Annotated in this window: 115 protein-coding genes and 1 pseudogene (2 of these 116 running past the window's edge); 68 read left to right on the top strand and 48 right to left on the bottom strand. The window is 60.9% G+C overall.

What is annotated here, in order from left to right; all coding sequences use genetic code 11:
- Both ACFOOQ_RS05475 and ACFOOQ_RS05470 read right to left on the bottom strand, forming a co-directional pair.
- Positions 1-768 carry the 5' portion of a cation diffusion facilitator family transporter gene (locus ACFOOQ_RS05475; protein ID WP_379722698.1) on the bottom strand. It extends 213 nt beyond the left edge of the window, so 768 of the gene's 981 nt are visible here — the first part of the coding sequence; its start codon is at positions 766-768; its stop codon lies off the left edge, out of view.
- 38 nt (positions 769-806) lie between these two features.
- Positions 807-2030: a cytochrome c oxidase assembly protein gene (locus ACFOOQ_RS05470; RefSeq protein WP_379722696.1), complete on the bottom strand. Its 1224-nt coding sequence runs from the start codon at positions 2028-2030 to the stop codon at positions 807-809.
- Positions 2031-2281: 251 nt separating this feature from the next.
- Between ACFOOQ_RS05470 and ACFOOQ_RS05465 the strand changes: the two genes are divergently transcribed.
- From ACFOOQ_RS05465 to ACFOOQ_RS05280, 38 genes are all read left to right on the top strand, one after another.
- Entirely contained in the window at positions 2282-2644 is a 363-nt protein-coding gene (locus ACFOOQ_RS05465; RefSeq protein WP_379722693.1) for a hypothetical protein, read from the top strand.
- A gap of 67 nt (positions 2645-2711) precedes the next feature.
- A complete protein-coding gene (locus ACFOOQ_RS05460) occupies positions 2712-3953 on the top strand; it encodes a TolC family protein (protein WP_379722690.1) in 1242 nt (413 codons plus the stop codon).
- Positions 3954-3997: 44 nt separating this feature from the next.
- On the top strand, positions 3998-5200 hold the full coding sequence (locus tag ACFOOQ_RS05455; protein WP_379722687.1) for an efflux RND transporter periplasmic adaptor subunit: 1203 nt from the start codon (positions 3998-4000) through the stop codon (positions 5198-5200).
- Positions 5201-5236: 36 nt separating this feature from the next.
- The gene (locus ACFOOQ_RS05450) at positions 5237-8386 is read left to right on the top strand and encodes an efflux RND transporter permease subunit (protein ID WP_379722684.1); all 3150 of its coding nucleotides are present in this window, start codon (positions 5237-5239) and stop codon (positions 8384-8386) included.
- A gap of 28 nt (positions 8387-8414) precedes the next feature.
- Entirely contained in the window at positions 8415-8756 is a 342-nt protein-coding gene (locus tag ACFOOQ_RS05445) for a P-II family nitrogen regulator (protein ID WP_379722681.1), read from the top strand.
- Between the two features lie 49 nt (positions 8757-8805).
- Positions 8806-9051, top strand: a complete 246-nt coding sequence (locus tag ACFOOQ_RS05440) for a hypothetical protein (RefSeq protein WP_379722677.1) — start codon at positions 8806-8808, stop codon at positions 9049-9051.
- A 125-nt stretch (positions 9052-9176) separates the two neighbouring features.
- Positions 9177-9455, top strand: coding sequence for a metal-sensing transcriptional repressor (locus tag ACFOOQ_RS05435; protein ID WP_379722674.1), 279 nt, complete (start codon positions 9177-9179; stop codon positions 9453-9455).
- Positions 9456-9530: 75 nt separating this feature from the next.
- Entirely contained in the window at positions 9531-10019 is a 489-nt protein-coding gene (locus tag ACFOOQ_RS05430) for a YchJ family protein (protein WP_379722671.1), read from the top strand.
- A gap of 26 nt (positions 10020-10045) precedes the next feature.
- On the top strand, positions 10046-10798 hold the full coding sequence (locus ACFOOQ_RS05425) for a YkgJ family cysteine cluster protein (RefSeq protein WP_379722668.1): 753 nt from the start codon (positions 10046-10048) through the stop codon (positions 10796-10798).
- A 92-nt stretch (positions 10799-10890) separates the two neighbouring features.
- Positions 10891-12039, top strand: coding sequence for a nickel/cobalt efflux transporter (locus ACFOOQ_RS05420; protein WP_379722666.1), 1149 nt, complete (start codon positions 10891-10893; stop codon positions 12037-12039).
- 111 nt (positions 12040-12150) lie between these two features.
- On the top strand, positions 12151-12333 hold the full coding sequence (locus ACFOOQ_RS05415; RefSeq protein ID WP_379722663.1) for a phospholipase D-like domain-containing protein: 183 nt from the start codon (positions 12151-12153) through the stop codon (positions 12331-12333).
- 847 nt (positions 12334-13180) lie between these two features.
- The gene (locus tag ACFOOQ_RS05410; RefSeq protein WP_379722660.1) at positions 13181-14635 is read left to right on the top strand and encodes a multicopper oxidase family protein; all 1455 of its coding nucleotides are present in this window, start codon (positions 13181-13183) and stop codon (positions 14633-14635) included.
- 33 nt (positions 14636-14668) lie between these two features.
- Complete coding sequence (locus ACFOOQ_RS05405; RefSeq protein ID WP_379722657.1) at positions 14669-15109, top strand: DUF411 domain-containing protein; 441 nt, start codon at positions 14669-14671, stop codon at positions 15107-15109.
- Positions 15110-15245: 136 nt separating this feature from the next.
- The gene (locus ACFOOQ_RS05400) at positions 15246-15842 is read left to right on the top strand and encodes a DsbE family thiol:disulfide interchange protein (RefSeq protein WP_379722655.1); all 597 of its coding nucleotides are present in this window, start codon (positions 15246-15248) and stop codon (positions 15840-15842) included.
- Complete coding sequence (locus tag ACFOOQ_RS05395; RefSeq protein ID WP_379722652.1) at positions 15839-16366, top strand: TlpA family protein disulfide reductase; 528 nt, start codon at positions 15839-15841, stop codon at positions 16364-16366. The genes ACFOOQ_RS05400 and ACFOOQ_RS05395 overlap by 4 nt, the downstream gene beginning before the upstream one ends.
- A 58-nt stretch (positions 16367-16424) precedes the next feature.
- Positions 16425-16868, top strand: coding sequence for a hypothetical protein (locus ACFOOQ_RS05390; protein WP_379722649.1), 444 nt, complete (start codon positions 16425-16427; stop codon positions 16866-16868).
- A complete protein-coding gene (locus ACFOOQ_RS05385) occupies positions 16861-17562 on the top strand; it encodes an SCO family protein (protein WP_379722646.1) in 702 nt (233 codons plus the stop codon). Before ACFOOQ_RS05390 ends, ACFOOQ_RS05385 begins: the two co-directional genes overlap by 8 nt.
- A 37-nt stretch (positions 17563-17599) precedes the next feature.
- Entirely contained in the window at positions 17600-18388 is a 789-nt protein-coding gene (locus ACFOOQ_RS05380; protein WP_379722642.1) for a DsbA family protein, read from the top strand.
- A gap of 40 nt (positions 18389-18428) precedes the next feature.
- Positions 18429-19157, top strand: a complete 729-nt coding sequence (locus ACFOOQ_RS05375; RefSeq protein ID WP_379722639.1) for a cytochrome c biogenesis CcdA family protein — start codon at positions 18429-18431, stop codon at positions 19155-19157.
- A gap of 133 nt (positions 19158-19290) precedes the next feature.
- On the top strand, positions 19291-19752 hold the full coding sequence (locus tag ACFOOQ_RS05370) for a hypothetical protein (protein WP_379722636.1): 462 nt from the start codon (positions 19291-19293) through the stop codon (positions 19750-19752).
- Between the two features lie 250 nt (positions 19753-20002).
- Complete coding sequence (locus ACFOOQ_RS05365; RefSeq protein ID WP_379722633.1) at positions 20003-20572, top strand: cupredoxin domain-containing protein; 570 nt, start codon at positions 20003-20005, stop codon at positions 20570-20572.
- 29 nt (positions 20573-20601) lie between these two features.
- Positions 20602-22368 carry a copper resistance system multicopper oxidase gene (locus tag ACFOOQ_RS05360; protein ID WP_379722630.1) on the top strand — a complete coding sequence of 589 codons (1767 nt, stop codon included), beginning with the start codon at positions 20602-20604 and terminating at the stop codon, positions 22366-22368.
- A gap of 10 nt (positions 22369-22378) precedes the next feature.
- Positions 22379-23101, top strand: coding sequence for a copper resistance protein B (locus tag ACFOOQ_RS05355; protein ID WP_379722627.1), 723 nt, complete (start codon positions 22379-22381; stop codon positions 23099-23101).
- Positions 23102-23112: 11 nt separating this feature from the next.
- Positions 23113-23556: a pseudoazurin gene (locus ACFOOQ_RS05350; RefSeq protein WP_379722624.1), complete on the top strand. Its 444-nt coding sequence runs from the start codon at positions 23113-23115 to the stop codon at positions 23554-23556.
- A 73-nt stretch (positions 23557-23629) separates the two neighbouring features.
- Positions 23630-24070: a hypothetical protein gene (locus ACFOOQ_RS05345; RefSeq protein WP_379722621.1), complete on the top strand. Its 441-nt coding sequence runs from the start codon at positions 23630-23632 to the stop codon at positions 24068-24070.
- 28 nt (positions 24071-24098) lie between these two features.
- On the top strand, positions 24099-24422 hold the full coding sequence (locus tag ACFOOQ_RS05340; RefSeq protein WP_379722618.1) for a hypothetical protein: 324 nt from the start codon (positions 24099-24101) through the stop codon (positions 24420-24422).
- 410 nt (positions 24423-24832) lie between these two features.
- The gene (locus tag ACFOOQ_RS05335) at positions 24833-25024 is read left to right on the top strand and encodes a heavy-metal-associated domain-containing protein (RefSeq protein ID WP_379722615.1); all 192 of its coding nucleotides are present in this window, start codon (positions 24833-24835) and stop codon (positions 25022-25024) included.
- Between the two features lie 241 nt (positions 25025-25265).
- Positions 25266-25652 (top strand): hypothetical protein, encoded by a 387-nt coding sequence (locus ACFOOQ_RS05330; RefSeq protein ID WP_379722613.1) that lies wholly within the window; start codon positions 25266-25268, stop codon positions 25650-25652.
- A gap of 806 nt (positions 25653-26458) precedes the next feature.
- Positions 26459-26914 (top strand): hypothetical protein, encoded by a 456-nt coding sequence (locus ACFOOQ_RS05325; protein WP_379722610.1) that lies wholly within the window; start codon positions 26459-26461, stop codon positions 26912-26914.
- Positions 26915-26939: 25 nt separating this feature from the next.
- On the top strand, positions 26940-27287 hold the full coding sequence (locus tag ACFOOQ_RS05320; RefSeq protein WP_379722607.1) for a YHS domain-containing protein: 348 nt from the start codon (positions 26940-26942) through the stop codon (positions 27285-27287).
- Positions 27274-27606, top strand: coding sequence for a DUF5676 family membrane protein (locus ACFOOQ_RS05315; protein WP_379722604.1), 333 nt, complete (start codon positions 27274-27276; stop codon positions 27604-27606). Before ACFOOQ_RS05320 ends, ACFOOQ_RS05315 begins: the two co-directional genes overlap by 14 nt.
- A complete protein-coding gene (locus ACFOOQ_RS05310; protein ID WP_379722601.1) occupies positions 27603-29519 on the top strand; it encodes a DUF3141 domain-containing protein in 1917 nt (638 codons plus the stop codon). Before ACFOOQ_RS05315 ends, ACFOOQ_RS05310 begins: the two co-directional genes overlap by 4 nt.
- Complete coding sequence (gene fabI, locus ACFOOQ_RS05305; protein WP_379722598.1) at positions 29516-30328, top strand: enoyl-ACP reductase FabI; 813 nt, start codon at positions 29516-29518, stop codon at positions 30326-30328. The genes ACFOOQ_RS05310 and fabI overlap by 4 nt, the downstream gene beginning before the upstream one ends.
- A complete protein-coding gene (locus ACFOOQ_RS05300; RefSeq protein ID WP_379722595.1) occupies positions 30255-30548 on the top strand; it encodes a YHS domain-containing protein in 294 nt (97 codons plus the stop codon). The genes fabI and ACFOOQ_RS05300 overlap by 74 nt, the downstream gene beginning before the upstream one ends.
- A 150-nt stretch (positions 30549-30698) precedes the next feature.
- Entirely contained in the window at positions 30699-32786 is a 2088-nt protein-coding gene (locus ACFOOQ_RS05295) for a copper-translocating P-type ATPase (protein WP_379722592.1), read from the top strand.
- A gap of 13 nt (positions 32787-32799) precedes the next feature.
- Positions 32800-33231: a c-type cytochrome gene (locus ACFOOQ_RS05290; RefSeq protein WP_379722589.1), complete on the top strand. Its 432-nt coding sequence runs from the start codon at positions 32800-32802 to the stop codon at positions 33229-33231.
- Between the two features lie 30 nt (positions 33232-33261).
- On the top strand, positions 33262-33507 hold the full coding sequence (locus ACFOOQ_RS05285; RefSeq protein WP_379722586.1) for a DUF2933 domain-containing protein: 246 nt from the start codon (positions 33262-33264) through the stop codon (positions 33505-33507).
- Complete coding sequence (locus ACFOOQ_RS05280) at positions 33507-34172, top strand: methyltransferase family protein (RefSeq protein ID WP_379722583.1); 666 nt, start codon at positions 33507-33509, stop codon at positions 34170-34172. Before ACFOOQ_RS05285 ends, ACFOOQ_RS05280 begins: the two co-directional genes overlap by 1 nt.
- Positions 34173-34479: 307 nt before the next feature.
- Here the strand turns inward: ACFOOQ_RS05280 and traI are convergent, their stop codons facing one another.
- The 16 genes and pseudogenes from traI to ACFOOQ_RS05200 all read right to left on the bottom strand — a co-directional run bounded on the left by traI (position 34480) and on the right by ACFOOQ_RS05200 (position 51472).
- The gene (gene traI / locus ACFOOQ_RS05275) at positions 34480-36945 is read right to left on the bottom strand and encodes a TraI/MobA(P) family conjugative relaxase (protein ID WP_379722580.1); all 2466 of its coding nucleotides are present in this window, start codon (positions 36943-36945) and stop codon (positions 34480-34482) included.
- A 17-nt stretch (positions 36946-36962) separates the two neighbouring features.
- Positions 36963-37295 carry a plasmid mobilization protein gene (locus tag ACFOOQ_RS05270; RefSeq protein WP_379722577.1) on the bottom strand — a complete coding sequence of 111 codons (333 nt, stop codon included), beginning with the start codon at positions 37293-37295 and terminating at the stop codon, positions 36963-36965.
- 2 nt (positions 37296-37297) lie between these two features.
- A complete protein-coding gene (locus ACFOOQ_RS05265; RefSeq protein ID WP_379722574.1) occupies positions 37298-38530 on the bottom strand; it encodes a DUF1173 domain-containing protein in 1233 nt (410 codons plus the stop codon).
- A gap of 66 nt (positions 38531-38596) precedes the next feature.
- Positions 38597-38935 carry a hypothetical protein gene (locus ACFOOQ_RS05260; protein ID WP_379722571.1) on the bottom strand — a complete coding sequence of 113 codons (339 nt, stop codon included), beginning with the start codon at positions 38933-38935 and terminating at the stop codon, positions 38597-38599.
- Complete coding sequence (locus ACFOOQ_RS05255; RefSeq protein ID WP_379722568.1) at positions 38932-39426, bottom strand: helix-turn-helix domain-containing protein; 495 nt, start codon at positions 39424-39426, stop codon at positions 38932-38934. Before ACFOOQ_RS05255 ends, ACFOOQ_RS05260 begins: the two co-directional genes overlap by 4 nt.
- A 5-nt stretch (positions 39427-39431) precedes the next feature.
- Complete coding sequence (locus tag ACFOOQ_RS05250; protein WP_379722565.1) at positions 39432-39659, bottom strand: hypothetical protein; 228 nt, start codon at positions 39657-39659, stop codon at positions 39432-39434.
- A complete protein-coding gene (locus tag ACFOOQ_RS05245) occupies positions 39656-41887 on the bottom strand; it encodes a zincin-like metallopeptidase domain-containing protein (protein ID WP_379722562.1) in 2232 nt (743 codons plus the stop codon). The genes ACFOOQ_RS05250 and ACFOOQ_RS05245 overlap by 4 nt, the downstream gene beginning before the upstream one ends.
- Positions 41887-42090: a hypothetical protein gene (locus ACFOOQ_RS05240; protein WP_379722559.1), complete on the bottom strand. Its 204-nt coding sequence runs from the start codon at positions 42088-42090 to the stop codon at positions 41887-41889. The genes ACFOOQ_RS05245 and ACFOOQ_RS05240 overlap by 1 nt, the downstream gene beginning before the upstream one ends.
- Positions 42087-43670 (bottom strand): annotated as a pseudogene (locus tag ACFOOQ_RS05235) (type IV secretory system conjugative DNA transfer family protein). The gene ACFOOQ_RS05240 and the pseudogene ACFOOQ_RS05235 overlap by 4 nt, the downstream one beginning before the upstream one ends.
- A 239-nt stretch (positions 43671-43909) precedes the next feature.
- A complete protein-coding gene (locus ACFOOQ_RS05230; RefSeq protein ID WP_379722556.1) occupies positions 43910-44881 on the bottom strand; it encodes an ATPase, T2SS/T4P/T4SS family in 972 nt (323 codons plus the stop codon).
- Positions 44882-44889: 8 nt separating this feature from the next.
- A complete protein-coding gene (locus ACFOOQ_RS05225) occupies positions 44890-47046 on the bottom strand; it encodes a hypothetical protein (RefSeq protein WP_379722553.1) in 2157 nt (718 codons plus the stop codon).
- 1 nt (position 47047) lies between these two features.
- On the bottom strand, positions 47048-48196 hold the full coding sequence (locus ACFOOQ_RS05220) for a TrbI/VirB10 family protein (RefSeq protein ID WP_379722550.1): 1149 nt from the start codon (positions 48194-48196) through the stop codon (positions 47048-47050).
- Positions 48193-49326, bottom strand: coding sequence for a TrbG/VirB9 family P-type conjugative transfer protein (locus tag ACFOOQ_RS05215; protein ID WP_379722547.1), 1134 nt, complete (start codon positions 49324-49326; stop codon positions 48193-48195). The genes ACFOOQ_RS05220 and ACFOOQ_RS05215 overlap by 4 nt, the downstream gene beginning before the upstream one ends.
- Entirely contained in the window at positions 49323-50066 is a 744-nt protein-coding gene (locus ACFOOQ_RS05210) for a VirB8/TrbF family protein (RefSeq protein ID WP_379722544.1), read from the bottom strand. The genes ACFOOQ_RS05215 and ACFOOQ_RS05210 overlap by 4 nt, the downstream gene beginning before the upstream one ends.
- Positions 50054-50350, bottom strand: a complete 297-nt coding sequence (locus tag ACFOOQ_RS05205; RefSeq protein ID WP_379722541.1) for a hypothetical protein — start codon at positions 50348-50350, stop codon at positions 50054-50056. Before ACFOOQ_RS05205 ends, ACFOOQ_RS05210 begins: the two co-directional genes overlap by 13 nt.
- Positions 50351-50368: 18 nt before the next feature.
- Positions 50369-51472, bottom strand: a complete 1104-nt coding sequence (locus ACFOOQ_RS05200; RefSeq protein WP_379722538.1) for a hypothetical protein — start codon at positions 51470-51472, stop codon at positions 50369-50371.
- A 1-nt stretch (position 51473) separates the two neighbouring features.
- On the opposite strand from ACFOOQ_RS05200, the gene ACFOOQ_RS05195 reads away from it, so the two are divergent.
- Positions 51474-52019: a hypothetical protein gene (locus tag ACFOOQ_RS05195; protein ID WP_379722535.1), complete on the top strand. Its 546-nt coding sequence runs from the start codon at positions 51474-51476 to the stop codon at positions 52017-52019.
- 5 nt (positions 52020-52024) lie between these two features.
- Here ACFOOQ_RS05195 and ACFOOQ_RS05190 read toward each other — a convergent pair whose 3' ends face one another.
- The 8 genes from ACFOOQ_RS05190 to ACFOOQ_RS05155 form a co-directional block, all read right to left on the bottom strand.
- Positions 52025-52789: a hypothetical protein gene (locus ACFOOQ_RS05190; RefSeq protein WP_379722532.1), complete on the bottom strand. Its 765-nt coding sequence runs from the start codon at positions 52787-52789 to the stop codon at positions 52025-52027.
- On the bottom strand, positions 52771-55155 hold the full coding sequence (locus tag ACFOOQ_RS05185) for a VirB4 family type IV secretion system protein (protein WP_379722529.1): 2385 nt from the start codon (positions 55153-55155) through the stop codon (positions 52771-52773). The genes ACFOOQ_RS05190 and ACFOOQ_RS05185 overlap by 19 nt, the downstream gene beginning before the upstream one ends.
- A complete protein-coding gene (locus tag ACFOOQ_RS05180) occupies positions 55155-55541 on the bottom strand; it encodes a hypothetical protein (protein WP_379722526.1) in 387 nt (128 codons plus the stop codon). The genes ACFOOQ_RS05185 and ACFOOQ_RS05180 overlap by 1 nt, the downstream gene beginning before the upstream one ends.
- Position 55542: 1 nt before the next feature.
- Positions 55543-55863: a TrbC/VirB2 family protein gene (locus ACFOOQ_RS05175; RefSeq protein WP_379722523.1), complete on the bottom strand. Its 321-nt coding sequence runs from the start codon at positions 55861-55863 to the stop codon at positions 55543-55545.
- Positions 55864-55886: 23 nt separating this feature from the next.
- On the bottom strand, positions 55887-56330 hold the full coding sequence (locus ACFOOQ_RS05170; protein ID WP_379722521.1) for a hypothetical protein: 444 nt from the start codon (positions 56328-56330) through the stop codon (positions 55887-55889).
- On the bottom strand, positions 56327-56524 hold the full coding sequence (locus ACFOOQ_RS05165) for a hypothetical protein (RefSeq protein ID WP_379722518.1): 198 nt from the start codon (positions 56522-56524) through the stop codon (positions 56327-56329). Before ACFOOQ_RS05165 ends, ACFOOQ_RS05170 begins: the two co-directional genes overlap by 4 nt.
- A 119-nt stretch (positions 56525-56643) precedes the next feature.
- Complete coding sequence (locus tag ACFOOQ_RS05160) at positions 56644-57369, bottom strand: conjugal transfer protein TraL (RefSeq protein WP_379722515.1); 726 nt, start codon at positions 57367-57369, stop codon at positions 56644-56646.
- Positions 57366-57872 (bottom strand): hypothetical protein, encoded by a 507-nt coding sequence (locus ACFOOQ_RS05155; RefSeq protein ID WP_379722512.1) that lies wholly within the window; start codon positions 57870-57872, stop codon positions 57366-57368. The genes ACFOOQ_RS05160 and ACFOOQ_RS05155 overlap by 4 nt, the downstream gene beginning before the upstream one ends.
- A gap of 730 nt (positions 57873-58602) precedes the next feature.
- Here ACFOOQ_RS05155 and ACFOOQ_RS05150 point away from each other — a divergent pair.
- Entirely contained in the window at positions 58603-59538 is a 936-nt protein-coding gene (locus ACFOOQ_RS05150; RefSeq protein ID WP_379722509.1) for a dienelactone hydrolase family protein, read from the top strand.
- A gap of 86 nt (positions 59539-59624) precedes the next feature.
- Here the strand turns inward: ACFOOQ_RS05150 and bcsS are convergent, their stop codons facing one another.
- The 5 genes from bcsS to ACFOOQ_RS05125 all read right to left on the bottom strand — a co-directional run bounded on the left by bcsS (position 59625) and on the right by ACFOOQ_RS05125 (position 65545).
- Positions 59625-60347, bottom strand: a complete 723-nt coding sequence (gene bcsS / locus ACFOOQ_RS05145) for a cellulose biosynthesis protein BcsS (RefSeq protein ID WP_379722506.1) — start codon at positions 60345-60347, stop codon at positions 59625-59627.
- Between the two features lie 113 nt (positions 60348-60460).
- The gene (locus ACFOOQ_RS05140) at positions 60461-62716 is read right to left on the bottom strand and encodes an urea transporter (protein ID WP_379722503.1); all 2256 of its coding nucleotides are present in this window, start codon (positions 62714-62716) and stop codon (positions 60461-60463) included.
- Positions 62713-64146: a hypothetical protein gene (locus ACFOOQ_RS05135; protein WP_379722500.1), complete on the bottom strand. Its 1434-nt coding sequence runs from the start codon at positions 64144-64146 to the stop codon at positions 62713-62715. The genes ACFOOQ_RS05140 and ACFOOQ_RS05135 overlap by 4 nt, the downstream gene beginning before the upstream one ends.
- Positions 64143-65225, bottom strand: coding sequence for a hypothetical protein (locus tag ACFOOQ_RS05130; protein WP_379722497.1), 1083 nt, complete (start codon positions 65223-65225; stop codon positions 64143-64145). The genes ACFOOQ_RS05135 and ACFOOQ_RS05130 overlap by 4 nt, the downstream gene beginning before the upstream one ends.
- A gap of 11 nt (positions 65226-65236) precedes the next feature.
- Positions 65237-65545, bottom strand: a complete 309-nt coding sequence (locus ACFOOQ_RS05125; protein WP_379722495.1) for a PqqD family protein — start codon at positions 65543-65545, stop codon at positions 65237-65239.
- Between the two features lie 411 nt (positions 65546-65956).
- Here ACFOOQ_RS05125 and ACFOOQ_RS05120 point away from each other — a divergent pair, with 411 nt between their 5' ends.
- Complete coding sequence (locus ACFOOQ_RS05120; RefSeq protein WP_379725339.1) at positions 65957-67528, top strand: ABC transporter substrate-binding protein; 1572 nt, start codon at positions 65957-65959, stop codon at positions 67526-67528.
- A gap of 64 nt (positions 67529-67592) precedes the next feature.
- Here the strand turns inward: ACFOOQ_RS05120 and ACFOOQ_RS05115 are convergent, their stop codons facing one another.
- Positions 67593-68300, bottom strand: a complete 708-nt coding sequence (locus ACFOOQ_RS05115) for a hypothetical protein (protein ID WP_379722493.1) — start codon at positions 68298-68300, stop codon at positions 67593-67595.
- Between the two features lie 700 nt (positions 68301-69000).
- Between ACFOOQ_RS05115 and ACFOOQ_RS05110 the strand changes: the two genes are divergently transcribed.
- Positions 69001-69441 (top strand): hypothetical protein, encoded by a 441-nt coding sequence (locus tag ACFOOQ_RS05110; protein ID WP_379722490.1) that lies wholly within the window; start codon positions 69001-69003, stop codon positions 69439-69441.
- A 64-nt stretch (positions 69442-69505) separates the two neighbouring features.
- On the opposite strand, the gene ACFOOQ_RS05105 is transcribed toward ACFOOQ_RS05110, so the two are convergent.
- Complete coding sequence (locus tag ACFOOQ_RS05105; RefSeq protein ID WP_379722488.1) at positions 69506-70195, bottom strand: nitroreductase; 690 nt, start codon at positions 70193-70195, stop codon at positions 69506-69508.
- A 104-nt stretch (positions 70196-70299) separates the two neighbouring features.
- On the opposite strand from ACFOOQ_RS05105, the gene ACFOOQ_RS05100 reads away from it, so the two are divergent.
- From ACFOOQ_RS05100 to ACFOOQ_RS05065, 8 genes are all read left to right on the top strand, one after another.
- On the top strand, positions 70300-70875 hold the full coding sequence (locus ACFOOQ_RS05100) for a Zn-ribbon domain-containing OB-fold protein (protein WP_379722485.1): 576 nt from the start codon (positions 70300-70302) through the stop codon (positions 70873-70875).
- Positions 70876-70877: 2 nt separating this feature from the next.
- A complete protein-coding gene (locus tag ACFOOQ_RS05095; RefSeq protein WP_379725336.1) occupies positions 70878-72008 on the top strand; it encodes a thiolase family protein in 1131 nt (376 codons plus the stop codon).
- A 42-nt stretch (positions 72009-72050) separates the two neighbouring features.
- Entirely contained in the window at positions 72051-73367 is a 1317-nt protein-coding gene (locus ACFOOQ_RS05090) for a Rieske 2Fe-2S domain-containing protein (RefSeq protein ID WP_379722482.1), read from the top strand.
- A complete protein-coding gene (locus ACFOOQ_RS05085) occupies positions 73364-74557 on the top strand; it encodes a CoA transferase (protein ID WP_379722480.1) in 1194 nt (397 codons plus the stop codon). Before ACFOOQ_RS05090 ends, ACFOOQ_RS05085 begins: the two co-directional genes overlap by 4 nt.
- Positions 74558-74560: 3 nt before the next feature.
- Complete coding sequence (locus ACFOOQ_RS05080) at positions 74561-75775, top strand: CaiB/BaiF CoA transferase family protein (RefSeq protein WP_379722478.1); 1215 nt, start codon at positions 74561-74563, stop codon at positions 75773-75775.
- A 53-nt stretch (positions 75776-75828) separates the two neighbouring features.
- Positions 75829-76791 carry a PDR/VanB family oxidoreductase gene (locus ACFOOQ_RS05075; protein ID WP_379722476.1) on the top strand — a complete coding sequence of 321 codons (963 nt, stop codon included), beginning with the start codon at positions 75829-75831 and terminating at the stop codon, positions 76789-76791.
- Between the two features lie 41 nt (positions 76792-76832).
- Positions 76833-77975: a CaiB/BaiF CoA transferase family protein gene (locus tag ACFOOQ_RS05070; RefSeq protein WP_379722475.1), complete on the top strand. Its 1143-nt coding sequence runs from the start codon at positions 76833-76835 to the stop codon at positions 77973-77975.
- Positions 77976-78144: 169 nt separating this feature from the next.
- Complete coding sequence (locus ACFOOQ_RS05065) at positions 78145-79284, top strand: acyl-CoA dehydrogenase family protein (protein WP_379722474.1); 1140 nt, start codon at positions 78145-78147, stop codon at positions 79282-79284.
- A gap of 14 nt (positions 79285-79298) precedes the next feature.
- Here ACFOOQ_RS05065 and ACFOOQ_RS05060 read toward each other — a convergent pair whose 3' ends face one another.
- Together ACFOOQ_RS05060 and ACFOOQ_RS05055 are read right to left on the bottom strand one after the other, a co-directional pair.
- Positions 79299-80498, bottom strand: a complete 1200-nt coding sequence (locus tag ACFOOQ_RS05060; protein WP_379722472.1) for a CaiB/BaiF CoA transferase family protein — start codon at positions 80496-80498, stop codon at positions 79299-79301.
- Positions 80499-80635: 137 nt separating this feature from the next.
- Positions 80636-81478: a FadR/GntR family transcriptional regulator gene (locus ACFOOQ_RS05055; RefSeq protein WP_379722470.1), complete on the bottom strand. Its 843-nt coding sequence runs from the start codon at positions 81476-81478 to the stop codon at positions 80636-80638.
- Positions 81479-81694: 216 nt separating this feature from the next.
- On the opposite strand from ACFOOQ_RS05055, the gene ACFOOQ_RS05050 reads away from it, so the two are divergent.
- Positions 81695-82447, top strand: coding sequence for a FadR/GntR family transcriptional regulator (locus ACFOOQ_RS05050; RefSeq protein ID WP_379722468.1), 753 nt, complete (start codon positions 81695-81697; stop codon positions 82445-82447).
- A gap of 48 nt (positions 82448-82495) precedes the next feature.
- Here ACFOOQ_RS05050 and ACFOOQ_RS05045 read toward each other — a convergent pair whose 3' ends face one another.
- Genes ACFOOQ_RS05045 through ACFOOQ_RS05025 form a run of 5 tightly spaced genes read right to left on the bottom strand, consistent with a single transcriptional unit; the run spans position 82496 to position 86981 of the window.
- A complete protein-coding gene (locus ACFOOQ_RS05045) occupies positions 82496-83689 on the bottom strand; it encodes an ABC transporter substrate-binding protein (RefSeq protein ID WP_379722466.1) in 1194 nt (397 codons plus the stop codon).
- 25 nt (positions 83690-83714) lie between these two features.
- Entirely contained in the window at positions 83715-84425 is a 711-nt protein-coding gene (locus tag ACFOOQ_RS05040) for an ABC transporter ATP-binding protein (protein WP_449265795.1), read from the bottom strand.
- The gene (locus ACFOOQ_RS05035) at positions 84422-85150 is read right to left on the bottom strand and encodes an ABC transporter ATP-binding protein (protein WP_379722464.1); all 729 of its coding nucleotides are present in this window, start codon (positions 85148-85150) and stop codon (positions 84422-84424) included. The genes ACFOOQ_RS05040 and ACFOOQ_RS05035 overlap by 4 nt, the downstream gene beginning before the upstream one ends.
- Positions 85147-86115, bottom strand: coding sequence for a branched-chain amino acid ABC transporter permease (locus ACFOOQ_RS05030; protein WP_379722462.1), 969 nt, complete (start codon positions 86113-86115; stop codon positions 85147-85149). Before ACFOOQ_RS05030 ends, ACFOOQ_RS05035 begins: the two co-directional genes overlap by 4 nt.
- On the bottom strand, positions 86112-86981 hold the full coding sequence (locus ACFOOQ_RS05025) for a branched-chain amino acid ABC transporter permease (RefSeq protein WP_379722460.1): 870 nt from the start codon (positions 86979-86981) through the stop codon (positions 86112-86114). Before ACFOOQ_RS05025 ends, ACFOOQ_RS05030 begins: the two co-directional genes overlap by 4 nt.
- A gap of 406 nt (positions 86982-87387) precedes the next feature.
- On the opposite strand from ACFOOQ_RS05025, the gene ACFOOQ_RS05020 reads away from it, so the two are divergent.
- Together ACFOOQ_RS05020 and ACFOOQ_RS05015 are read left to right on the top strand one after the other, a co-directional pair.
- Positions 87388-88596, top strand: coding sequence for a CaiB/BaiF CoA transferase family protein (locus ACFOOQ_RS05020; RefSeq protein WP_379722458.1), 1209 nt, complete (start codon positions 87388-87390; stop codon positions 88594-88596).
- Complete coding sequence (locus ACFOOQ_RS05015) at positions 88589-89374, top strand: enoyl-CoA hydratase-related protein (protein WP_379722456.1); 786 nt, start codon at positions 88589-88591, stop codon at positions 89372-89374. The genes ACFOOQ_RS05020 and ACFOOQ_RS05015 overlap by 8 nt, the downstream gene beginning before the upstream one ends.
- 23 nt (positions 89375-89397) lie before the next feature.
- Here the strand turns inward: ACFOOQ_RS05015 and ACFOOQ_RS05010 are convergent, their stop codons facing one another.
- Positions 89398-90294, bottom strand: coding sequence for an NAD(P)-dependent oxidoreductase (locus tag ACFOOQ_RS05010; RefSeq protein ID WP_379722454.1), 897 nt, complete (start codon positions 90292-90294; stop codon positions 89398-89400).
- Between the two features lie 82 nt (positions 90295-90376).
- Between ACFOOQ_RS05010 and ACFOOQ_RS05005 the strand changes: the two genes are divergently transcribed.
- From ACFOOQ_RS05005 to ACFOOQ_RS04985, 5 genes are all read left to right on the top strand, one after another.
- The gene (locus ACFOOQ_RS05005) at positions 90377-91234 is read left to right on the top strand and encodes a MaoC/PaaZ C-terminal domain-containing protein (protein ID WP_379722452.1); all 858 of its coding nucleotides are present in this window, start codon (positions 90377-90379) and stop codon (positions 91232-91234) included.
- A gap of 83 nt (positions 91235-91317) precedes the next feature.
- Positions 91318-92127 (top strand): CoA-transferase subunit beta, encoded by an 810-nt coding sequence (locus tag ACFOOQ_RS05000; protein WP_379722450.1) that lies wholly within the window; start codon positions 91318-91320, stop codon positions 92125-92127.
- Positions 92030-93280, top strand: a complete 1251-nt coding sequence (locus tag ACFOOQ_RS04995; RefSeq protein WP_379722448.1) for an acyl-CoA dehydrogenase family protein — start codon at positions 92030-92032, stop codon at positions 93278-93280. The genes ACFOOQ_RS05000 and ACFOOQ_RS04995 overlap by 98 nt, the downstream gene beginning before the upstream one ends.
- 10 nt (positions 93281-93290) lie before the next feature.
- Positions 93291-94181 (top strand): CoA transferase subunit A, encoded by an 891-nt coding sequence (locus ACFOOQ_RS04990; RefSeq protein ID WP_379722446.1) that lies wholly within the window; start codon positions 93291-93293, stop codon positions 94179-94181.
- Positions 94182-94356: 175 nt separating this feature from the next.
- Positions 94357-94812, top strand: a complete 456-nt coding sequence (locus ACFOOQ_RS04985; protein ID WP_379722444.1) for a MaoC family dehydratase — start codon at positions 94357-94359, stop codon at positions 94810-94812.
- 234 nt (positions 94813-95046) lie between these two features.
- Here the strand turns inward: ACFOOQ_RS04985 and ACFOOQ_RS04980 are convergent, their stop codons facing one another.
- From ACFOOQ_RS04980 to ACFOOQ_RS04970, 3 genes are read right to left on the bottom strand one after another with little or no spacing between them, the layout of a single operon-like run.
- Positions 95047-95829 carry a sulfite exporter TauE/SafE family protein gene (locus ACFOOQ_RS04980; protein WP_379722442.1) on the bottom strand — a complete coding sequence of 261 codons (783 nt, stop codon included), beginning with the start codon at positions 95827-95829 and terminating at the stop codon, positions 95047-95049.
- A gap of 10 nt (positions 95830-95839) precedes the next feature.
- A complete protein-coding gene (locus tag ACFOOQ_RS04975; protein WP_379722440.1) occupies positions 95840-97237 on the bottom strand; it encodes an aminotransferase-like domain-containing protein in 1398 nt (465 codons plus the stop codon).
- The gene (locus ACFOOQ_RS04970; protein WP_379722438.1) at positions 97234-98049 is read right to left on the bottom strand and encodes an alpha/beta fold hydrolase; all 816 of its coding nucleotides are present in this window, start codon (positions 98047-98049) and stop codon (positions 97234-97236) included. The genes ACFOOQ_RS04975 and ACFOOQ_RS04970 overlap by 4 nt, the downstream gene beginning before the upstream one ends.
- Positions 98050-98315: 266 nt before the next feature.
- Between ACFOOQ_RS04970 and ACFOOQ_RS04965 the strand changes: the two genes are divergently transcribed.
- The 10 genes from ACFOOQ_RS04965 (at position 98316) to ACFOOQ_RS04920 (ending at position 109121) form a co-directional block, all read left to right on the top strand.
- On the top strand, positions 98316-98639 hold the full coding sequence (locus tag ACFOOQ_RS04965; protein WP_379722436.1) for an NIPSNAP family protein: 324 nt from the start codon (positions 98316-98318) through the stop codon (positions 98637-98639).
- 10 nt (positions 98640-98649) lie between these two features.
- Positions 98650-99537 (top strand): FAD binding domain-containing protein, encoded by an 888-nt coding sequence (locus ACFOOQ_RS04960; RefSeq protein WP_379722434.1) that lies wholly within the window; start codon positions 98650-98652, stop codon positions 99535-99537.
- 1 nt (position 99538) lies between these two features.
- Positions 99539-100042: a (2Fe-2S)-binding protein gene (locus ACFOOQ_RS04955; RefSeq protein WP_379722432.1), complete on the top strand. Its 504-nt coding sequence runs from the start codon at positions 99539-99541 to the stop codon at positions 100040-100042.
- The gene (locus tag ACFOOQ_RS04950; RefSeq protein ID WP_379722430.1) at positions 100039-102435 is read left to right on the top strand and encodes a xanthine dehydrogenase family protein molybdopterin-binding subunit; all 2397 of its coding nucleotides are present in this window, start codon (positions 100039-100041) and stop codon (positions 102433-102435) included. The genes ACFOOQ_RS04955 and ACFOOQ_RS04950 overlap by 4 nt, the downstream gene beginning before the upstream one ends.
- Before the next feature lie 35 nt (positions 102436-102470).
- On the top strand, positions 102471-103457 hold the full coding sequence (locus ACFOOQ_RS04945) for an ABC transporter substrate-binding protein (protein ID WP_379722428.1): 987 nt from the start codon (positions 102471-102473) through the stop codon (positions 103455-103457).
- A 101-nt stretch (positions 103458-103558) separates the two neighbouring features.
- Positions 103559-104290, top strand: a complete 732-nt coding sequence (locus ACFOOQ_RS04940; protein ID WP_379722426.1) for an ABC transporter permease — start codon at positions 103559-103561, stop codon at positions 104288-104290.
- A complete protein-coding gene (locus ACFOOQ_RS04935; RefSeq protein ID WP_379722424.1) occupies positions 104287-105075 on the top strand; it encodes an ABC transporter ATP-binding protein in 789 nt (262 codons plus the stop codon). The genes ACFOOQ_RS04940 and ACFOOQ_RS04935 overlap by 4 nt, the downstream gene beginning before the upstream one ends.
- 30 nt (positions 105076-105105) lie before the next feature.
- Positions 105106-105561: an SRPBCC family protein gene (locus tag ACFOOQ_RS04930; RefSeq protein WP_379722422.1), complete on the top strand. Its 456-nt coding sequence runs from the start codon at positions 105106-105108 to the stop codon at positions 105559-105561.
- A gap of 44 nt (positions 105562-105605) precedes the next feature.
- Positions 105606-106583 (top strand): amidohydrolase family protein, encoded by a 978-nt coding sequence (locus ACFOOQ_RS04925; RefSeq protein ID WP_379722420.1) that lies wholly within the window; start codon positions 105606-105608, stop codon positions 106581-106583.
- A gap of 210 nt (positions 106584-106793) precedes the next feature.
- Entirely contained in the window at positions 106794-109121 is a 2328-nt protein-coding gene (locus tag ACFOOQ_RS04920) for a methyl-accepting chemotaxis protein (protein ID WP_379722418.1), read from the top strand.
- 624 nt (positions 109122-109745) lie between these two features.
- Here ACFOOQ_RS04920 and ACFOOQ_RS04915 read toward each other — a convergent pair.
- The 4 genes in view from ACFOOQ_RS04915 to ACFOOQ_RS04900 are tightly spaced (at most 7 nt apart) and all read right to left on the bottom strand, a layout consistent with a single transcriptional unit that may run on beyond the window.
- The gene (locus ACFOOQ_RS04915) at positions 109746-110495 is read right to left on the bottom strand and encodes a glycosyltransferase family 2 protein (protein WP_379722416.1); all 750 of its coding nucleotides are present in this window, start codon (positions 110493-110495) and stop codon (positions 109746-109748) included.
- Positions 110496-110990, bottom strand: a complete 495-nt coding sequence (locus ACFOOQ_RS04910; RefSeq protein WP_379722414.1) for a hypothetical protein — start codon at positions 110988-110990, stop codon at positions 110496-110498.
- A 7-nt stretch (positions 110991-110997) separates the two neighbouring features.
- Positions 110998-111498: a hypothetical protein gene (locus ACFOOQ_RS04905; protein ID WP_379722412.1), complete on the bottom strand. Its 501-nt coding sequence runs from the start codon at positions 111496-111498 to the stop codon at positions 110998-111000.
- Positions 111495-111847 carry the end of a lysylphosphatidylglycerol synthase transmembrane domain-containing protein gene (locus ACFOOQ_RS04900; protein ID WP_379722410.1) on the bottom strand. The gene runs 658 nt beyond the window's last position, so only the last 353 of its 1011 coding nucleotides appear in the window; its start codon lies off the right edge, out of view; the stop codon is at positions 111495-111497. The genes ACFOOQ_RS04905 and ACFOOQ_RS04900 overlap by 4 nt, the downstream gene beginning before the upstream one ends.

Here is a 111847-nt window from a genome sequence, read left to right as displayed (position 1 = left end):
GCCGGGGATGCCTGCAAGATAGGCCTGCACGGCCTCCAGCGAGATGCCGGACGGCACGGCGTCGAGTGACATGGCGACGCTTTCGCGCAGCAGGCCCCAGGTGCCCCAGACGATCACCAGCACGATGACGATGCTGACCACCGGATCGAGCCATAGCCAGCCGGTGAACAGGATGGCGATGCCGGCGAGCACCACGCCGGCGGAGACCGCGGCATCGGCCGCCATGTGCAGATAGGCGCCGCGGATGTTCAGGTCGCCCTTGCTGCCGGCCATGAACAGCCAGGCGGTGAAGCCGTTGATGGCGATGCCGATGGCGGCGACGACGATCACGGTGGTGCCGGCCACAGGCTCGGGGCTGGCCAGGCGTTGGATCGCCTCCCAGCCGATAGCGCCGACGGCGAGCAGCAGGAAGATCGCGTTGAACAGGGCCGCGAGGATCGAGGAGGACCGCAGGCCGTAGGTATAGCGGCTGGATGGCGGCCGCCGCGATAGGATGGCGGCGATCCAGGCGATCACCAGGCCGAGCACGTCGGACAGGTTATGTCCGGCATCGGCCAGCAGGGCCATCGAATTGGCGAGAATGCCGTAAGCAGCCTCGATCGCCACGAAGGCGACATTCAGCGTGATGCCGATGGCGAAGGCGCGGCCGAAACTGGCCGGCGCATGCGCATGGCCGGCATGGCTATGGCCATGCCCGTGCGATCCATGAGCATGTACTCCATGATCATGCGATTTGTGGTCGTGCTTGTGGTGGGATTCGCTGCTCATAGTCCAGCCCCTTTGTTTTCAAAGTCCAAGATGCCGCTTCAGTCGGCCACCCCGAAACCCTTTGTTGTGTAAAGAATGGCAACCAGGATGGCCGTGATGAATACCATCAGTACGAAGAGGCTGAAGCCGGCCGCCATCGCACGATTCTTGCCCCGGGCACGGGCGATCAGTCCGGCACCGGTGGTAGGGTATAGCAGGGCGGCCGAGTTCGAGCCGGGATTGAGAAGACGCTCACCATTCAGGCGCTCTTCATGCAAGCCCCACATATGCACAACGAGAAGTATCGCGATCAGGCATAGCAGGCTGCTCGGAATCCAGATGATCACGCCACCGATCTGTTCATCGGCGAGTGGACTGTAGCTGAGCAGGCGAGTGCCAGTCCCGTATGTCGCATAGAGTGGCGCTGACTTGAGAGCCATGTAGGAGCCGAGCAGGATGTTTGACAGAATCACCAGCCAGAGCATCATCAGCCGTACACCATATGCCGGACCGTACCGGCGCCACCCCTGTAACCGGCTGGTCCAGCGACCGTCTGAATCATCTATGTCGATCGCCGAGCGTGGCGCTTTTCGATCCAAAATGCGGAACCAGAAAGCGATCCCGGAAAGAATGAATGTGGTGTGCAGAATGCGATGAACGAAGACATTCTGTACGGCCAACTGGTGCAGAGAGGGGACATGCCAAACATACATGAGAGCGATGAAAACCGCCCCTGTGACCACAACATTTGAGGTCAGGCCGATCATCAGCGAGGGAATGCCGTATTTTGGAGCCCTCCCCGATAGGCGCTTGCGAATCGGCGCGGGTAGGCCCCCGATCAAGTCCTGTTGGGGCCAGGAAAGTGCGAGCAGCATCGGCGCCGTGATACGAAGCAGCAGAAACTGGAGCTGATGTGCGGCGAACAGACCATCCGCCACTGTGCTGACCGGTGAATCTAATGCAAAAAGAATTACGGCAAGGCCGCTGAGGAATAGGCCGGCCCGGCGCAGGCCAGACCGGTTCATCCCCTGTCGTCGAATGCCATTGATATAAAGCGCGGCAAGCAAAAGCAGTATGAGGAAAAGAGCGGGCGCCAGCCGCCAGCTGCTCCACGTCATGATCGCGGGAGTGGGCCGATCGGCTCCGGTCGCGTATGTCAAAAATGCAATCGCCACAAACGACGCAGTCAGAATGCTGGCGTTATACCTAATCCGGGGCATCGAATTTGATATTGCTACCGCCAAGGGTGAGGTGCGACGGTTTGCTCTCGACACTGTGCTCACGTCCATACTGCGATGATTCCAGGTGGGCATTGTTGCCTGTGTGGAGGTATCATCCGACGACAGGCATCGTTGCTGCGTCAAGAGCGTGCACCTACATTCCGGAATACTGAAGCGGCGAGCAAACCATTTTTTAGGCGTATGTAATATCATAGCAGCGGCATTGGGCCGCAGCGCGCTGGTTCACATGCTTATGCATTGACTTTGATGCAAAAATCGCTAGTTAAGCTGCATCGCATCGGATGACATGAAACATGGACAAGCAGGGAAACAGGCAATTTGACTGGCGGCGCATCAGCGCTGCAGTCGTTGCCGTGTCCATCCTGTTTGCCGCCCTGTTCACGGCGGTGCATGCCGCCGACACCGGTTTCCGGTTGATGGCCGTCGAAATGGTTGCGGCGGCTGGCGGAGCCACGGACGGCGATACCGATAGCCAGAAGTCTGCCGCGCTTCCGGGCGATTGCGACATGCATTGCAATCAGCATGCGCAGGCATTTCCCCGCGTTGCGGCCGGTTTCCGTGGCGGTTCTGCCGGGCAGATGCGCGTCGCCGCCAGGGACGATCGCGGCCTTTATTCCGCCCCGCAATGGGGCATTCTCGAACCTCCTCGCGTTTGATTTCGCTTGAACTGAACAACCCGCATGCAGATGCGGGCCGTATCGTCATGCCCAAGCGAGATCAACAATGCGCTTTCTGTTTTCTGTTGCGCTGCTTTGTGCAGCCGCGACCGCTGCACCCGTATCGGCCCAGACGCCGACCGTTATCACCAGCCTGACCGACGCCCTGCGGATCGGCGAAGACAACGCCGCCCGCCTGCGTGCCGCGGATGCCGGCCTAGCCGGTGCCGGCGGGGCGCTGATGCAGGCCGGCGTCCGGCCGAATCCCGAACTGTTTGTCGATGCCGAGAATTTTGCCGGCAGCAAAAGCTATTCCGGTACCCAGAGTCTGGAATGGACCGCCGGCCTGTCGCAGCGGATTGAGATCGGCGGCAAGCGCACAGCGCGCATTTCCGAGGCCCAGGCGGGATTGACGCAGGCCGGGCATCAGCGTGATCTCGAAGCCCTGAGCTTACGGGCCGACATTGCTCGTACCTATATCCGTGTGCTTGCCAGTGCCCGCCGCGTCGAACTGGCGGACCGCCAGAAGGATAATGCGGCCACCATCGCCAGCGCGGTGGATGCACGCGTCGAGGCGGGCAAGGAAGCCGCCGTCCAGACCCAGCGCGCTGATATCCTTCGGGCGACGGCCGGCATGGCGGCGCAAAAGGCCCGCGGCGCCTATCAGGCATCGCTTGCAGAACTGGCCGCGCTGCTGAATCGCCCGGCGGGCAGCCTGCAGCTGCAGACCGGCTGGCTCGACGAAATCGGCGCGGTGCCGGATATCGCCCCGGATGAAGCATCGCTGGCGGTGAACCCGAAATACGCCCTGATCACCGCCGCCATCGAGCGTGCCCGAGCGGGCATCGCCGTGGCGACCGCGGCGGCGGTGCCGGACCCTACCCTGCGCGCCGGCTTCCGCCGCTATAACGACGATGACAGTTCCGCCATCGTCGTCGGCGTCTCGGTACCGATTCCGGTCTTCGACCGCAACCGCGGTGCCATCCTCGAAGCACGGCAGTCGTTGATCCGCGCCGAAGCCGAGCAGGAGGCCGCGCGGCTGGAAATCCTCGGCGACCTGGCGAAATCGCGCACTGCCGTGTTGACGGCCTATCAGCAGGTCCAGACGCTCAAATCCGCCGTCGAGCCGGCAGCGGACCGAGCGCTTTCGGCGGCACGGGATGGCTATCAGACTGGCAAGTTCGATTTCCTCAATCTGCTGGACGCACAGCGCACCCGGTTCGAAATCGAAGAACAGCTCGCGGCCGCCCTTGAGGAGTACCACCTCGCCCGCATCGCCCTGACGACCCTGGTCGGCCGGGTCGAATAGGCCGCGCTGCCGCCGATCCTTCCCCTTTTGCCTGGAGATTCACCATGAACCGGCCTGCCACTTACCTTGCCCTTGCGCTACTCGTGCCGACTCTGCTGGCGGGATGCGACGAAAATGCCGCCGCCCCCGAGCAGGCAGCCGCAAAAGCCGCCACTGACCATGCCGGTGAGCCTGAGGGCGGCGATCATGCCGCGGAAGCCGCCAGCAGCGTCACCCTGACGCCGGCGCAGATCGCGTTGGCCGATATCGCGACAGCGCGGGTCGGGCGGGGGGAGGTTCGTGTTCCGCTCGATCTCACCGGCGAAGTCGTGCTCAATCGCCAGCGTCTGGCCTACGTCGTCCCACGCGTACCGGGTTACGTCACGAAAATCGAAAAGCCAATCGGCAGCGCCGTTAAAGCCGGCGACACTCTTGCCGTCATCGAAAGCCGTGAGTTGGCCGAGATGAAGAATGCCTATCTCGGCGCGCGCGAAAGAGCCCCGCTGGCGCTCAGCCGCATGCAGCGCGAAGAACAGCTATGGAAACGGAAGGTCTCGTCGGAGCAGGATTACCAAGATGCCCGGCAGGTCTACTCCGAGGCAAATGTCCTGCTGCGGACGGCGGAGCAGAACCTGGTTGCGGTCGGCTTAGATCCAAAATCGGCCGCCCTTGATGGCGGCGGACGCTATGGCGTGACCACACCAATCGACGGCGCGATCATCGACTGGAACATTGCGCAGGGGCAGATGGTTGGCGCCGAGGGCGCGATCTTCACCGTTGCCGATCTGTCGCGGCTGTGGGTGATGGCGACGGTCAACATCAAGGATATCGGCCGTGCACAGGTCGGCCAGCAGGCATTTATCCGGACCCGTCAATTAGGTGGCGCGGTGCAGACGGGGACTGTCGACTGGGTCGGTGACACCGTGGACGAGCGCACCCGCACGCAGCATATCCGAATTGAGGTCGACAATGCCGGCCGCCGGTTGAAGCCGGGCATGTTCGTTACAGCGACGGTATTCACCGAAGTCAAACCCGGTGTCCTGGTGGTGCCGGCAGCGGCAATCCAGCGCCAGAAAGACGAAGCGATCGTGTTTGTGGCTGCTGGCGAAGGCCGGTTTGAGCGGCGCGAGGTGACGCTTGGTCTGCGCGATCCACAGGTGGCCGAGGTGACGACCGGACTCAGCGAAGGTGACGCGGTCGTTACCAAGGGCGGCTTCACGCTGAAATCCGAACTGGAGAAATCCGGCTTCGGCGGCGACAGCCACTGATCCGCAGGCCCCGAGCAACACGAAAGCGGCACATATATGATCAACCGCCTCATCGACCTTGCCCTGAACCAACGATTCCTGGTCGCGGTTCTGACCATCGGCCTGATCGCCTATGGCTGGGCATCCATGCAGAAGCTGAACGTTGACGCCTTCCCGGATGTCACCAATGTCCAGGTCCAGATTAACACGGAAGCGCCGGGCCTCGCAGCGGCGGAAGTCGAACAACTGATCACCTATCCGGTCGAATCGGTGATGAACGGCCTGCCGGACGTCACCGAAGTGCGCTCGACCTCGAAAACCGGCCTGTCCGTTGTGACGGTGGTGTTCGATGACAAGGTCGACATCTATTTCGCCCGACAGCTGGTCCTCGAACGCCTGCAGATCGCCCGCGAGCGTATCCCCGATGGCCTCGGTGCCCCGGAAATGGGGCCGATCACGACCGGCCTCGGACAGGTCTACAAATATCTCCTGTCAGGTCCCGGTAAGTCGCTCATGGAATTGCGGTCGATCAACGACTGGGTGGTCAAGTTCCAGCTGCGCACCGTGCCCGGCATTACCGATGTACTCAGCAACGGCGGCGAGGTCCGCCAGTTCCAGGTCCGCGTCATCCCGGAACGAATGACGGCCTATGACGTGACCTGGAACGATATCCGCGAGGCGATCCAGAAGAACAACCGCAACGCCGGCGGCTGGTACATCGAGGGCAGCCAGGAACAGCTGGTGGTGCGTGGCGAAGGCCTGATCTCGGGCGGCGCGCGCGGCCTAGCCGACATCGAACGGATCGTGCTGAAGACCGTGGACGGCACCCCCGTCTATGTCCGCGATGTCGCCGCCGTCGAATATGGGGCGGAAATTCGTCAGGGAGCCGTCAGTGTCAATGGCGATGGCGAGGCGGTGACCGGCGTGGTCCTGCAGCTCAAGGGCGCCAATACCCGCCAGGTGCTGAGCGATATCCGCAAGAAGGTGGAGAGCATCCAGAAATCACTGCCGGCCGGCGTGCGGATCGTGCCGATCTATGACCAGTCGATGCTGGGCGAGAAGGCGGTGACTACCGTGGTCAAGGCATTGGCCGAGGCGGCCGTGCTGATCGTGGTGGTGCTGTTCATCTTCCTGTGGAACGCGCGCGCCGCCCTTATCGTGGTTTGTTCGATCCCGCTGTCAATGCTGGTGGCCTTCATCATGATGCGGCATTTCGGGCTGTCGGCAAACCTGCAGTCGTTGGGCGGCCTTGCCATCGGCATCGGCATGATGGTCGACGGTTCGGTGGTAATGATTGAGAACATCATGCGGCACCTCGCCGAAGACGGGCATGAAAAGGAAAGTCTGTCCAACAAAGTGCGCCGCGCGGCCGAGGAGGTCGGCCAGCCGGTCTTCTTCGCAGTGCTGATCATCGTGGTGGTATTTCTGCCGCTATTCACGCTGGAAGGCGTCGAAGGCAAGATGTTCAGCCCGATGGCCTTCACTATCGCGTTTGCCATGCTCGGCTCTCTGGTCGTCGCACTGACCGTGGTTCCCGTCCTTGCCTCGATCCTGCTGAAGGGTCGGATCTCCGAGGAGGACACTCGCCTGATGCGTGCCCTGAAAGCGGTCTACCATCCGGTGCTGCTGCGGGCGATCCGTCACCGGATCGCGGTGGTGGTCATCGCGCTTGCGGCGCTCGTCGGATCGCTGGCGACGCTGCCATTCCTTGGCACAGAGTTCGTACCAGAACTCAACGAAGGCACCATGTCGATCCGGGTGACCATGAACCCGAGCATTTCGCTGGCCGAGGCGAAACGGATCGGCACGGCGTTGGAGAAGAAGTTAATGAAATACCCGGAAGTCACCTATGCGGTCAGCCAGATCGGCCGGCCGGAACTCGGCGGCGACCCGGAACCGATCTCGAATAACGAACTGCTCGTCGTGCTGAAAGATCAAAAGGAATGGACGACGGCATTGAACCGGGCGGGTCTGGTGCAGGTTTTCGAGCGGGATCTCGGGGAATATCCGGGCGTCACGCTGAATTTCGGCCAGCCGATTGCTTCCCGCGTCGACGAACTGCTGTCCGGTGTCAAGGCGCAGCTGGCTGTCAAACTGTTCGGCGAGGATCTGAAGGTCCTGGAAGAGAAGGGCCGTGAGATCGAGACGGCGATCAAGGCGGTGCGCGGCGCGGCCGATGTGCAGATGGAGCAGATCGGCGGCGAGGCCCAGCTGGTCGTGCGCGCCGACCATGAGGCACTGGCCCGCTATGGCCTGAATGTCGCTGACGTGATGGAGATCGTATCTACCGCGGTCGGCGGCGAGCCGGTCAGCCAGGTGATCGAGGGCCAGCAACGCTACGACGTCTATCTGCGGGTGGCCGAGAATGCGCGAGACAGTGCCGAAGCCATCGGTAACCTGCTGATTACCGGAAGCAACGGGCTGCGCATTCCGCTCTCCCAGGTCGCCGATATCGGCATCGTCGAAGGGCCGCCGGCCATCATGCGCGAAGCGGCGCAGCGGCGCGTGGTGATCCAGGCCAATGTCCGCGACCGCGACATGGGCGGCTTCGTCGCCGAGGCCCAGCAGGCGGTGGCCAGTCAGGTTCAGCTGCCGGCTGGCTATTTCGTCACCTGGGGCGGCCAGTTCGAGAACCAGCAGCGGGCCCAGAAGACGCTGTCCATCGTGGTGCCGATCAGCCTAGTGATGATCTTCCTGCTGCTGTTCGCCTCCTTCGGGTCAGTTCGCAATGCCCTGCTGATCATCCTGAACGTTCCGTTCGCGTTGATCGGCGGCATTCTCGCCCTCGCCATATCCGGCCAGTTCGTCAGCGTGCCGGCTTCGGTTGGTTTCATCGCCCTGTTCGGCGTCGCCGTGCTGAATGGCGTTGTGATGGTCTCGTATATCAACGACCTGATCCGGCGCGGCCGGCCGGTCGATGAGGCGGTCTACGAAGGCGCGATGACCCGTCTGCGGCCGGTGTTGACCACGGCTACCGTGGCGAGCCTCGGCCTGATCCCGCTGCTGCTGGCCAGCGGCATCGGCTCGGAAGTGCAGCGTCCGCTGGCGACCGTGGTGGTCGGCGGCCTGATTTCCTCGACGCTGCTGACGCTGCTGGTGCTGCCGGCCGTCTACAAATGGTTCGCAATCATCCCGGAGCGGGAAGGCCCGGCCAGCCATCCACTGGCAACGGCGAATGACGGCGGTCCGGCGCGGGTTTCCCGCTGACGGGCCTGCACAAGAAATGGAGAGAAGCATGAAAATGATCGTTGCATTCATCAAGCCGCATCTTGTCGTCGATGTGGTGCTGGCTTTGCAGAATGTCGAAGGCCTGACCGGCCTCAGCCTGTCGGAGATCCATGGTTTCGGCCGCGGTCGCGCCCTGACCGCGCCTGACCGGCAGATCTACCAGGGTCTCGAGCTGGTGCCGCGTACGCGCCTTGAAATCGCCTGCGCAGACGACATGGTCGCCACGATCTCGGACATCATCCAGCGGGTGGCCCATACCGGCCTGCGCGGCGACGGAAAGATCTACGTCTCGGACATTTTGCAGGCACGGCGGATCAGCAGCGGCGAGGAAGGCGGCTCGGCGGTTTGACCCGCGCGGCCATTGATTAAATCAAATCAGTCAAAACAAGAAGGAAGAGATGATGCGGAAATTTACATTGATGGCGATCGGATTGGCTGGACTCGGGGTTGCGGGCTGTGGCGCAACATCGGAACAATACGCGGCAGATCGCAAGGAATTCTGCGTGCAGAAGGGCCTGTCGGCCGGTACGCAGGAATTCAGGGAATGCATAGCGAGACGGCTGCACTTCCAGCACCAAGTCGGCGCCGGCGCGCCGGTGCAATACCGCCGCCATAGCTGGGAGGAAGATATTGCCGAGGATTAAGGCGATATGGACTGGCATCACGTTGAATTGTGAACAGTTCGCAATTCTCAGCCGCCAGATGAAATCAAGTGCTCGGTCGCCCGGCCGTTTCTTGACTGATCCCCCAGGGGGGATATGATCGAATCATGACAAAGCGGCATTTGCACGAAACTCACCCCGACATCCTGAAGCGACTGAAGCGGGCCGAAGGGCATCTGCGCAGCGTGACGGCGATGATCGAGGAAGGGCGCGCCTGTATCGACATCGCCCAGCAGCTGCACGCCGTGGAAAAGGCAATTGCCCAAGCAAAAAAAACGCTCATCCAGGATCATATCGACCATTGCCTGGAAGCGGCGGCGATGGCAACGCCACGACAGCAGCAGAGCGCTATCGCGGAGTTCAAGGAAATCACTAAATATCTGTGATTCTTGAAAATTTCTCAGGAATAATGTGGGTCGCTTTAACGGGCATGCCTGACCAAGACAGATCGGGACATAGACATGAGCCAATGCCCCTGCCACTCCGGTCTTGGTTTCGAGGCCTGCTGCGGCCCGTACCTTGACGGAAGGCCAGTACCGACGGCGCTCGCTCTGATGCGCTCTCGCTATACGGCTTACACGAGAGGGGATGCAGCCTATTTAGGGCGCACTATTACGCAGGAGACCAAGGCTGAATTTGATCCGGCCGAAGCAAAGAGCGTAGGTATGGCTGCGCGCTGGCTTGGCCTTGACATCATCGCTGTATCCGGTGGCGGCGTGGATGATCAGCAAGGCGTGGTGGAGTATGCCGCAAAATTCAGGCTGCATGGAGAACAGCGCGTGCATCACGAGCGTGCGACATTTCGTCGTGAAGATGGTGTGTGGCTGTGTTCGGGCGGAGAGGTCGCACCAAAATCGGCCCCCAGGCGCGCCGCCAAGGTTGGCCGCAACGATGTCTGCCCGTGCGGATCTGGTCGCAAGTACAAAAAATGCTGCGGCGCCAATCCGTGACAATATAACCATCGCCACCGACGCCGATGCAGCACCATTTTCAATGTACGGCCTGCGGCAAATGCTGCACCGGCATGTTGCCGCTGACCCTGGATGAGGCCCTGGCGCACGCCCATCGCTTCCCGCTTGCCATGGTCTGGACCGTTGTCCGGCCCGGAAATGCGTCCTATGACATGACGTCCCGATTGGGGACGGTCGTGCAGGTCGCGCGCCGGAAATCGGTGGCGGTGCTGATCGTCCCGACGGCATATCTGCCACCGCAGCTGCCCTGCCCGGAGTTGACCGCCGAAGGGCTCTGCGCCATTCACGCGGACAAACCGATCCGCTGTCGTGCCATGCCGTTCTATGCCTACAAGGACGAGAACGACCAAGCCGACATGCTGTTGCCACGGGCAGGCTGGACCTGCGACATTTCCAGGTCGGCGCCGCTCGTCTATGAAAGCGGCAAGATCGTTGACCGGACAGAATTTGATTCAGAACGGCAGAAGCTTCTTGTCCAGGCCCCAATCCTGAAAGCCTATGCGGATCGCATTGTCGTCTCGGTTGCGGGCATTGTCGGCAAGCTCGAAATGCTGAGCAAGCAATCTGGCGGAGGTCGACTTGCCTTGCCATTCACCGGGATCTTGCCGAGGCTGCCGGGCGCCGATCTGTCGGCCTTCGCGGCTGCGCAGTTGCCGGTATTGCGGCGGTATGCGGAACAGACAGTCGACAACAGGCCAGCGGCAGCTTTCCATCAATATTACAGCGAGGCGATCCGGCGCCTCGAATCTCTCGTCTGAAACACGCCCATACCGGCGGGAGAGTGAATTTGACTATATCCCATCCCCGGGGATAGTATGCTCGTCGATGCCGGCTTTCCCAAGGTGCGTCCATGCCGTCCTTTGCCGAACTCCTCCAGCAGGGTACGGCCCATGCTTGGCTTTTCATCCTGAGCGCGATCCTGCTGGGCGCGCTGCACGGTCTCGAGCCTGGGCATTCGAAGACGATGATGGCGGCGTTCATCGTCGCTATCCGGGGCACCGTAGGGCAGGCTGTGCTGCTCGGACTGGCGGCGACGGTTTCCCATACCGTCGTCGTCTGGACGATTGCGCTCGGCGGCATGTACATCTGGCGCGGTATTGACGCCCAGAGCTTCGAGCCATATTTGCAGCTGGTTTCGGCAGCAATCATCATCGCAATTGCTATATGGATGCTGCTGCGGACCCGATGGGACTTGCAGAAGGCAAGGTCGGCATCAGGTGAGCATGCTAATGATCATCTGCATGTGCATGGGAGCGAAACCCGTCGCATCGATACTGGCCACGGCGTGATCGCCGTTGAGATATTTGAGGATGGCGTCCCGCCGAGATGGCGGGTTCGCTCCGAATACGCGCATGCCTGGGCGGCAGAAGATATCGCCCTGGTGACCGAACGTCCCGATGGCGCACGGCAGGTATTTACCTTTGCGGATCGTGGCGGTTTTTTGGAGTCACTCGACGATATCCCTCAACCACACGAATTCATGGTCCGCGTCAGTCTCGGCCATGGCAGTCATGCGCATGACTATGATCTTTCATTTATCGAAGAGCATGCCCAAGATCACGATCACATGCATGAGGAGATGCGTGGCCTGGATGTCGCGTCTGGCAACTATCAGGATGCCCACGAGTTAGCGCATGCAAATGATATCCGCCGCAGATTTTCCGATCGCAATGTCACCACCGGTCAGATCCTCATCTTCGGGTTGACGGGAGGCCTGATCCCATGCCCGGCATCCATCACCGTCCTGCTACTTTGCCTGCAACTCAAGCAGTTCACCCTAGGAGCTGTGCTCGTCCTTTGCTTCTCGATCGGACTGGCTGTGACGCTTGTGACGGTCGGTTCCGCGGCGGCTCTCAGTGCTCGTCATGCATCCAGACGGTTCTCCTGGTTCGGAGCCGTGGCGCGTCGTGCGCCATATCTTTCCGGAGTCCTGATCATCGTTGTCGGGATTTATGTTGGAATTCAGGGGGGGATCGCTCTAACGGCGTCAGGGGCTTGATGCTTCGTTTCGTCAGGAGGTGGGTGCGGCAGCAGCGCCGGGTCGTCTAGGTTGGCTGGGTAGGCGTTGGATGCCGGCCAGTTCCACAAACAATAGTCGGTTCTGCCCGCGTTGCAGAAGGCAGAATTTCCTCTCTTGCTCGACCTATCAATGAAGACCATGCATGACAAGATCCTGATCATCGATAGGAGCGCTGTTGTAACCGGCAGCTATATTATCACGAAATTTTCCGTGGAATATAACGCGGATGACGGCGTCATTATGCTGGATCATCTTCATGTCGGGGAGCATTAGCGAATGGATCTATCAGTTCGGTTTCTTCGGGGGCGCGCACAGATGTCTGTATGCATCCGATACAGCAGGGCGACAGCGATCGCGTGTTTCCAGCGATTCTAATGCCTGAAGTAGACACTCAACGATTTTCGGTCGTCTTTCAAAATCCGCACGATGAAGGAGTCTCAGGATTTCCGACTCAAGTGAAGGCTGTTTTTGCATTTGGCACTCCACATTAACTGACGAGCGCGGATTGATGATCGCGATGGCTAAAGAAAATCCGGTCCGCAGCACCATTTGAACATTGTAGCACCCGGCTTATCTGTTTCCAAAGCTCTAGCCTCAACCTTCCCATATGGGAATCTGCGGCAATCCACCACATGCACTCGCATTTTCCAATATTGCTTTCTGGATATCTGGTGCTATCGTCACCAACATGCGGTTTTGCTCGCGCATATTCGTCGCCCTCCTTGCCCTCGCTCTGATCCTGAGCGGGACGATTCAGGTATCCTATGCGTCGGCGGCGATGTCGCCCGCAAATATGAGCCGTATGATCGATGCTCAAGGCGACGGCTGTGACGATTGTGGATCGGTGAAAGCCGCGCCATGCAGTATTTCTGCCCAGTGTAATGCATTCTATGCTGTTCTCCCTGACTCACTGATTGCCCGGGGCTATTTCCGCACAGACCACTATCAGCGTGTTGTGGTTCCGCTTTCGGATTACGCCACACGGCCTGATCCATACCCTCCTCGATTCTGATCTCTCGATAGTTGCAATCAGCGCGCCTTGATCGATTCGGGAACAGTTGTCTCCCGAAGGGCTGATGCGTGCCGCTGAGTTGGGTTTCTGTTATCGAGGGATTCGTGTATGAGACGTCGCGACATCGAATGGTCCGCGCCGAGCATCAGTCGCCGGCAGGTTTTTGCCGGTCTGGCTGGGCTTGCAATGTCCACTTTGCCTGTCCGGTATGGATTGGCTGGATCGGCGCCAGGTGAAGCAGCCAGATCCGGTCCACGGGAAATACTGCTGACAGTTTCCGCGGCTAATCGTCACTTCTGGACCGACGCCGGACCGGCGACTGGCGTGTTGGCATATAGCGATCAGGTGCCTGGGCCGGTTCTTCGAGTGAAACAGGGACAACCCCTGCGGGTCACAGTGCGGAACCGTCTGGATGAAGATACCACGGTGCATTGGCATGGCATTCGGCTTCCGAATGCCATGGACGGCGTTCCGGGTTTGACGCAACCGCCAATTCGCAGCGGTGAGCAGTTTGTCTACGAATTTTCCCCTCCGGATGCCGGGACTTTCTGGTATCACCCACATTCCAACACCCTGCAGCAACAAGGAAGGGGACTCGCAGGCGCGTTGATAGTGGAGGAGGATAGTCCTCCACCCGTTGATCGCGATATCCTCTGGGTCCTGACGGATTGGCGCCTTGACGACGGGCGACAGATAGCAGGCGGCTTCGGGAATGCCATGGAAGCCGGTATGGCCGGCCGGATCGGCAGTCTGGTTTCCATCAACGGCAGCTTTTCTCGAGAAGAAGCGTTCCATGATGGCGAAACCGTCCGTCTTCGACTGATCAATACGAGTCTCGCCCGCATCATGCGGCTTGATTTTTCGAGGTACGATCCGATCGTGATTGCTGTCGACGGACAGCCTTGTGACCCCTTTGTCCCTGTCGATGGCCGGGTGGTGCTTGGCCCGGCCATGCGGATCGATCTGATCCTTACAATGAGCGGTAAACCCGGAAACCGCTACGCGGTTCGGGACGATTTCTATCCCGCTCTTTCCTACGACCTGACCGATTTCGTCTGCATCGACACAACCGGGAGAAAGAGGGCGCCTGTCAATATCGGCCAGTTTTCCCTGCCTCGTAACCCGCTTCCTGAACCGGAACTTGCAACAGCAACCCGGATCGAAATCACCCTCCAGGGCGGAATGATGGGCGGCATGGGCGGCATGATGGGGATGGCCTCATCAAGTGCCGTCTGGGCGATCAATGGATCTTCCATGACCGGCGATGGGCAAGCCGGTATGCCGCCGCTTGCTACATTGGAGCGGCATAAGGCCTATCTTCTGTCCATCAGCAATGCCACAGCCTGGTGGCATCCCATGCACCTCCACGGCCTCAGTTTTCTTGTTATTTCGAGGAACGGGGAGAATGTGCCAAATCGACAGTGGGCGGATACGGTACTCCTTGCACCGCAAGATGTCGTTGAGGTCGCCTTTGTTGCCGATAACCCGGGCGACTGGATGTTCCACTGCCATGTTATCGATCATCAGAAATCCGGGCTGATGACTGTCCTTCGTATCACCTGATCGCCCGTTTCCTAGAACCAAAGGAGCTACCTAATGAATCGCAAACATTTCATCGCAACGCTGGCGTCGGTTTTTCTGCTGCCGTTGACAGCCGTCGCTCAATCGACGCCGGCCATACTGTACAAGAACCCGCAATGTGGTTGCTGCGAAGGCTATGCTGAGTACATGCGGCAGAACGGATTCCAAGTCGACGTGAAGCCTGTTCATAACCTATCCGAGATCAGCCAAAAGGCAGGAATTCCTTCGCAGCTGGAAGGCTGCCACACCATGCTTATTGATGGCTACGTCGTGGATGGCCATGTCCCTGTCAATATTGTGCGCAAGCTCCTACGCGATCGCCCCGACATTGTCGGCATCACCTTGCCGGGAATGCCGACCGGTTCGCCCGGCATGGGCGGCGAGAAGACCGCTCCGTTCACCGTATTCTCGGTCCCCAAAAACGGTGGAACGCCCATCGTATACGCAACGGAGTAGGGGGTTCACCATGATGCACGGCGGTGATTGTGGCTGGATGGGAACGGTCTCTCTGGGCGTGATAGGGCTGGCAATCGTCGCATTGCTGCTCGCGATCGCCGCATTGATCAAGTTCCTTATTGGCAGATAGACGGCAATGCATACGGATACCACGGCCAAGACCGGTTCAACGGGAAGCGGATTGCGCAGATCGCGCCGTCTGGCAGTCGTTCCAGTCGCCGTTTTTGCTGCGCTGGCACTGCTCCTCGGCTTCGGCCTCACGCTAAAGCCGCGTGAAATCCCGTCGGTGTTGATCGGCAAGCCCGCCCCGGAGTTCAGCTTGCCGCCAGTACAAGGGAGGACCCTCGGGCTGTCCACAAAGGACCTGTTCGGTCACGTGTCGCTAGTCAACGTCTTCGCCTCCTGGTGCGTTGCCTGCCGCGAAGAGCATCCGATTCTCTTGGATCTCGCGGCCGACGGCTCGATTCCTGTCTATGGTCTCAACTACAAGGATGCGCCCGACGACGCTGCGCGCTGGCTCGAGGAGATGGGAGACCCCTACGCCAGAACCGGCGCCGACATTTCCGGCCGGGTCGCCATCGAATGGGGCGTCTACGGTGTTCCGGAAACATATGTCGTCGATGCCGGAGGCCGGATTCTGCACAAGCAGATCGGCCCGCTCACGCGCGCGATCGTTGATTCGACTATTCGACCTTTCTTCAGTTCCCCTGATCTTGTGCGGGATTTGAAATGAAATCAAAATTTCTACTGATCCTGATGATCTCGATCATATCCGACATATCCGCTGCCGCCCGCTCCGGGGAGGTTCCTCCGGGACTTGTTCTCCATGCGGATCCCCGGCCGCTTCCCCCTGTTCGATTTGTCGCAAAAGACGGTTCAATAGGGAGTTTGTCGGATTTTCGCGGACAGACCGTGCTCCTCAACATATGGGCGACCTGGTGCCCACCCTGCCGGGAGGAAATGCCAACGCTCGACAGGCTCCAATCCAGACTTGGCGGGGAGGGGTTTCAGGTTGTCGCGCTTTCGATTGACAGGGCCGGCATGTCCGTGGTCGAGACTTTCTTTCGGGATGCCAAGATCCAGTACCTCACGCCCTATCTTGACAACAGTGGCGGGGCCTCGAGAGCACTCGGTGTAACCGGTCTGCCGACCACCCTTCTGATCGACGCAGCCGGACGGGAAGTCGGCCGTCTTGTCGGACCGGCGCAGTGGGACGATCCGGCGATGATCTCGTATTTCGAGCGATACAGGAAGTGACCGAATATGCCTGTGACCAGGGAAATACACCTCAGATACAGAGAAGGATACTGATACCATGTCTGACCAGCGCCTGAATTCCGCTTCTGAAACCTCCCTCCGCTCCGATTTGATCTATGCCGTGCGCTACTACCTCCGCGGTCGCCGCGGATTGCTTCTGGCTGGCGGAACTATTGTTGCTGCTGCATTGGCATTGAACTGGAGCTGGCTTGCAGCCATTGGAATTGCACCGATTATTCTGAGTCTGCTTCCCTGCGCCGGCATGTGTGCGCTCGGATTGTGCATGATGCACAGGAAGTCCGCTGATACTGAAAGCCGTGACAACCACTCCGGTCAACCGTATGTCGCTCCAAAGGTTGAGGTCCTTCCTCCGGAGTCGGAGCCGGTTCGACTTTTGGGCCCACGCGACAGCGACCGGTCTACAAGATCGAATCCTTCGTTGATAAACGAAGAGTATGAGATTCGCGGGCGTCATTCTTCGGACGAACGCGATCATGGCTAGTGCTTTCGGTGCCTTCCTGCGTGCGACCGTCATGGGCTTTGTGCTGATTGGTGGTTCCGCCGCCGCGTATTCACTCAAGGAGCTAGAGGGGAGCCTGTCTCAGAAGGAAGCCTACTTCCAGATCATCAACAAGCCGGCGCCGGATTTTCTTCTGCAGGATGCAAATGGTGTCCGTTCAAGTCTGGCTTCATATTCTGGGAAAGTCATTGTTCTGAATTTCATCTACGCCAACTGCTCTGACATATGCCCGCTTCATTCTGAGCGTATTGCCGAGATTCAGGACATGGTGAACCGTACCCCGATGAAAGGGCTTGTGGAGTTCATTTCAGTAACAACTGACCCTGAACATGACACGGCGGATGTGCTGGTCGAGTATGGTTCAGTCCATGGTCTTGACCCTTCGAACTGGCATTTCCTAACAAGAACGACGGATCAGTTGGAAGCGAGTACCAGAAAGCTGGCAGAGGCATATGGCCATCGCTTCACGCCGGTCGATGGCCAGTACCAGGTACATGGCATTGTTACGCATATCATTGACAGGGATGGCCAGTGGCGAGCCAACTTTCACGGTCTGAAATTTTCTCCAGTCAATATGGTTCTGTTTATCAACGCGCTTACGAACGATACGCATGTGAAGGACCCGGCGAAGCTCGAGGACCGGGGATTCTGGTCGTCGATCCAGAAATGGTTCTGAAATGCGGCCATTCCCGAGGTCGCAGCAAGGGGGCGAAATGAACGTGAATCTGAACCGTGCAATTCTGCTCGGGGCTATCCAACGGGTAGCGCTGATGGCCTTCCTTGTCGGAAGCTTTCTGGTCGTCAACATGGGGGCATCGACAGCAGCGGAAAGCAGCCCCGCTTCGATGACGAAGGCGGAGTTTGAGAGTCGGGTCCGTGACTACCTTCTGGCCAATCCGGAGATCATCCTTGAATCGCTCCAGGCACTGGAGGCTCGCCGCATGGCGGAAGAGCAAGGTGAAGCAGCACAGATGATTGCGTCAAACGCTGATGCATTGCTCAGGAATCCGGACAGCCCTGTTTCCGGTAACCTCGCCGGCGATGTGACGATGGTTGAGTTCTTCGACTACAATTGTCCATACTGCCGTAGTGTTGCGCAAACTCTGGATCGCGTCATGGAATCCGATGGGTCCATACGCATGGTGTTCAAGGAATTCCCTATCCTTGGCTCGAATTCTATTTTCGCGGCGAAGGCAGCGCTTGCTGCGAATGCGCAGGGGCGCTATGCGGAATTCCACCTGCGTCTCATGTCCCTTAAGGGGCATGCCGATGAAGCTTCCGTTCTCGCGGCCGCCTCTGAAATGGGTCTCGATTTGGCAAAGCTGAAATCTGACATGAATGACCCGCGCGTTGACGCAGAAATCAGGCGCAACGAGACGCTCGCCAGGTCCCTTCGGATCAATGGCACGCCGGGATTTGTGATTGGAAAGGAGATTATTCGCGGCGCTGCCGACCAGGATACCATAAGGACTCTAGTTCAACGCGCCCGCGACGGGCGCTGAGGTTTATCGCGTATCCAATCCGCAACAGGCCAAGGCTACTATGTTGAATATCTCACTTGCCGCCGCCCTGGTCGCAGGGTTCATCTCTTTCCTGTCTCCTTGTGTGCTCCCCCTGGTGCCCGGCTATGTATCATATGTGGCGGGCCGGTCAGTGAGCGTTCTGGATGGCCCTGGCATGAAGTGCCGCCTTCAGGCACTGGGGTTGAGTCTGTGTTTCGTGCTTGGATTCTCTACAGTCTTCGTCCTGATGGGCGCCAGCGCCACGGTTCTCGGGCAACGGCTGAACGACTATCGGTATGAGTTCAATATTGTCGCCGGCGTTGTAGTCATTGGATTCGGCCTGTTTCTGACCGGCTTGATCAGGCCGGCCTGGATGATGCGCGATGCTCGCTGGCATTCCACGATCGCCGGGGGACATCCGGCATCAGCCTACATACTCGGTTTGGCTTTTGCATTCGGATGGACGCCCTGCATCGGCCCGATACTCGGAGCCATTTTGACCGTTGGCGCCACTTCATCCTCTGTCGCGGAAGGGATGTTCCTTCTCGCTGTATATTCCCTCGGCCTTGGAATCCCGTTTTTGCTGGCCACGCTGTTTACTGACTTTCTTGTATCGGGAATGAGGAAGTTCAGCCGGGCCGGGCGGCTCCTCAAACTTGTCGCCGGGGTGGCGATGATGGCCATGGGGGTTGCGATGCTGACCGGAGACCTTACGGTCTTGTCTTACTGGTTTCTCAGAACATTTCCTGCTCTGTCGGCAATAGGGTAGGTGTACCACAGGTGACTATCTAGCCGATCCATGTCTATCGGCTTGTAAGTCGAAACGACTGTTTGCCAAGCATAAAACAGGTTAAAAATGGACATATATGGCATGCTTCTCGGCTCCAGCATGCTGTTCGCCATTGAAATCCGCCAGCGTGGTGTTCATATTAATCGTCGTCATGAAGAAGCCTAAACTCATATTTGTCCTGCTCGGACTGATGCTGATGACCGTGATCGGTCTTGGCAGCTTTGGTGCTTCGGCCATGGCTGCCAAGACCGATCACTTCGGCGTTAGCCATACCGCTTCGGCCCCTCAGGCCGCAGGGGCGGGCGCGGACTATTTGTACGCTGGCGACCACCATGGTGCCTCGCACGACAGGCGCTCGCTGCCGGGCCATCATGAAGGCCGGCATGGCGGCGCCTCAGGGGCTGCAGGCGGGTCGACCTGTTGTGAGATGGCTTGCTCGCCGATGATGTTCTCTGACACCCAGTTCGGGCTGTCAGTCCCCGTATTTTCCGGTCGATACTGCTTCTCAAATACTCCGATCGCCGTTTCCACTTTCGGCGATCCGCCGCTGCGCCCGCCGCGTCGGGCAGTCTGACCTCCGTACGGCCTTAACGGCTGTAGCCGAGGGCATGTTGGCTGATCTTCCAGACACCGACTGCTCCTGATATTGCGAACCGACTGATTGGCGAAACCTGCCTTCGCCATGGGCTGGGGTGAATGCGTTTCCCGCCCGGCATGCCGGATTCTCATTGGCTATCTCCCGTCACGGGCACGTTCGGCTCTCGCGAAAGCGAAAACAGGCTCTCTCATTCATCCTTTCACGACTTCTGACAACAGGTGCAAACATGGTCCGCTTTCCTAACCGTTCCCAGGCTGTCCTTGCCGCTGTGATGGCCTTCGCAACTTCTGCTGCGGCGCCGGCTCTCGCCGATGCCGGGCATGGCAAAGGCCCCTCGATAGGTACCCCCGGCGTCGCCGCCAAGGCCAATCGCACGATCGAGATCACCGTCGGCGACAATTTCTACGAGCCCGCGAAGATCGCCGTGAAAAAGGGCGAAACAATTCGCTTTGTCATCCGCAATGGCGGTGAGCTTCTTCATGAATTCAACATTGGCACGCCTGCCATGCATGCCGAGCATCAGAAGGAAATGGCAATGATGGTCGAGCAGGGGATGCTTACTTCGACCGGCATGAATCACGACATGTCCAAGATGGACCATTCGAAAATGGGGGACATGGATCATTCGAAAATGTCGATGCCGATGAAGCATGACGACCCCAACAGCAAGCTGATCGAACCCGGCAAGACGGCAGAAATTGTCTGGACCTTCTCCCAGGCGTCGGAACTGCAATTCGCCTGCAACATCCCCGGTCATTACGAGTCGGGAATGGTCGGCGAGTTCAAATTCAACTGATGCGGCGCAAACCACGAAGGGAGAAGACCATGCGAAAGATGTCTCTCACGGTATCGATCCTCGGTGCATTCCTGACCGCGGCGCTGCTGCCACTGGCGGGCCGTGCCGGCACCTATGACCTCACCATTGCAAAGACGGCAGTGAATGTGTCTGGAAAGCCCGAAACTGCCATGACTGTTAACGGCCAATTGCCCGGGCCGGCTCTTCGTTTCAAGGAAGGCGAAGACGTGGTGCTGAATGTGAAAAACGACATGGATGTCGACACGTCGATTCACTGGCATGGCATCATTCTGCCATACACCCAGGACGGCGTTCCCGGCATCAGCTTCCCCGGCATCAAGCCGGGGGAGACATTTACGTACCGTTTCAAGATCAAGCAATCGGGTACCTACTGGTATCACAGCCATTCAGGTCTGCAGGAGCAGGCCGGCGTCTATGGCCCCCTGGTCATCGAGCCGGAGAAGCGGGAACCGTTCCGCTACGACCGGGAATACGTGGTGATGCTGTCGGATTGGTCGGACAGCAAGCCGGAAACGATCCTGTCGAACCTGAAGAAGCAGAGCGACTACTACAACTACAACCAGCGCACCGTCGGAACCTTCTTCTCCGATGTTGCCAAGAATGGATTCAGCAAAACCGTGGATGACCGGCTTGCCTGGGGTCAGATGAGGATGGCACCGACCGACAGCGCCGATGTCAGCGGCTATACCTATCTCGTGAATGGCAAGAATCCCGGTGCAAACTGGACCGGCCTGTTCGAGCCGGGGGAGCGGATCCGACTCCGATTCATCAACGGCTCGGCCATGACCTACTTCGATGTCCGGATACCCGGCCTCAAGATGACGGTGGTGCAGGCTGATGGCAACAGCGTGCAGCCGGTGCCGGTCGACCAATTCCGTATCGCAGTGGCCGAGACCTACGATGTCATCGTCCAACCGAAAGATGATCGCGCGTACACGATCTTTGCCGCATCGATGGCCCGGACAGGATATGCACGAGGTACCCTGGCACCTCGAGACGGAATGCAAGCCGAGATCCCGCCGATGGGAGAGCCGCCACTGTTGACCATGTCTGACATGGGCATGTCGATGGACCACGGCTCGATGGCAGGGATGGACATGGGCAATATGCCCGGCATGGACCATTCAGCGAAGGGTGGCGGCTCCGAGGGCTCGATGTCCGGCATGGACCACTCCAAGATGCCGGGAATGGACATGAGTAACATGCCGGGGATGGATCATTCCAAAATGCCCGGAATGAACCATGGCGGCACAGCCGATTCGTCGCCGTCGACTGACGGCGTTGTAACCGGTAGCAATTATGCGCCGGGCAGCGGTTTGGCGCCTCAGGCCCCTCAGGGCGAAAGAGTTCTGGTTTATGGTGATCTCAAATCCGTGAAGCCATACGCTGAGTATCGCGCCCCGGACCGGGAGATCGTGTTGAAGCTGACCGGCAACATGGAGCGGTACTTCTGGTCGATCAATGGCAAGAAATACTCTGAAGCCAAGCCGATCCGCCTCCATTACGGCGAGCGGGTGCGGTTCAAGTTCGTCAACGAGACAATGATGAGCCATCCGATGCATTTGCACGGCATGTGGATGCAACTCGATACCGGGAACGGAAAGTTCAATCCCCTGAAGCATACCGTGAATGTCGCGCCAGGGACCACGCTGTCCGTGGATGTGCCAGCCGATGCGGTAGGGCAATGGGCCTTCCACTGCCATCTGCTCTATCACATGGCTACCGGCATGTTCCGGAAGGTCATCGTGGAGCCGCAAACAGCCGCCGTGAATTGAGGAATTGACAATGAAGCAGAACCAAAAATTGGCATCGATCTTGGCTGCGGCCCTTTTTGTTGGTGGCTTATACGCTCCGGCAGTGCGGGCAGCGGAGGACGACCAGCTCTTCGCGATGTTCAAGGCGGAACAGCTTGAATATCGGGCCAGCAACAGGAAGGACACCTATAACTGGGATGCCGAAGGCTGGATCGGCGAGGATTACAACAAGCTCTGGCTGAAAACCGAAGGCGAACGGATCGTTGACGGAAAGGTTGAAAAGGCTGAAGTCCAGGCCCTTTACAGCCGCCTCGTCTCCGATTTTTTCGATGTCCAGGCCGGTGTCCGCTACGACTACAAGCCATGGCCTAATCGGGCATTTGGCGTGCTCGGGCTGCAGGGGCTGGCACCGTATTTCTTCGAAGTCGATGCCGCATCCTTCGTTAGTGACCAGGGAGAAGTCTCGGCGCGCCTGAAGGCATCCTACGACCTGTTGTTCACCCAGCGCCTGATCTTGCAGCCAAAATTCGAAACCAATCTGGCACTGCAGTCAGTCAAGGAGCGCCAGGTCGGTTCCGGCATAAACAATGTCGAGGTCGGCGCGCGGCTTCGCTACGAGATCTTCCGCGAATTCGCGCCCTACATTGGTGTGAATTATGAACGACAGCTGGGCCAGACGGCCTCGTATGTCAGGGAAGATGGCGAGAAGCCCGACAACCTGAGTTTCATGGTTGGCATCAGACTCTGGTTCTAAAGGAGACGATCGTGAAAAAAGCTATTGCAATTTCTATTGCGACAGCCGCCCTGGTGGCGGCAACAACTCCAGTGTATGCCAGTGTGATCACCGTCAAGGAGCAGAATCAGAGTGAAGAAGAGAAATTTGTCTTCGAGGATGCGCTTATCCGTATCCAGCCGGGCGATACTGTCGTCTTTGAACCTGCCGATCGCGGACACAATGCCGAGTCCATCACCGGCATGCTTCCTGCTGGCGCTGTAGCGATAAAGACACCATTCAGCAAGGAAGGGCGCGTCACTTTCACGACGCCTGGGGTCTATGGTGTCAAGTGTTTACCGCATTTTGGCCTAGGAATGATCGCCATCATAGTTGTTGGCGACCCGGTCAATCTCGCTGAGGTCAAACAGGCGGCAGAGAAATTGCCGCCTATGGCCAAGGCAAGAGCAGCGAAACTGCTTGCCCAACTGAGCTAGGAGCGGGATGGAAGCGGTCGGGGGCACAGAACGTCTCCGGCCGCGGTCAACCTTGGCAGACGAAGGGAAGGGTATGATGCGTCGACGGGAATGGATCGCCGCAGCCTTGATTGGCTTCGCAATGACGCTGTCGAGCAATTTTACAAGGGCAGATGAAGTGGTTGATCCAGGGAGCCTGAACATCGTCGACCCCATCATTTCAAAGGGATCGAATGGGAGTTATCGCCTGATGTTCATTCTCGAGAACCATACCGGCATGCCGATCACGATCCTCGGAATCAGTTCGTCGTATTTTTCCGATGCTACCTTCGAATTCCGTTCCGATGGAGAAGCGGTTTCCTCGTTGGACAGTATCACGATCCAGTCGAATGATTTTTTGAACCTTGCGTCCTCTCATCAATGGTTTCGTCTTGATGGGTTCAAAGCCGATCTGTCTAAAAGTGGTCTCATTCCCTTTGTGGTGCGCTTTACCCATGGCCGCATGCAGCAAGGGCATGCACATCTTCAGAAGTGAATGAGCAATCATCGTACGGGAGGCTCCAATGACCATCCTTAAAATCATGAGCATCTTTCTGCTGGCCGGAGTGACAGGTTGTGCGGCGAGTGCATCGAATGTTCCCGCTGCGGATCTTGATTTTATCGGCAAGACTAAAGCCGACGTCATTCGAGCGCGAGGCGAACCCGGCCGTGTAACGAACTATTATCTTGGCGGAGCCCTGCTCGTGTATGTATCGGATGAACACCCAGTGACGGCTATCTACCCAAAGGGTCCGGCCGAACATCGTTGCGAGACGCGGTTTTCCATCAATAAGCTCGGCGTTGTTGCGGACGTTTCCAGAATTGGGAACTGTCACGATTCCAGCTGAAGCCGGTACCAATGAATCAGATTTTTTACAATTACGGCCAGCAGGACTGAACCCTTGGTCAGTTAGGAGTGACCTAAAGATTGTAGAGTTCGATAACGCGATATTGTGACTATCGCCGATCGCATTATCAATACCTACAAGATACCGGTAATAATCCGGTCCAATCGCGTGCTCTCGCTATATAGGGCGCGCACCAGAACGGCCGCCATCATACCGGTCAACCGCGACTCTTTGGCGAGTTTCTGGCGCGCCAGCGTGAAACCCACTTTAGATAACAAGGCGATGCAGTGCCCGCGCGGCACTCTGCTGGAGTTGTTTACTCCTTGACAAAAAATAGTCGACCTCATTTGCCATTGACCTTCCCAAATCGGAAGGTTGCAGAATGATGTGACAACCTAAGGAGAGTGACCATGCTGCAGCTTGTAGTTCCTGACATGACCTGCGGTCATTGTGAGAAGGCAATCCGTGCCGCCCTGGCCGGTCTGTCCGGCATAGAGCAGCTGGAGATCGACTTGCCGACCAAGACCCTGCGTATCGAGGGAAAAGTCGATCCCGGGGCAGTCCGCCACACCCTTGTCGAGGCCGGCTATTCTCCCAAGTAAGATATTATTCCTGACGGTGGCGAGAGGAAGGCTGGTCCCGGTGGTCGGCCGCCTCCGCCATACCTCCTGAGTGCTCCGATCATTAAGGCGTTGCGTCTTGACTGAGATCAAGGCCCCGTTGCGCGGGTTACCGTATCAATGCGGGGCCTGCTTCTCCGGATCGCCCGTTGGGTTATTTTATTGCCCACCAGGTACTTGCCGGTGACCGCGGGAATCTGAAGCAACTCAGGAGACCCCTAAAATGGATACGATGAAGCGGAAATACCTCGCCGTTGTGGCCTTGTCCGTAGCGCTTCTTGCCGCGCCTGCCTTCGCGGCCCAGCATGGCGGGCCGGACCAGATGCAGATGCGCTTTCAGCAGATGCAAGGCATGTCGGATCAGATGCAGCATGCCCAAACGCCGGCCGACCGCCATAAGCTGATGGGTGAACACATGCAGATGATGCAGGAGCAGATGGCTGACATGCAGAAGATGTATAGCTCCGACATGATGATGCAGCAGAATGGCGGAAAGGTCGACCTGCAGCCGCAGATGCGGATGATGCAGCAGCGCATGGATATGATGCAGCAGATGATGCAGCAGCAGATGCAACAGCAGCAGCAGATGATGAAGGATCTGAACCCCTGACAGGACTGCCGATTCCACGGAGTAGGGACTGAGTATCGCGAGATGCTGACGGAACCATCATATACCGCCCCCCGCTACGGGCTTTGCCCGGGACGGCGACCGTTTCTGTCGGTTGTTCTGAGCCTGATGGCGCTCGCAATTGCTCTGTTCGGCCACTTGGAGATGCCTTCTGCCGCGACCGCCGCGCCGTCGCAGATCGCCGCCAGTGTTCCCCATAATCACGATGGACGTCCACACAAAGGGCTCTCCCATGACGGAATCCCCGTCAATGGCAGTCAATGCGTCCATCACGCCCAATGCGTCTTTCCGGCCATACTGCCAGGAGCGCCAATACTGCCGTACCTCTTCGGCAGTTCCGAATTCCGCGTTGCGGATATCCTCGGCGGCAGCGAAAACCCGCTGCCACAATCCCCGCCTCCCAAGCGCCTCGGCTAGAAGCAGCGATCGCCGCTTGGCTGGATCGCTGCATTGCCGGCTGTAAAGCATGCATGCAGCAGAGGTCTCTTAAGTATATCAGCGAGTGAGTGACCTGCGAGGGACGGAGAAATCCGCTGCTCGACCGGTGTGCCAGCGACGCATTCCGTGACGGATGCGGTTGTTACATAGCTGTCATCGGGAAGCAGTCTCCTTGATTACCGCCAAGCTTCCGTGTGGGCGGATTGACTTGGCAACAGGCCATATGACCGCAAGAGCCTCTTTATCGCCATAGAGCATGGAATCCGGCGCCGGCTAGAACGTCATTAGGTATGCCCGCCATCCGGGCAGATCGCGGTGCGCCACAGACACACTGATTGGGAGATTTTGAAATGCACGGGCATGAATCAAATGTATTGAACGAGCTGGAACGTGTGAACGGGTTATTGGCGTGGTGGGGGCATCCTGACACCGGCGATACCACCGATATCCGGGTTCGCGCCAGACGGCTTCAGTTGCTCATGATGAACCAGAGCAAGGGGCCCGGCGACACTTCCTTCAACCAAACCCGGGCCATGTTTGAGGCGAACGACAGATTCCACAACGCGCTCCATGGTTTCCTGAGCGCCCGGGAAGCGCCGGAAATACTTGCAACGCGGTCGGACCTGGTGCGGGACGTCCTGGAAAGCCTCGCAACCCAGGTCCAGGCCTGCACCGAACTGACACAGAAGCTACGGACATACTGCCTGTCGATCGCCTCGTCGGCAGATGGCAATGACGGTGAAGAGGAGGCCGGTTCCGGGCAGGAAGCCGCTCTGGAAGCGGTCTGCCATCGTCACCTGATCTGACACTCCAAACGGATGGATCATCACCATGCAAGCCTTGTTGTATTTTGCCATCTGGGCGGTCGTGCTGTTTCTAATGATGAGATTCGGCTGTGGTTCCCATGCCATGGGGCTTGGCCACGGACATCAGATCGGAAGGCACGGGGATTCCGAGCATGACGCCGCCCAGCCTCACTGGGTGCCGCCCGAAACCGATACCGATCCTGTATGCGGAAAGACCGTGCGCACCGAAACCGCCAGACCATCGATTCATGAGGGCAGAGTCTTCTATTTCTGTTCGCGCGAATGCCGCGAACGCTTCGAGGCGGCGCCAGACCTCTATATCGGGGCCAAATCCCTGGAGCCACAGAAGAAGGAGGAGCATGCGCATGACTAAAACACAATTTCAATCGAAGCCGCCGCGGCTGGGAACGCCATTTGTCTCCATGCAGGGGCTGCGGATTCCGGTCTTTGTCTTTGGCATGAGCCTCGGTCTCTTTCTGGCCATCACCTATGCGCTGTGCGTCGGCTTCGATCTGCTATTTCCCGGGCAGGTGATGTACCGGACCTGGCTGCGACTTTTGCCCGGATTTGACGGGCTCAGCTGGCGGAGCTTCCTGCTCGGGCTTGCCGAGAGCTTCGGCTATGGCTGGTACGTCGCGTTGGTCTTCGGGCCATTGTTCAATCTATTCACCCACTGGTGGAGGTGGTCATGACGGACCTTGCATCGAACCAGGACTTCCTGTCAGTGAAACTAGGCAACATTTCGGATGCCGGCGGCCATACTCCAGCCGACGTCGGCAATGTTCTACCGATCGCCTCGATCCCGGACATCATGGCGTATCGGCAGGACTGTCTGGAACGGACGGTTCTTTTCTGGGATGCACTACGGCAGCGCGGTAGCAACATGTTGGAGCATGAGCGGGCGGGCCTTCCCCCTCTGCTGGGCTTCAAATACGAGATACTGCTGGACGCACGCTGCTTCGATCGGCCCGCAAACTACGCCCTGGTGCGGATTACTGAGGTCGGCGAAGACTGTTGGGACGATTGTGTCGATCCTAAAAAAGCGCCAGTAATTATCATTGACCCACGCGCCGGCCATGGACCTGGCATTGGAGGATTCAAGCGTGAGTCCGAAGTTGGCATGGCGATGCGCGAAGGCCATCCGGTCTATTTCGTCATCTTTTACCCTGAGCCACAACCGGGGCAGACCCTCGGCGACGTGCTGCATGCACTGCGGCGTTTCGTGGAGGAAGTGGCCCGGCGCCATCCCGGAGCGCCGCCGGTGCTGTACGGCAACTGTCAAGCCGGCTGGGCTGTCACCCTGCTCTCTGCCGATTGCGAGGGTCTGGTTGGTCCTGCCGTGCTCAACGGTTCACCCCTGTCCTATTGGGCCGGGGAGCCGGCCACAAACCCGATGCGTATCGCTGGAGGTTTGCTGGGCGGCGCGTGGCTGACACACCTGACCGCTGACCTTGGCAACGGCCGCTTTGATGGAGCATGGCTGGCTGAGAATTTCGAAAATCTGAAGCCGGAGAAGGCGATCTGGGAAAAATATGCCAATCTGTTCACCAATATCGATTCCGAGCGGGAGCGCTTTCTGGAATTCGAGCGGTGGTGGAATGGCTTCTACTTCCTCAGCCGCGAGGAGATACTCGCGATTGTCGAGAATTTGTTCATTGGCAACGAGCTGGAACAGGGATTGCTGCGTATTTGCGACGGTTGCTCCGTCGATCTCAGGCGCATAAGGAATCCTCTCGTGATCTTCGCCTCATACGGCGATAATATCACCCCACCTCATCAGGCCCTCGGCTGGATTCCGGCCGCCTACAAGGATACAGAAGACCTCAAGCAGGCCGGGCAACGTATCGTATATCTTACCAACCCGCATGTGGGGCATCTGGGCATTTTCGTCTCGGCCGGCGTCGCCCGGCTCGAACACCGGGCGATCCTGGAGAGCTTGGAGGATTTCGGGAGGCTAGCGCCGGGCCTCTATGAGATGAAAATCGACAATCCGACCGGCGACAGCGACTGCCATAAGCCGTCGTTCGAGGTCCGCTTCGAGTCGCGACGCGTGGAGGACCTCAGAGCCGACTATCCCCGTGAAGCATTCATGCGCGTTCGGCAAGCGTCAGAGTTCAATGAGGGGTTATACCGGACTTTTATCAGTCCCTGGGTGCAGGCATATGCGACGCCGTTTTCGGCGGAGATGTTGAAATGGCTGCACCCAATGCGTATGAGCCGTTATCTCTTGTCGGAACAATTCAATCCATGGATGCGTAACGTAGCTGCTTCGGCGGTGTCCATCGCGGCATCCCGCTCACCGCTTCCCCATGAACACCCCATGCTCGCACAGGAGCACAAATTCGCGGATGCCTTCACCGCCTTGGCAGTGACTGCGCGGGAAATGCGCGATGCGGTCTACGAACGGACCTTCAGCTGGATATACGATAATCCGATCTGGGAAATGCTCCTGAACAACTGCTGCCGAGTAAGCGAAGATCCCGCAGCGGCCGAGACGGAATGTAAGACGCAAGCCAATGATATCGCGCAGCCAGCCATGATGCCTGGTTCAGGCTCGCATCGACCGGGGGGTACCAATCCCCCGAGAAAGGTAGCTGCGGAATGACCGAACTAACACCAAGCCCGGCCAAGCTGGAGGTTCTAGACCTGACCGGCCGTAAGGGGCTAGTTGTCGGCATCGCGAACGAGCACAGCCTGGCTTGGTCGGCGGCGCGGCACTTTCGCATGGCGGGCGCCGAACTGGCCATCACCTATTTAAACGACAAGGCACGGCCTTTCGTTGAACCTCTTGCCCGCGAGGTGACCGCACCGATCTTCGCGCCGTGCGATGTTTCCGCACCGGGACAGCTTGAGGCCGTGTTTGCAGAAATCCGGGATCGCTGGGGGCGCCTCGACTTCTTGTTCCATTCCATTGCCTGGGCCCGCAAAGAGGATCTGCATGGCCGGCTCACCGATTGCTCCGCTGCCGGATTCTCCGAATCCATGCTGGTTTCCTGCCATTCCCTCATCCGCATGGCAAGGCTGGCCGAACCGCTGATGGACCGGGGCGGCAGCATGACGACACTGAGTTACTACGGCGCAGAAAAGGTCGTTGACCACTACAACGTCATGGGGCCGGTAAAGGCGGCGCTTGAGGCGTCAGTGCGCTATCTCGCCCACGAACTTGGGCATAAAGCTATCCGCGTCAATGCTCTGTCCGCCGGTGCCGTCAGGACACGCGCGGCATCCGGGATCGAGCATTTCGATGAACTTCTGAACGAGACAGAGCGACGGGCGCCACTCGGGAGAACGATTGATACCGAGGAGCTTGGACGCGCGGCCCTTCTGTTGGCCAGCGACTATGCAACTGCAATTACAGGAGATGTTATCTATGTCGACGCCGGATTTCACATCGAAGGCATGGTTTTCCATTGACGAACTGCAGCGGGCATTCGAGCGAAGGATGACGGCAACCGACCCAGTGTGCGGCAAACAGATCGACATTGAGAGTGCCGTAGCTCAGGAGGACCACAATGGCTGGATGCACTTTTTCTGCTCGACCGTTTGTCAGAACCGTTACAGGCAGAACCCACAGCATTACACCGGACAAACAAAACCCTTCCCTGTCTATCCTTCGGACGAGGTCGGAAGTTGAAATGATGATCGAGTCCGACAGGAAACGGGCCGGGGGACTGCCCCCGGGGTGCGACGCGCAGTCACGCCGCAGCATGTCCGGAGCCAGGCCGGATGCCCCCATTGGCGACACCGATTTCCGACAAGCCCAGATACCATCAGGATGGCAATCATGAATGACACAACCACTTCCCACGGCCTTCCGGCCCATCCCGATCCCAGGATGCATCATGATCATGGCTATGCTGGCCATGATCATTCCGGTCACGGCCATTCCGGCCACGACCATACCGCAATGGTTGCTGATTTCCGGCGCCGCTTCTGGATCTCGATGGTCCTGACCGTGCCGGTTCTTGCCCTTTCGCCGATGATCCGACGATTCCTCGGCATCGACGGCATAGTAACCTTCGCGGGTGACAGCTATGTGCTGTTCTCCCTTTCTGCCGTGATTTTCATATATGGCGGCTGGCCATTCCTGAAAGGCTGCCTGTCCGAGCTGTCCAGCCGGCGTCCCGGCATGATGACCCTGATCACCGTCGCCATCGCGGTGGCGTTCTTCTATTCCAGCGCCGTGATCTTCGGCCTGGCCGGCAAGGTGTTCTTCTGGGAGCTGGCCACCCTGATCGACATCATGCTGCTCGGCCACTGGATCGAGATGCGCTCGGTGATGGGGGCATCCGGCGCCCTGGAGGCCCTGGTGCGGCTGCTGCCGGCGACGGCGCACCGTCTGTCGGCGGATGACAGCATCAGCGACATCGCAATCGCCGAACTCCGGCCCGGCGACCGCGTCCTGGTTCGGCCCGGCGAGAAGGTGCCGATCGACGGCCTGATCACCAAGGGACAGTCCAGCTTCGACGAGGCGATGCTGACCGGCGAATCCCGCCCGGTCGAGAAAGGCGAAGGGCAGGAGGCGGTCGGTGGTTCGGTCAACGGCGAAGGCGCGGTGGTGCTGTCCATCCACAAGACCGGCGACAGGACCTATCTCAGCCAGGTCATCGACATGGTCCGGCAGGCCCAGGACACCCGCTCGCGCACCCAGGATCTCGCCAACCGGGCGGCCCTCTGGCTCACCTATATCGCGCTGTCGGCGGGCGGCGGCACCCTGGCGCTGTGGCTCGGCCTCGGCAGCAGTTTCGAATTCGCACTGGAGCGGATGGTCACGGTGATGGTGATCACCTGCCCTCATGCGCTGGGGCTGGCGGTTCCGCTGGTGGTCGCTGTCAGCACCAGGCTGACCGCGCAGAACGGCCTGCTGATCCGTGACCGGGCCGCCTTCGAGCGCGCCCGCAACCTCGGCGCCGTACTGTTCGACAAGACTGGCACCCTCACCGAGGGTCGTTTCGGCGTGGCCGGGGTTGTTTCCTTCACTGGCGCACCTGAAGCGGATGTCCTGAGCTGGGCCGCCGCCCTGGAAACGCAATCTCAGCACCCCATCGCCCGCGGTATCGTCCGCGGAGCCAGGGAGCGTGGCGCCCAGATTCGGGCCGTTGAATCATTCCGCAGCCTGACCGGACAGGGTGTCGAGGCGGTCGTCGACGGACACACCGTCCGGGTCGTCAGTCCCGGCTATCTGCGCCAGAACAGTATCGCCGTGGACGAGGCTGCGGTGGCGCCGTTTTCCGGCGAGGGCAACACCGTCGTCCACGTGCTGCTCGACGGCCAGCCGTTCGGTGCCATCGCGCTGGCCGACGTCATCCGCAAGGAATCCTTCGAGGCCGTCCGGCGGCTCAAGGATATGGGCATCCAATGCATGATGATCACCGGCGATGCCGCACCGGTCGCCCGGGCAGTCGCTGCCAAGCTGGGCCTTGACGACTATTTCGCCGAAGTGCTGCCGCACGAGAAGGTGGCCAAGGTCCGCGAGGTGAAGCAGCGCGGCCTGACCGTCGCCATGATCGGCGATGGCGTCAACGACGCCCCGGCCCTGGTGGAATCCGATCTCGGGATCGCCATAGGCGCCGGCACCGATGTCGCCATCGAGTCCGCCGATGTCGTGCTGGTGCGCAGCGATCCCCGCGACGTCTTCGCGATCCTGGCGCTGTCGCGCGCCACCTATGCCAAGATGGTCCAGAACCTGTTCTGGGCGACCGGCTACAACGCCGTCGCCATCCCGCTGGCGGCCGGCCTCGCCTATCCCTGGGGCCTGCTGCTGAGCCCGGCCCTGGGTGCGGCGCTGATGTCGCTGAGCACAGTGATTGTTGCGATCAATGCTAAGCTGTTGGAACGCGCCCGCCGTACCGTCGGCGCCGCTGCCGCCTGACCGGAGAATAACCATGATCCGCTTCCCCAGACTTTCCACCCCGATCATCCTCGCCGTCACGTTGGGCGCGGGCTTCATCCTCTGGCAGTCATTCCGGATCAAGCATACGCCGGCATCGGAGGCGGGCTTGGTGCTGCCGCGGCTCTCCGCGCAGGCAGCGCAGGGCAAGATCGCCTTCGACGGAAATTGCGCCACCTGTCACGGTGTGAATGCCGCCGGCACCGGCAATGGCCCGCCGCTGGTGCATAACATCTACAATCCGGGACACCATGCCGATGAGGCTTTCTACCGTGCTGCGGCCTACGGCGTGCGCCAGCACCATTGGCCGTTCGGCAACATGCCGCCGCAGTCACAGATGACCCGCCAGCAGATGGACGACATCATTCTCTATGTGCGGGAGATGCAGCTCGCCAATGGCATCACCACACAACCGCATAGCATGTAATGCCGATCACGGCTCATTGAGGATTTTCACATGAATGCTAACAAAAATACGCCTTGGTGGCGCTCCAGATCCAGCCTAGTCCTGATTGGCTTTCTGGTCGTCGCCGGGTTCTTCCTGATCTCCGAGCATCGCGCACACTTCTTCGGCGCTTTGCCGTATCTCCTCATCCTTGCCTGCCCGCTCATGCACTTCTTCCATCATCACGGCAACCAGGGCGGCCAACGCGGCCACGATCATTCTGGGGTGGACGGGACGTCGGGAAAGGCAGGCTCATAATGACTGAACATACGTCATCAGCCTATGGCCTCTGGTTCCTGGTCTTTGCAAACAGCGCCGTCTTCATCCTGTTCGCTCTGAGCTTCACGAAACCAAAGACCGCACGGGATTGGCGCACATTCGGGGCGTTCTCGGCTTTCATCATCGCCCTGTTTGTCGAGATGTACGGTATTCCTGTCACGATCTTCCTGATCTCCGGTTGGCTCCAGAGTCGCTACCCTGGCCTTGATCTGCTTTCCCATCAAGCCGGGCACCTCTGGTGGATTGCCTTAGGCCTTAAGGGCGATCCGCATTTTGGTATATTGCATGTCCTGAGCAGCATTCTCATCGCGTTTGGTTTTCTGCTTCTGTCAGCATCGTGGGCTGTGCTCCATGCGGCTCAAAAGGCAGGAGCACTTGCTAAAACAGGCCCGTATTCCTATATCCGGCACCCTCAGTATGTGGCCTTTGTCGTCATCATGTTGGGCTTCCTGTTCCAGTGGCCGACCATTCTGACCGTGCTGATGTTCCCGGTTCTCGTCGTCATGTATGTCCGGCTGGCCGCAATCGAAGAGCGCGAAATCCGCACCACATATGGCGATCATTATGAAGACTATGCCAGTCGGACGCCGGCCTGGATTCCGAATCTCACCGCATCAGCCACATCCCGTACGGGCGGGACCTAGGGAATGAGAAGTTTCCTTCATGTCACATCCTCGTGACGAAATTTGCCTGACGGATTCTGGTCAGATCGAGAACCGCTGATCCAAGATCGATTAAGCAATACTGGCACGCCACTACAGGGACATCCTAATATCGGAACGTCCCTGTATGTTCATGTCTCTATCACGAATACAATGACGTAGATTCGAAGATAGGCCCGGTTTTTGGATGAGATCCTCGCCGGCAAGGCTGGGTGTTTGCTTGGCAACCGAATTTTCCGCTACTGCATACTGTGACCCCCTGATTTCCGCGGCTGTAATATGTGGAAGCCTAAATGACAATAGCGGGACCTTCGGCGATCTCGGCAATGCTGTGTGTACTTGATGCATCGCGTCGGCGATCATCTACAGCTAGGCCGCCATCGACCTGCAGGTGACCAGCTAGGAGGCGCATAGCCCACGCAGGTCCAGTTGAGCCCTTACCGTCGCCTGCCAGCACAACACGGGCGCCGGTCGGAGCTGCGGCTTCCAAAAGGCGGATGATCTGCTTCGCGTGAATCTTGTTGGCTTCAACCACTAGGACGTCATGCTGGCCCAACTGTAGATCACCTTTGGCAAGCAGCCGACCCAGGACATGCAGACTGCCGCTCGTGATGCCCGTAGCGTCCTGCAAGGTCTTCGAGGCATTGTCGGAGGTGGCGACGCCGACAACCCGCAGGCCGGCCGCCGCGAAGGCGTCCCGCACCGTGGCCAGGGTCTGCAGGCGCTCGATCTGGTCGCCGTCGACAACAAGCCCAAGCCGCCGATCGACAACGGACCGGACAACGGCCTGCTGATGATCGGAGAGGCCCGGCCGGGCGGCTAGCGCCTGGTCGGTCCAGTGCCGGTCGACCGGCAGCACCTTGCCCTCTGCCGCTTTGGCGGCGGCCGTCAGGAGCTGGCGTTCGTCCTCTGACGGCTGCCTGGCCCACCCTGCTGCCTGTCTGGGGGACGGATTTAGACCCTGTGCCGCCATATTTGGCCGTTGAGTAGGGGATGGCGATTGCTGGCTGGTAGAGAGCGGTTCGCCGGAAGAGACGCCCTGAGGCCCATTCTGGAGTCCCTGGGCGTTATTACCGGCGGCGAGCTGCTGATTGCCTGGTCCCGGGGGATTCTGGGCTACTGCGGCGCCCTGGGGCGGCTGCAGGCCGCTGCGGGACAGACGGGCGGCGCTGATCGAGGGCCGGGGCCCTGCAGCGGGCAGGAAACTCCCCCCAGGGATATTTCCCCGCGGCTGCAGGATGGAGAACGGGTTCAGGGCTTCCAGCAGCTTCTTCTGGGCCACAATGATCGCCATGGCCAGTGGATCGTTCAGCGCCTCGGCCTGCAGGAACTCCTTCCAGGTATGGAAGGCCTTCACGGCCAAGGATTCGCGCCGCTTGCCTTTGGTCGCCATGTACTGGCGCCAGAGGCGGTGCTGGCCTGGAAACCTGGTGATCGGCCGCGGACGATACCGCTTCACCGGCCGAGGCGGACGAGCCGGACGGGGCAGGGGGGCTGGCGCAGCCCCTGACCTTGTCGGCTGCTGCCGACCGGCTGCCTGGACCTGCTGCGCCGTCTGGAAGGGTCCAAGCCGGCCCTGCACGGCTGCCATCGAGAAATTCCGATGCAGCGCACTGGCCTTGATCATGCCTTTGCCATTGGCGTTGGCGATCGTCAGGCCGTTGCCCCGCGGCCGAAGGACCATGCCATAGCGCGCCAGCTCGGTATGGAGCTGCTGCCAATCCTGGGCTGATTGAAAGGCAGCGGATATTTCGGCCTGGTGCAATTGCAGGCGAGCCTTAAATCCTGGCCTGGTCGCGCGAGGCTCGAGCCTGGCCGTGGAGCCCGAGGCGTCAGGGGCGGACCCAGCGCCAGCACCATGTTGACCACCGGCCACGGCCGAGGTCGGTTGGGCAGCCTGGTCAACAGGTAACTCGTGAGACTGTCCTTCTGTCGTCCCGTCCTCGAGCTCGAGATCATCTCCGGGAGCAATGAAGGTGCCCAGCTTGTGCTCGAGGGCCGCTTTCGAGAATTTCCGGTCCAGCGCGCTGGCCTTGATCATCTCGGTGCCAGAAGCATTGGCGATCACCAGGCCGTTGCCGCGCAGCCGCAGCTCGAGGTCGAAGCGGCCGAAGGCCGCATGTAGATCTTGCCACCCCCTGGCGGCATCGAGGGCGGCCAACAAATCCGCCGCTTCTTCGCGGACGTAGCTATCGAAACTCTGTTCCCAGGTGTGGGCCTCCTTATCTCGAGCCCGGGCAGCCTGCTTCTCGGGCTCAATCTTATCGGCTCGGCCGAGATCCAGCTTCAGGGCGTATTTCTTTTCCATTTCCCGGCTGACTTTTTCCAGCACCTTGAAGTCCCGGAAGGGCATGTGCACCTTCAGCGTCACCGGATGGATTTTGTTTATCGCAATATGCAGGTGGAAATTCTCGGTATTGATGTGCGTGCCGGCGATGCGCTGGTGCTCGCCAAACCCGAGGGCTTGGGCGAACTCGCGCTCGATGTCGCGCAGCGCTTCCGGTGATGGGCGTTCGTCCCGGAAACTGACCATCAGATGATAGGTTTTGCCCGACTTTGCGGTTTGATTGAGCGCCTGTGTCGCCTTGATCTCTTTTTTCGCCAGAGGAAGATCATCAAGCGTCTCGCCGGCGTCGCAGTTGACGATCCACAGATCGTCCAGCTTCTCGCCTTCCTCCGGCGCGGCTGCGATGTAATCTGCCAGCCGCTCGTAATTGTCGTTTTCCGGCTCAATGTCGATGCGCTTGGCGATCATCGGTAGCCTCGCAGATTTTAAAGATTGGCGATTTTGGCTTTGAGAAGCTGCTGGGCTTCCCGCACATCTTGAAACAGCCCCTGCAGGTCGACGCCGGCGGGCGGATTAAAATCGCTGTCATCGAGCGTCAGCTTCAGGAGGTTGCCGAGGCGAGCCAGATCGGCATTGATTTTCATCAGGTCGCGCACGACCTGATGATTCTCGACAGAGGGCAGCGGGCCGCGGCCGACGAACAGGCGGCGCACAAGTTCAGAGGCAGACAAGCCGGTCTGCAGCACCAGGCGCTCGAGCTCGGCATGCTCTGCCGGCATAAAGTACGATTTGACCAGTTTGCGGTTGGTGGCGGCCATGGTCAGCTCGCATGGGCGAGCTTCGTACCGGCTGGTGGCAATGCCGGCATCTCGCCGGTGCCGGCCGACCAGATCCATGAGGTCAGCTTGCTCTCAGCCACCAGCTGGTCGATGGCGCCGGTAAAGTCCTCGCTGGCGCCAGGCGGAATGATGTACAGCGCAGTCGGACCATGCTGTGTGTCGGTCAGCACGGCCGAGGCGAGCGGCCGCGACGAGGTCAAGTTATACCGCAGTCCCTTCATAAATCGGCGGCGGCCGTTGATCAGCGCATCGAGCAGCATCTGCTCATACAGGCTCTCGAAGGGCAGCCAGCTCTCCGCTGTCGTCATCAGGGCCAGCTCCTGCAGGTTGGGGAATCCGGTCCCGCCGACGCCGAAGGTGCCGAACAGCACCAGGTGGCTACCATCGACCGCATCCCACAGATTCAGCTCGGTCGAGAACCGCTTCTGCAGCCGCTTGTGCAGATCCTCGTTCAGCATGAAATGCCAGTCAGGCAGGTGTTTGAACACCACCTTATGGCCGTAGCGGGAAGGCGCGATTTCCTTCACTTCGCCGATGACGATCATCAGCTTTTGCGTCGCCTTGGCGGCTCCATTGCTTGCCGCGGTGACCTTCATCACCCTGGCAATGCGACGCTGGGCGATTTCCGCCTGCCGTTCGGGATAGAACGGTTCGGGGATGAAGATCAGATCGCTGAGGCCGGCGCCCTTAGCGGTTTTGTCTGCCGCCGCCTGCAGGATGTACTTCCGGATCACGCCCCAGGAGCGCTTGCCGGACATCGCTGGCGCCCACCGATTGAAGCCGGCTTGCTCCCACAGGTAATGCAGCGTGCCCCGTAGGGTCAGCTTGGCGCCATCCGTGCGGACCGAGTCCGATTCACCAGTTCCCGGCGTCGGCGCTGCCCGCCCGGGCTGCTTGGAAAGGGAGAAGTCCAGCTTCAAGGCCGTGACATTTTGGTCGGGGTCTTCATGGATGGCGGCGCCCATCACCTCGCCCAGGCCTGACAGTTCGGCCGGTGGCTCGTAGCTGTCGCACCCTGGGTTATGGTCGCTGCCGGTATTCGGCATCCGCTTGAGGATGTGCTTGCCCTGGACCCTCGCGATGTACATCTCGACGCCGGGCTGCCGGCACAGACACCGCGGGCGGTCTTTCCCCCGATAAACGGCCGCCAGTGCAGCCTCGAAATCGGTGTGATCGGAACGAATGGCTTTGCCACCAACCAGGTAGACCGTCATTTCTTAACCCCCTGTCGTCTCGAGGAAATCCCGGAACGTGACACGTTTGTGGTATTGCGCCTGTCGTCAGGCCGCCCGACCGGGCAGCGCCGGATTGGCCGGTGTGCCCGGAATCGGCCCCGAACCGGCGTTCCGGCTGGCCACCAGAGCCGGCCCGCCGGAATCGATGGCAGAGCGGACCATGGCCTGAAGCTGCCGAGGGCAGGTGACGCGCCTGAGGTTGACCATCAGCGCCTCCCAGTCCGGACAGTGCCACCAGGCCAACGGCCGCCCAGGGACGCTGGAATGCTCCCAGGGCACTATCACGATCGGGTCGGTGCGGAAGGCATGGGACGCACCGAAAGCGATATAGGCCTCGCTGTCCCGCGCCCCCGCGAAAAGGATCAGGTCCGCACCCTTGGTCATGGCGTATCCCCTGTGGCGAGCTGGTCGGGCATGAATGCTTGAACGATGACCGCCGTGCGTGATGCATCGAGGTTTCTGGCCCGGAGCAGGGCCAGCACCAGGTCATTGAATGCGTCAACGCCGGCACAGCCGTCATCGAGGATGCCGGGACGATCGGCAACCGCCTTAGCCAGCTCCTGCAGCTTCACGAACCGCCGATCGAAGCGTGGCGACCTGATCCGCAAAACCGGTACTTGGCCGACGGCATTCATGACCGTCGTATGTTCGCGGCGGCCGAATATTTCCCCCAGAGCCGGATAGCTCGCGCCGGTCAGCTTCCGAGCAACCGCCATGGCCGCCGCGCGCGCTTCAAACGGCCGTGCACGCCGATCGCGGCCTGTGATCCAGTGATGGGGGATATCAAATACGTGCGAGGCCAGGACGATGACCTGCAGCACCTGGTTCTCGTGGGCATGGCGGCCGCGGCCGCCCGCATCATTCGTATGCGCCATGGCGATCACCAATGCGCGTTCAGGGCAAATTTCATGGCCTGGTCTTCATAGCCAAGCCAATAGAGGGGCAGGGCGACCGCGAAGCGAAGGCCGGCACCGGCGACGAAGGGGCTGCTGGCTGCTGCGACCATGGAGGCCAGAAGAAGCCAGAACCCCCAGTCGATTTCCCGCAGGCGCCGGCGCCAAGCCGAAATCGGCCGGCGCCGGACACGACGGGCAGGAAGGGCCGTCAAAGGCCCATTCCTTCCTTGACGCGGCCCATGGTCCGGCTAATGAAACCTGGGCCCTTGTTCTCCTGGTCGAGCTTCTGAGTCTGCTGTGGTCGACGCGGGTACGCCTTCCGCATAGCTTCGAAGGCAAAGAACTCTCCGCGTTCGACATACAAATCGTTCCAGTCAGTCAGCCCTTTGGCCTTCTCTTCCGGCCGGAGCGGCGGAACGATCAGATCGGCCCCGACTGCAGCCGCGGCCGCGGCTGCCTTCGTCATGCCGACATTGCCGATCGGCTTACCCTCCAGCTTGTGATCGTCGTCGGCTGCGACCGCCATGCGCGCTTGCGGATATTTCTCACGCAAGGCCTTCGTCACCAGCTCCAGATTGCCGGCGTTGAAGGCGACCACGACCGGCAGGCCCGTGAGCTTCGACAGGCTGCCACCAGTGGAATACCCCTCGCAGACAATGAGGGGACCTTTCTCCATCAGTTTCTGGTCGCCAATCACATGCATCAACCCCTGCATGCGACCACCCTTCATAAACGACTTTGTTCCGTCATCTTCGTTGATCATCTGGATGGAATGCAGGCGACCGTCTATGTCACGCATCGGCACATAGATGACCGGCAATTCTGGGTCGAACCGTAAGCCTTCAGCTTCGACCTGCTTACTGTTCAGATAGCCGCGGTTCGGCGGCGTACTGGGGCGTAGTCGAGCCTTGTCCCAAAGATCATTTGCCTGCTTTTCGACTTCAGCATGCGTCGCCTCCAGTTCCTGCCGCCGGCGTTCGCTAGTCGCGGCTGCCTGTGATTTCAGCGCAGACAGCTCTTCTGGCGTTGGCGCTGGCCCGCCGGCAACCCACATATGCGTCTGGCCAGTCTTGTAGTTGTGGATCTGGCCGTTCGGTCGGCCATCAAGGAAAGCTCGGTAGGATGCGCTTTTCGCGCCTGCTTTATCGTCCTCGAGTGGGGCTCGGTGCCAGGTGCCGTCAATCTCCGGCCGCCCTTTGAGGATGACGCCGTGCTGCTGCAGGAACGTAGCAAATTCTTCGGTCGGCGACAGGCTGTCTGCGGCTGTCGGTGCGGCCGCGCTGCGCCACTTTGAGAAGGCGGCCATGTCCACTCCCTCGCGGGCATACCAGCTCTTGTGTTGCCGATCCCAGCGTGCGCCCGCCGCCTTGGCATCATCCTTATCGGCATAGGGAACATTGAGCCAGATTTTCGACTTCTTCTGGTCAGACGCTGCTTCCTGCTGCTGCTTCTCTTCGGCCTTGTCCATTGCTTCCCCTTTCCGCTGGGCCTTCATTTCCAGCTCGATTTGCTGCCGCTTCTCCGGCTCTAGAATCCACGTGGCAATCCGATCGGCATCCCGGGCGGCCTGAAACAGGGCGTTTTTGTCTTCCTTGATGACCTTCAACCAGCTCGCGAGGTAGCTGGCATGACGCTCCGGGTAATGCCCCAGACCGAACGACCGACTTGTGATGTAGCTGGCCATCTCGGCACGCAGTTCTTCGCGGGCGTATGTTTCGGACCCGAATGGGCCGAATTGGCGATCCATGCGGCTCTTGTGGCCGGTGGCGTGCCCCAGCTCGTGGAGTGCGGTCGCAGCATACTCGTAGTCGCTCTTGAACCGCTGCGGCTCGGGCAGGTGGATGTTGTCGCGGACGGGGTCGTAAAACGCCCGATCCTGCTGGTCATGGATGAAGCCCAGCTCCGTAGGGGTCAAACTGCCGGTTATGGCATCACGCACGGTTTCATCGAGCCGGTAGAAGATGTCCGCGACCGCACCCACCGGGTTCTGATCCAGCTCGGGCGCCTTATATGGGGCCAGGCCGTCGATCTGTTCGGCGTTGAAAACCCGCGCATAGAATACTTTCGGGCGGGTCAGCTGAGATTCTTGGTGGACCTGCCGGCCGTCGTCATCGAGAACGGCATTGCCGGCGGCGTCGCGAACTGGTTGCCGCTCGGTCCATTTCCAGTATTCGACGGTCGTGCTGCGCTCGCCCTTGCGGACCTGTGCGCCGGCGGCCGTCGCCTGGTCGTAAGTCAACCAGCGGGGATCTTCGTGGCCCTGCATATCGAGCCAGATACGATTGATGCCCCGGTAGGGCTTCCCACTGGTCGGGTTGAAAGGGCCAGTCATGACCTCGCCAGCACGCCACGGCTTCTGCCAGGGGGCCGTGCCGGCTTCGATCTGGCGGGTCATTTCTTCGGCGACCTGGTCGCGCCAGGGTTTGCGATCCTGGGTCATCAGGCATCCTCCCCGACCAGATCATCGAACCGGCTGCCTTCGGCGGCCCCGGCATCGAGGGCGTCGTCGTGAAAAGCGCCCATATGGACAGCGGTGTCGGGATCGACAGCCACGATGCAGCCTGGTGCGGCTGCCCGACTGACCATGTCGGCTTCCGCCGACCGTTGCTGTTGCGGCCCCATCGGGCCGGCTAGGTCACTCACGCGCATCGCACTTCTCCTTGCTGGTTGTCGTTGGTGGGGGAGGGGATCGAGGACCGCCGCTGCAGCTCGCGGTCCTGGAAATAGAGGTATTGCCGTCCATAGATCGGCGGCTGGCCGGCAACGAAGATCAGCATGTGGCCAGGCTTCTTCCGGCCGAACCAGCCGTCACGCAGTCCGGGCAGGCTCATGCACTCGTCCGCCGTCATCAGGGGCCGGGCGACCTCGGCGATGCTGTCAGAGACGTTGCCGCTCAGCTGCCCGGGCTGACGCGATTACGACCGCTTCCGCTGGATCAGCGTCGTCTTGCCCGACATGTCGGACAGCACGCGGGCGGTTTCGATCTTGTTCGGAGCGAAGGCGATCCGGATATGGCAGTTGCTGGTGATCGACTCTTCCTTGCCGTAGCACTTCTGCAGTTGCGTCAGGTCCTGGACGATGATGAACGCCTTGAGGCCGTAGCCGGCCATATAGGCGAGGGAGTCTTCAAAAATCTCCAACTTGCCGACCGAGGTGAATTCATCGAGCATCAACAAGAGGCGATGCTTGTAATGCTTCACACTGCGGCCGCCCTCGAAATCCATCTCGGCTGTTAGCCTGGTCAGGAATTGGTTGAGCAGAATGCGGATCAGCGGCCGCAGCCGCTTGATGTCGGACGGCGGGATGACGATGTAGAGGCTTGCCGGCTGATCGGCCTGCATGAGGTCCGATATTCTGAAATCGCAGGCGGAGGTGTTCCGGGCCACAATCGGGTCGGAGTAGAGAGCAAGCGGCACGGTGGCCGAGGAATGGACGCCGCTGCGTTCCTGCGCGGCTCGCTTTTTCATCCGGCCAGCCGCCCGGCGGACTTCGGCGTTGACGACGGGGTCACCATGATCGAAGACCGTCATGTCATCGAGCAGGCTATTGAAGCTGTCGTCGTCCTTGCCGCCGTCGCCCAGTTCAAGGTTCTCAGGGTCTTCGGCACCGAGAGACATAAAGCCGTGAACATCGGCGAGGCAGGCTGACCGCCGTCCGCCGCTTTCGTGGCGAACCCGGTACAGCACATGCAGGATGGCGGCCGACATCCATTCCCAGCCGGCTTTCATCCAGAAGTCCTGCAGGCCCTTGCCCTCTGGATCGATGATCATCTGGGCGATGTTCTGGCAGTCGGCGATCTGGTAATCCGAGCCGATGCGGACCTCGGCCATGGGGTTATAGCGGGCAGACCCGCTGAGGGCGGCCGGCTCGAAGCGCAAGACCCTCTGGCCTATCTGCGTCCGCCAACCGGCCGTGAGGGCATAATTCTCGCCCTTGATGTCGAGGACCAGGCAGCTTTCTGTCCACGACAGCAGCGTCGGGACGACCAGGCTGACGCCTTTGCCGGAACGGGTGGGGGCAAAGGCCATGACATGCTCAGGTCCGTCATGTCGAAGCACCTTTACGCGGATTGAGCCCTTCCAACCGCCGACCACAACGCCGACGCTGCCCATCAGGGCAGCACGGCGCACGTCCGACTTCTTGGCCCATCGGGCCGATCCATGGGTGTTCCGAGCATCGGCGCTGCCTGAAACAGTCCGCGTGCCGATCCGGTTGACGATCATCGTGATAGCTGCGGCGACGATGAACGCCGAAATGCCGGTCCAGTAGACCGGATACAGCAGCTCGTCCGGCAGGCCGCCCGTTACTTTGGCAGTCTGCAGCAGCCAGCCCCACCAGCGACCATCCTGGGCATTGAAGCCGACCGCCCAGTGCCACTGCAGAAGGATGGCGCCGAGCATCGACGCGGCTATTGCCGGGAGGAAGAGAAGGCGCAGTCCGAACATATTGCGTGCTCCTGTCGTCACTCAGCCAATTTCAGGACCGGTGCGCTGTCTCGCAGCACATACCTGTCCCGCTTCGGCTCGTAGATGTCGGTGATACGGCGCCAGCCATCGCGGTGGCGCTTGATCTGGACAACCACGTCGACCAGTTCGCATAGGTATTCCGGCACCTTCGGCATGACGGCGCCGGACCAGGCGATATTCTGGTCGAACTTCCGGTTGATGGCCTGCTCGGGGCTGTCGGCGTGGATGCTGCACATAAAGCCGGGCATGCCGGCATTCAGGACAGCCAGGGCGGCGAAAGCGTTCTGCGTCGAGATTTCCCCGAAGATCGGCCGATCCGGTGTGGCGCGCATCAAGTGGTCGTAGAGCTGGCGCCAGTCCAGCATGCCGGCGCCAGTGCCGGCCTCGCGCGCTGCGATCAACGGCACCCCGTCCCAGAAGCGTTCCAGCTTCAGTTCTGGGGTGTCTTCGATGCCGACGACCCTGCAGTCCGCGGGCACCCACTCCAGCATCATGTTGAGCAGGGTCGTTTTGCCGGTGTTGGTCGCACCCGAGACGATGATGTTGAGGTCTCGATCGACGGCATCTTTTAGGTAGTCGCGGATGACCGGCGACACGCCGATCTGTTCCCAGCTCGGCGTAAACGGGTGCTTGCAGCGGATCGCAAGCGACACTCCAGTTTGCACCGATGGTCCGACCAGACACTCGAAACGGTGGCCGTCCGGCAAGATGCAGGACAGCTTGGGGTGCTCGTCAGGATCGAACTTCAGGCCGCGGTAGTTGGCCAGGCCCTTACAGATCGTCTCGAGCTCTGCAAGAGTGAGGGATGGCGCTTCTTCTTGTCGCTTCCCCACACCCCGACGGTCCGCGGTGACGACACCAGGCCGGACCATTCTGATCTCGACCGTGTTGTCGTTCGAGTAATGCTGCGACAGCGGCCCTAGCAGCCGTCGCAGCATTACATCCGTGCCTGTCGACACTGCACCCATGCCGGTTCTCAATACGGGCAGGGCGGCACAGACAGGGTCTGCCACGGGCCGGGAGGTGGATCACCGATAGTGCCGGAGACTTCCTCGATGCCGGTCGACCGCGAGTTGGTCGAGTAGTAGTTCCAGGCATGCATGAAGTTGCATGTGGTCGAAACCGTTTCTCCGGTCTCGGTGTTTTTGACGATGAATTTCTGTACATCGTCTTGCAGCCAGAACTGGCCGTATCTTTTGTAGCAAATGTCGTTCTCACTACCATAGCAACCAGACGCGATGACTCCCCAATACATGCCGGAGTTGACCCTGCGAGTATCGGTCAAGGTCTTCACGCAGACATCGACCGGCCCAACGGTGGCGCCGGTGCCTATCTTTTTGTCGTATTCGGTCTCATCCGGCCGCGAGTAGACTTCGACCTTGTCCGTTTCCCGATACGCGTTGCAGCCGTTGTAGCTTGAGGCGCCATTTGGCTGGTCGACGGTTTTGACCAGCTGGTAAGGCATCTGGGTTTCGCCTGGCAGAACTTCACTGGTCTTGATGTTGTACCGGCCGGAATCGGTGTCGATATAGACGGTAGTCAGCGCATATGAGAAAAGCTGCGCGTCATGGTTTTGCCAGCCTGTGATCTCGACGTGCTGCATATAGGTCGTCGTCGAGTTCTGGCAGGAAGTGATGTACTTGCGCTGACCGCCATCCACGAAGAAATAGCGCTCCTGCCCATAGGAGACGCCGGCCGAGATATCGTGCAGCCAGTTCGCCGGATCGTTGCATCCGTCCGTCGTCACCTGGACAGCGAGCGTCGAGGTGTCCGGCGTGCAGTCGGTGATGAATTGGCTGAGGCTGTTTACCGTGATCTGGATACGGCTCTGCAGGGCAACGGTTTTGGCGTTCTGGTCGACGACGGGATTGCAGACATAGGCGCCGCTGCTATCCGTGTAGATCTTCGACTGGGGGTAGACAGTGCCATTATCGGTGCAGCCACCGGCCTGGTAGGTCACGCCATCGAGCGTGTAGGTATAGGTGCCCTGTTGGTAGCTCTTGCCGGCAGTGAAGTCGTGCCGGATCGAGCAACTGTCTGTCGTGGCGACAAGCGGAACGGCGGATTTTGTTTCCGAGGCATCGCACCCCCGTACCTGCACCTCGGTGTTGCTGTCGTTTGCATAGATCAATGCCGAGCGCGGCGTTGCCGTTTTCTGGTCGTAGTCTAGGGCGACTGTGCAGGTGTCGAATTTTTCGACAATGGCAAAGACCTTGTCGGCGTCCGGCGTGCAATCCGAGATTTCCTGAGTCGCGCCGCCGGCGTCGATATAGAACAACTTGTACTGAGCCGTGGCAGTGCGGTTGTCCAAATCGACCTTATCGGTGCAGACCGAATAGCTCTTCTGCAGCGGAAAGGTCTGGCTGGAATCCGAACAGCCGGATTCCGACTCCACCGCACCGCCCTTGCTGGTGATCGTCTTGTTCTGCTGGATCGCCTTGAGCTGAGCGACATCAATGCGAATCGGACAGCCATCTGTCGACACCTGGACGGATTCGGCGGCCGCCGGCGCAACCTGGATCGCCGAGGGCGTTTGATACCCGGCGGCGATATCATTGCCTTGAGTCGACTGGCCGCCTTGTTGAGCGCCGGCGCTTTGCTTGACCTCGACCGGCTGCTCCTGTTCCTTTTTCTCGGCCGGAGCAGCGGCAAGCTTCTCAAGGGCAGCTTTCAGCTGCGGACGATCGCCGTTGATCACGACATCGGCCGCAGGATCAAGCTGAGGCTTGGTCAGGTCGAATTGCGCGGTGAAATCCGACGAGTTGAGGGTTTCCTGTCGACCATTCTTCTCCACACCCGTGAGGACGATCTGGCCGATGTTGCGGCCCTGGACGGTCACATACCTGGTATAGGCCTTGGCGGTGACGCCCTCGGTCAGGGATTTCTCAATACCGGGAACGTTGACGAGGCCGAGGTCAATTGCCCGCGGCTCGTTCAGTGGGACATCGACCGCCGTGCGCGACTTCGTCAGGATCGCGACTTTCTCCGCTAGGTCAGCGGTGCTGCCCTCAGCGGTAGATGTCGGCTTACTGCCGGCGGCCGTCTGGGCCGGCGTTGATGGCGACACGGAGATGCCGGCGGCGCCGGCGACAAAGGCAATGACGGCAAGAAGCCGCTTCAAACGGTGCAACATTTTACTTCCCTCCTTTGGGTTTGTCGGGTTTGCTGCTGTCAGCAACGGCCGTCGCCGGCCCGTCCTCGATGCGGCGGATGTACCAGTCCTGCGTCGGACGTATCTGGACGCGCATGCCCTGCCGCAATGTGATGATCGGAACGAGGTTGATGGTGCGCTCGAGGTCATTGGCGGAAATTTCGCCGAATTTCTGACTGAGCTCCTGGGCGCCCTTGTCGGCGATCGCCGCCGTCGTGCTGCCCGTGGTCGTGGTGCTGGTCGTGGTGGTGCTGGTCTGGGTGCCGGCGGCTGATCCCAGGCGGACGGCGGCCGAGATACCGGCCAGGACGAATGCCGTGCCGTACCGCTCCCAGAACCGATTATCGACATCGCCGGTAATGCCGCCGCGGCCCTGGGCGTCGGCAACCGGGGTGGTCAACTGCAGGATTTCTGCCCGGTAGCCGGCCATCAGAATGCGGGTGCAGTTGAACGCCAGCCGCGTCTCCCCCTGCTTCCGCGGACTGGAATAGTCGCAGATCAGCCGGGACCCTTTCGGCACCAGGACATTCCGGTTGTGATACCCGAAGGCATCCCGGCTGACCTGGATGATGACTGAGCCACCTTGCTGGCTGCTGATCTGGCTGTTTACGCCGACCTCGACGATGCCGCTGATATAACGGTCAGCGTTGAATATCCGGCTGTCGTCGACCGGCAGGCCGGAAGTCCGGCCTTCAGCCAGGTAGCGCTCCTGGATAGAGAGAGACGGCAGGCCAAGCGGAACCGAGCCAGGCGGCACCAGGCTGGCGACTTGTTTACCGCCGCCCTGGTCGTCCGGAACCTGCCCTGTCGTCCATTCTGGCGCCGTCCAGAGGCCACGAGCCTGACCGCGCTGCGCCAGGGCTACCTGCAGAGCTAGCCGGTAGGGGTTTGGCTTGGGCGGCTCCGGCGGCGGCGGGGGGACTGGTGGTGGTGGTGGAGGAGGAGTTGGGGCGACTGACTTCTCAATGATGATCGGCGGCATCGCCGGCGGCGGTTCCGGTCTCTGGGCTTTGAAAGCCCAAACGTCCCTGTCGTCGGCCGGCAACACAGGCGTGACGGCCGGACCTCTGTCAGTACAGAGGCCGCCGAAGGTGAGATTCAGCGCCAGAAGAACGTCGCAGATTGCGCTCACCCCTGGCCCCCGTACTGGATGCACAGGTAGCTTTTGCCGGATTTTAGCGAGATGAGGCGCTGCGTGCTCTCGATGACGAACGTGGTGCCCTGGACGCGGGTATTGACCACTTCGTCAATGCCGTCGACCACCACGTAGGCGGTCGGTAGCTCGATGGACTTGAACTTGTCACCAAACCGCACATAGGTGAAATAGTCGTCGCGGAACACGGTTTCCGGCTTCAGATCATCGCCGTTACCCCAGAGCTTGTACTGCCCCCACCCCCGGAGCTTGTCGGGGTCGAACGGCTTTGATGCGACGAAATCGCCCTTGCCCGCGGTGCCAGGCTGTGCCGAAGTCGACGATGCAGCGCCCGCGGCTGCCCGGGCTTCGGCCATTGCCGCCAGCGACAGAGCAGGATTGGCGCCGGCAGCCGAGGTTTTATCGCCACCGGCCGGGTGGCCGCTGTCCTTGCCTGCAGTACCGGCCGGAAAGTCATCGAGCGCACCGGCGTTGTCGACGCGGACGGCCCCTTCAATGACGAAACGCAGGTCCGGGACGTTTTTGCTGTTGTAGCCCTCAGCTCGTAGATACAGCGGGTAGATATTGCCAGATTTGCCGTAGACGACCAGGTTGGAGTCAATGCCATAGCCGCCGATCGGCTTCACGGCCAGACGATTGTCCCCGCGCTGCTTGACCTCGAAGGACTGCGGATCACCGTTGTCATAGGCCGAAATCTTCTCGCCCCGCGGGAGCTCAATCACAGTCACCATGAATTCCCGCAGGCGAACCTTGTACGAGCAGTTGTCGCAAAGTTCGGACTGGTGCGTGCCGGCAGTCGGCGGGGCCTTGTCCCAGGCTTCCTGCACCTGGCCGCCGAAGGCGCCGCGCTTCATCTCTGTGAAGTTTCCATTTGCCTGCTGCGTAGCTTGCCGGACGGTCGAATCCGGCACCGGAACGGCCGTCACCGGGATCTGTGGCGAGGCCGGTAAGGGTGGCGCCTGGTTGGCGGCACCGAGCGTTCGCGGCTGGATGGCAGTTTGCCCGATGGCGAGGCCCGGCTGCATGATTGCCGCAACCGCGGCCGCGAGGATGATGCTGGCATGACGGCGCGGCCGGTCAGCGCCCATGAGCTGCTGCAGGCGGATCATGAATTTGCCCTTTCTTTCAGAACGAGGTCGAGAACGGTCACGCCGAGGGCGTTTTCGTATTTGTCGGCCGGATGCGCCTCGTGTGGGCGCGTGGTCAGGTTGAGGTAGGCCCGAACCTTCTTTTGCTCGACTACGGTGCCGTTGCGATTGTCGGTTTGGACAAAATCGACGGCATATTTGTAGACACGGCCGCTGACCTCGAGGCGGTTGGCAGACTCCACCGTGATCGAACGGACAAGGCCGCTTTTGATGCCGTCTTCAATTTCGCTCTTGTGCTCGCGAACGAATTTCTTCCAGTAATTTGCATCGGTCATCCGCATGACAGTGCGGCGCCGCATTTCCTGGGTAATTGGGTCGATTTCAAGAAGATCGCGCACGTACTGCTTGGCAGCACTTTCCACCACCAGATCGAAGCCGTCGGTCCGCTGGGTCAGCGGTTCAATCCGGTAGACCTTGTCGTCATTGGAATTGACGCGCACCAGGGCAATCTCGGTCGTCTTCAACGGCAGCATCGTGGAGATGGCGTTGCCGAGGACGACACAGAGAATCGTCAAGGCCACGTTTCCGCCGGCCGACAGTCGAAGCATCCATGCAAGGCGGCGATGGCTGACGGCGAAGCTGTACGGATCGGCCGCCAGGATCGCGGCATGCGGCCCGGGCTCGGGAGCTGGTGGCTTCTTAGCCAGGCGCGCTGCCCGGGCCGCTTTGGACTTGGCGGCGAGGTCAGTCAGGAAACCCATTTGTAGCCCCGGCTGTTGAAGTCTATCTGCTGGCAGGCGCAGGGGCTTTTCAGCATCAGGTCCGAACCCTCCCCGCTATTGTCGGGCAACTCGACATTCCGCTGCGTGCAGCCAGTTACCCAGACAAGAATCAGGCCGACGACGCAGATCCATGTGATGGTCCACAGCACCAGGCGGCGCAGGATCACCCACGACATGCGGGGTGACACGCCCGCGGCTGGGGTTGGGGCGGTGGCTGCGGGGATTTCGGCGGCCTGGGCCGCGGCTTCTTCGATTTGCGACATGATTTTTCCTTTCTGCCGTTACTTCTTGCCTGGTCCGTCCAGCTTCATGGCTTTGCGAACCAGTTCTTCGCTGCGCTCGGCTATCGTTCCCATTGTGGCTCTACCGAATCCGGCGCCGATGGCTCGCAGAGGGGCTGTGGATGGCGCTAGGAGCATGCCTGCGCCGCGGCGGGCATAGGTGGCCGCCGCCAGGGCTGTGCCTGCGGCGCCGGCCGTAAGGATGCCAGCGGCAGTATTCGTGAGCGACGAACCCGTGATGGAATTGGCTATGCCTGTGGCCTCGGTCATGAATGCCGTGCCCATCCAGCCGAGGGTCAGCGCCAGCAGAAACGTCTCGTTGCTGAGGGAGGTGAGGTTCCGAAGTTCGTCTGGGCTGATAGGCTTGGTGATTCCAAGGCGGGTAACGCCGTAAAGCATGATGCCGAGCGCCAGGGTGGCGCCGAACAGCACCATGAAGGCCGACAGCATGGTGCGAATACCTGCGTATGCCATTGGCCGGCCCCAGCCGAAGCCGTAGCCGAACATCATGAAAGGGCTGAGCGTCGCCAGGACCGTGATGCGGAAGATCGCGACGACAACCTGACTAAAATAGCTGATCAGCACGAGAACGAAGGGTAAGGCCAGGAGAACGGCATACAGTATGGGGCCGGGATTGCTCCACCCGGCCGATCTGAATAGCGCCTCTGCTGTCCCGAAGATCGCCCAGACGCCCTGCTCAGCTGCAGAAACCAGCGCTTCCATGCCGGCACCAACCGTGTTGGTTGCAGCAGCTACATTCTGATCCTTGTTGGACGAGTTGAGAGCAATGGCTGCGGCTGCGCCCATCGTCTTGAGGCAAGCCAGGAAGATCATATTGACCAGCCTTGGTCCGGCACCGGTCAGCATGAACCAGGCGATGATGACGAAGATGAATTCCTTCGCCACATCCATAATGGTGGCGAGAATCAGGATCAGTCGGTATCCTTGAAAAATGATCCAGATGCCAATTAGGGCGAGGTAAATAAGCTGCATGGGACCGATCAGCGCTGCACTTAAATCCTGCGTGAAGCCGTTCGACAGATCGATGTATGTGGCTACGATTTTGCAGGCATGGCAGACGTGTTCTTCTTCACCACTGTCCATAGTGGTTTACCTCCTGCTTGTTCTTGTGGCTGCACCAGCTCACGCGGAGTGGGACACTGGAAACACAGGAACTGGCTGGTATCAGACCCCGGGGCCGCGCAATTTCTTCGACGTCAAGCGAGCGCAGACGTTCTGGAGCGAGCTGAGGACTCGCGTACAGCTGGATGCCTATATCGCTAAGAATTGTCCGAAGGGCGGCCCATACGACGCGTGGAAGCAGGACTATAACGACGACCATGCCAAGGCGATGGGCGCGGTGAAGTCTGATCCAAATGCCGCCAAGATCATGGCTTGCCATGACCTTCAGGTGGCCATCTACGTCTGGAGAAACTTGTACGTGAAGATCGTGAAGGTTCCTGATGTCGTGCGCGTTCGCTTCAACCACGCAGAAGAAGGTGGGCAGTATTGCCGCGCACTTGCTTCCTGGAACTTCGTTACACATAAATGCAACGATCTCCCAGACTGGCGTACCGCTGGTGGCGTCAAGGATGAAGAAGATTTCATAGCTCGCCAAGAAACGCACGCGAGGAAGGCAAAGACAAATTAGTTGCCTCACTTGTCATCCCCCTTCGCCAGAGTGCTGCCAGGCGGCAATGCCGTGAGCGCAAACCAGCTAGACTGAACCTTGAGAAGCTGAGCGAGGATCTGTGTCTGTAGGGCTGCGGAGCGCGCATGTAGCACCGATCCCTGAGCGATAACGGCAAGCCTCTCGTTATCGCTTACTGCCGCTTTGGCGGCCGCGTCGAGCTCGTCGGCCGATTGCCCAAGGCGATCCGCCTCTTTCACATCGATATCGCCTTGGCCGATAGCCTTGCTGGCAACGTCGACGGCCATGTTCTGGCGACGCTTCTCAATGGCGTTCGTCGCCGCCACCTGGTCTTCCCAAGGCTTCTTCGCGATCTTGTCCGGATCGAGCCAAAGGCTCTTTCGGTAGGCGTCGCCGGCGGCGCAGATCGACCCGAAAGTGGCATCGTCATACTCGACATCGGGCATGAGCTTCTGCAGGTCCGGCGCCAAGCACTGCGCGTCTTGCCGAAGCCGGCTCGCCAGCCGATCCATATTGACCATCGGTACTGATATCTGGCCGGCCCGGCCGAGAGCATTCAGCTGGTCGTTGAGAAGGCCATTAGCTTTCTGCAGTTCCGCGAGTTGCTGTTTCAAGGCGTTGATTTGGTCGACCAGCTTGCCGATCGCAGCCTGGTCAATAACCTGGTCGAGAGCTTGGGCGGGCCGTGCGACTGCCAGGGCGACATAGAGGATTGCGGCAGTAGCCGCCGCTAAGCGCCTGGGCACACCTTTCACAGATGTTCTTGCCATAGTGGCCCCCAGAGACGCTTTAGTTCGGCCAGATGCGCGTTTGCAGCAGTACCGGCGCGGTAATAGCGCAGCGCATCCCCCAGGAATGACAGGCTCACATCGACGATGGCGCTTTCGTCGAACCCGGTAGCGGCGTCGCGTTTGACGATTAACACGCGCCGTTCCCCTTCCTTGCGGTCGCCGGCGCCGAGGATGAAAGCGATTTGCTCGTCGTTCAGATTGAAGCGCTCAAGGCCAGCCTTGCTGGCTTGGCTGTTCGGAAGGAAGATAAACGTGGTGGTGTTTTCGAGGACGGCGTCCCCAATACCCGAGGAAAAGAGAGCCTGCGGGTCTTGAAACGCCAGCCCGACCAGGCCGTCGAGTTTGCGATACTCGCGATACATCTCCATCATCAGGAGCTTGAAGCCCTCGTTCCGGCTGAGCTTGGCGGCTTCGTCGATGAAGATGCCAAAGCCTTTGGAGTTCTGAGCAGCGGACTGGCCGATGCCAGCCGAGATGTGGGAGACGACAGGCGGGCCAATATCTGAGTCGTCAAGTGCCTCGTTCATATTGATGCCAACCATGTGAGAAGCGGCCAGAACGCTTCCCAGCGTGTCGCTAGGTGCGTTCATCAGATGCGAGCGGATGCCTTTAACTCCCTTGCCATCGACCACCCATGGCGCGAAGGCGCGACGAAGGGCTGTTTTGCGCCCGAACGCAAACTCAAAGATGGCGTTCAAGGTCCGCTCAGGCGGGTCGAGCCTGAATGCCAGTTCTATGGCATGGTTGAAGACGGCATCATCATCCGCAGACCGCTCGTAATCCCCAGCCATGGATCTGAGGACATGATTGATGCGTTGCCGGTTCTTCGGAGTGTCCGCTCCAACGTCGAGCGGGTTCATCTGCAGCTCGTCATAACCCATATAGAGGCCGCCCATGCTTTCAATCATGAAGCGGGAGCCTTCCTTGGAATCGAACAGGTAGCTCCTGACCCCGGAGAACTTGGCAAGGCCACCAAAGAGATGGTCCACAACAGTGGACTTGCCGGCGCCAGTGGGTGCGCAAACAAAGAAGTTCCCCGGGGACTGCGGCCTGGTGGAGACGTGGAACTGGAAGGCATAGGCTTGCCCAGACGGCGTTCTGAAGAACCGAACCGGTCGAGGCCCGAACGGTCCCTCGAGCATGCCTGTCGAGCTGTGATGGAGCGGCCAGACGGCAGTGATATTCTGATCGCGCAGCGTCAAAGGGCGCTGCAGCTGCGTGGTGTTGATGACCCGCCGGCGTGGTAATTTCGGGACCCGCGCAAACCATGCTGTTGCCGCGCCATGCGTTTCGACGGAATGCACAACCTGCCGACGCCCCAATGCCTCGCAAACGTCGGCGACGAGCCGGGTCAGGTCGGCTTCGTTATCTGCACGACAGACGACTTGAAGCTGCGCGTAGAAGATTGTCGTGTCGCCCTTCGTAAGGAGCTGGATCATGGCTTCGCACTCGGCGAGCATTTCCGAGTTACCAAAGATGGCCGACTCCAACTCTCGCTTACGACGCGCGAGCTGCAGCAGAGCGCCGTCCCGGTCCCATGGCTCGCAAATCTGGCACACCTCGAGGTCGCCGCGGATGGCGAGAATGTCTGCCAGGATCAGACCGCGGACATTCTCTGGCCATTCCCTGACGGCGATAATTCGATGGAGCTTCTTCGCCGGCACGTGCATCGTGATTACGCCATCGAGCGCGAAATCTGGGTCGGCACCGGGCAGAGTGCCCGACAGGCTGGTGGAGATCGCCGGCAGATCGGCGCGAAGCTCGCCGCTGACCAGGTAATTGAGAAAGCCGGTCAGTTCGCAAGATTGGCCGGGTTCTGCCGCTTTGGAGACGATGCGGGGTCGATAGTCCGAGATGGAGTCCCTGACCTTGCTGCAACCCTCCACCAGGGCCTGCAGGCGCCGGCCGCCGATGACCAGATACCAGTCGACGTAATAGCTCGACTGGAACGCCCTTCTCTCTGCCTCACCGATCTCGGTCAGGCCACGCGACGGCCACTCCGCCTGGAATGAAATGTCTCGCAGACGCTTCACGCCGAAATACCAGGTCGTGAGTCCCAGAGAGCCGAGCTGGTTCTGCAATTTCGCCCGCGCCTGCAGCATGGCGTCCTGTTGATCCTGGATCTTCGCGTCGTAGCTGACGCCACGAAGATGGATCACGCGAAACAGACCGCCATCCTTGAGGCGAACAGTCTGCCCATCCGCCGGGTCTATCCGGTCGAGCTCGAGTTCGCCGGCGAGCCAATCCCGCCCCACACTGCCAAACGGACTGCTCTCGGCCGCAGGCACCACAACGGCGCCGCCGGCCAGCGCCGCCAAGCCTGTCGTTACGACTTCGACCCACATCAATGGATCTCCGTCGATTTGAATAGGCCGCCGGTCGTGTCAGTGCTGAGGCGAGCCTGTCTCCGCTTCCGGACGGGATATGGCATGCCGGCCACCAGCTGCGTCCGCTTCGCACTCCAGCGGCCGTTACAACCCCAGAAGCGAAGTGCTGCGAACAGGACGCTGCCAAAGTGTCCATCGGCCTGTTGACGCCGCCAGAGCTTCCACCACAGCCAGGCAAACGACAGGATAAAGGCAGGCAGAGCTAGAGGCAAAAGGCCGACGTACACAAAGAGCAGCATCACCATGCCGGCGGCGCACGCAGTGCCGATCAGCAACGCTGGTGGAAGACCCAGCATCGTGAGCGGGCGCTGCATGCCAGTGAAGACGACGCTTTCGGCTTTCATGTCAGGCCGAGGCCAGCTTGAGCAGGCCACGAAGCATCGCCGGGCCGGCCATGATAAGAAGGCCGCCCAGGACGACATAGCCAAGGCGCTCCCAGCGAAGATGACCGGAGGCGCATGCCCAGATGCCGACACCGATCACGCCGATACCGACCACGACGGCGCCTAGGGTAACAAGGCCGCTTTCCAGATTCTCCATGAGGGACGTGCCAGGCTGTACCCAACTGTCATCGCCGGCAGCCCAGGCGAGCTGGGGGATGAGCGTCAGGATGAGCGATACGGCCATCAGAGCCAGCATCACTCGAAAGGTATTGGAACTGCACATAAGCTTGCCTCCGTTAGTCATGATCACTTGAGAACAACAAAGAGAGCGGTCAGTGCAAAGCCGGCCGCCAACACACTGGCGATGGTGAGGATCACTTGGGCTTTGAGCTGGTTGCGCATGTGGTGCTTGATCAGGCCGGCGCTTTCGGCCTGGTGCGCCACAGACGCGATCACATTCTTGACGGCCGTGTTCAACAGATCGTCGCGCAGCACATTTGCGCTGTCGGCGACCCGATTTGTGGCCTTCGTCATGATGCCGTCGACCTCGAGGGCGAGCTGGTCGTTGTGCCGACGCAGTAGTCCCTCGAAATCGGCAATGAACGCCTGGTGCAGCGTCACCGCCATCAGGATCGGGTCGTCGTCGCCGACCGTCACCTTATGCGTCTCGCTCAGGAGACGGCGGGCTTCCGCCAGACCGATGGCGTGACTTTCCGTATCCTGCTGGGTTTCATCAGTCGCCGTCGTCATTCCGACGCCTCCCCGGCCTCGGCGGAGCCATCCACTTTTTCGAGAAAAGCGTCGATGTTCGGCCAGGAGCCGCGGCCATAAGCCACCTGAACTTTTCTGAGCAATCCGGTCGCCTCACGGGCCATCTGGTGCAGCTCTGAATTGAGCTGTTGAGTTATGGACAGCCGGGTGGCCGGGCTGTTCAGCCCAGCCATCGGCGGCATTGTCGGTTTGGTATCCCCCTCTGGCATTGTGGCCTCAGCTGGCGACAGTGAAGCCGAGGCCAGCGGCCAAGTCGGTGGGAATATCGATCATCGTCATCTTCGCCTCGTAGTCAGAGGTTTGCCGCGGCCATCTGGCCGTCGAGGGTGCGCCAGGTCATTGCCAGGCGCTGCCGGGCCATGATGGTGAAGTCAGGAGCGTCCTTGACGGCTGCGAAGGTAATCTTCTGGCGCAGCATCTGGTCGACATCGGCGCCGAAGGTTTCCTTGCGCAGTTCCGGAATACGGATCAGCGCATGGATCTGTTCCTGGTGATCCCGAAACAGCTTGCTGTCCTCGAATTTCCGGCCGTCGCGCTCGACGCGACCGAAGAATTCGTTCAGCCACACGACGACAGGCACGTTGGGGAAGTGCTCAAGCAAGCTGGCGAGGCCATCCATCGTATCGCCCTGGGCTTGGCCGCCTGTCAGGACCGAATGAATGACCAGCTGCAGGCCGTGTTGCTGCAAGAAAGCCGCCACATCATTCTCGAACATGTAGGCGCTGAGCGGCACGAAGGTCGCTGCGCCATTGTCGACGATGAAAACGGCATCCTCTGGCGCTGTCATGATGCCTTCGATCAGCTGATCGAAGGCGCGCGGGTCGATGTTGCCATCCCGCATGAGCTCGAGGCGCTTGGCGGTGAAAGCCTTATACCCAGCGAAGGTTTGGTTTACCGGGTCGGTGTCGATGCAGGCCGGCGTGACCTGCCGGCCGATGTAATGCTGCGTCAGCAGAGAAGCGATGAAGCTCTTACCGACGCCTCCCTTGCCCTGCAGGATCAGATTTACATGTTTCATTTCCTGTCGTCTCCTTGGTTGCTGTTGGATGGTTCGCCGTCCCAATGGTCTTTCTCCCCGGATTGGTAGTGTCCGTACTTGCGCACAGGTGGTTCGACGCCGGCGCCGATAGGCACGCGACGTTGTGCTGGAGCGGCGGTCGCCGCCGCGGCCGGCAGCGACTGCTGGTTGCCGGCATGATCAGCCAGCTGATCTGGTTGTTGGGTGGCGGGGGGCTGAGGGGCCAAGGCTGCGGCGCCGATCTTCGGCACGCTCTGCAGCCAGGCCATTACCTCTGGGGTCACCTCCAGCGGCTGAGCCGGAGTGGCAGGTATTGATGCTTTCGGCCCACGAATCGCTTTCACGCCGATGGTGAAAGCCGTGTAGCCCAGGGTAATGCGCCCTGCGCTTTTCAGAACGTCATGGGCTTCTTTGAGTGTCGCCCCAGAGGCAAGCAAGGCCAGAATCTCGGCCTTGAGCGCGATGACTTCGCGCTTACCCTTGCCCCACCCCACGCCTGCCATACCGGTCCCCCGTGTAAACGGTTGACCCGAAAGAGCGAATCATGGTCTATCTAAACGGCAGTGGGAGGTCGTCGGCTCTACCTCCTGCAATGAAGAGATTTAGAGTCAACATGGCTCCCGCAACCAAATCAAAAGCCCGCCAGGCGATGACCTGGCGGGCTTTTTTTTGGGTCAACCGATCGGCCGAATGCCGCGTTGCTCCAGATTTGCTCCACTGCTGCCAGACGGCGGCTCAATGCCGCGCTCTTGTCCGGTCCGGTCGTCCAGCAGACGGCCAACCAGGGAAGAAGGATATGGCCAGTTTGACGAAGCGCGGATCCACCTACACGGTGCGGATCCGCCGCAAGGGATAAGCTCACATTGACATCCCGAGATCGCGCTTCTGTCGTAAGTCGATCCCCAAGGCTTTCTCCTGGCCGATATGGGCCATGGATGCTGTCCACCATCACTGAACAGGACATGCGGCCGAACGGTCGATTTGCTGCGCTATCAAACAGGTCGCCGCACAATGTCCCGGAAAGATATGCAGTTGTATTATCGCCTCGCTATCAAATGGTGTTGGCAAAGAGCACGTCGCCCCCAGTAGAATGAAAAGATAAACTGGGTCAGGAGTTTTTGGACATTCAAATTCCGGCTGCCAGCTCGCGGAAGGTCTTGAATTTTTGCCATTGGATTTCCATCATAATCAAACGATTTCGGGCGCCAACTCTAACGCTCTGGAGAGGAACTAATGCGAGTCGGGGTTCTGACTTCGGCGAGGGCCGGCGCTTCGGTCATATGCCTGTTGGCAGGAATGGTCATTTTTGCTCCGGCCGTCGGCACGGCGCAGGAGATGGTCCACTTTGAAGCCAGTGCACCTGATTCACCCACCCAGGTCGAACTGCGTGCAGAGCTTTACAGGCCCGATGGCAATGGCCAATTTCCCGCCGTTGTGCTGATGCATGGCTGCGGCGGCTGGCAGCCGGCCGTCCGTTACGGTCTGCAGACCCATGCCCGCTATTTGCAGCAGCACGGCTTCGTTGTCCTGAATGTCGACAGTTTCGGTCCACGCGATCGTGCCGGCGGCAAGATGTGCGCCAGCGATCCTGCGCTGTATAAGGCCCTGGACTACCGGACCAGTGATGCCTTCGACAGCCTGCGTTATCTGCAGAAGCAGAATTTTGTGTCGCCGGCCAATGTGTTCCTGATGGGCCAGAGCAACGGTGGCGCAGTCGCCGTTCGCGTGGCCAAGGCAGTGGCAGCAAAAGCGTATCAGGACAGCAGCCTGCCGACTTTCCGCGGGGTCGTCGCATACTATCCGTGGTGCGGCGAGGTCGGATCGCGGATTTCGCTGTCTTCGCCGCTGCTGATTTTTGCCGGCGGCAAGGATGACTGGGTCCCGGCACGGGAATGCCAGGGTGCGCGGGCCAGCGGTGCGGCACTGCAGGTCCGCGTCTATCCCGAGGCCGCGCATTCCTTCGACCTCGACATCATCAAGCAGCGCTATCTGGGCAAGTTGATCGGCGCCGACGAGCCGGCCACGCAGGACAGCCGTGAGCGGATGCTGGCTTTCTTCGTCGGCAACCTGACGCCGGATTCTCGCAACGGTCCGCGCGGCGTGCCTGCAGACCGCATCATCGTGGCGCAGAATGCGACGGCGGTTGTTGCGGGCGACTTCCTCCCGTAAGGAGCTGCGTCCGGCTGGCGGGTACAAAAAAAGGGGCCTCGCAGCCCCTTTTTCTTTTTCGCATCGCGCAGAACGCGCTGTCCGGTTCAGAATGTCGTCGAGAGTTCCAGCGTGCCGTAAGCGCTGCTGCCGCCACGGTTCTCGTCGGTATCTGAATAGCCGCCGGACATCGTCAGGCCGAACTGCCCGAGATTGGTCAGCATCAGGAAGGCGCCGAGGCGCTGCTCGCTGCTCTCGTCGTTGCCGGTGGCGAGGGCTTCCGGACCGACCACATAGCCGCTGAAATTGTAGCCGCCGCGCAGGCGGGTCCAATAGCGCTCCTTGGCGGAGCCATAACTGGCGATCAGGTCGGCATAATAGGGCAGCGTCAGCGCCGTCTCGAACTGGCCCATGACCTTGACGCCGAAATCGCTGCCACGGTTGGAGTCCAAAACATTGTCGGGCGACAGCGAGTGGTCTTCAAACTCCAGGCCGGCATAGCCGCGCAGGAAGAAGCTCTCGAACGCCTTCTGGTAGCCGCCCAGCACGTCGAACGACCGGACATCGCCATCGACCTTGCCGCCGGCCACGGCGCTCGACTGGTAGTCATACTGGCCATAGAGGCCGTCCGCGCGGAGCAGGAAGCTGTCGTCCGTCAGGTTCCCGCTGAGATGATGAATGGCACCGACATAGCCGTAGTAGCTCTTGTCCCGCGCATCGATACCGGTAAAAAGCACGGTAGCATCCTGGGCATGAGCTGCAGCGCTGACGAAACAGCCGCCGGCCAGCAAGGCGGCTGCGGCGGCGATTCGGAATTTGCCGATTGTCATATTGGTCAGTCCCCTTAAGGTACAGTAGACACTACTTACCATGGTTTTTGTTTTCCATAACAAGCATTAACGTAGAGAGTCTCCATAAATAAATATGGTGTTGCCGCTTTGCTTCACTGCGGGGCGGAGCCGTAGGGCAATCCCGGCTCAAAGGACAACAGTGAATACGTGATTGTTCCGCCGCGGAAGACGGCCTCCAGACGGATCGGGCCGCGCAGCCGGTCGAGATGGCAGATCAGCCTGACCGGCAGCCATGACCAGGCGGATTCCAGATTGGTCTCGATCACCAGCGGCTGTCCGGCGGCTTCTGGTACCGACACGCAACGGCAGCGGACGGCGGCGAAGGGATCGGTCAGAAAGGGCGAAATCGACAGCCCGAGCCAGCGGGCCATGCCGATGGCGACGACCGGGGCCGGCTCTTCCCACATCATTCCGGCGCTTGCGGCATAGGGGATCGATGGTACAGCCAGGGCGAGCAGTTTGAGCAGCGGCACCGCGCCAGCCTGCAGTTCGGTGACGCGCCAGGCATCTGCATCCTGGGTAGTCACCAGCTTGCCGCCCTTCAGGCCCTGGTAGAGGTGCTGTCCGGCGGCATCCAGCGAAACGGAAATCCGGGTCGTGGAGGCAGTCCTATGGCGGAAGGAGCGTGGAACTATGCCATCGATCTCGACGTTCCAGACGGCCGATCCCGGCGAGGTGCTGGAAAGAACGGCATGGACGGCCGGATTGAGTGACGCCGGGGCGACGATCGCACCCTGGCCCGGTATCGTCGCGGAATGCCAGCGCAGCAGCGGCTGCTCCGGACCTGCTGCCGACAGGAAGTTGGCGAGCCGGAAGGGCAGCGTCGGCGAATCCGGATTGCCGGTGCCCTGATATTGCATGTGCAGATGCGGCACCGGCGAACGGCCGGAATTTCCCGTCATGCCCAGATATGTGCCGATTTCGACGCGCATGCCGGCTGTGACCGCGACCGAGCCCTGTCGCAGATGGGCAAGCAGAACATAGCCGCCCTGGTCGAGGCGGATGACCACATGATTGCCCCAGTTTTCGGCATAGTTACAGATGCCCGGAGGATTGTCGGCGATGTAGTTATGGATCCGTTCGACGATGCCGGCGGCCGGGGCGGTGACCGGAACGCTCCAGCTGGCGGCATCAGCGGCGGCATCGGGATCGAACAGGCCCGCCGGGTTCGGCTTCTGGAAATCGAGAGCATGGCGCCACAGGCCGATATGGCTCAGTGCACCGTCGATACCCTGCGAAATCCGCATCCGCCCCGGCGTCGGCACGACGAGGAATGGGCCATACGGTCCGGAACGACGGGCCCAGTAGGCGCTCCGCCACCAGGCTTCTTCCGGCGAGAGTTCGGTGGTCCGGTTGCGCTGGAAGAGCGTCTGGCCGCTGGCCATCTCCAATGCATAAATGCCGATCCAGGTTGTCAGCGCGGAAGCAATCGGCAGGTAGCCGAGGGCGGTAGCCGGAAACAGGTTCTGCAGGCCGACGGCGAGGAAGGCCGCGCCACTGCCGCCGATGGCGGCGATGAGCAGGCTGAACGGCCCGGGCAGGAAATAGACCGCGCCGAGGGCGGCGCCGGCGAGGAAGAAGTTGTAGGCGGTCGGCATCCAATAGAAGACCACCCCCTGCTGTACCAGTATGGAGGCGGTGAAGATGCCGGCGGTCCAGCCGATTACGCCGGCAAGGAAGGACATGCGGGACCAAAGTAGCACGGCTGCTCCCAGCACCAGTCCGACCCAGAGCGTGGGGCTGAACAGCATCGCGCCGAGTGTGCGGAAGAAGGTCACGACCCAGCCGAGCAGGTCGGTCGGGACCGGCCACCAGGTCATTGTGTTGATGGCCTGCGTGGTCCAGTGCGGATAGATGGCGAACAGCATCGCGGCGATCAGGCAATAGCCGACGACCATGGCTGGCAGCTTGATTTCGGCCAGGGCCTTCATGACCGCTGCAGTCAGGATGGTGGCGGAAACGGCGGCCACGACGGCCACGCCTACCTGCGCCTGTATCGAGATAGCGACCGGTCCGGTCAGCCATGCCACTGCCACGGCCGACAACAACGCGTTGGCTTTCAGTCCGCCCTCTATCGGCGAGGAATCACGGATCTGGAACATGCGGCTGATGCTTTCGGCCACGATCAGGCCGAGAACCGCGAAAGCCGCAAAGCGCAGATTCTGGAAAACCGCGAGCCACAGGATCATGCCGATCCATGGGTTCGGGATCATGAATGCCCCGCCCAGCGCCGGCCCCAGGATCGAGATCAGGGGTGTCGGAGAGTTATGTGAATTCTCGGCGACCCGCCCGCGCGTGGGCAGGATCGCCAGCCAGTCCGTCGATCCGGTTTCCGCTCCCCTGTTCATGATTTTGCCGCCAGGTAGGCGGGCGTCCGTTCCGAACGTTCGACATCGTCAAGGACTTCACGTGCCCGGATCAGGTGGGCGGTGCCGTCTTCGGCGATCAGGATCGCCGCGGGGCGATAGGCAATGAACTGCATGGACTGAACGAGATTGTAGGCGCCGACCGGGTGCAGGCTGAGAATGTCCCCCGTCTTCAGGGGGGGCATGTCGATGCTATCCCGGATGACATCTATAGCCATGCACAGGCAACCGTAGATCCGCGACGGCATAGGCGGGGAATTGATGATACGCGCCGGCTTGATCGAGAGCTGGTACCATGCAGCGGTATAGAGAAGGTTGACGCCGGAATCCAGGACGTAGCCGATCTTCGGATCTTCACCGACGACGATCTGCTCCTTGTAGTCGCGTCCCGTCATATCGGATTCACTCACAACGTGGCGGTTCATCCCCTTCACTGCGACAACCGTGCTGAGCAGATAGCCGGCCTCATCGACCATGTGGCGGCCGGATTCCAGACGCAGCAGCGGCCGCTTCTTGGCAGGGAGGCGGTTGAGGACTTCGGTGATGGCGTCGGCATAGGCCTCGATAGGCGGTACCACCTGTTCGGCAGGGCCGGCCATGCCATGCAGCAGGCTGTATGACGGAAAACCGCCGCCCAGGTTGAGGCACTCGACCACGTGGTCGTAGGCAGAGTGGATATGGTCGCGCAGGGCCAGGAGCTTCTGAGTGGCCACCCGGTAGGCTTCCGGGGTGAGGATATATGTGCCGATATGCGTATGCAGCGTATGCAGGTTCAGATGCGGGTTGCCGATGACCCGCTCCGCGGCGCGTCCGGCCTCGCCGTTTGCGAGCGAAAAGCCGAATTTCGACCAGACCGGGCGAATGCCGGCATCCAGCCAGACGCGCAGCCCGACGGAAACGGGATGCTTGGCATTCTTGACCAGTTCTTCGATCAGGTTCAGTTCATCCCAGTTGTCGATCTGGATTAGCGCGCCCTCCGCGAGGGCCTGCTCGAGAATGGCCTTCGGCTTGTGGGGGCCATTGAAGATGATGTCCTTCCCCTCGTAGCCGAGCTTCCGCGCCTTCTGGTATTCGAAATCGGATACCACTTCGGCGATCCAGCCTTCTTCGCGCATGATGCGGCAGATCGCACCGAGATAATTCGTCTTGAAAGACCAGGCGAAGCTGGTCTTCGGGTAACGGCTTTTGAAGGCTTCGCGTGCGCGGCGCGCCTTGCCGCGGAGAGTGTGTTCCGAGAACACGAAGAGCGGCGAGCCGAACTCTTCGGTCAGTTTCTGAACGGGAACGCCGTCGATCTCGAACAGAGCCGGCGTATGGCTGCCGCGCGCGAAATGGTTGCGGTCGACGGCTGCATTGGGTGCGCTGCGGCCCAATTCTCCGCTAATGATGGGCTGGAGATAGAGCTGGCTCATTTTACGGCCTCAAGTTTGGGGGAAGTGTCAGATTCCGGGGTCCGGTATTCGCCGGTCGTCGCCATATGGGCGATCTCCGCGATGTCGGTAACGATGTCGATGCTATGGCGGATGAACATCTGCCCAGGAGCGCATCGCCGGAGCGGCAGGGGGGGGATCTTCAGCACGGTTTCAACCAGGCGGGCCGGCAAATTGCAGCCGATCTGCGATGGAAAATCGACCCAGGCTGGAAAACGCGGATTCATCTCGAACACCGCGTGAGGCCTACCCGACATCTTTATGAATTCAAGCTCGAACGGACCATTCCAGCGCAGGGCCTCGATGATCCGAGCGACCATGTCGTCTATCTCGGAGTCCGCGACGACGATACCGGCGAATCCCTTGCCCGCCGAGGTGCGAAGCATCTTCCGGATCGAGCAGGAGGTGGTCAGGCCGCCTTGGCCGTCGCCCAGGCCGACAATATTGTATTCTTCGCCGACCACCGATTCCTGCACCAGGATCGGGCCACCCCAGACATGAAAGATGTCCTCGAACGCCTGGTACAGCTCTGCCTGGTTGGTGGCGAGATGCGCTTCATAGAACCGGCCCTTCACATAGACCGGATAACCGATTTTTTCGGCATGCGCCGCCAGTGTTGCCGGATCGTCGGCAAACGCGGTGCGGGGAGTGGAAATTCCGAGCCGTCCGCACAATTCCTGCAGCTTTACTTTGCTTCGCGCATCAAGGGATTTCTGCGTCGGCAGGACACAGGCAATTCCGCGCTTGCGCAGTTCCGGCTGAAGGGAGATGAAATTGCCAATCTCCGAATCCAGGCAGGGGATGATCATGTCCAGCGTCTCCTGCTGGAGGATCTCGTCCAACCGCTCCAGGGTCATCGCCGGCCCGGCGCCCGGATAGGGCAGCAGGTAGGCGGCATCGGGCCGGCTGAGATCATGACTGTAGAGCGAGCTCTCGAACGGATCGTAGGACAGCCCGACAATGCGCATATCCGGGAAACGGCGGCGCAGCCCGGCGGCGACGGCCGCGCCCGGCTGGGGGTTGTCACCTCGATGCAGGCCCGTGATGGCAACCGATATCATGCTGCCACCAGTCATTTCGCGTTGAGCCGGCTCAGCGGCTCCAGTGCAGCAAGGTCGTTCAGGAACAGCTCAGTGTCGCGTACCGCAGTACTCGCATCGAGCTGATATTCACGCTGAAGCAGTGGCGGAAGATCCTGCGGGCTTTTGCCTTCGTCGAGAGCATGCAGCAGGAAGCAGGCGGCGGGGCTCATGCGATAAAACACTCCCGACACCGTGTCGAAGACGAATTCATCGCCGTAGTAGCGCAGCGCCGTTGCGCGTGGCTTCGGCCCTGCTTCTTTTGAAGTTGCCGGTGCGCCGGGTCGAAATGCCAGAGACATCCAAGCTTTCCTTTATGCTGAAGAGCCAAGCCCATGTGGATAAATCAATTTCTCGGTGTATATATATTTGTCGCCAGAATTTCCGCACATTGATTTGTGTCAACGTAATTGATTGGTAAGCAGTGATATTTTGAGCCTCGTTATAAGGATGTCGCCGTCGCTACAGAATTGCCTTTGGGCCCTACAGAACAGCATACTCCTCTTTTGGTTGTGATTTGCCGGGTTGTGTCGATTCCTGGCCGGTCTGGGATATGCCGTCACGGGGCTCGCATGCAGCTGTACGTGCTGCCGGGAGCATGAGCCGCAATTTGGTGACGTCGCTCAAGCGCCGCGGATCGCACGAGGCATAGGAACGACCACCAGCGGCCATGCGGCATGGCCGTTTGATATCAACCGAAGGGAATCTTGACGATGACGCACTCTATATTCAGAAAACACGTGCTGGCAGCAGCAATGCTGCTTGCACCGCTCATGCTGGGGGCCTGCAGCGATACGGTCCGAGTGGCTTCGCATGCGAAGCTAACCAGCGTGGACCCGATCTGGACCACGGCCTACGTGACCCGCACGCATGGCTATCTCGTTTATGACACGCTGTTCGCGATGGACGAGAACTTCGAACCGAAGCCCCAGATGGTGGAAACCTGGACAGTTTCCGACGATCACAGGATCTGGACCTTCACGCTGCGCCCCGGCCTGAAATGGCAGGACGGCACCGACGTTACGGCGGAAGACTGTATTGCGTCGCTGGAGCGCTGGAGCAAGCGCGACGGCATGGGGCAAAAGCTGTTCCTGGACGTGGCCGACCTGAAGGCGGTGGACGCCCGGACCTTCAGCATGACCCTGAAGCAGCCTTCTGACCTGGTGCTGCCGGCACTGGGGAAGATATCGGCAAACGTCCCCTTCATGATGCCGAAGCACATTGCCGAAACCGATCCGATGCAGAAGATCACCGATGCCACCGGCTCGGGTCCTTTCATCTTCAAGCCGAGCCAGAGCACCGAGAACAAGGCGGTCTACGTTCGAAATCGCAATTACGTGCCGCGCAGCGAGGAGCAATCCATGGCCGCCGGCGGCAAGGTCGTCGACGTCGACAGAATGGAATGGATCTATTATCCAGACCAGGCAGACGCCGTGCAGGCACTGATTGATGGCAAGGTTCAGTACGTTGAGTCAGTCTCGACAAAACTACTGCCGAAGCTGGAGGGCCGGGATGACATCATTGTCGCTTCCACCGACCCGTTAGGCAACGTCGCCATGGCGCGCTTTAACCATCTGCAGCCGCCCTTCAACAATCCTGGGGTTCGCCGCGCCGTTCTGATGGCGATGAACCAGGACGATTACATGACGGCAGCGCTGGGCGACCACCGTTACTGGCGGAACTGCTACTCTGTGTTTCCCTGTGGCACACCGCTGGCCACCGAGGCCGGTGATGCCGTCATGAAGACCGCCAGCATCGAGGCGGCGAAGAAGGCCCTGCGGGCGGCAGGCTATGACGGAAGTCCGGCGGTTCTGCTGAATCCGGTGGATGCGCCGGTCATGGCTGCTTTCACGCAGGTTACTGCGGATCTTCTGCGCAAGATTGGCATGAACGTCGAGGTGCAGGATGTCGACTGGGCCACACTGGTCGAGCGGCGCGACAGCCGGGCACCGGTATCCGAGGGTGGCTGGAGCATGTTCCACACCTGGTGGATTGCGGCCGACCTTGCCGATCCGCTGTCGATCGCCTTCTCCGGCGACCCGAACGCCGGCTGGTTTGGCTGGCCGAACGATCCGCAGCTCGAACAGTTGCGCACTGCCTATGCCAGCGCCAAGAATCTCGATGAGAGGAAGGCGATCGCGGTAAAGGTTCAGGAGCGTCTCTATGCCATCGGAGCTTTCGGTGTCCTCGGACAGTTCTTCGAGCCTGTAGCCTTCAGCGCCAAGCTGAAGGGGATCACCTCGCCGATGCAGTTTTACTGGGGCGTTCACCAGGAAAAGCAGTAATCGGCGTCTGAGGCTGCCCCCCGTCCGTCGCGGCCGGGGGGCGTGCTTCATGTATTTTCGGCGCTCAGTATTTGCTGGAATAGGGTCGCTGCCAGCCGGCCATGTCGAAAAAGATCACGCCGAGGTCCCGATACGATCCGGCAGGTGGACTCCATCGGTCAACGATGTGATAGCCGGCTTCGTCCCGGCCTTCGACAATCCATTGCTCCCCGTGCAGGCTGTACATGTTCCCCGATGTCGGCAGGTCGCGGAAATGGCTGCGCGACAATATAGCCTGCAGCATGCCCCAATCGACAACTGAAAGCTGCTTGTGCAGGCGATGGAGCGGCAGACCGGGGTCGCCGGCGCCGGTGCCCGACAGCTGGAAGGCATCCAGCGTAACATTGCGGCCCTGCCGCGTGATGCGGATGACCACCGGATTGGCGAGGCTGTTCAACCAGATCAGCCGGTAGCTGGCGGAGTCTCCGGTGGGACAGGACAGTGACGGTTCATTCAGCCTGGCAAGAACAGCGGAATACCATTTGCGCCGCGACCGATCCGACCCTGGATAGTCGGCGGGAAAGGTACCGGCAGGGAAATACGCCTGCTCACCCCTGCATCGCTCGGCGCCTGCCTGCGGGGCCACGGACTTGTGGGTGGCGCAGCCCGTTAGCAGCGACGCCAGGGTAACCGTAATAATGAGTGATCCGATGAATGTTCGTGGGACAGAACCGGTCTTGCCGGCGCCGCCTTGGAAGCAATGACATGTTTGAATCGCGGATTTTATAGCCATGCGAACTCCAGAATGTCGTCAGTAAAAATGCGAATGGTACCTCATGGAAAAGGCTCGCCACCTGTCGCCCGGGGCAGCGGTGGAAAGTGCTCGGGCGGCTCGTGCGCAAGGTCATTGTCCACAAGCAGGCATGGCCGGCCGGGTCTCAAGCCACCGTATGCAATGCGTCATCCCGGCCGCAAAGCCTTTACCGACTGCTGCACTGTTGCAGCCCGTACTGCGGACGGCGTTGATCTGTGTCAAGGCGGCAAGGCGTGTTGAACCGATGAGACGGGTTACGGCCTGACATTGCCGCATCCCGGACCGAGCAAAATCCCTACACGTGCTTGCTGCATATGCTCTGCAAACGGTCTGGTTCGCACAATGTGCCGCTGGGCGCCTATCTACAATGGGTGGAAAGTATCATGCCGATACAGGAATTCATGACAAGCAACGTTTTCACCGTCGGGCCGGCCGCGAGGGTGCGCGATATTGTCAAGCCACTGATCGAAATCCGGCGGGCACTGACCGAGCGCTTTCGCCCGGAATCCTGGGCTCACGCACCCTGTATCAGTGCGTCAGTCCACGATGGGGCTGTCGAACTTCATGGCTTCGTTGATTCTGACAGTTAAAAGCAGGTTTTGCGGATTCTTGCGGAGACATTACCTGGCGTACGCAGTGTGCTGGACCATGTTCAACTTTTCGCGCCTCTAGCGCAGGCATGAACAAGCTGGCAGAGGACAGGATACACGCGAAGATCCAGCAACCACATATCGGGTCCGGTAAAAGCTTTGCCCGATGCTGGTCACGCCGAGGTGGTCGCAGAGCTCTGCAATGCCAGGAGGTGCGGTGGGATCGGCTCTCGCCGGATTCGCATATCGGCTCTCGCAACCAAATCAAAAGCCCGCCAGGTGATCGCCTGGCGGGCTTTTTTGTTGGGTCGGCCGATCGACCGAATGCCGCGTTGCTCCAGATTTGCTCCTCTGCTGCCAGACAGCGGCTCAATGCCGCCGCTCTTGTCTGGTCCGGTCGTCCAGCAGACGGCCAATTAGGGAAGAAGGATATGGCCAGTTTGACGAAGCGCGGATCCACCGACACGGTGCGGATCCGCCGCAAGGGATATCGCCATCTCTATGACGAAAGAACAATCGGCCCTCTGTAGGGAGCAATGTGAAGCGAATAGTACCTCTGTATTGCGACATGGGGCTTTATATGCGGGCCAATTATTATTGATGATGAAATCGAACAAACACATCGAGTTCAGCTCGCTCTGTGACCATAGCGTGAAGTGGACTGTCGATCTGCTCATAGCCCAGGGCCATGCCGCACAGGATAATTCGATCGGCGGGAATTCCTAGGCCATGCCGAATGACGGCATGGTGTTTGGCAAAAGCAAGCTGTGGGCAACTGGCTGGGCCGCCGCCCGCGGCCATGATCATGACATTTTGCATGAACATGCCGATATCGAGCCATGATGCAGCCTCGAGATCCCGGTCGATGGACAGGATCAGACCGACCGGCGCGCCAAAAAACTCGTAATTACGCAGCAATTGTTGGCGAGCGCGGGCCTGATCTTCCTTTTTGATCCCAAGACGTCTGTAGAGTTCCAGGCCGACCTGCCGGCGTCGCTCGGCATAGGGTGAGCGCCATTGCTGCGGATAGTAAGCGAATTCCGCCTGCGCCATGCCGGGGGCACGGCTTTCCGTATCGAGGATGGCGGCAACAAGGCGTTCTCGTGCTGCCTTGGTGACGACATCGACTTTCCAGGGCTGCATGTTGGTGCTGCTCGGTGCCCGCCGTGCGGCAAGCAGAATGCGCTCCACCAGCACCATCGGCACTGGTCGGCTGGAAAAATCCCGTACGCTGCGGCGGCCCACAATAGCGTTCTCAACGGTGTCGGCGGCAACGGCAGGCAAATCGGTATCAGGTGGCGAGGACGGAGCGGGCATGAAAAACCAGGAAGATTAGCGGGCAGGGAAAAACTCCAGGCGAACTGGCGTGGTTACCATGAGCATGTCTTGTGGAAATTAAAGTTGCAATAGATGAATGGTTGGACCATTATGAAGTCAACAAGCGCGCCGCCCCCGATCGCAGGGCGGCGTATGGAGGAAACTGCCCGGAATCGAAGGCGTCAGCCATGAGCCGACCTATCCCCGTTCCTACCGCGGAGACCCGCCGCTTCTGGCAGGCCGGCTTTCGCGGAGAGTTAGTTCTGCCGCATTGCCCGCATTGCAGTCGGTATTTCTTTCCGCCGCCACCACGCTGCCCGGTCTGTCTGAGTTCACGGTTGCAATGGGAAAGGGTCTCGGGATACGGCCGACTGCGGTCATGGACCGATGTCTACCTCGATGCGATATCAGGCCTCTCTGCGCCATTCACGATTGCCGAAGTCGAGCTCAGCGAGCAGAAGGATATTGTTCTGGTGGCTCTTGTCCGCGCTGCGGCTGTGACGGATCTTTCGATCGATCAGGATGTGCAGGTCGTATTCGGCGACGATGTAGATGGCTGTCGCTTTCCGGAGGTCATACCCGCCGGCACGAATCCTGGCGTCGGGCCCATAGCAGCCAATGACACGGTTGCCGGCGGGAACCTGTGATCATGGTGCCGGACCGGGATGTGATCGCGATGATTGGCTTCGGTTCGTCTGAAATCGAGCGCCGGTCGGATCGCGGCATTGCAGCCTTTGCTCTCGATGCCGCGGTGGCCGCCATCGAAGACGCCGGCATCGAACGCGACGATATCGACGGTTATGTGGGCGCGCCATGGGCAACGAATGCCGGGGCACTGCATGCGGAAGGCGGCGATGAGCTGTCTTACCGCCCCGCGGTCAGGCTTCTGGGCATCACCGGCCTGGTCTATGGCGCGGATCTGTATCGGGGCTTTCCGACCGACATGGTCATCGCGGCCGCCCATGCCCTGCGCTCCGGCGATGTCAGATACGTGCTCGGCCTGCGTGCCTTGTACAATCCGAAAGACACGAATTACGCGACGGCGAAGACCGACAGGGCATACGGCGACGACCAGTTTGTCAAACCATTCGGTTATTCCGCTGGTGGGGCGCGCTTCGCGACGCGGCAGCGCCGCTACATGGCCCTGTCCGGTGCCACACGGCGCGACCTGTATGAGGTGATCGCCTCGTCGCGCCGGCATGCGGCGCATAATCCGCTCGCCATATGGAAAGGCCGCATGGTGAACCTCGACGAATATATGGCGGCACCGATGATCGCCTCCCCCCATTGCCTGTTCGACTGCGATATGCCGGTCTGTGGTGCCGCAGCCTTTGTCATGACGACCACCCGGTATCTGCCGGAAGGCTGCCAGCCGGTTTATGTCCGCGGCTGGAGCGGCCATCAGAAGCCACATGCTGTTTTCGAAATGAGCGGGCTGTCGCGCGATGACATCGGCCATTGCCAGCTTTATGACGGATTCTCATCGATGGTCTACGAGTGGATTGAGGCTTTCGGATGGTGCGAGTCGCATCAGGCCTGGAAATACTTCCGCGATGGCCATGCCGAACGAGACGGGAAGATGCCGGTCAACAGCTTCGGTGGCAGTTTGGGCGAAGGCCGGCTGCACGGCATGGGGCATCTGCGCGAGGGATACCTGCAGGTTGCCGGCCGGGCCGGTGACCGGCAACTGGCAGCGAGCGACAATTGCCTGATCCAGGTCGGCCCCTATGACAGTTCATCATTCGTCATTCTGAGCCGTTCCGCAGGACGGGCCTCGTAGAGGCCGGAACCGGCCGAACCTTATGTGTCAGGGAGAAAGCCGATGCTCTCGAAAGAGGATAACGAAACCCTGGTTCGGGTTGGTGCCGGGACGCCGATGGGTGAATTGATGCGCCTGTATTGGATTCCGTTTTTCCTGTCCAAGGATCTGGAGGCCGATGGTCCGCCGCAGCGCGTCAGGCTGCTGGGTGAAGACCTGATCGTCTTCCGCGACACTGATGGAAAAATCGGCCTTGTTGACCACGCCTGTCCGCATCGCGGCGCGCCCCTGGTGTTCGGTCGGAACGAGGATTGCGGGCTGCGTTGCGTTTATCATGGCTGGAAATTCTCGGTTTCGGGCGCTGTCGTGGACATGCCGGCGGAGCCGGAACGGAGTCGCCTGAAGGAAAAGGTCAAGATCAAGGCCTATCCATGTCGGGAGCGGAATGGCGTGGTGTGGACCTATATGGGACCCGACGCCATGCTGCCGCCCCTGCCGAATATGGAGTGGAATCTCGTTCCCGCCGAAAACGTCGTGTTGTCGATGCGGGTGCAGGAATGCAACTGGCTGCAGGCTGTCGAGGGCGAGCTCGACTCCGCCCATGCCCCGATCCTGCATGGCCGGATCGACGCACAGGGCACGATCAGCGAATGGGTGGCAAAGCGCGACCTGCGTCCAGCCTTCGAATGCCTGCGCCAGGAATTCGGCCTCAGTATTGCTGCGCGCCGGGTTTACGACGACCAGACCTTCTATTGGCGGGTCAACCAGTTCCTGTTGCCGTTTTTCACCCTTGTGCCGCCGCAGTCGCAGTATCCGGAGCTCAGCGGGCATGCCTGGGTTCCCATCGACGATGAAAACACGCTGTGCCTGATGTTTTCCTATCACCCGGCGCAGCCCATGTACGAGAAGTCGCGGACAGTATTTGTCGAAGGCCATCAGGGCCGGGAGACCGGGCACGCCAGCCGGCACGCCTTTGCGCCGACCAATCCGTCAATTCCGTATGCCCTGTACAGGACGAAATACACCATGGAGACGGGATACGGCTTCGACTACGACAAGCAGAAGACGACCTGGTTTTCCGGCTTGCCGGGGCTTTGGGTGCAGGATGCGGCCTGCCAGTCGGGCGTTACGCCGATCTATGACCGGACGCAGGAGCATCTGTGTACGAGTGATACCGGCATTGCCATGACGCGTCGTTTGCTGCTCGAGCAGGTCGGCGCGTATCGCAGCAGCCGGGAAAAGCCGAAAAACGCCACCGATCCGAATCTGTTCATGGTGCGGGCGATCTCGGTGAAGCTGCCGAAAGAGACATCCTGGGCCGACGAGGGGCGTCAGTACATGACTGCCGAACTGGGCAAGGATTTCGGATATCAGTTATGACACGTGCAGGCGGAAATGGTCAGGCCGGTCCTCTGGCTGGCGTCAGGGCTGTCGAAATCTCATATCAGGCCGGCGCCGTGGCCGGGCGAATCCTTGCCGATCTCGGCGCGGAGGTCATCAAGATCGAGCCGGATGGCGGCGAGGCGTCACGCATGGCCGAGCCCTGCGCCACCCTGCCGGACGGCGGCCGGATCAGCTATTTCTGGCTCGGATTCAATGTCAGCAAGCGCAGCATGTGCCTGGACCTCGCCACACAGGAAGGCCGTCGGGCCTTCGCCGGGCTTATGACGTCGACGGATATCGTCGTGACCGACTATCAGCGCCTGTCGAAGACAGAGAATGACGAGCTTGCCGCCATGGCCAGGCAGGCCAATCCGTCGATCATATGGACCGAGATATGGCCGTTCGGCCGCGATATTCCCTTTGTGGCGACCGATACGACATTGCAGGCAATGGGCGGTCATCTTTTCCTCAACGGCGATATCGATCGTCCGCCGGTGCCGATCGGCGTGCCCGTCGCCATCATGCAGGGCGGCGCCGAGGCGGCTTCGGCCGCATTGATGGCCTATTATCACCGGCTGAAGACCGGTACCGGCCAGCGGGTCGATATCTCCATACAGGAATGCATCGTATGGACGTTGTTGAACACCACAATGGCCTGGCAACTCCTCGGCCTGACGGAGATGCGCGGTGGCGCCGTCCGCAAGGAGCGCGCGAACAGGTTTTACACCCGGCTGGTCTGGCCGTGCCGCGACGGCCACATATTCTTCGGACCTGTCGGCGGCGGAGGCGGTGCGGCACGGGAAAAGTCGTATGCGGCCCTGGTTGCATGGATGAGGGAAGAGGGCGCCGCCGACGCCATTCTCATGGCACAGGACTGGAACGGACCGGAGCAGTTTTCCATACCCCAGACCGACTATGACGCGGTCACCGACGTGATTGGTCGCTTTATTCAGACGAAGACGGTGGATGAGCTGATGGAGCGCGCGGTGAAGGACCGCATCCTTCTGGCGCCGGTCGCTGGGGTGTCCCAGATCCTGCAGAACAAGAATGCCCGCCACCGCGGGTTCTACGACCTGCTCGAAGATGCCGGCCGTGCGCTCCGGATCGAATATCCGGCGCGCTGGGCGAAGTTCAGCGAGACGCCGCTTTGCGATGTCAGGGCGGCGCCGGCCGTGGGAGAAGCCTGAGTTATGGCGGAAGGCATCTTTTCTGGACTCAATGTGGCCGATTTCACCTGGGCGGCGGCAGGTCCGATCATCACGAAGCAGCTGGCCGATAACGGCGCGACTGTCATCAAGATCGAATCGGAGCGGCATCCGGACAGCGTCCGGTTGGGCGGACCGTTTCTGCGTGACCGGCCGGGAATCAACCGCAGTGGCTTTTTTGCCGATTTCAACAGCTCGAAACTGAGCCTTGCCGTCGACATGACCCATGCGCGCGCATCCGAAGTGGTCACGCCGTTGATCGAATGGGCGGATATCGTCGCCGAAAGCTTCCTGCCCGGCGTCATGGAGCGCTGGGGGTACGGCTATGAGGCGGTACGGAAAATGAATCCGCGGGTCATCATGCTGAGCTCGTCGCTGTATGGAGGCGACGGGCCATGGAGCCGGCATCCCGGCTATGGCGCCCAGGGGCAGGCCCTGGCAGGTCTGCATGGCCTGACGGGCTGGCCCGACCGGCCGCCGGCGGCACCGAAGGGGGCTTATACGGATTCCGTCTCGCCGCGTTTCGGCACGGCTGCCCTGCTGGCGGCGCTGATCCATCGCGAGAAAACCGGACTGGGCCAGTATATCGAGCTGTCGCAGATCGAAACGACAACCATGCTGCTGACGCCGCAACTGCTGGAATACCAGATCAGTGGTGTCGAGCAGGAAAGGCGCGGAACGGAAAAGCCGGAGTCCATTCTGCATGGTGTCTATCCATGCGATGGCGACGAAAGGTGGATCGCGATCGAGGTGGAAAACGACGAGCAGTGGGCCGGGCTGCTGCGGGTGCTGCGGCAGAAAACGATGCCGCAGTCCCTGATCGACCTCGCGGCCGGCGATGCGCGGCCGATGGGCGCGGAACTGGACCGGGCCATGGGGCAGGCCACGGGGCACTGGGATGCCTTCCGGCTGATGGATGCCCTGCTGTCCGCCGGCGTGCCGGCCGGCGTGGCCCTGAAGGGATCGGACCTTCTCGAAGACCGCTTTCTGCGGGCCCGGCGGCATTTCTGGCCGCTGACGCACCGGGAAATGGGCATGCTCGACTATAACGGCCCGGCCTACCGGTTCGAGAAGACGCCATCCTGCCTGTCGAAGGCGGCCCCCTGTCTGGGAGAACATACCGACGAGATGCTTCAGGACGTACTCGGTTTCACGGACCGCCGGATCGACGCGTTGCGGGCCGCCGGAGTGCTGCGCTGATGCTTGACGCCGCCGGTAGAGTCCCGCCCGGCGGGGCGGGTCGGTAGCCCGTCATGGCGACTACATCCTGTATCGTCAAGGTTTCCGGCATCACTCCGGAAACGGACCGAGTCAGCGCGTTCGAGCTGACTGCCCCGGATGGTGGCGCGCTGCCGCCGTTTACCGCGGGCGCCCATATCGATCTGCATCTGGGCAACGGCCTTGTGCGAAGCTATTCGCTGCTCAACGACCCGGTCGAAGATCGTCGCTATGTCATCGCCGTTCAGAAGGAGGTCGATGGACGAGGCGGGTCTCTTTATATGCATGATGTGCTCAGGATCGGCGATACCCTGAAGGCGGACTGCACGGAGAACCGTTTCGGATTGTGCGAGGATGCGCAGCATTCGGTTCTGATCGCCGGCGGCATCGGCATCACGCCGCTGATGGCGATGGTGGCGAGACTGCGGCGGCTGAACCGGTCGTGGGAGCTGCATTATGTTGCCAGGATGCGACGGGACGCAGCCTTCATCGGTGCGCTGGAAGCTTTTGGTGACTGGAATCCGTCGCCGGTCAGGTTTTACGCGACGAGGGAGGCCGGCGGTGGCCGGCCGGATATTGCTGCGATCGTGGCGGCTGCCGGGTCGGGAACGCATTTCTATTGCTGCGGGCCGCTGCCGATGCTGAAGGATTTCGAGACCGCGGCGCCGGCCGATGCGGCCGGCCGTTTTCACAGGGAACATTTCTCATCCGAGGAAGCGCCGGCCCTGTATGGCGGGTTCGAAGTCGAGTTGCGGCGCAGCGGAAAGGTTCTCACGGTCACTCCCGGCAAGACCATCCTGGATACCCTTCTCGAGCACAAGGTCAGCGTCAGCTTCTCGTGTTCGGAAGGCATCTGCGGCAGCTGCTTGACGGCTGTTATCGATGGTGTTCCGGACCACAGGGACCAGTTCCTCACGGATGAAGAGAAAGCTGGGAATGGCAGCATCATGATCTGCTGCTCCGGCGCCAGATCGCAAAGGCTCGTTCTGGATCTTTGAAAAAAGCGTCCGTCCGGGTCGGGCAGGCAGGAGAGAGCGGCATGGGACCATTGACCGGTTACAGGATCGTCGAGATGGCCGGGATCGGGCCCGGTCCGTTTTGCGCCATGATGCTGGCCGACATGGGCGCTGAGGTCATCCGCATCGACCGGCCTGAAGCCGGCGACCTCGGCATCCGGCGCGATCCGCGCTACAGCATTACCAACAGGGGGCGCCGTTCCCTTGTGATCGACCTGAAGAAGTCGGCCGGCGTCGAGGTGGTTCGCAGGCTGCTCGGACATGCGGACGGCCTGATCGAGGGGTACAGGCCGGGCGTAATGGAGCGCCTCGGCCTTGGGCCGGATGTCTGTCACGCGATCAACCCGAAGCTGGTCTATGGCCGCATGACCGGCTGGGGTCAGGATGGTCCGCTGTCCGCGGCGGCGGGGCACGACCTCAATTATATCGCGCTGTCCGGCGCGCTGTATCCGATCGGCCCCGAAGGCAGCCCGCCGCCACCGCCGCTCAATCTGGTCGGCGATTTTGGTGGCGGCGCGATGTATCTGGCTTTCGGCCTGGTCTGCGGCCTGCTGGAAGCGACGCGATCGGGCAAGGGGCAGATGGTCGATGCCGCCATCGTCGATGGCGTCTCGTCGCTGATGAGCTTCGTTTACGGCTATATGGCGGGTGGCTACTGGTCCGAACGACGCGGCACCAATATCCTCGATGGCAGCGTGCCGTGGTACGCGTCCTATGAGACGAGCGATGGCCGCTATATCGCGATCGCGGCCGTGGAGGCACGTTTCTACAGGCAGCTTGTCGAGAAGCTGGGGCTGGGCGAGGCCGAGATCGGGAAGCAGCATGACCGGTCGGCCTGGCCCGGGTTGAAGCAGACCTTTGCCGATATTTTCAGGACCCGGACCCGGCAGGACTGGTCCGATCTGCTGGAAGGCACGGATGTCTGCTTCGCGCCGGTCCTGACGCCGCAGGAGGTGCCGCTCCATCCGCATATCCGGGCGCGCGGGAATTTTATCGAGGTGGACGGCATCATCCAGCCGGGCCCGGCACCGCAATTCAGCCGCACGCCGGGCGCTGTGCAGGGACCGCCGCCCCAACCGGGCCAGCATACGGCTGCGATCCTGGCGGAATGGGGATTCGGCGATGACGAGATCCGCTGCCTGCAGGACAGCGCCGCGATCCGGTAACGGCACTGGCTGTTATTGACAGCCGGAAAAATAGAATGGTAGAACCAATAAAAGCCTACGTGGGTCCCGCGGCCGCGGCCAGCGGCCTACGCGCTGCGCAAGACATCAAAAAACAGGCCGGGCCTCGCCACTGAGAGAGCAGGCGGCACGGCGCCAACGGAGGAAGCGCATGAATTTCGATTTGCCGCCGGAGATCGCCGAGATCCAGTCCGTGACCAGCAATCTCGTCCGCTCGCTGCTTCGGTACGAACCGAAGTTCCACGAAACCGGCGAGGTCGATCCCGACGTCAATCGCCAATTGCTGGACCTCGGCTTTTACGCCCTGCCATTTCCGGAGGAATTCGGCGGCAGCAACCTCGGCGCCCTGGCCAAGGTCGTCGTGCAGGCCGAGCTGGCGCATCTGCCGCCGCAATTCTGGGCCGAGATGCGGGCCCTGCATGGCCCGGCATCGAAGACGCTGGTGCGACACGGCAGTGTGGCGCAGAAGCAGCACTGGCTGCCGGCCATGATCCGCGGCGAATGCCCCGTCGCCTTCGCGCTGACGGAAGCGGATGGCGGCTCCGATGTGTCCGCGATCAAGACCCGCGCCGTTCGCGATGGCGACGGATGGATTCTGAGCGGCCGGAAGATGTTCATTTCCAATGCGCACAAGGCGAAGCTCATCACCGTCTATGCCTATACGGACCGGGCGGCCGGTATCCGGAATGGCCTGTCGGCCTTTCTGGTCGACACCGCAACCCCGGGTTTCCGCATCACCCGCAATATCAAACTGATGGGAACCGCAAGTCCGGGCGTGGCCGAGCTGGAATTCGACGATTGCCGTCTGCCGGCAGACAGCCTGCTGGGGGAGGAGGGCAAGGCATTCGGCTATGCCATGGAGTGTCTGAATGAGGGGCGGCTTACGGTCGGCGCCAATGCGGTGGGCATGGGCGCTAAGGCCCTTGAAGAAGCCATATCATTTGCCAGGCAGCGGCAGGCCTTCGGCAAGCCGATTGCCGGGTTTCAGGCGATCCAGCATATGCTGGCCGATATGAGCGTCGATATCCATGCCGCGCGCCAGATGTTGCTCGATGCGGCCTGGCGATACGATGAAGGCAAGGTTTCGGTCGAATTATGCTCGATGGTCAAGCTGTTCTGCAGCGAGGCGGGCGGCCGCGTCGTCGACAAGGGGTTGCAGATATTCGGCGGCACCGGATATTGCACCGGCACGGTGATCGAGCGCCTGTATCGCGATGTCCGTGTCACGCGGATATACGAGGGATCGTCGGAAATCCAGCGCAATCTGATCGCGAAAAAACTGCTGCAGTAGGCCGGCCGCGGCCTCTAGGCCGGACCGAAAACGCCGGCGCCCGCCAGTTCCGATATTTCGCTCTCGGAGAGTCCGAGTGCCGCCTTCAGTACGGCATGGGTGTCGGCACCGAGCGGCGGGACGTTCGACCCGACGGATATTTCCGCCGCCGAGAACTTGAACGGCAGATTCGTGACGCGGAACGTACCGGCCGCATCCTGCACGAAAGGCAGGCTGTTGCGATTCAGTGCATCCATATCATCAATGGCTTCAGAAACCGTCCGGTAGCGGGAGCAGGGCACACCGGACTCGTTCAGGAAGCGCTCGCATTCCCCCGCCGTGCGGGTCATGGTCCATTCTTCGATCAGGAAAAACAGTTCGTCCCAGTTCTCGAGGCGCGCTGTGGAAGAAGAAAAACGCGGGTCGTTTTTCCATTCCGGGCGGCCAATGGCGACGAACAGGTTGTCGAAATTGTAGTTGCTGACGGCAGCAATGATGACAAAACCGTCCTTCGCGCGGGACGGCTTGTACATCGGCCGTCGCCTGGAAGCGGGGAACTGAGCGTTCTGCAGTTCGAAGACGAGCAGGCTGAACATGCTCTCTGCCAGGGTCACATCGATATGCTGACCGGTTCCGGTCTTCTGGCGATGCACCAGCGCCGCCGAGACCGAGAAGCCGGCGTATATGGCGGCCAGCACATCGGCGATGAAGATGCCGGTATTCGCCGGCCGGTCCTGGCCGTCCTGGTAGCTCATGTTGGTCAGGTCAAAGCCGCTGGCGGCGTGGACGATCTGTGCGAAGGCCGGGCGGCTGGCGGCTTCCCCGGTCTGTCCGAAGCCGGAAATCGAACAGTAGATCAGCCGCGGGTTCAGAGGCTGCAGCTGGCTGAAGCTCAGGCCAAGGCGGTCCATGACGCCGGGGCGGAAATTCTCGATCAGGATATCGGCGGTCTTGACCAGATCCCGCACCAGATTCACGGCAGCCGGATTCTTAAGGTCAAGCGCAATGCTTTTCTTGCCGGCATTCAGGTGGCCGAAATAGCAGCTGTTGCCGGCGCGTAGCGGCGGCCGGCTGCGCATGTAGTCGCCTTCCGGTGGTTCGATCTTGATGACCTCTGCCCCCAGATCCGCCAGCCAGCGACTGCAATAGGGGCCGGCCATCATGGAGGTGAAGTCGAGAACGCGCAGGTCGCCGAATGGCCGGCTGGTATGCCCGGCATGGAGCGAATGGCTCATGTGTTCGGCCCCTCCCGTGGCCCGGCGGGCGGGAACGCAGGCCAGCCGTCAGCCGATTAGGTTTGGAATTGCCATTTTTGGCAAAATGGTAGGACCATTCTGGTGCGGGGCCGGGAGATGTCAAGATTTTTGCCGAATCAGGGCTGCTTTTTCGTGCCGCGCCGATTGGCCTGGCCGCCGGCCCAGCTGCGTCCGATCTCGCGATAACGATCCTCGAGGCGGAGCAGATGGGACTCCATTTCAGCCACCGCGCGGTCGCTGTCACGCTCCTTGATATATTTCAGCAGACGACGGCGTGACTGCAGGGTGGCTTCCTGTCTTTCCGGGCCGATCCGGTTGACGAAATGCCGCATCGTCTCCATGAGCGACGCGACAATGGGGATGAGGACTGGGTTATGGGTCGCTTGCGCGAGCAGGATGTGAAACTCAATATTCACATGGGCCTTGCGTTCGAATTCGCCGGCGTGGAAGAGGCGCTCCGCTTCCTGCACATTCGCGTCGAGCTTGGCGATGTCTTCCTCGGTCGCGCGTTCGACGGCGACGCGTGTGCTGATCGACTGGATCCACAGGCGGGCTTCGGTGAGCTGGGCTAGTGATATGCTGCCAAGCCGCAGCAGGTCGCCCATGGTATTCGCGACAACATTCGGGTCGCCTTCGCGGATGAAGGCCCCGCCTTTCGCGCCCTTCTTCAGAATGACGATGCCGGCAATCTCCAGGGTCCGCAGGGCCTCGCGAACCGCGTTCCGTCCGACCTTGAACTGATCGGCAAGGGTCCGTTCCGGCGGCAGTTTATCTCCGGGCTTGAAGACGCCAGCGCTGAGCTGCGCCCGGATCTGCTCGGCAATTTCCTCGAAGATACGGCGTGACCGTACACGCTGGAAGGTGGGATCGGCCGCAGGCGCCGGCGTAGAGGCGAGGGTGGTTTTCTCCCCGGTCTTCGTCCGGGTCGTCTGGGTCTTGCGGGCGGTTCGCGCTACCAAGGGGATGATCCGTATATCAGTGGCTGATGGTCTGCGACCATATATCCAATGTCAGCACCATTGGAAAGTTTCTCTGTGGAACGGCATATAATTCCACTACAGTAATAGTTTAGCGAATCCGGCGATGGGATGCCGAAGTCGGGGCTGACGGTCATGACGATTCGGCCGCCTTCCGGCTGCGTCGGCCGTCCCTTTCCAATCTGAGAGGTTTTTTCTTTGTCCAAACGTCCGTCCACGGCCAATACGCTCGTGCTCCCGCCTTTCGGCCCGGTCCGCACGCGGCGTGTATTCGAGGACATATGCGACCAGATCCGCGGCCAGGTGCTGGCGGGCATTTTGCGCCCAGGCGACAAGCTGCCGGCCGAACGGGAACTGGCCGAGCAGTTCGGCGTTAGCCGCACGGCCGTGCGGGAAGCATTGCGCAGCCTCGAAATCGCCGGTGTCGTCAAGCTGCAGAAGGGCGTCAAGGGCGGGGCGTTCATACAGGGCGGCAGCCCCGGAGTTCTGACGCAATCAATCCGCGACATGGTCGCGCTCGGCAGGATCTCTCTCGAAAGCCTGACGGAAGCGCGGCTGTTCATTTGCGATATCGTGGTCCGCCTGGCTTGTCAGCGCGGGAAGGAGGCGGATTTCCGGGCCCTCGATGACAATATTCAGCTGACCGAGGAGCTGGAGCGGATGCAGGAGAACCTGCGCCGGACCGAAGCCGTGGTGGATTTCTACCGCCTGCTGGCCAATGCAGCCCATAACGAGGTCTTGAGCATTCTCATGCTCTCCACCGCGGAGATCGTGCGCCAGGTTCTTGCCCGCCTGGCACCGGCCCCGAGTGCAGGCCTGTTCGAGAGCCGCAGGCGGCTGGTGCAATATCTGCGGGCCCGTGACGAGGAGAAGGCGGTTGCCGAAATCACCGCACATCTCAAACGCATTCACCGCTATATCCTGCGGCAGGAGAAACTCAGGAACATCTGAAAGTCGGCTGCAGCGGTTCGTTGGAATAAACCGCTGCAGCCAGGCAGGTTACTTGATCCCGAAGCCCTTCAGGATAGCCTTGCCGACAGCCTTCTCGGGAGGCCACACGGTGACAATTTTCTCATCCTGGAACTGGGTGATCACAGTCGCCCGGCCAGTATTACGGCCATGTTCATCGAACTTCACGAAGTTCGAGCTCACGACCATGTCCTCCGGCTTGATGTCTACCGAGCCGAGGCCCTTGGCGATGGCATCGGGTTTGGTGCTGCCGGCCTTTTCAAGTGCAGCCGCGATCACCATCATGCCCTGGTAGGGGATCGCAGAATTCAGCGTCAGCGGCATGCTGAACCGCTTCTCGAAAGCGGCGGTAACTACTTTTGCCTTCGGCCGGTCAGCGCTGAAGGGCGTGGTGGCGAACTGCCAGTTCACCAAGGGGCCGATTTGTTCGACCAGCTTGGGGTCGCTGGCCATGCCGCCGGTGGCAACCACGATCGGGTGGAAGTCAAGCTGGTCGAGAGCTTTCGAGAGCAGGACGCCATTCCGGAAATACCCGACCGCCATGACGACGTCCGGCGCGGAGGCCTTCAGCTTCAGAACCGGCTGAACATAGTCTTGTGCCCGATCACTGACCTCAACGGAGCTGACAAGCTTGGCGTCGGTTCGCTTGTCAAAGCCGTCTTCGACCAGCTTCAGAAGTGATTTTCCGTACTCATTGCCCGGATAGATAAAGCCAACCTTGTTCTTCTTCGGATCGAGCTTCAGGACCATGTCGAGGGCCTGGAACAGGCCGTTTGAATAGTCGGAGTCAATCAGCGTCGTCGACCAGACCCATTTGAAGCCGCGGCCAGTGATTGCCTCGTTCTGTGCGAGGGTATTGACCATCGGGATGCCGTATTTCTCGGCCACCTGAGTCATGGGCAGCGACTCACCTGACGTGGCCGGTCCGGCCACCATGACCACCTTTTCCTGGGTGATCAGGCGTTCCGCTTCGCTCGCGGCGTTGATCGGCTTGGATTGGCTGTCGCCGAATATCAGCTCGATCTTGGCGCCGTGCATGCTCTTGATGCCACCGGCGGCATTGATCTGCTCACTGGCCAGTTCCATGCCGCGTTTGCAGTCTTCACCGGCTACGGCGTAAGGCCCGGTAAGCGGGTAGACCACGCCGATCTTGATGTTTTCCGCTGCATGACTGGCCGTACTGAACGCAAAAAGTGCCGTTGCGGCAAGTAGTGTCCTTCTCATGATCGCTCCTCCTTTGTTGTATTTATCAGATACCGAGATACGCTTTCCGGACCCTGTCATCCTGCGCCAGGTCGGATGCGACCCCATGCAGGGCAATTTCCCCGTGTTCGAGAACGTAGGCATAACTTGCCGCCTCGAGCGCCAGGGCAGTATTCTGCTCGACCACGACGATCGTGAGGCCGCTGCTGGCAAGATCGGCGATCTTGTCAAAAATCTCGGTAACGACGACGGGCGCCAGGCCGAGACTGATTTCATCGATCAGCAGAAGCTCCGGTTTTGCCATCAGCGCGCGCCCGATAGCGACCATCTGCTGCTCGCCACCCGACAGGGTTCCGGCTGTCTGACCGCGGCGCTCGCGCAGTTTCGGGAACATGGCGAAAACCTTCTCGAGGCTTGCCGCACATTCCAGCTTTGCCGCCGGGGCGCTGGCGCCGACCAGGAGGTTCTCGAGCACGGTCATGGACGGGAACAGCCGGCGCCCCTCTGGAACCTGCACCAGTCCGGCGGCCACGATCTTGTCGGGCTTGAGATCGTTGATCACCTGTCCGCGATATTCGATTGTGCCGGAGGTCGCGCGGATCTGTCCAGAAATGGTCCGCAGCAGCGTCGATTTGCCTGCCCCATTGGCCCCGACAAGCGCGATGACCCTGCCGGCCGGAACGCTCAGGGTGACCCCGTGCAGAACCGAGACCTCTCCATAGCCGGCCGAGAGATCCGTGATACTCAGCAGTGTCATGATGCTTTCTTCCGCCCCAGGTAAGCGCTGATAACCGCTTCGTCGCGTGCAACGTCCTCCGGCCGGCCTTCGGCAATCTTCCGGCCATTCGCTATGACAACGAGCCGGTCCGACAGCGACATGATCGCCCGCATGATGTGTTCGACGACCAGAAGGGTGACGCCGCTTTGGCGGATCTCGTGCAGGATGGGCAGGATGCCATCCACCTCCGTCGGGGTCAGGCCGGCCATGACCTCATCGAGCAGGAGAAGTTTCGGTTGCGTGGCAAGCGCCCTTGCAAGTTCCAGCCGCTTCTTCTCCGGCAGCGTCAGGTTGCGAGCCAGAATATTTGCCCTGTGGTCCAGCCCGATCCTTTGCAGTACAGCATCGGCAGCGATCCTGGCATCATTGAGCGACCGCCCTGATTGACCGAGCGAACCGGTCATCACGTTCTCAAGGACGGTCAGCCCGAGGAAGGGTTGGACGATCTGGAATGTGCGTCCGACCCCGAGTCTTGAAAGGCGGTAGGTCGGCTGGTGCGAAATCGGATCGCCGAGATATCTGACTTCGCCGGATGTGGGCCGGATATACCCCGAGGCGATCTCGAACAGCGTGGTCTTGCCGGCTCCATTGGGACCGATCAGGCCAACAATCTCACCCTGGCCAACCGCGAAGCTGACGTCATTGACAGCAAGCAGGCCGCCAAATCGCTTGCTGACCGATACGACTTCCAGGATGGGGGTCATGCCCGGTTCCCCCTCTTATATCTGGCAAGGATCTGATGGAGTGCACCGGACAGGCCCTCCGGGGCCAGTCGGATGACGCCGATCAGCACCACGCCGTAAATGATGAGATGGGCGCCGGAAAAGCGGCCGCCCAGTATAATGCGCAGGCCTTCCGACAGGGGAATCAGCACGACCGCGCCAAAGAGGGGGCCCAGGGTGGATTGCAACCCACCGACGAAGGCATGGGTCAGTGGCTCGATCGAGAAACCGACGCCAAACAGGGATTCGGGGTCGATGAACAGGACGTATTGTGCGTAGAAGGTCCCGATCGGCGCGGCCAGGCCGCTGCTGATCGCAGCCGCTATGATTTTCGCGCCATCGACGTTGATGCCGAGGGCAGCCGCGGCCCGTTCGTTTTCGCGGATTGCGGACAGATGAAAGCCAAGGCGGCTGCGGCGGATCAGGATCGTGACCAGGATCGTGATCGTCAGCAGGCCAAGGGCAACATAAAAATAATGCCTTTTGTCGTGGAACTGGAACATTGCAAGGCCGGTGGCCGGCAGGATCGACAATCCGTTCGCCGCCCCCAGCGCATCGGTGTTGCTGACGATGAAATAAGCCATCTCCGCGACCGCCAGCGTAACAAGTGCGAAGAAAATTCCAGTCAGTTTGCGGCGGAATATAACAAATCCCAACGCGGCGCCCAGCACGGCGCCCGAGGCCGCGCCAGCCAGCATGCCAAGCCAGGGGCTTATCCCGAATGACAGGTAGAGAATGGTTGACAGATACCCGCCGAACCCAACGAACAGTGAATGACCGATCGAGACCTGGCCTGCCATGCCGCCCAGGATGTTCCAGGCGAGCGCCAGCGCGCCATACAGGGCAATGAGGATCAGGATGTGGAGCAGATAGATGGGAATGAAGGAGGCGGTAAGGCCAGCAAGGGCCAGGGCTGCCGCGGTCGCGGCAATCTGCAGATTGGTCATAGGCGGGCCCTGCCAAACAGACCCGATGGACGGAAGAGCAAGATCAAAATGAACAGGCCGTAAGTCAGGATGTTCGACATGGAGCCACTGGTCAGAAGGCTGCCGATGGATTCGACAACGCCAATAATAAGACCGCCGGCCAGGGCCCCCAGAAAATTCCCGAGAGACCCGAGTACCACGATGATAAAGGCGGTCAGCGTGAAGGTGACGCCACTTGATGGCGAGACATAGTAGATCGGTGCGATCAGTGGAGCGACCAGACCGAGCGAGCCGACGCCCAGGCAGAAGGCGAGCATGTACATCCGCTCGGATGATATGCCGCAGAGCTGCGCGGCAGCCGCGTCTTCCGCTGTTGCCCGGATCGACCGGCCCAGAGCAGTGTTCTTAAGGAACAGGTATAGGCCGATGCAGACGGCGATCGAGACGACGCAGGCAACGGCAGCGGTGCTGCGGATGATAACATCGCCGATATAGAACTTGCTGCTCGAAAAGGCGGACGGGATTGTCCGCAGGTCGGCAGAAAACACCACGAGCGCAACATTCTGCAGGATCAGCGATATCCCAAGCGTTACAACAACCTGGTTATGCTCCGAGGTTCCGATGATCGGGCGGATCAGGAAACGGAATGACAGCGAAGCCAGCAGGGTGACGAGGGGCAGGATGGCTATCACGGCGATGTAAGGCTCGATTCCGAGCCATGCCGAGAAGATGTACGTGACGTAGAGGCCGATCATCAGAAAGTCGCCATGGGCGAAATTGACGATGCGCATGACACCAAAGACCATTGTCAGACCGATGGCCACGATTGCGTAAATGGAGCCAGTCAGCAGGCCGTCGACAATCACTTGCGGGAGCAGGGCGATCATCTGCGTCTACGATTCGTCAGAGACGGTGATGAAGACGCGACATGTCAATGTCGCGCTCTGTTGCGGCATGCGAGCCACTGGTTTCCTCCCTTTTTTATCGGTCTTGCGACGTCGGTGTTTGCATCGACCGGCCGGCAGCATGCCATGGGGCCGACATTGACGCTACAAAAAATATCGAATAGTTATAATGGAGGGTCCAATAAGAGGAAGCGTCTGAAAATGGAGTCTGGTGTGCTGCAACAGCGAACACGACCGACCTTCCGGTCCCGTCTCGACACAAAGCGGTCAGCATGTGTACCGGCGGTAGAGAGGACTCCAGCGAACGGGCGAGTGGCGGGGGCGCAGCCGCTGCAGTTGATGCCGCGTCAGACGACAGGGGCAACCGACAGCACGGGTGGGACGTCGCATGACTGATATGGCTGCAGCGACGATCGCTGAGGCGATGCCCTCCGGGCCGCTCACGGGCCTGCGGGTTCTGGACTTTACCATCATGATGGCAGGGCCGGCCTGCACCCGGCTGCTGGCTGATCTAGGGGCTGACGTAATCAAGGTGGAAGCGCCAGAGGGCGATCACATCAGGACCCGCCCGCCATTGCGCAGCGGCCATAGCACGTATTTCGGTCAGCTCAACTGCGGCAAGCGCAGCGTTGCGCTCAATCTGAAACAGCCCGAAAGCCTGTCCGTCGTCCGCCGCCTGGTCGCGGAATCGGATGTTGTGGTGGAAAATTTCCGGCCCGGTGTCATGGCGCGTCTGGGGCTGGACTACGGCAACTTGGCAAAGATCAATCCGAGACTCGTCTACTGCTCGATATCGGGCTTCGGGCAAACCGGCCCGGCGGCGAGCAAGCCGGCATATGCGCCGGTGATCCACGCCGCCAGCGGATACGACATGGCCAATCTGCGGTACCAGGATGATATTGACCGGCCGGCCAAGACCGGCATTTTCATGGCTGATGTTCTGGGCGGCGTTTATGCCTTTGGTGCCATTCAGGCGGCACTGGTGGAGCGGACACGGACCGGGTGCGGACAATATATCGACGTCTCACTGATCGACAGCATGCTGAACCTGCTGGTGTTCGAATGTCAGGAAGCCCAGTTTCCGTCCGACCGCCGCCGCCCCCTGTACAAGCCGCTGCATGCCGCGGATGGCTTTGTCATTGTCGCGCCGGTGAGCCAGAACAATTTCGAGCGGCTCGCCGAGGCGGTGGGGCATCCGGAATGGAAAAAGGACGCGCGTTTCGCGACGATCGGTGCCCGCGAGCAGAACTGGGACGAACTGATGGTCCTGATCGAGCAGTGGACCTGCAATTATGCCGCGCAGTATTGCGAGGACTACCTGATGGAAATGGGGATTCCCTGTTCGCGATACCTGACGGTCGGGCAGGCGATGAAAGAGCCGCATATCGCTGCGCGCGGCAGCCTCAGCCGGGTGAGCGATGCCGCCGGCGAATTCTATGTGCCGAATCCGCCGTTTCGGTTCTCCGGCGGCGGCGCCTATGCCCGGCCCTTCGTGGCTGAACTCGGCGAGAACGGCGAGGATATTCTGAAGCGCGTTCTGTCCCTGACGACAGGCGAAATCGCTGCTCTGCGGGCAGCAGGAGCGCTGCATGGTTGAAAGCAGAGAGGCCGGGCTGCTGATCGACCACCCGGCCTCCGGCGTGGTCCAGCTCCGGATTCATCGCCCGGAAAGCCGGAATGCCCTGAGTGTTGCAGTGCGGGAGGCGCTCGTTTCTGAACTCACTATTGCTGAGACGGACACAGAAATCCGCTGCATTGTCATTGCCGGCGGCGATCGGGTCTTTGCTGCGGGAGCAGACATCCGGGAACTCGCCGATGTCGGCAGCACGGATATGATGCTGCGGGCGACGGAAAGGCTCTGGGGCGCGATTGCCCGGTGCCGCAAGCCGATTGTCGCGGCGGTGCGCGGGATCGCCTTCGGCGGCGGCTGGGAGCTGGCGATGCATGCCGACCTGATCGTCGCCGGAAAGGGTGCGCGCTTCGCGTTGCCCGAGATCCGGATCGGCCTGATGCCGGGCGCCGGGGGAACCCAGAGACTGCCACGGCTGATCGGGAAACACCGTGCGCTCGACCTGCTGCTGACCGGCGCTGAATTATCGGCTGCCGAGGCCTATTCGCTCGGGGCTGTCAGTCGCCTGGTGGCGGATGACGACGTCGACGCCGAGGCGCTGGCCGTTGCATCATCGATCGCGGCGATGCCGCCGTTGGCCGTACGGCAGATCAAGGATGTCGTGCTGGCGGGACTGGATTGCTCGCTGGAGGCGGGGCTGGCGCTGGAACGCAATGCGATGCAGCTGCTCTTCTCCACCGGCGATAAGAACGAGGGTGTAAACGCCTTCCTTGGCAAGCGGAAACCGGAATTCTCGGGCCGTTAGCGCGGACCGGGAAAGCAGCGCCTTCATGGTTGCCGCGGCGGCTCGTCCGTATACAGGCGCATGATGCCGCTGATGCCGAGGTTGACATGGCCGCGCTCGATCAGGCGCCGGTACAGGTCGGTCAACAGGGCAGTCACCGGCAGCTCGTGCGTCGCCCCGGCAAGATCACAGGCGATCTCAAGATCCTTCAGCATGGTCCTCGTCGACCCCTGGAACTCCCCCGCAATCATGCGCGGCGCATAGTGGCGCAGCAGAGGGGAATCGGCCCAGCCACCGGCCAGGGCGGCGGGGAATTGTTCGACGGTCATGCCGGCGCTCTCGGCCAGCGTCAGTGCTTCGGCGATGGCAGCCACGGTGCCGGCACTGATGATCTGGTTGCAGATTTTAGTCGTCTGCCCGGCTCCTACGGGGCCGGTATGGGTGATATGCCCCCCGAAGCAGCAGAGAATGCCCCGAACACGCGCCAGGCTACCGGCATCTCCGCCCGCGAAGACCGCCAGCATGCCGGCCCGCGCGCCGACCAGGCCGCCCGAAACGGGGGCATCCACCCAGGTGGCCCCGCAGGCTGTCTCCAGCCGCTGCGCCATCTCGCGGGTCGCCCGTGGATGGATCGTGGAGCTATCGACGATAACGGTCTGCGGTCCGGCCGTCCCGGCAATGCCATCAATGCCGAATACGACATGCTCGACCGCGGCGGTGTCGCTGACGCATATGCAGATCACCGGGCAGTGGGCCGCCAGTTCGGCTGGCGACGGAGCGACGGTCGCCCCCATTCGTTGCAGTTCGCCGTATTTGTCGGGCGAGCGGTTCCACACCATCAGCGGATAGCCCGCCTGCCTGATGCGCTGGGCCATCAGCGATCCGATCGCCCCGAGACCGATGTAACCGACCGTTTCCATCATGGGCTGTTCCTCCCGCATGTTCGTGCTTGACGGGTTACTTCATATCCATAATGGTATGACCAATAAAAATATATGAGAATAAGAAGATCAGGCGACCGTCATGCCCCTGAATTATGAAAAACTGAAAGAATGGTCCTTCCCGCCCGTCGTGCAGTCGGTCCGCAAGCGCGACGTGCAGTTCTATGCCCTCTCCGTGGGGCTGGGGCGTGATCCGTCGGATGAGAGGGAACTGCGTTTCGTATACGAGCGGGACCTGGTTGTCCTGCCGACGATGCCGGCCGTCATCGCGCAGCCGGGCTTCTGGGTGAACGAACCATCGCTGGGCATAGACCTGCTGAGCATTTTCCATGGCGAGCAGAAAGTAACGTTGCACCGTCCACTGCCGACGGAGGGCGATATCGCCGGGCAATCCCGCATCAGCGAAGTGATCGATCGCGGTGCAGGCAAGGGAGCACTGATCTTCGTCGAGACGAAGCTGTCGGACCGGGTAACCGGCGCGCTGCTTTGTACCATTGAGCGATCGGCTTTCCTGCGCAACGACGGGGGATTCGGCGGCCCGTATCGGCGGCATCCCCCGCAGCATATGATTCCGGAGCGGCCGGCGGACCTGCAGTGCGACCTGCCGACGACCGGGCAGCAGGCCCTGTTGTACCGGCTGAACGGCGACGACAACCCGCTGCATGCCGACCCGGCCATTGCCCGACGTGCCGGGTTCGAACTTCCCGTGCTGCATGGCCTGTGTACCTTCGGCGTCGCCGGGCATGCCCTGCTGAAATCGGTCTGCAACTACGAACCGGCGCGCGTCCGTAGCATTGGCGTCCGGTTCACCGCCACGGCCTTTCCCGGCGACACCATCCGTACGTCCATCTGGCGCGATGAAGCCGGCGCGACCTTTCAGTGCCGGGCCATCGAGCGGGACACCGTCATCGTCGACAACGGCCGGTTGGACTTCGCCTGAGATGCCTGCCGAGAGTATGGCTTGACAGGCCGCGAATTATTTTTAATGGTAGAACCATTAATCAATAGGAGGAAAACGGTCCGATGCAGTGCTCGATGGGGGAATACCTCTCGGTTCAACTCGCCCGCGACCTGAAGGACGGCGAAAAGGCCATTATCGGCACCAATTCCGATATCCAGGTGGCGGCCTGCAATCTGGCACGGCGCAGCCATGCCCCGGCATTGTGGTGGGTCTCGGGTCCGGGCGGCATGGTGAATGCCGATGAGCCGGTCATTCGGCCGACGGCGGATTTCGAGAATATCGCCACCAGCGAAGCCGTGCTGGATCTGCCCCTGATGATCGACTTCATCGACTGGAAGATTCACTTCTTCGATTTCGCCATTCTGGGTGCCCTGCAGACGGATCGCTACGGCAATGTCAACACGGTCTGCGTGGGGAACCACAGTCGCCCGCGTCTGCGTGGTCCAGGCACGGTCGGCATCAGCGCGCTTTGCGCTTTGTCGCGCCGCTTCTACATCCTGCTGCAGAGGCATGACCGGTCGGCCTTCGTCGAGCGCGTCGACTTCCTTTGTGGACCGGGGCATCTTGATGGCGGAACCTCGCGGACAGATCGCGGCCTACCGGACGGCGGTCCGTCGCTCGTACTGACGCCCCTGGGTGTATTCGATTTCGAGCCGACGAGCAAAAGAATGCGTGTCCGCTCGCTGCATGAAGGGGTCACGCTGGAGGAAGTCAGGGACAATACCGGCTTCGACCTTGTCTGTGATGCACCGCCACCGGTGACGCGCCCGCCGGATGATGCCGAGTTGCGTCTTCTGCGAGAGAGGGTCGACAGCACCGGCGTCCTGCAGGCGAAGTTTCCCTGGCCCAAGCGCCAAAGCACGAAAAGGTAAAGCCATCATGTACCTTACCGAAGACCAGCAGCTTTTCCGCGATGCCGTCCGCAAGATGGCCGAGAAGGAAATCGCACCGATTGCGGCCGAGATCGACGACACTGATCGTTTTCCGAAGGAACTCGTGCCGATTTTCGGCGACATGGGGCTCCTGCAGATGTGGGTGCCCGAGCAGTATGGCGGCCCCGGCGGCAACCTGACGTCGGTCTGTCTGGCCAAGGAGGAAGTCGCCCGGGTCTCGGAGGCGGCTTCCCTGATGGTCGGCAACAACTCGATCGGCATGATCCTGCCGTTGCTGCATTTCGGCTCGGAAGAACAGCGACAGAGATTTCTGCCGGAAATCGCCAAGGGGCGCACGCTGACGGCGGTGGCGATGACCGAGCCGCATGCGGGATCGGATGTGGGCGCGATGAAAACCCGTGCGGTGAGGGATGGCAATGCCGCCTATGTCCTGAATGGCCAGAAGTGCTACATCACGTTTGGCAGCGTTGCCGACTATATCCTTGTTTTCGCGCGTACCGACCCCGATGCCAAGGGATTCGATGGCATCAGTGCATTCATCGTCGACACCAAGACGAAGGGATTTCGCGTCGGCCGTAACGAGCGGAAGATGGGTATCCACGGCATCCCGAATGTCGAGATTTTTTTCGATGACATGCGGGTGCCGGTCGAGAATATGGTTGGCGAGGAAGGCAAGGGATTCCGGGCCGCGATGAAAATCCTCGACCTCAATCGCCCGACGGTCGGGGCAATATCGGTCGGCCTGGCACAGGGCGCGATTGACGTCGCGATCGCTTATGCCAAAGAGCGGAAGCAGTTCGGGCGCTCCATCAGCCAGTTCCAGGGTCTGCAGTTCATGATCGCCGACATGGCCATGCAGACCGAGGCTGCGCGGTCCTTGGTGTATGAATGTGCCCGCCAGGTCGACAATGGCGATCTCAGAAACCTGGCAACGATGGCGTCGATGGCAAAGTGTTTTGCCAGCGACGTGGCGATGAAGGTTACGACCGATGCCGTGCAGATTCTCGGTGGCGCCGGCTACATGAAGGATTATCCGGTCGAACGGATGATGCGCGACGCCAAGATCAACCAGATCTTCGAGGGCACCAATCAGATTCAGCGGGTCATCATTTCGCGCCATCTGCTGCAGTAAGAGGTCTGGGATGAGCACGTCAAAGATCTGTTCGCTTTCGGAAGCTATCGGCCCGGTCTGGGACGGCATGGAGATCGCCACCGGGGGGTGGATTTTCAACTCCCAACCCATGGCCCTGGTGCGTCAGCTTCTGCGCAGTAGGATCAAGAACCTGCGCCTGACTCCGGCACCGGGAAGCATCGCACCTGACATGCTGATTGGCGCCGGCGTCGTGGCGAGCACAGCCTGCGTCTTCATCAGCTTCGAGCAGTTCGGCCTGGCGCCGAATTTCCGCCGCGCCGCGGAAACGGGCGAGGTCGAGGTGCGTGAGATGGACGGGCCAGCGATTGCCGGCGGGCTGCGGGCAGGTGCCTGCGACCTGCCCTACATGCTGGTCCCCGACATGGCAACCGATCTGCCGAAGGTCAATCCCGCCGGCTACAGGCCGGTGGAATCGAAACCAGGCGAGCGGCGAATGCTGTCAGTACCGGCTGTGCAACCAGATCTGGTTCTTCTGCATGGCCAGCAGGCCGATGCCCTGGGCAATGTCCAGTTCTTCGGCGGCGCCTTTTTCGATCCGCTGCTGGCCCAGGCGGGAAAGCGTGTTGTGGTCAGCGTGGATCGCATCGTTGATACCGACACCATTCGCAAGTCCAACCGCCTGACGAAATTACCATCAGCCTTTGTCGATGCGGTGGTCGAGCTGCCTTTCGGCGCGCATCCGTGCAGCAGCTCGCCCCTGTATAATATGGACGAGCCCCATATCCGCGAATACGTCAAAGCGAGCACAGATCAGTCCTCGTTCTCCAGGTATCTCGAGTCTTACGTGTACAGCCCGGCCACCCACGATGCTTACCTTGACGCAGTAGGACGGGACCATCTGGCCGAGATGACTGGGGCTATGTCGCTGCCGGCCGAGTGATGGGCCGGGCCGAGTCGTGAATCGATAACAGGACAGCCTTATTCCCAATCCCTCTGTCCTGACAAGGCCGATCTGATACGCCCTATCCGGTCGGGCCATAGACAGGCCGAGGCGCAATGCCTCGGCCTCTTTTTTGCCGCTACTTTGGATGCGGTGAGAGCAGAGGAGGTTGGCCGTGATCGAACTGGAGACTTTCGCGGATTATGCGGGATATATCGATTTCCAATTCGAACCAGGTCCGTGGCTGGTGGTGACGCAGGATATGATCAACCGCTTTGCCGAGGTGACGCTCGATCACAACTGGTATCATGTCGATGTAGAGCGCGCCCGCGCCGAGCTGCCGGGTGGTAAGACGATCGCGCATGGTCTTCTGACTTTATCTCTGGTACCTGGCATGGCCGCTCAGATCGCTAGAGTGAGGCGGCATGGCCGCGCCTTGAACTATGGCTGCGATCGTGTGCGATATCCCGCCCCGGTACAGGTGGATTCCCGCATACGGCTGCGCATGCAGGTTGTGAATGCGGAAGCACGGAAGGAGGGGGTTATGATAACCAGGCAGTTCACGATGATGATCGACGGGGTGGATAAACCGGCTCTGGTGGCCAATATGCTGACACTCGCATATAGCTGAATCGCGAACGGTTCTGTCGCAGCGGTAGAAAGGGCCGGGTCGCCGATTTCCCCACAATCTACCGAGCCGGCTTGATCGCCGCATTGGGTGGGGCAGAGGGGTAGGCTAATGGGCAACTGCGGCGCCACGGGTCTGTAATTAATGCGTAAAACAGTATGTTACGCGGCCGGCGCGGCATATCTCGATGGATATCGTCAAAGCTATCGGGGATGTGATCGGCAGATTTTTGGGTGATCAGACGCCGAGGCTGTGACCCAGCAAATACAGTCCGGTGACGAGCAGGATCAGCAGGGCGATCCTGCGGAACACCACCGGGGAGATCCTGGTGGAGAGCCGTTGCCCGGCCACCAGTCCCAGCAGCAGGGGCAGGACCGCGAGCACCGACAGGTGAATGTCCGGCCCGCTGATATGGCCGGCAGTACCAAAGGTCGATCCGAGGGCAATGCTGCCCAGCAGAAAGGTCACACTGGTGGCCAGTGCGAATTCGGTCATGCCGAGGTTCAGCGTCAGGAATATCTGGATCGCCGGAAAGCCGAAAAAAGAGGTCGCGCCGCCGACGGCACCGGTAAGGATGCCGCTGACAAACAGGGCGGGCCGGCGGTATTGCGGCTGGATGACGGGGCGGAAACCGAACAGTTGCGTCAGCACCAGCATCTCGATGGCGCCACCGGCAATCGCATACAAGGTCTTCTCGTCGAGCTGGGTGGCATAACGCGCGCTTATCGGCACGGTGATCACCAGAGGGACCAACAGCGGCCATATGATGCGCAATGCCGGCAGCCCGCGCCGGCACATATAGGCCTGGGCCACGTTGGAGCACAGCACCGGCAGCAGCGACAGGACGATGGCATGCGGCACCGGCATGGTCAGCGACAACAGCGGAATGGTGACCAGCGGCAGGCCGAAGGCGACCACGCCCTTGACAATGCCGGCCAGCAGGAAGACCGCGAGGATATAGGCGAGCAGATACGGCTCGACGCCGAACAGCGACGCAATCGTCATGGAAGCAGGTGCCATGGAAAGGCGCTTATACGAAGGAGAGGGTCGATGGCGACGGGTTGTGCAGCATCTCCTTCAGCACGGTCAGGCCCTTGCGCAGAATTGCCTCGGCCTCGGGACCGCCAAGGCAGATGCGCACGCCATTCGGACTGGCCTCATCGATCGAGACCGCTTCGGGCGGAGCAATGTCAACGCCGCGCTGGCGGGCGGCGACGACGAAGTGCGCCGCCGGCCATTCCAGCGGCAGCGGCAGCCACAGGTGAAAGCCGGCGGGCTCATTGCTCTGCAGCGGCGGTAGATATGCACCAAGCAACTCATAGGTGACGGCGCGTCGTGCCGCGGCCTCGCTGCGGCGCTGTTCGACCAGCCGCCAGATCCGGCCGCTTTCGATCATGCGGCAGCCGATCTCCACCATGGCTGGTGTGGCCATCCAGGCGGTAGCGCGGATCGCCAGCATCATCCGGTCGCGATAGGTGGGCGGCGCGACGACGAAGCCGACGCGCAGGCCGGGCGCGATGCATTTCGACAGGCTGGTGACATAGAAACACTGGTCGGGGATCAGTGATTTCAGCGGCGGCGGCGCATCGGGGGCGAGAAAATTATAGACATTGTCCTCGATCACGGTGAGCTTGCGGCGCCGGGCCACTTCGGCGATGGCGGCCCGGCGTTCCGGGCTCATGGTCGCGGCCGTCGGACTGTGCAGCGTCGGCATCGTGTAGAGCACGCTGGCATGGCTGCGCCGGCAGGCCTCGTCCAGAGCTTCGGGAATCAGCCCTTCATGGTCGGTCTGTATGCCGACCAGCTTGACGCCGAGATGGGCCCCCAGTGCCTTCATGCCCGAGTAGGTCAGCGATTCAGTCAGCACTGTGTCGCCGGCGCGCACCACCAGCGAGAAGGCGAGTGACATCGCATGCTGCGCGCCGTGACAGATCTGGATCGTGTCCGGGTCAGGCCGGTAGCGCGGCCCCATCCAGGCCGCCGCTGCCTCGCGATGCCGCAGCAGGCCCTGATGCGGCAGGTAATCGAACAGACCGGCGAAGTTCGCATGGTTTGGCAGGCTGGCGAATTCCGCAGCGAGCAGTTCAATCTCGGGCCCGGGCGGCGGCACGTTGAGATCAAGCGGAACATTGCGGCTGCGTTCGACATCCGGCGAGGCGGCGTCGGATGCCCTGGCACGTACGAATGTGCCCTTGCCGACCTTGCCGATGATCAGGCCCTGGCGTTCGGCCTCGGCATAGGCCTTGCTGACAGTGCCGATGCTGAGGCCGAGATGCTCGGCCAGGTCGCGATGCGGCAGCAGCCGGCTGCCCGGTCGCAGCATGCCGCGCTCGATATCGGCCTGCAGCGCTTCGACGATGGCGAGGTAGCGCGGGCCATCGCTGCGCAGCGCGGCGGGGGTCCATTCATCCCTGGCGATGCCGGTCATGCGCGGCGGGGCTGCGCCAGCGGCGCCGACAGGTCATCGAGGAATTGCGCCAGTGCCTCATTGAACAGCCGGGGCTGCTCCAGGTTAGAGATATGCCCGGCGCCGGGGATGACGGCATTCCGCGCTCCGGCAATAGCCTCCGCCATCTTCAGGTTGATTCCGGGGATCGGGCCGTCGGCATCGCCGGCCAGCAACAGGGTGGGAGTGACAATCCGGTTCAGACCAGCCTCGTAGTCCAGGTGTTGCAGCGCCGCCGCACAGCCGACGAATCCATCGACCGATGTCTTTTTTATCATGCGCGCGACATGCTCGCCTACGCCTGGTTGCGTCACAAGCGTATCCGGCAGAAACCAGCGTTGCAGCGTGGATGCCACAAGGCCTGGCATGCCTTCGTTGCGCGCCACGGCGATTCGCTCATCCCACGGTGCACGGAACGCCGGCGGCGAATCAGGCCGCGCGTCGCAGACGGCGATGCTGTGCAGGCGGTCCGGATGGTTGATGGCAAGGCCGAGCGCGATCATGCCGCCGAGCGACAGACCGACGAAGTGGGCGCGTTCGATCTCGAAGGCATCCAGCAATCCGATCACATCGGCCTCGAGATCGGCGAAACTGTAGGGTGCCGGTGGCGCATGACTGCCACCGTGACCGCGCGTGTCATACCGGAGTATGTGAAAGCGGTCGCCAAACACGCGGACCTGCTCGTCCCACATGGTCAGGTCGGTGGCGATGGAGTGGGACAAGACGAGCCAGTCACAGCCAGGGGTTCCTTCCACCTGACACTCAAGCATCACGGAATTGGCGCGAACCAGCAAAACCCATCTCCTTGTTTCGCCGCCTGGAAATTCAAGCAGCAGTTGCCACGTTGCATTGATAGCAGACCTTGCAACGATGATAGTACAATATTTTATATTGTCACATATCAAAAAGCATTTGACATAATACAAGTGGGCTGAATAACTAAGCGCAATGTTCACGGGACTGGTGTCAGGCGCCAGCCATGCATACCGGAGTGCCTTGGGCCGCTGATTGTCCCAGGCAGGTCCGGAATGTCATGGGACAAGGGAGAAGCGCGGAGAGAATGCTCTACGAAATCCGAATCTATACGGCTGCCCCGAACCGGGCTGATCCTCTTCGCGAACGCTTTCGCGACCACACCCTGCGCCTCTTCGCCCGCCACGGAATCGAGGTGGTCGGCTGCTGGGTGCCGCCGGAACAGCCGGATCAGCTCGTCTACATGACCCGCTTTCCCGATGAGCCGGCCCGCAAGGCCGCCTGGGACGGCTTCGGTGCCGACGCCGAATGGAAACGCATCAAGGCCGAATCCGAGGTCAACGGGCCGCTGCTCGGCGGGCAGAGCGCCATGGTGCTGCGTCCCACCGATTTCTCGCCGACCCTGCGCTAGGCGGCGAGCCATGAAGGCAGCCGACTTCGATTATGTGTGTCCGGCCTCGCTCGACGAGGTCTGCCAGCAGCTCAAGGCCGCCGCCGGCGACGCCAAGGTGCTGGCCGGCGGCCAGACCCTGGTGCCGCTGCTGGCGATGCGGCTGACCCGTCCGGCGCTGCTGGTCGATATCAACAACGTGGCCGAGCTGCGCGGCATCCGCGAAGACGATGATGCGCTGGTGATCGGAGGCGCCACCCGCCAGGCCATGGCCGAGCATAGTGCGCTGGTGCACAGGGCATTGCCGCTGCTGATCAAGGGATTGCGCAATGTCGGTCATATCCAGACGCGCAACCGCGGCACGGTCGGCGGCAGCGTCGCCAATGCCGATCCATCCAGCGAGATCTGCTTGGTCAGCCTGACGCTGTCGGCCGAGATCACCTGTCGCGGCCCGGACGGCGATCGCGCCGTTCCAGCCGAAGAGTTCTTCCTCGGACCGATGGTGACGGCGCTGGAACCTGACGAATGCCTGACCGAGATCCGCATCCCGGTCTGGCGCGACGAGGGCGGCGCCGGCTGCGGTTTCCAGGAAATCAGCCCGCGGCGCAGCGATTTCGCGCTGGCCTCGGCGGCGGCGCAGCTTGTCATGGGCGCGGACGGTATCTGCCGGCGCGCCGCGGCCGGCATCGGTGGCGCCGGTGCGACGCCGATGCGGGTCGACGAGGCCGCCGATCTTCTGGTCGGCACGGCAGTCGAGGATGCCGATATTGCCCGTGCGGTCGAAGCCGCCATCTCGACCGTCGAGGCGGAAACCGACCTTCATGCGACCGCCGACTACCGGCGCCGGGTAGCCGGGGTCATGCTGGAGCGGGCGATCCGCGAAGCCAGGGCGCAGGCCCTGGGGACAAAGGTGCAGTGATATGTCTCGCCATCCGATCCGACTCACCGTCAACAACAAGACATACCAAGCCACCGTCAGCGCACGGATGACGCTGGTCGATTTCCTGCGCGACGTGGCCGGCCTGACCGGCACCCATGTCGGCTGCGAACACGGCGTCTGCGGCGCCTGCAGCGTACTGTTTGACGGCCAGCCGATCCGCTCCTGCCTGATGTTTGCCGTGCAGGCCGATGGCGCCAGCATCACCACCGTTGAAGGACTGACCGGCGAGGGCGGGCAACTCAGCCCGCTGCAGGATGCTTTCTGGGAAGAGCACGGGCTGCAGTGCGGCTATTGCACGCCCGGCATGCTGATCGCCGCCCAGGCGCTGCTGCAGACGACCACCGATCCGACCGATGAGGAAATCCGCGAGGCGATCAGCGGCAATCTCTGCCGTTGCACCGGCTATCAGCAGATCATTGCGGCGGTGCGCCGGGCCGCGGCCACGTTGGCCCAGAAGACGCCGGCCGAGGCGGTGCAGTCATGAACCAGGCCGTGAAGCAGCCGTTCCGCTACATCTCGAAAAAGCGCCGGGTCACCGAAGACCGCCGCTTCATTACCGGCACCGGCCGCTATGTCGCCGATGTCAACCTGCCCGGCATGAAGCATGTCGGACTGGTGACGTCGCCTTATGCCAGTGCCAGGATCGTCAGGATCGATGCCAGCAAGGCGCTTGCGCTGCCCGGCGTGCTCGCGGTGCTCACGGGCGACGAGCTGGCGGCGCAGACCAACCAGCTCTATTCGGGCGTCGAGATCCCGAAGGTGCGGCGTTATCCGCTGGCTGTCGGCGTCGCCCGTTATGTCGGGGAATGGGTGGCCGCCGTGGTGGCCGACGACCGCTATGTCGCCGAGGATGCCGCCGAGCTGGTCGAGGTCGAATACGAACCGATGGAAGGCGTCGTCGATCCGGAAGTGGCCGTGACCGAGCAGTCGACGCCGGTACACCAGGATCACGGCAGCAATGTGCTGTTCCGCAAGACCTGGGTATGGGGCGATGTCGACGGGGAATTCGCCGGCGCGCAGCACACGATTGCCTACCGGGCGCGCTGGAACCGTAATTCCACCGTGCCGATCGAGACCTTCGGCGTGGTGGCGCAGTGGAGCGAGAGCAACCAGTTGCTCGATGTCTGGGCGTCGATCCAGATGCCGAAATACCCCGATCAGCTCGCTGCCGCCCTGCGGCTGCCGGGCAATGCCGTACGGGTGCATTTCGATGTTGACGTTGGCGGCAGCTATGGCGTGAAACGCGGCATCAAGCACAGCGTGCTGACCGGCTATCTGGCCCGCAAGCTGAAGGTGCCGGTGCGCCTGATCGAGGATCGGCTGGAAAACATGCGTGGCGGCGACGCCCATGGGCCGGACCGTATCTTCGATGTCACCCTGGCCTTCGACGGCGACGGCACGGTGCGGGCCATGCGCATGCGGGCGCTGGACGATTGCGGCGCCTATGCCGGCCGCGCACCGTTGCAGCTCGGCAAGCCGGTCGGGGCCATCGTTGGTCCCTACAAGACGCGCGCGGTGCAATACGAGGCGATCTCGGTCACCACCAACAAGACGCCGCAGGAGGCCGTGCGCGGCTTCGGCCAGGCGCCGACCAACATGGCGCTGGAAATGGGCATGGACCGCATTGCGGCCCATCTCAAGATGGACCGCATGGAGCTGCGCCGCCACAATTTCATCGGCCCGCACGAATTCCCCTATACCATCCCCAGCGGCTCGACCTACGACAGCGGCGATTACGGGGCGGTGGTCGACAAGGCGCTGGCCCGGATCGACTTCCCCGGCCTGATGCGGCGGCGCGACGAACTGCGCGGTCAGGGCCGGCTGGCGGGGATCGGCATCTCGACCTGCCTGGAGCCGAGCGGCGGCAATTCCGCCTTCGAGCCCCTGTTCAACCCGAAGAATGAAACCACCACCTGGATGGATTCCTGCCTGCTGCGGGTCGACCTCAGCGGCTCGATCACGGCGATGATGGGAACGTCGTCTTCGGGGCAGGGACATGAGACCATGGTCTCGACGGTGGTGGCCGAGGTGCTGGAGCGCGAGCCCGACGGCATCCGTGTCATTCATGCCGATTCGCTGAACGCTTTGCCGAGCAACAGCCCGGTCGGCAGCCGCATGGCGATCATGCTGGGTGGAGCCGCCGCTGGTGCGGCCCGCAGGATCAAGACGACGCTGATGCGCATTGCCGCGCATAACCTCGGCGTGCCGGTGGAAGAACTCCATTACGCCGACGGCGACGTCTTGGTGCAAGCCGCGCCGGAGCGGAAGATGACCTGGGATCAACTGATCCAGATCGCCCACCGGCGCTTCCATCAGTTGCCGCCAGACATCGAGCCGGGCCTGCAGGCGAGTTTCGTCTGGGAGGTACCGACCGGCGGCAAGATGCCGACCGCGGATGGCCGGGTGCAGATGTATCCGTGCTATTCCTTCGAGACGCATATCATTCTGGCGGAAATCGATCCGCTGACCGCTCATGTCCAGCTGCGCGAATACGTCGTCGGGCACGATTGCGGCACCATGATCAACCCCGACATCGTGCATGGCATGACGTATGGCGGCGTGGCGCACGGCATCGGTGCGGCGCTGTTCGAGCAGTTCAGCTACGACCGGACCGGCCAGCTTCTCAGCCAGTCCTTCATGGATTACCTGATCCCGTCGTCGCATGAGATTCCCGACATCCATATCGTCGACCATTGCACGCCGTCGCCGCTGACCGTCTTCGGGCAGAAGGGCTCTGGCGAGGCAGGTTACCTCGGCGCGCCGGCCGCCATTGTCAGCGCGGTCAACGACGCGCTCGCCGGGCTCGGCCTCAATGTCACCGAGGTCCCTATCAACATGGCCAGGCTGGGCGACAGGATCGCCCGGGCGAAACGCTGATCGGTTACTACCTGAAACCACAGAGGGAGGGGTTCATGAAAAAGACGGCATGGATACAGAATGGCATGCGGATGGCACTTGCGGCCGCCGCGTTGACCTCGATTGCGGGCACGGCTTCGGCAGCCGACAAGGTCCAGGTGGTGGTGTTCGGGCCGCCTTCGCTGGGTGCCTTCCTGCCGCCGGTGATCAAGGCGCAGAAGCTCGACGAGGCCAACGGCCTCGACATCGACTTCGTCCAGCGCCCGCCGGATGCCTATGCCACGCAGTTCAACTCCGGTGAATTCAAGGTGGGCGGCAGTGCCGCGCTGCTGACGGTGGGCCTGGCCAGCACCAAGGGTGTCAAGGTCAGCTACCTGTTCAACCTGTTCGACTACTGGGCGGCGGTCGTCACCCGCAAACCGGAGATCAAGACGATTACCGATCTGGCGGGCAAGTCACTGGCGGCCGCACGCGGCACCACCAGCTATGCCATGTTTGAATGGCTGGCCAGCCGGCAGGGCCTCGATACCAGCAAGATCTCGGCGATCAACACCACGACACCGGGCCTGATCGGCTATGCGCTGGCCAATCGCGCCGACGCGGTCCAGCTCTGGGAACCGGCCTATTCCACCCTGAAGCTGAAGGCGCCGGACATCCACCTGATCGATCTCAACATCAAGAAGGAATGGACCAAGTTCGCCGGCAGTCCGGACCTGCCGTATCTCGGCGTGGCGGCCCATCAGGACTGGATCCAGCAGAATCCCAAGCTCGTCGACGGCCTCTACAAATCCTACAAGGCGGCAGCCGACTGGATCACGGCGCATCCGAAGGAAGCCGCGGCGATCATCGTGCCGAAGGATGAGGATGGCCAGCAAGGCGTGATCGCCGATCTGATCGTGCAGAAAGAACGGCTCGGCATGAACGTCAAATGGGCCAGCGATCAGCGCAAGGAAATCGAGGCCGTCTACAAGGCGGGCGTCGAGTCTGGTCGCCTCAAGGAAATGCCTGAGACCGCGACGATCTATCAGGCGCCGAAACGGTGAAAAAAGTGACTGCCAGCACAAATACGGAAAGGAGGCCGGTCCTGCAGTTCAGGGCCGGCCGGAACCTCGTCCACGGGATTTCCCGCCGGGCCCACGCCTTCATGGCGATCATCGCCCTTGCGGTGTTGTGGGAGGTGGCATCCTGGTTCTTCCCGCCCTTCCTGTTTCCGCCGCTCGGCAGCATCGCACGGATCTATGTCGAGATCGTCACCACGTGGGCCGATTTTGCGAATGCCGGGGCGACCGGTCTGCGCATCTTGGCCGGCATGACGGGAGCTTTCGTCCTCGGCTCGATCATCGCCGTCCTGATGGCGAAATATAACCGGTTCTACGACTACCTGTTCCCGATCCTGAATTTCAATCAGGGCATTCCGGCCCTGTCCTGGGTGGTATTCGCCATCATCTGGTTCCATGGCATCGAGTTCCGCATTTTCTTCATCATGGTGATGACCACGCTACCGGCCTTCACCTTCCAGATTCTCGATGCGATCCGTTCGATCCCGAAGGATCTGATGGAGATGAGCCAGTCCTTTCGCCCCTCGCGGCTCGACCTGCTGCGCACGATGATTCTGCCGGCCACCGTGCCGGGCATCCTGACGGCATGGAAGGTCAATATCGGCAACGCTTCCCGTGTCGTTGTGGTGGCCGAACTGGTCGGCGCTACCGGCGGTGTCGGCTACGCCTTGATGGAGCAGCAGCAGAATTTCGACATGGCCGGGGCGATCGCCTGGACGCTCGTTCTGGTCACCTTCGTGCTGGTAATGCAGTTCATAATCTCGCAGCTGGAAGCCTGGCTGCTGCGTTACCGGCCTCAATCGGAGCGCACATTATGAGCGGGCAGACCCAGGAAGTCGTTTTCCAGAATGTCAGCAAGGTATTCGGAAAGCCGGGCGAAGGTGAAAATAGTTTCACGGCCGTCGACGACCTGAGCTTCACGGTCAGCAAGGGCGAAATGGTTGCCGTGCTCGGCAAGACCGGCTGCGGCAAATCCACCATGTTCGGCCTGCTGTCCGGCCTGCTGGCACCCTCGGCGGGGACCATCCTGGTCGACGGCCACAATCCGTTCGCGGAATTCGAATGGTTCCGCGGCAAGATCGGCATCGTATTCCAGAACGACCGTCTGCTGCCGTGGCGCACGGCTGTCGAGAATGTCGAATATGGGCTGGAATTGCTGCATGTCGACAGCAGCAAGCGTCGCCGGGCAGCGCTGGACTGGCTCGACCGGCTGGGGCTTGCCGCTCATGCCAACGACTATCCGCATGCCCTGTCGGGCGGCATGCGCCAGCGTGTCTCGATCGCGCGTGCCTTCGCAGTGAACCCCGACGTCCTGCTGTGCGATGAGCCATTCTCGGCGCTCGACGAGGTGACGGCCGAACGGCTGCGTCAGGAATACCTGTCGCTGGTACGCGAAAACGGCAAGACCAGCATCTTCATCACGCATTCGATTTCGGAAGCGTTGCAGATCGGTCGGCACATCATGGTGTTCCATCGGCCGGCGCGGATTGCTTATGAATGTTTTCTGCGCGCGGAAATGTCGGATGCCGAGCGCGAGGCGACCCGCGAGAAGATTATCGCAGCGCTGTCGCATTCGCCGGCCGCCACCGGCACCGTACAGTAATCAAGATCACACCTACCTAACGGAACGAAGATGGCATTGGAACTGTCAGGCGAACATGTCTTCCCGGTCGAACGACGGAAGCTCTGGGTCTATCTGAATGATCCGGAGGTTCTGGCACTGTGTATTCCGGGCTGTACCGGAATGGTACAGACCGGCGAAGATGCCTATGAGGCAAATCTCAAGCTGCAGGTCGCTTCGGTGGGCGGCACCTTCAAGGGCAGCATCGCCCTGTCGGACAAGGTGGAGCCAGAAACCTGCCGCATCACCGTGCAGGGCAGCGGCACCATCGGCCACGGCACCGGCAATGCCCGTTTCGAGCTGCAGACGGTCTCGGATACCGAAACCAAGCTGCTCTACCAGGGCAGTGGCGAGGTCGGTGGCCTGGTGGCCGGCGTCGGCCAGCGGGTGCTCGGCAGTGTGTCGAAATTTCTCACCAAGAAGTTTCTCGCCGCCCTCGACAAGCATATCCGGCAAGCCGCGGCCTGAGCCAGGCGTCAACCAGTGACGACAACATCCAGGAGAAAACCCGAATGATTATCGATTGCCATGCGCACCTGGTTCCCCCGGGCCTGCTGGAGGCGATCCGCAGCAAGGCAGCGGATTTTCCGTCGGTACGCCTGATCGAGGAGGGCGGCAGCCTGGCCTTCTCCTTCGCCGGCGGCAAACCGACCCGCCCGGTCTCCAAGCCGCTCGGCGACCTCGCCGGCCGCCTGCAGTGGATGGATGGCCAGAAGATCGAACGCCAAGTGGTCGGCGGCTGGCTCGACATGTTCGCCTATGAAATTCCGGGCGAGGAAGGCATGCGCTGGTCGCAACTGATCAACGCGCATATGGTCGAGACGGCCAAAACCCAGCCGCGTTTCGTGCCGTTGGCCTCGGTGCCGATGCAGGATGGTGCGCGGGCGGCAGAGGTGCTGCAGGACGCCCATGCCGCCGGCCTGAAAGGCGCCATGATCGGCACCCAGCCGAAAGGCAAGGGCGGCGTGCTGGACGATCCGTCGCTGCAGCCGTTCTGGGAAGCGGCCGACCGACTTGGTTCCATCGTCTTCATCCATCCGGTATTCGAGAGCGGCGACGACCGTGTACACGACTACGGCATGGCCAATGCCGTCGGCCGCATTACCGATTCGCTGATTGCCATGTCGCGCATCATCTATTCCGGGCATGTGACGCGCTACAGCAAGGCCAAGATTGTCGCCAGCACCGGTGGCGCGGCCCTGCCTTACGTGCTCGGTCGCCTGCGGCGGAATTACGAGCTCGACAAGGATAAGCTCGGCAATCCCGATGAGGCGCTGGCGATGCTGTATTACGATGCCATCGTCCAGGATCCGCGCACCCTGCGCTACATGGCCGATATCGTCGGCGCCGGCCGCATCATGATGGGGTCGGACATGCCGTTCCCGATCGGCGACCTGACCCCGCTGAAGACGATCGAGGCGACCGCCTTTACGGATGCCGAGCGGGCTTCCATCAATGGCGGCCTTGCCGCCAGGTTGTTCGGCCTGTAAGCCGGGCCGCCGACCAGGATACAGCGCAGTGTGCGAGCGACGGGACCCGACGATCTCGCTTTGCGCTGCGGCGATCCCCGCAATGCCAGGAGACTGACACGAGCTGGTGCGATGCCGGAACCATGACGGTTCCGGCATCGTCAGGCACGGCCGGCTGCGCTGTTCCGGCCGTGCCGTCATACAGATGGCAATGAGCTTCGGAGACACAGAATGCGTTTCGGCATCCGCCATAAACTGTCCCTCGCCATCGGCATCGTCGCTGCCATGGCGGTGGCATCGAGCCTGATCTCGTTCGGTTTTTTCCGCCAGGTGCGCGGCTCGCTCGGCATGGTCACCGAACACAGCATGCCGGCGGTCACGGCTGCGCTGACGCTGGCGGCGCAGAGTGCCGATCTGGCCGCCGCCGCGCCGACGCTGGCCAATGCCGTCGATGACAAGACCCGGGCGGCGGCCTATGGCCAGTTGCAGTCCCGCCTGTCGCGCATCGATGCCACTATGCAGCAGGTGCGCAGCGGGCAGCCTTCTGCCGCTGTGCTCGGCGAGGTCGAGACGGCCGAGGCCGAATTGTCGGGGGGCATGCAGAAGATCAATGCCGCCGTGCAGAAACGGCTGGCGCTGGCCGGCAAGCGCGAGGCGCTGACCCGCAAGCTGACCGACGATCACGCCAATTTCCTCTATCTGGCCCAGCCGGCGGCGGAGCAGGCGGTCTCCGACATGAAATCCGAATTCGGCCTTGTCGCGCCGGGCATGGGCCAGAATGTGCAGCAATGGATCGGCAGTATCGTCAATACGCAGTTCGCCAATGTGCAGGCGATGCTGGATCTGACCGCCAAGGTGAACCTCTACGTTGGCGTGGTGGCCGTTGCGGCGCAGGCAGCGGCACCCGAAATGATCCAGTTGATGCAGAGCGACAACCAGAACACCGCCTCGGAAATCCAGAGCGACCTTGATACCGTGCAAGCCAAGAACCCGAACAAGGAGATCGCCGGTGTCGTCGGCGGTATCACCGGGATCGGCGATGGCAAGGATGGCCTGTTCGAGACCCGGCTGCAGGAACTGGCGGCCGCGCGGCAGGGCGAGGCCGCCCTGGCGGAAAGCCGCAGCGCGGCCGGCCGACTGCTCGCCGCGGTGGATCGGCTGGTTGCCGAGGCGCGCAGCCAGTCGGTGGATTCGGCGGATGCTTCGGTGGCCGCGATCCGGATTGCCCAGACCAGCATGGCCGTGATCGCGGCGCTCTGCCTGGTGGCGGCCGGGATCATCGGTTGGCTGTATGTCGGCCGCCGCGTCATCGACCCGATCGCGGCAACCACCGAAATTATGGGTCGGCTGGCGCGGCGTGACTGGGGTGCGCAGGTCTCCGGCATTGAGCGCCCGGACGAGATCGGCGACATGGCTCGCGCCGTGCAGGTCTTCAAGGAGCAGGGGCAGGAAGCGGACCGGCTGCAGGTGCAGATCGAGACCGACCGCTCAAGCTTTGAGGCCGAGCGCAAGGTGCAGGAAGATCTGCTGCAGACCTCGGTGGGCGGGATTGTCGCCTCGGCCAGTGCCGGCGATCTTGGCCGCCGCATCGACAGCCAGAGCATCCAGGGCGTAATGCGTCGCCTGGGCAGCGACATGAACCAGCTTCTGGAGACCGTGGAACAGGCGCTCGGCGACCTTGGCGTCATGCTGGGCCGGATGGCTGACGGCGACTTCATCTATCGCATCGACGGAGCCTACCAGGGTGTCTTCGCGCAACTGATCGACAATGCGAACCAGGTCAGCAGCCAGTTGGCCGAGACCCTGCGGCGCCTGGCTGCCTCCGCTACGCTGGTGCGCGATGCTGCCGCTGAAATGTCGGCCGGCAGCCAGGATCTGGCGCAGCGTACAGAAGCGCAGGCCGCTGCCCTCGAGGAGGCGGCAGCCTCCATGCAGGAGATCACCAGCACGGTGCGGCAGAATGCTGAAAGTGCCGAGAGAGCCAGCCGCCTGGCCGAGGCGGCACGCAGCACAGCCGATATGGGCGGTTCGGTGGTCCGCGAGACGGTATCGGCGATGGTGGAAATCGAGGCCGAGGCCGGCCGGATCGCCGATATCGTCGGGCTGATCGACGAGATTGCCTTCCAGACCAACCTGCTGGCGCTCAATGCCTCGGTCGAGGCCGCCCGCGCCGGCGAGGCCGGCAAGGGTTTTGCCGTGGTGGCGCAGGAGGTGCGCAGTCTGGCGCAGCGCTCGGCCGAAGCATCGCATGACATCAAGCAGCGGATCCAGAATTCGAATGCCAAGGTCCGTCATGGCGGGGATCTGGTGCAGAAGGCCGGCGGCACGCTGGATGAGATCGTCGTCTCGGTGAAAAAGGTCGCTGATATCGTCGCAGAGATATCGTTGGCCAGCCGGGAACAGGCGGTCAGTCTTGATGAGGTCAACCGCGCCGTTGCCAACATGGACGAAATGACCCAGCGCAACGGCGCTTTGGTCGAACAGACCACGGCATCCGCCCAGGCGATGGCCGGCCAGGCCGATGAACTACACGGACTGGTCTCGCAATTTCGGATATGATCGCAGTCGGGCAGGTCGCAGTTTGACGACGAGGACGCACTATGGCGTCGGCGTTGGCTGGGCGATTTCTACACTCCTCTTGTCTTGTTGTCTTGCTCCAATTTTGCTCCACTGTGCATGCAAAGCGGTCGGCGCCGATGCAAGAGGCTGCAGCCAAGGGGCTGAAATATTTGGGGACCGGCTTTCGGTTGGTACAGGAGAATGGCCCGGGTTCGGGCTCATATCCTAAAGGCCGCAGGTTCAAACCCTGATCCCGCAACCGAATCAAAAGCCCGCCAGGTCATCGCTTGGCGGGCTTTTTTGTATGGCCAGTTTCACGCTGTATCAGACTCGGAATTACCTAGATCGCGCGCTTCCGGCGTGCCGGTGACACGCCGGAAGCGCGGCGGTATGCGCCGGTGCAAGAGGCTGCCTGAAATGTTCAGGGGCGGCCACACAGCGAATAGCCTCCGGGTGTCATGCCGGTGACCGGCCAAGCTTCGCACATGCAGGCAGCCAAGATAATTATGAGGCACCGGCTGAGTTCTTTTTTCCGTGATTTCTGCCGGCAGACGGTCGAAGCGGAGACCCCAGCGGCCCGGTAGCAGATGGTAGCCCGTTTTGCCGCTGCTTCGTATCAGAGATCTATTTGATGTACTTAATGAAGTCTATCTGATGCCGGCGTGCGCGTGATCTGAAGCGGCGGCGTTCAAAAACGTAGATATCCAGGAAAAGTTGAATGAAGGATGCGGCGACTTCGCTCAGATTGCGCAGCGTGATGGTGCTGCGCGCTTTCGTGCCGGCCTGAACGTATCCCGGAATTTCAGTGTATGAGCTGTCGCTGCAGAGCATTTTCACATTCAGCTCTGACATGATCCCGAAGCGGCTGGACTTCAGGGAGAGCGAGCGGGCGAGTGCAACGGGCCATATGCCGGGGCCGGTTATGTATCCGGCATAGACGCGGAAGGTCACCAGATAAATCAGTTGGTAAATAATGGAGATGACATTGCGCACCAGCGTTCGCCTTTCTTTATTGAAAGGCACGGCGATGACGATGTCTGCTTCGTTGCGGCAGATAAGCAGCATCTTGATCATGCTGAGCGACATATCATTGTCGCCCGGCACCATCATGAATGAGGGCTTTTCCGCCTTGGAAATGCCTAAGCGCATCGATACGCCCAGACCCAGATTCCTAGGGTTTCTGAAAATCCGGATGTTCTTGTTGCAACTTGCCAGTTCGGCAATTTCAGAAGCGGTGTTGTCGCTGCTGCCATCATCTACAAAGATGATTTCGTAATCGGCAAGGCCGGTTTCCTCGATGGCTTGATGAATCGTCTCCACGGTCGGTTTTAAGTGCCCTTCCTCGTTGAAGGCGCAGACGATGAAGCTGATCATTCAGGGTTTCTCACCAAATTCGGACGGACGTCCCAAGAGTGCGATTTTCAGGAGGCGGAATGTGCCGACCACAGCCATCAGCGAAGCTGACCTGACGTGCAGGCGGCCAGTCCGTTCCACAACCGATCCGTTTGATTGCAACCTGGCAAGTCGCATCCTTACGATTAGGTCGTCGTTGTATATCTGCTGGAGACGAGCCATGGGCATGCTGCCCCCGGCCGCGCGCAGTTCATACAACAGTCTGACACGGAGGGATGAGTGGAGGGACTGGATCAGGTTCAGGAACGCAAACCACCAGGCTCCATACAGGAGCAGTGCAATAATCGCATCCGGCAGTGCGAGTTGCTGATACCAAATTGCCACGAAGGTGGCGGCGAGGCCGGTCAGCAGGCTCAGGACGTAGCATTTCACGCGGCCGGCGCCGAGGCGCGCAGCTACGATGTCGCCAGCGACAGCCGCGATATTCCCAAGAACAGCGACAATAATAGCGATCATCGGCGGGCTACCCGGTGTGATCGATAATATCGCCGCGCAACGCCCGATACAGGTCGCCGAGGGCCAGCAGACGGATGGCCTGTCCCTTCACCGCAATGCGGGCATCGGCGATTTCAATCTCGCCGAGTGCGGATAGGGTGTCGAGCCTTGTGCCAATGAACCGATGCGTTTCGATGAATGGCGCGATATCGGCAACGGGCATGCCGGCCGGGCCGTAATTCAGGATGCGGTTGATGATGGCCATAGTTGGGCTGTCGCTGACGACGGCGGCCATGACGAGCGCATAGGCGAAGCCAAGGCTCAGGCCAAGTATGGTGCCCACGGCAATATCCTCTATGGAGAAGTCCGTTCCAAGGGCGGATGCCACAAACCAAAGGCCGCACAGGGCGAGCAGCAGCAACAGGGGCAGGGCCTTGAGGCGGAAGCGCGAGGACAGGAAACGCAGCAGGGCAGCATGGGCCCCGCATCCTGCCGCGAACATGGCGATGCCGAGAAGCAAGCCGCTCATCGTTCCGGTGCCCCGCGTTCGCGCCGCGGGAGAATTTTGGCTAGGCTGAGGGTCAGGTGGCGGCTCTCGCGGCTGTAAAACAACCAGGGGATCAGCCCGAGAGCCCCGGTGGTGAAAGACAGCAGTCGGATGACAAGGTAAACCGTCCCGTAACTTTCTACCGGACTGCCGGCTGGGACCATCAGGGCGGCTAGATGCCCGAAGGTGGCTTCTCCGATGCCAAGTCCGCCCGGGGTGATGGGGATGGCGTTGGCAATTATCGACCACACCCCGGCCACAGCATAGCCGGGTATGGTAAGTGACTGTAATTGCAATGCATTCCCGACGATCACCATCGCGCCGATGATCA

Origin of the sequence: Ferrovibrio xuzhouensis, from assembly GCF_042648965.1 — a bacterium.
Lineage (GTDB): Bacteria > Pseudomonadota > Alphaproteobacteria > Ferrovibrionales > Ferrovibrionaceae > Ferrovibrio > Ferrovibrio xuzhouensis.
Note: the sequence above shows the minus strand (reverse complement) of the source record. Positions and strands in the feature narration are given on the sequence as shown.

Excerpts from the sequence above, each read along its gene's own strand:
- ACFOOQ_RS05465 (WP_379722693.1), top strand. The coding sequence starts at position 2,282 with ATGGACAAGCAGGGAAACAGGCAATTTGACTGGCGGCGCATCAGCGCT.
- ACFOOQ_RS05460 (WP_379722690.1), top strand. The coding sequence starts at position 2,712 with ATGCGCTTTCTGTTTTCTGTTGCGCTGCTTTGTGCAGCCGCGACCGCT.
- ACFOOQ_RS05455 (WP_379722687.1), top strand. The coding sequence starts at position 3,998 with ATGAACCGGCCTGCCACTTACCTTGCCCTTGCGCTACTCGTGCCGACT.
- ACFOOQ_RS05450 (WP_379722684.1), top strand. The coding sequence starts at position 5,237 with ATGATCAACCGCCTCATCGACCTTGCCCTGAACCAACGATTCCTGGTC.
- ACFOOQ_RS05445 (WP_379722681.1), top strand. The coding sequence starts at position 8,415 with ATGAAAATGATCGTTGCATTCATCAAGCCGCATCTTGTCGTCGATGTG.
- ACFOOQ_RS05440 (WP_379722677.1), top strand. The coding sequence starts at position 8,806 with ATGATGCGGAAATTTACATTGATGGCGATCGGATTGGCTGGACTCGGG.
- ACFOOQ_RS05435 (WP_379722674.1), top strand. The coding sequence starts at position 9,177 with ATGACAAAGCGGCATTTGCACGAAACTCACCCCGACATCCTGAAGCGA.
- ACFOOQ_RS05430 (WP_379722671.1), top strand. The coding sequence starts at position 9,531 with ATGAGCCAATGCCCCTGCCACTCCGGTCTTGGTTTCGAGGCCTGCTGC.
- ACFOOQ_RS05425 (WP_379722668.1), top strand. The coding sequence starts at position 10,046 with ATGCAGCACCATTTTCAATGTACGGCCTGCGGCAAATGCTGCACCGGC.
- ACFOOQ_RS05420 (WP_379722666.1), top strand. The coding sequence starts at position 10,891 with ATGCCGTCCTTTGCCGAACTCCTCCAGCAGGGTACGGCCCATGCTTGG.
- ACFOOQ_RS05410 (WP_379722660.1), top strand. The coding sequence starts at position 13,181 with ATGAGACGTCGCGACATCGAATGGTCCGCGCCGAGCATCAGTCGCCGG.
- ACFOOQ_RS05405 (WP_379722657.1), top strand. The coding sequence starts at position 14,669 with ATGAATCGCAAACATTTCATCGCAACGCTGGCGTCGGTTTTTCTGCTG.
- ACFOOQ_RS05400 (WP_379722655.1), top strand. The coding sequence starts at position 15,246 with ATGCATACGGATACCACGGCCAAGACCGGTTCAACGGGAAGCGGATTG.
- ACFOOQ_RS05395 (WP_379722652.1), top strand. The coding sequence starts at position 15,839 with ATGAAATCAAAATTTCTACTGATCCTGATGATCTCGATCATATCCGAC.
- ACFOOQ_RS05390 (WP_379722649.1), top strand. The coding sequence starts at position 16,425 with ATGTCTGACCAGCGCCTGAATTCCGCTTCTGAAACCTCCCTCCGCTCC.
- ACFOOQ_RS05385 (WP_379722646.1), top strand. The coding sequence starts at position 16,861 with ATGGCTAGTGCTTTCGGTGCCTTCCTGCGTGCGACCGTCATGGGCTTT.
- ACFOOQ_RS05380 (WP_379722642.1), top strand. The coding sequence starts at position 17,600 with ATGAACGTGAATCTGAACCGTGCAATTCTGCTCGGGGCTATCCAACGG.
- ACFOOQ_RS05375 (WP_379722639.1), top strand. The coding sequence starts at position 18,429 with ATGTTGAATATCTCACTTGCCGCCGCCCTGGTCGCAGGGTTCATCTCT.
- ACFOOQ_RS05365 (WP_379722633.1), top strand. The coding sequence starts at position 20,003 with ATGGTCCGCTTTCCTAACCGTTCCCAGGCTGTCCTTGCCGCTGTGATG.
- ACFOOQ_RS05360 (WP_379722630.1), top strand. The coding sequence starts at position 20,602 with ATGCGAAAGATGTCTCTCACGGTATCGATCCTCGGTGCATTCCTGACC.
- ACFOOQ_RS05355 (WP_379722627.1), top strand. The coding sequence starts at position 22,379 with ATGAAGCAGAACCAAAAATTGGCATCGATCTTGGCTGCGGCCCTTTTT.
- ACFOOQ_RS05345 (WP_379722621.1), top strand. The coding sequence starts at position 23,630 with ATGATGCGTCGACGGGAATGGATCGCCGCAGCCTTGATTGGCTTCGCA.
- ACFOOQ_RS05340 (WP_379722618.1), top strand. The coding sequence starts at position 24,099 with ATGACCATCCTTAAAATCATGAGCATCTTTCTGCTGGCCGGAGTGACA.
- ACFOOQ_RS05335 (WP_379722615.1), top strand. The coding sequence starts at position 24,833 with ATGCTGCAGCTTGTAGTTCCTGACATGACCTGCGGTCATTGTGAGAAG.
- ACFOOQ_RS05330 (WP_379722613.1), top strand. The coding sequence starts at position 25,266 with ATGGATACGATGAAGCGGAAATACCTCGCCGTTGTGGCCTTGTCCGTA.
- ACFOOQ_RS05325 (WP_379722610.1), top strand. The coding sequence starts at position 26,459 with ATGCACGGGCATGAATCAAATGTATTGAACGAGCTGGAACGTGTGAAC.
- ACFOOQ_RS05320 (WP_379722607.1), top strand. The coding sequence starts at position 26,940 with ATGCAAGCCTTGTTGTATTTTGCCATCTGGGCGGTCGTGCTGTTTCTA.
- ACFOOQ_RS05315 (WP_379722604.1), top strand. The coding sequence starts at position 27,274 with ATGCGCATGACTAAAACACAATTTCAATCGAAGCCGCCGCGGCTGGGA.
- ACFOOQ_RS05310 (WP_379722601.1), top strand. The coding sequence starts at position 27,603 with ATGACGGACCTTGCATCGAACCAGGACTTCCTGTCAGTGAAACTAGGC.
- fabI (WP_379722598.1), top strand. The coding sequence starts at position 29,516 with ATGACCGAACTAACACCAAGCCCGGCCAAGCTGGAGGTTCTAGACCTG.
- ACFOOQ_RS05300 (WP_379722595.1), top strand. The coding sequence starts at position 30,255 with ATGCAACTGCAATTACAGGAGATGTTATCTATGTCGACGCCGGATTTC.
- ACFOOQ_RS05295 (WP_379722592.1), top strand. The coding sequence starts at position 30,699 with ATGAATGACACAACCACTTCCCACGGCCTTCCGGCCCATCCCGATCCC.
- ACFOOQ_RS05290 (WP_379722589.1), top strand. The coding sequence starts at position 32,800 with ATGATCCGCTTCCCCAGACTTTCCACCCCGATCATCCTCGCCGTCACG.
- ACFOOQ_RS05285 (WP_379722586.1), top strand. The coding sequence starts at position 33,262 with ATGAATGCTAACAAAAATACGCCTTGGTGGCGCTCCAGATCCAGCCTA.
- ACFOOQ_RS05280 (WP_379722583.1), top strand. The coding sequence starts at position 33,507 with ATGACTGAACATACGTCATCAGCCTATGGCCTCTGGTTCCTGGTCTTT.
- traI (WP_379722580.1), bottom strand. The coding sequence starts at position 36,945 with ATGATCGCCAAGCGCATCGACATTGAGCCGGAAAACGACAATTACGAG.
- ACFOOQ_RS05270 (WP_379722577.1), bottom strand. The coding sequence starts at position 37,295 with ATGGCCGCCACCAACCGCAAACTGGTCAAATCGTACTTTATGCCGGCA.
- ACFOOQ_RS05265 (WP_379722574.1), bottom strand. The coding sequence starts at position 38,530 with ATGACGGTCTACCTGGTTGGTGGCAAAGCCATTCGTTCCGATCACACC.
- ACFOOQ_RS05260 (WP_379722571.1), bottom strand. The coding sequence starts at position 38,935 with ATGACCAAGGGTGCGGACCTGATCCTTTTCGCGGGGGCGCGGGACAGC.
- ACFOOQ_RS05255 (WP_379722568.1), bottom strand. The coding sequence starts at position 39,426 with ATGGCGCATACGAATGATGCGGGCGGCCGCGGCCGCCATGCCCACGAG.
- ACFOOQ_RS05245 (WP_379722562.1), bottom strand. The coding sequence starts at position 41,887 with ATGACCCAGGATCGCAAACCCTGGCGCGACCAGGTCGCCGAAGAAATG.
- ACFOOQ_RS05230 (WP_379722556.1), bottom strand. The coding sequence starts at position 44,881 with ATGGGTGCAGTGTCGACAGGCACGGATGTAATGCTGCGACGGCTGCTA.
- ACFOOQ_RS05225 (WP_379722553.1), bottom strand. The coding sequence starts at position 47,046 with ATGTTGCACCGTTTGAAGCGGCTTCTTGCCGTCATTGCCTTTGTCGCC.
- ACFOOQ_RS05215 (WP_379722547.1), bottom strand. The coding sequence starts at position 49,326 with ATGATCCGCCTGCAGCAGCTCATGGGCGCTGACCGGCCGCGCCGTCAT.
- ACFOOQ_RS05210 (WP_379722544.1), bottom strand. The coding sequence starts at position 50,066 with ATGGGTTTCCTGACTGACCTCGCCGCCAAGTCCAAAGCGGCCCGGGCA.
- ACFOOQ_RS05205 (WP_379722541.1), bottom strand. The coding sequence starts at position 50,350 with ATGTCGCAAATCGAAGAAGCCGCGGCCCAGGCCGCCGAAATCCCCGCA.
- ACFOOQ_RS05200 (WP_379722538.1), bottom strand. The coding sequence starts at position 51,472 with ATGGACAGTGGTGAAGAAGAACACGTCTGCCATGCCTGCAAAATCGTA.
- ACFOOQ_RS05190 (WP_379722532.1), bottom strand. The coding sequence starts at position 52,789 with ATGGCAAGAACATCTGTGAAAGGTGTGCCCAGGCGCTTAGCGGCGGCT.
- ACFOOQ_RS05185 (WP_379722529.1), bottom strand. The coding sequence starts at position 55,155 with ATGTGGGTCGAAGTCGTAACGACAGGCTTGGCGGCGCTGGCCGGCGGC.
- ACFOOQ_RS05180 (WP_379722526.1), bottom strand. The coding sequence starts at position 55,541 with ATGAAAGCCGAAAGCGTCGTCTTCACTGGCATGCAGCGCCCGCTCACG.
- ACFOOQ_RS05175 (WP_379722523.1), bottom strand. The coding sequence starts at position 55,863 with ATGTGCAGTTCCAATACCTTTCGAGTGATGCTGGCTCTGATGGCCGTA.
- ACFOOQ_RS05170 (WP_379722521.1), bottom strand. The coding sequence starts at position 56,330 with ATGACGACGGCGACTGATGAAACCCAGCAGGATACGGAAAGTCACGCC.
- ACFOOQ_RS05165 (WP_379722518.1), bottom strand. The coding sequence starts at position 56,524 with ATGGCTGGGCTGAACAGCCCGGCCACCCGGCTGTCCATAACTCAACAG.
- ACFOOQ_RS05160 (WP_379722515.1), bottom strand. The coding sequence starts at position 57,369 with ATGAAACATGTAAATCTGATCCTGCAGGGCAAGGGAGGCGTCGGTAAG.
- ACFOOQ_RS05155 (WP_379722512.1), bottom strand. The coding sequence starts at position 57,872 with ATGGCAGGCGTGGGGTGGGGCAAGGGTAAGCGCGAAGTCATCGCGCTC.
- ACFOOQ_RS05150 (WP_379722509.1), top strand. The coding sequence starts at position 58,603 with ATGCGAGTCGGGGTTCTGACTTCGGCGAGGGCCGGCGCTTCGGTCATA.
- bcsS (WP_379722506.1), bottom strand. The coding sequence starts at position 60,347 with ATGACAATCGGCAAATTCCGAATCGCCGCCGCAGCCGCCTTGCTGGCC.
- ACFOOQ_RS05140 (WP_379722503.1), bottom strand. The coding sequence starts at position 62,716 with ATGAACAGGGGAGCGGAAACCGGATCGACGGACTGGCTGGCGATCCTG.
- ACFOOQ_RS05135 (WP_379722500.1), bottom strand. The coding sequence starts at position 64,146 with ATGAGCCAGCTCTATCTCCAGCCCATCATTAGCGGAGAATTGGGCCGC.
- ACFOOQ_RS05130 (WP_379722497.1), bottom strand. The coding sequence starts at position 65,225 with ATGATATCGGTTGCCATCACGGGCCTGCATCGAGGTGACAACCCCCAG.
- ACFOOQ_RS05125 (WP_379722495.1), bottom strand. The coding sequence starts at position 65,545 with ATGTCTCTGGCATTTCGACCCGGCGCACCGGCAACTTCAAAAGAAGCA.
- ACFOOQ_RS05120 (WP_379725339.1), top strand. The coding sequence starts at position 65,957 with ATGACGCACTCTATATTCAGAAAACACGTGCTGGCAGCAGCAATGCTG.
- ACFOOQ_RS05115 (WP_379722493.1), bottom strand. The coding sequence starts at position 68,300 with ATGGCTATAAAATCCGCGATTCAAACATGTCATTGCTTCCAAGGCGGC.
- ACFOOQ_RS05110 (WP_379722490.1), top strand. The coding sequence starts at position 69,001 with ATGAACAAGCTGGCAGAGGACAGGATACACGCGAAGATCCAGCAACCA.
- ACFOOQ_RS05095 (WP_379725336.1), top strand. The coding sequence starts at position 70,878 with ATGGTGCCGGACCGGGATGTGATCGCGATGATTGGCTTCGGTTCGTCT.
- ACFOOQ_RS05090 (WP_379722482.1), top strand. The coding sequence starts at position 72,051 with ATGCTCTCGAAAGAGGATAACGAAACCCTGGTTCGGGTTGGTGCCGGG.
- ACFOOQ_RS05085 (WP_379722480.1), top strand. The coding sequence starts at position 73,364 with ATGACACGTGCAGGCGGAAATGGTCAGGCCGGTCCTCTGGCTGGCGTC.
- ACFOOQ_RS05080 (WP_379722478.1), top strand. The coding sequence starts at position 74,561 with ATGGCGGAAGGCATCTTTTCTGGACTCAATGTGGCCGATTTCACCTGG.
- ACFOOQ_RS05075 (WP_379722476.1), top strand. The coding sequence starts at position 75,829 with ATGGCGACTACATCCTGTATCGTCAAGGTTTCCGGCATCACTCCGGAA.
- ACFOOQ_RS05070 (WP_379722475.1), top strand. The coding sequence starts at position 76,833 with ATGGGACCATTGACCGGTTACAGGATCGTCGAGATGGCCGGGATCGGG.
- ACFOOQ_RS05065 (WP_379722474.1), top strand. The coding sequence starts at position 78,145 with ATGAATTTCGATTTGCCGCCGGAGATCGCCGAGATCCAGTCCGTGACC.
- ACFOOQ_RS05060 (WP_379722472.1), bottom strand. The coding sequence starts at position 80,498 with ATGAGCCATTCGCTCCATGCCGGGCATACCAGCCGGCCATTCGGCGAC.
- ACFOOQ_RS05045 (WP_379722466.1), bottom strand. The coding sequence starts at position 83,689 with ATGAGAAGGACACTACTTGCCGCAACGGCACTTTTTGCGTTCAGTACG.
- ACFOOQ_RS05040 (WP_449265795.1), bottom strand. The coding sequence starts at position 84,425 with ATGACACTGCTGAGTATCACGGATCTCTCGGCCGGCTATGGAGAGGTC.
- ACFOOQ_RS05035 (WP_379722464.1), bottom strand. The coding sequence starts at position 85,150 with ATGACCCCCATCCTGGAAGTCGTATCGGTCAGCAAGCGATTTGGCGGC.
- ACFOOQ_RS05030 (WP_379722462.1), bottom strand. The coding sequence starts at position 86,115 with ATGACCAATCTGCAGATTGCCGCGACCGCGGCAGCCCTGGCCCTTGCT.
- ACFOOQ_RS05025 (WP_379722460.1), bottom strand. The coding sequence starts at position 86,981 with ATGATCGCCCTGCTCCCGCAAGTGATTGTCGACGGCCTGCTGACTGGC.
- ACFOOQ_RS05020 (WP_379722458.1), top strand. The coding sequence starts at position 87,388 with ATGACTGATATGGCTGCAGCGACGATCGCTGAGGCGATGCCCTCCGGG.
- ACFOOQ_RS05015 (WP_379722456.1), top strand. The coding sequence starts at position 88,589 with ATGGTTGAAAGCAGAGAGGCCGGGCTGCTGATCGACCACCCGGCCTCC.
- ACFOOQ_RS05010 (WP_379722454.1), bottom strand. The coding sequence starts at position 90,294 with ATGCGGGAGGAACAGCCCATGATGGAAACGGTCGGTTACATCGGTCTC.
- ACFOOQ_RS05005 (WP_379722452.1), top strand. The coding sequence starts at position 90,377 with ATGCCCCTGAATTATGAAAAACTGAAAGAATGGTCCTTCCCGCCCGTC.
- ACFOOQ_RS05000 (WP_379722450.1), top strand. The coding sequence starts at position 91,318 with ATGCAGTGCTCGATGGGGGAATACCTCTCGGTTCAACTCGCCCGCGAC.
- ACFOOQ_RS04995 (WP_379722448.1), top strand. The coding sequence starts at position 92,030 with ATGATGCCGAGTTGCGTCTTCTGCGAGAGAGGGTCGACAGCACCGGCG.
- ACFOOQ_RS04990 (WP_379722446.1), top strand. The coding sequence starts at position 93,291 with ATGAGCACGTCAAAGATCTGTTCGCTTTCGGAAGCTATCGGCCCGGTC.
- ACFOOQ_RS04980 (WP_379722442.1), bottom strand. The coding sequence starts at position 95,829 with ATGGCACCTGCTTCCATGACGATTGCGTCGCTGTTCGGCGTCGAGCCG.
- ACFOOQ_RS04975 (WP_379722440.1), bottom strand. The coding sequence starts at position 97,237 with ATGACCGGCATCGCCAGGGATGAATGGACCCCCGCCGCGCTGCGCAGC.
- ACFOOQ_RS04965 (WP_379722436.1), top strand. The coding sequence starts at position 98,316 with ATGCTCTACGAAATCCGAATCTATACGGCTGCCCCGAACCGGGCTGAT.
- ACFOOQ_RS04960 (WP_379722434.1), top strand. The coding sequence starts at position 98,650 with ATGAAGGCAGCCGACTTCGATTATGTGTGTCCGGCCTCGCTCGACGAG.
- ACFOOQ_RS04955 (WP_379722432.1), top strand. The coding sequence starts at position 99,539 with ATGTCTCGCCATCCGATCCGACTCACCGTCAACAACAAGACATACCAA.
- ACFOOQ_RS04950 (WP_379722430.1), top strand. The coding sequence starts at position 100,039 with ATGAACCAGGCCGTGAAGCAGCCGTTCCGCTACATCTCGAAAAAGCGC.
- ACFOOQ_RS04945 (WP_379722428.1), top strand. The coding sequence starts at position 102,471 with ATGAAAAAGACGGCATGGATACAGAATGGCATGCGGATGGCACTTGCG.
- ACFOOQ_RS04940 (WP_379722426.1), top strand. The coding sequence starts at position 103,559 with ATGGCGATCATCGCCCTTGCGGTGTTGTGGGAGGTGGCATCCTGGTTC.
- ACFOOQ_RS04935 (WP_379722424.1), top strand. The coding sequence starts at position 104,287 with ATGAGCGGGCAGACCCAGGAAGTCGTTTTCCAGAATGTCAGCAAGGTA.
- ACFOOQ_RS04930 (WP_379722422.1), top strand. The coding sequence starts at position 105,106 with ATGGCATTGGAACTGTCAGGCGAACATGTCTTCCCGGTCGAACGACGG.
- ACFOOQ_RS04925 (WP_379722420.1), top strand. The coding sequence starts at position 105,606 with ATGATTATCGATTGCCATGCGCACCTGGTTCCCCCGGGCCTGCTGGAG.
- ACFOOQ_RS04920 (WP_379722418.1), top strand. The coding sequence starts at position 106,794 with ATGCGTTTCGGCATCCGCCATAAACTGTCCCTCGCCATCGGCATCGTC.
- ACFOOQ_RS04915 (WP_379722416.1), bottom strand. The coding sequence starts at position 110,495 with ATGATCAGCTTCATCGTCTGCGCCTTCAACGAGGAAGGGCACTTAAAA.
- ACFOOQ_RS04910 (WP_379722414.1), bottom strand. The coding sequence starts at position 110,990 with ATGATCGCTATTATTGTCGCTGTTCTTGGGAATATCGCGGCTGTCGCT.
- ACFOOQ_RS04905 (WP_379722412.1), bottom strand. The coding sequence starts at position 111,498 with ATGAGCGGCTTGCTTCTCGGCATCGCCATGTTCGCGGCAGGATGCGGG.